The 99956-nt window shown below is 63.7% G+C and carries 98 protein-coding genes, 1 tRNA gene and 1 riboswitch (2 of these 100 only partly in view); of the genes, 53 read left to right on the forward strand and 46 right to left on the reverse strand.

The genetic code is table 11. The features are described 5' to 3' along the window. The 3 genes in view from EOC83_RS19740 to EOC83_RS19750 are tightly spaced (at most 34 nt apart) and all read left to right on the forward strand, a layout consistent with a single transcriptional unit that may run on beyond the window. Nucleotides 1-482 carry the 3' portion of a DUF3108 domain-containing protein gene (locus tag EOC83_RS19740; protein WP_063169105.1) on the forward strand. 307 nt of this gene lie to the left of the window's left edge, so only the last 482 of its 789 coding nucleotides appear in the window; the start codon falls outside the window, past its left edge; it ends in the stop codon at nucleotides 480-482. Between the two features lie 34 nt (nucleotides 483-516). Further along, entirely contained in the window at nucleotides 517-1428 is a 912-nt protein-coding gene (locus tag EOC83_RS19745) for an EamA family transporter (protein ID WP_063169104.1), read from the forward strand. Beyond that, entirely contained in the window at nucleotides 1425-2111 is a 687-nt protein-coding gene (locus EOC83_RS19750; protein ID WP_063169103.1) for a lysoplasmalogenase, read from the forward strand. The genes EOC83_RS19745 and EOC83_RS19750 overlap by 4 nt, the downstream gene beginning before the upstream one ends. Before the next feature lies 1 nt (nucleotide 2112). Here the strand turns inward: EOC83_RS19750 and EOC83_RS19755 are convergent, their stop codons facing one another. Together EOC83_RS19755 and gloB are read right to left on the reverse strand one after the other, a co-directional pair. Beyond that, on the reverse strand, nucleotides 2113-2541 hold the full coding sequence (locus EOC83_RS19755; protein WP_013529377.1) for a cupin domain-containing protein: 429 nt from the start codon (nucleotides 2539-2541) through the stop codon (nucleotides 2113-2115). A 22-nt stretch (nucleotides 2542-2563) separates the two neighbouring features. Further along, complete coding sequence (gene gloB / locus EOC83_RS19760) at nucleotides 2564-3331, reverse strand: hydroxyacylglutathione hydrolase (RefSeq protein WP_013529378.1); 768 nt, start codon at nucleotides 3329-3331, stop codon at nucleotides 2564-2566. Nucleotides 3332-3468: 137 nt separating this feature from the next. On the opposite strand from gloB, the gene EOC83_RS19765 reads away from it, so the two are divergent. The 3 genes from EOC83_RS19765 to EOC83_RS19775 all read left to right on the forward strand — a co-directional run bounded on the left by EOC83_RS19765 (nucleotide 3469) and on the right by EOC83_RS19775 (nucleotide 7097). Beyond that, a complete protein-coding gene (locus EOC83_RS19765; RefSeq protein ID WP_013529379.1) occupies nucleotides 3469-4251 on the forward strand; it encodes a methyltransferase domain-containing protein in 783 nt (260 codons plus the stop codon). Nucleotides 4252-4383: 132 nt separating this feature from the next. Next, nucleotides 4384-6210 carry an ABC transporter ATP-binding protein/permease gene (locus tag EOC83_RS19770; protein ID WP_063169102.1) on the forward strand — a complete coding sequence of 609 codons (1827 nt, stop codon included), beginning with the start codon at nucleotides 4384-4386 and terminating at the stop codon, nucleotides 6208-6210. Nucleotides 6211-6293: 83 nt separating this feature from the next. Continuing rightward, on the forward strand, nucleotides 6294-7097 hold the full coding sequence (locus tag EOC83_RS19775) for a DUF1194 domain-containing protein (protein WP_063169101.1): 804 nt from the start codon (nucleotides 6294-6296) through the stop codon (nucleotides 7095-7097). 71 nt (nucleotides 7098-7168) lie between these two features. Here the strand turns inward: EOC83_RS19775 and EOC83_RS19780 are convergent, their stop codons facing one another. Continuing rightward, the gene (locus EOC83_RS19780) at nucleotides 7169-8101 is read right to left on the reverse strand and encodes a glycosyltransferase family 2 protein (RefSeq protein WP_013529382.1); all 933 of its coding nucleotides are present in this window, start codon (nucleotides 8099-8101) and stop codon (nucleotides 7169-7171) included. Between the two features lie 369 nt (nucleotides 8102-8470). Between EOC83_RS19780 and EOC83_RS19785 the strand changes: the two genes are divergently transcribed. After that, nucleotides 8471-8821: a DUF1330 domain-containing protein gene (locus EOC83_RS19785; protein WP_013529383.1), complete on the forward strand. Its 351-nt coding sequence runs from the start codon at nucleotides 8471-8473 to the stop codon at nucleotides 8819-8821. A 30-nt stretch (nucleotides 8822-8851) separates the two neighbouring features. On the opposite strand, the gene EOC83_RS19790 is transcribed toward EOC83_RS19785, so the two are convergent. The 3 genes from EOC83_RS19790 to EOC83_RS19800 all read right to left on the reverse strand — a co-directional run bounded on the left by EOC83_RS19790 (nucleotide 8852) and on the right by EOC83_RS19800 (nucleotide 11847). Next, nucleotides 8852-9844 (reverse strand): glycosyltransferase, encoded by a 993-nt coding sequence (locus EOC83_RS19790; RefSeq protein WP_063169100.1) that lies wholly within the window; start codon nucleotides 9842-9844, stop codon nucleotides 8852-8854. Nucleotides 9845-10004: 160 nt separating this feature from the next. Next, nucleotides 10005-10619 (reverse strand): methionine biosynthesis protein MetW, encoded by a 615-nt coding sequence (gene metW / locus EOC83_RS19795; protein ID WP_013529385.1) that lies wholly within the window; start codon nucleotides 10617-10619, stop codon nucleotides 10005-10007. A gap of 58 nt (nucleotides 10620-10677) precedes the next feature. Next, entirely contained in the window at nucleotides 10678-11847 is a 1170-nt protein-coding gene (locus EOC83_RS19800; protein ID WP_013529386.1) for a homoserine O-acetyltransferase, read from the reverse strand. Nucleotides 11848-11961: 114 nt separating this feature from the next. Next, nucleotides 11962-12039: riboswitch (SAM riboswitch) on the reverse strand. Between the two features lie 137 nt (nucleotides 12040-12176). On the opposite strand from EOC83_RS19800, the gene hisC reads away from it, so the two are divergent. Continuing rightward, the gene (gene hisC / locus EOC83_RS19805; protein ID WP_063169099.1) at nucleotides 12177-13286 is read left to right on the forward strand and encodes a histidinol-phosphate transaminase; all 1110 of its coding nucleotides are present in this window, start codon (nucleotides 12177-12179) and stop codon (nucleotides 13284-13286) included. 5 nt (nucleotides 13287-13291) lie between these two features. Further along, a complete protein-coding gene (locus EOC83_RS19810) occupies nucleotides 13292-14227 on the forward strand; it encodes a prephenate/arogenate dehydrogenase family protein (protein WP_027162911.1) in 936 nt (311 codons plus the stop codon). A 7-nt stretch (nucleotides 14228-14234) separates the two neighbouring features. On the opposite strand, the gene EOC83_RS19815 is transcribed toward EOC83_RS19810, so the two are convergent. Together EOC83_RS19815 and EOC83_RS19820 are read right to left on the reverse strand one after the other, a co-directional pair. Continuing rightward, nucleotides 14235-15158: a sugar kinase gene (locus tag EOC83_RS19815; RefSeq protein WP_063169098.1), complete on the reverse strand. Its 924-nt coding sequence runs from the start codon at nucleotides 15156-15158 to the stop codon at nucleotides 14235-14237. A gap of 7 nt (nucleotides 15159-15165) precedes the next feature. Beyond that, on the reverse strand, nucleotides 15166-16164 hold the full coding sequence (locus EOC83_RS19820; protein WP_063169097.1) for a DUF2125 domain-containing protein: 999 nt from the start codon (nucleotides 16162-16164) through the stop codon (nucleotides 15166-15168). A gap of 142 nt (nucleotides 16165-16306) precedes the next feature. On the opposite strand from EOC83_RS19820, the gene EOC83_RS19825 reads away from it, so the two are divergent. The 3 genes from EOC83_RS19825 to EOC83_RS19835 all read left to right on the forward strand — a co-directional run bounded on the left by EOC83_RS19825 (nucleotide 16307) and on the right by EOC83_RS19835 (nucleotide 18613). Beyond that, entirely contained in the window at nucleotides 16307-16828 is a 522-nt protein-coding gene (locus EOC83_RS19825; RefSeq protein WP_013529391.1) for a gamma-glutamylcyclotransferase, read from the forward strand. A gap of 120 nt (nucleotides 16829-16948) precedes the next feature. Beyond that, nucleotides 16949-17896 (forward strand): aldo/keto reductase, encoded by a 948-nt coding sequence (locus tag EOC83_RS19830; RefSeq protein WP_063169096.1) that lies wholly within the window; start codon nucleotides 16949-16951, stop codon nucleotides 17894-17896. Nucleotides 17897-17986: 90 nt separating this feature from the next. Beyond that, a complete protein-coding gene (locus EOC83_RS19835; protein ID WP_063169095.1) occupies nucleotides 17987-18613 on the forward strand; it encodes a LysE family translocator in 627 nt (208 codons plus the stop codon). A gap of 25 nt (nucleotides 18614-18638) precedes the next feature. On the opposite strand, the gene EOC83_RS19840 is transcribed toward EOC83_RS19835, so the two are convergent. After that, entirely contained in the window at nucleotides 18639-19439 is an 801-nt protein-coding gene (locus EOC83_RS19840; protein WP_013529394.1) for a 1-acyl-sn-glycerol-3-phosphate acyltransferase, read from the reverse strand. A 119-nt stretch (nucleotides 19440-19558) separates the two neighbouring features. After that, entirely contained in the window at nucleotides 19559-20461 is a 903-nt protein-coding gene (locus EOC83_RS19845; RefSeq protein WP_063169094.1) for a LysR family transcriptional regulator, read from the reverse strand. Nucleotides 20462-20580: 119 nt separating this feature from the next. Between EOC83_RS19845 and EOC83_RS19850 the strand changes: the two genes are divergently transcribed. Continuing rightward, nucleotides 20581-21051: a DUF1348 family protein gene (locus EOC83_RS19850; protein ID WP_063169093.1), complete on the forward strand. Its 471-nt coding sequence runs from the start codon at nucleotides 20581-20583 to the stop codon at nucleotides 21049-21051. Between the two features lie 24 nt (nucleotides 21052-21075). Next, nucleotides 21076-21708 carry a pyridoxamine 5'-phosphate oxidase family protein gene (locus tag EOC83_RS19855; protein WP_063169092.1) on the forward strand — a complete coding sequence of 211 codons (633 nt, stop codon included), beginning with the start codon at nucleotides 21076-21078 and terminating at the stop codon, nucleotides 21706-21708. Here the strand turns inward: EOC83_RS19855 and EOC83_RS19860 are convergent, their stop codons facing one another. The 3 genes from EOC83_RS19860 to ftsE form a co-directional block, all read right to left on the reverse strand. Beyond that, nucleotides 21709-22434, reverse strand: a complete 726-nt coding sequence (locus tag EOC83_RS19860) for a YdcF family protein (RefSeq protein WP_024503762.1) — start codon at nucleotides 22432-22434, stop codon at nucleotides 21709-21711. It lies immediately after the preceding gene. Nucleotides 22435-22567: 133 nt separating this feature from the next. After that, nucleotides 22568-23563 carry an ABC transporter permease gene (locus EOC83_RS19865; protein ID WP_013529399.1) on the reverse strand — a complete coding sequence of 332 codons (996 nt, stop codon included), beginning with the start codon at nucleotides 23561-23563 and terminating at the stop codon, nucleotides 22568-22570. Further along, nucleotides 23556-24215, reverse strand: a complete 660-nt coding sequence (gene ftsE, locus EOC83_RS19870) for a cell division ATP-binding protein FtsE (RefSeq protein ID WP_010911739.1) — start codon at nucleotides 24213-24215, stop codon at nucleotides 23556-23558. Before ftsE ends, EOC83_RS19865 begins: the two co-directional genes overlap by 8 nt. Nucleotides 24216-24407: 192 nt before the next feature. Here ftsE and EOC83_RS19875 point away from each other — a divergent pair, with 192 nt between their 5' ends. The 3 genes from EOC83_RS19875 (at nucleotide 24408) to EOC83_RS19885 (ending at nucleotide 26222) form a co-directional block, all read left to right on the forward strand. Further along, nucleotides 24408-25052 (forward strand): hypothetical protein, encoded by a 645-nt coding sequence (locus tag EOC83_RS19875; RefSeq protein WP_063169091.1) that lies wholly within the window; start codon nucleotides 24408-24410, stop codon nucleotides 25050-25052. A 181-nt stretch (nucleotides 25053-25233) separates the two neighbouring features. Then, nucleotides 25234-25776, forward strand: coding sequence for a hypoxanthine phosphoribosyltransferase (hpt, locus tag EOC83_RS19880; RefSeq protein ID WP_013529401.1), 543 nt, complete (start codon nucleotides 25234-25236; stop codon nucleotides 25774-25776). A 74-nt stretch (nucleotides 25777-25850) separates the two neighbouring features. Beyond that, on the forward strand, nucleotides 25851-26222 hold the full coding sequence (locus EOC83_RS19885) for a response regulator (protein ID WP_063170346.1): 372 nt from the start codon (nucleotides 25851-25853) through the stop codon (nucleotides 26220-26222). On the opposite strand, the gene EOC83_RS19890 is transcribed toward EOC83_RS19885, so the two are convergent. Continuing rightward, the gene (locus EOC83_RS19890) at nucleotides 26223-27170 is read right to left on the reverse strand and encodes a DMT family transporter (RefSeq protein WP_024503766.1); all 948 of its coding nucleotides are present in this window, start codon (nucleotides 27168-27170) and stop codon (nucleotides 26223-26225) included. It abuts the gene before it with no gap. 222 nt (nucleotides 27171-27392) lie between these two features. Between EOC83_RS19890 and EOC83_RS19895 the strand changes: the two genes are divergently transcribed. Beyond that, nucleotides 27393-28274, forward strand: a complete 882-nt coding sequence (locus EOC83_RS19895; protein ID WP_024503767.1) for a LysR family transcriptional regulator — start codon at nucleotides 27393-27395, stop codon at nucleotides 28272-28274. Here EOC83_RS19895 and EOC83_RS19900 read toward each other — a convergent pair. From EOC83_RS19900 to argH, 6 genes are all read right to left on the reverse strand, one after another. Continuing rightward, the gene (locus EOC83_RS19900; protein WP_063169090.1) at nucleotides 28253-28624 is read right to left on the reverse strand and encodes a glyoxalase superfamily protein; all 372 of its coding nucleotides are present in this window, start codon (nucleotides 28622-28624) and stop codon (nucleotides 28253-28255) included. The two genes, EOC83_RS19895 and EOC83_RS19900, sit on opposite strands and share 22 nt — an antisense overlap. 112 nt (nucleotides 28625-28736) lie before the next feature. After that, the gene (locus EOC83_RS19905; protein ID WP_063169089.1) at nucleotides 28737-31325 is read right to left on the reverse strand and encodes a TIGR02302 family protein; all 2589 of its coding nucleotides are present in this window, start codon (nucleotides 31323-31325) and stop codon (nucleotides 28737-28739) included. A 238-nt stretch (nucleotides 31326-31563) separates the two neighbouring features. Beyond that, the gene (locus tag EOC83_RS19910; protein ID WP_063169088.1) at nucleotides 31564-32505 is read right to left on the reverse strand and encodes a threonine/serine dehydratase; all 942 of its coding nucleotides are present in this window, start codon (nucleotides 32503-32505) and stop codon (nucleotides 31564-31566) included. A gap of 39 nt (nucleotides 32506-32544) precedes the next feature. Beyond that, a complete protein-coding gene (lysA, locus tag EOC83_RS19915; RefSeq protein ID WP_063169087.1) occupies nucleotides 32545-33813 on the reverse strand; it encodes a diaminopimelate decarboxylase in 1269 nt (422 codons plus the stop codon). Between the two features lie 62 nt (nucleotides 33814-33875). Further along, nucleotides 33876-34082: a lipoprotein gene (locus EOC83_RS19920; RefSeq protein ID WP_013529409.1), complete on the reverse strand. Its 207-nt coding sequence runs from the start codon at nucleotides 34080-34082 to the stop codon at nucleotides 33876-33878. Between the two features lie 151 nt (nucleotides 34083-34233). Continuing rightward, the gene (argH, locus tag EOC83_RS19925; RefSeq protein WP_063169086.1) at nucleotides 34234-35634 is read right to left on the reverse strand and encodes an argininosuccinate lyase; all 1401 of its coding nucleotides are present in this window, start codon (nucleotides 35632-35634) and stop codon (nucleotides 34234-34236) included. 35 nt (nucleotides 35635-35669) lie between these two features. Between argH and EOC83_RS19930 the strand changes: the two genes are divergently transcribed. Beyond that, nucleotides 35670-36359 carry a TlpA disulfide reductase family protein gene (locus EOC83_RS19930; RefSeq protein WP_063169085.1) on the forward strand — a complete coding sequence of 230 codons (690 nt, stop codon included), beginning with the start codon at nucleotides 35670-35672 and terminating at the stop codon, nucleotides 36357-36359. Nucleotide 36360: 1 nt separating this feature from the next. On the opposite strand, the gene EOC83_RS19935 is transcribed toward EOC83_RS19930, so the two are convergent. Next, entirely contained in the window at nucleotides 36361-38793 is a 2433-nt protein-coding gene (locus EOC83_RS19935) for an EAL domain-containing protein (protein WP_063169084.1), read from the reverse strand. A 361-nt stretch (nucleotides 38794-39154) separates the two neighbouring features. Between EOC83_RS19935 and ugpB the strand changes: the two genes are divergently transcribed. From ugpB to EOC83_RS19955, 4 genes are all read left to right on the forward strand, one after another. Beyond that, complete coding sequence (gene ugpB, locus EOC83_RS19940) at nucleotides 39155-40465, forward strand: sn-glycerol-3-phosphate ABC transporter substrate-binding protein UgpB (protein ID WP_013529413.1); 1311 nt, start codon at nucleotides 39155-39157, stop codon at nucleotides 40463-40465. A 157-nt stretch (nucleotides 40466-40622) separates the two neighbouring features. Then, on the forward strand, nucleotides 40623-41543 hold the full coding sequence (ugpA, locus tag EOC83_RS19945; protein WP_050580468.1) for a sn-glycerol-3-phosphate ABC transporter permease UgpA: 921 nt from the start codon (nucleotides 40623-40625) through the stop codon (nucleotides 41541-41543). A gap of 9 nt (nucleotides 41544-41552) precedes the next feature. Further along, nucleotides 41553-42401 (forward strand): sn-glycerol-3-phosphate ABC transporter permease UgpE, encoded by an 849-nt coding sequence (gene ugpE, locus EOC83_RS19950; RefSeq protein WP_013529415.1) that lies wholly within the window; start codon nucleotides 41553-41555, stop codon nucleotides 42399-42401. Between the two features lie 7 nt (nucleotides 42402-42408). Beyond that, a complete protein-coding gene (locus EOC83_RS19955; protein ID WP_024503776.1) occupies nucleotides 42409-43470 on the forward strand; it encodes a sn-glycerol-3-phosphate import ATP-binding protein UgpC in 1062 nt (353 codons plus the stop codon). A 36-nt stretch (nucleotides 43471-43506) separates the two neighbouring features. Here EOC83_RS19955 and EOC83_RS19960 read toward each other — a convergent pair whose 3' ends face one another. The 3 genes from EOC83_RS19960 to EOC83_RS19970 all read right to left on the reverse strand — a co-directional run bounded on the left by EOC83_RS19960 (nucleotide 43507) and on the right by EOC83_RS19970 (nucleotide 47348). Continuing rightward, the gene (locus tag EOC83_RS19960) at nucleotides 43507-44589 is read right to left on the reverse strand and encodes an ABC transporter ATP-binding protein (RefSeq protein WP_013529417.1); all 1083 of its coding nucleotides are present in this window, start codon (nucleotides 44587-44589) and stop codon (nucleotides 43507-43509) included. Next, nucleotides 44586-46166: an iron ABC transporter permease gene (locus EOC83_RS19965; protein ID WP_063170345.1), complete on the reverse strand. Its 1581-nt coding sequence runs from the start codon at nucleotides 46164-46166 to the stop codon at nucleotides 44586-44588. Before EOC83_RS19965 ends, EOC83_RS19960 begins: the two co-directional genes overlap by 4 nt. Nucleotides 46167-46340: 174 nt before the next feature. Further along, a complete protein-coding gene (locus EOC83_RS19970; protein WP_013529419.1) occupies nucleotides 46341-47348 on the reverse strand; it encodes an iron ABC transporter substrate-binding protein in 1008 nt (335 codons plus the stop codon). Nucleotides 47349-47609: 261 nt separating this feature from the next. Between EOC83_RS19970 and EOC83_RS19975 the strand changes: the two genes are divergently transcribed. The 3 genes from EOC83_RS19975 (at nucleotide 47610) to EOC83_RS19985 (ending at nucleotide 50975) form a co-directional block, all read left to right on the forward strand. Next, complete coding sequence (locus tag EOC83_RS19975; RefSeq protein ID WP_013529420.1) at nucleotides 47610-48161, forward strand: sigma-70 family RNA polymerase sigma factor; 552 nt, start codon at nucleotides 47610-47612, stop codon at nucleotides 48159-48161. A gap of 1 nt (nucleotide 48162) precedes the next feature. After that, nucleotides 48163-48801 (forward strand): NrsF family protein, encoded by a 639-nt coding sequence (locus tag EOC83_RS19980; protein WP_013529421.1) that lies wholly within the window; start codon nucleotides 48163-48165, stop codon nucleotides 48799-48801. A gap of 134 nt (nucleotides 48802-48935) precedes the next feature. Further along, on the forward strand, nucleotides 48936-50975 hold the full coding sequence (locus EOC83_RS19985; protein WP_082826552.1) for a PAS domain S-box protein: 2040 nt from the start codon (nucleotides 48936-48938) through the stop codon (nucleotides 50973-50975). Between the two features lie 56 nt (nucleotides 50976-51031). On the opposite strand, the gene EOC83_RS19990 is transcribed toward EOC83_RS19985, so the two are convergent. The 7 genes from EOC83_RS19990 to EOC83_RS20020 all read right to left on the reverse strand — a co-directional run bounded on the left by EOC83_RS19990 (nucleotide 51032) and on the right by EOC83_RS20020 (nucleotide 56673). After that, entirely contained in the window at nucleotides 51032-51910 is an 879-nt protein-coding gene (locus tag EOC83_RS19990) for a 3-hydroxybutyryl-CoA dehydrogenase (RefSeq protein WP_013529423.1), read from the reverse strand. Nucleotides 51911-52118: 208 nt separating this feature from the next. Beyond that, nucleotides 52119-53048, reverse strand: coding sequence for an electron transfer flavoprotein subunit alpha/FixB family protein (locus tag EOC83_RS19995; RefSeq protein WP_024503779.1), 930 nt, complete (start codon nucleotides 53046-53048; stop codon nucleotides 52119-52121). Between the two features lie 158 nt (nucleotides 53049-53206). Beyond that, nucleotides 53207-53956 carry an electron transfer flavoprotein subunit beta/FixA family protein gene (locus tag EOC83_RS20000; protein ID WP_013529425.1) on the reverse strand — a complete coding sequence of 250 codons (750 nt, stop codon included), beginning with the start codon at nucleotides 53954-53956 and terminating at the stop codon, nucleotides 53207-53209. 198 nt (nucleotides 53957-54154) lie between these two features. Then, on the reverse strand, nucleotides 54155-54955 hold the full coding sequence (locus EOC83_RS20005) for a rhomboid family intramembrane serine protease (protein WP_027163501.1): 801 nt from the start codon (nucleotides 54953-54955) through the stop codon (nucleotides 54155-54157). 28 nt (nucleotides 54956-54983) lie between these two features. Further along, nucleotides 54984-55565 carry a cob(I)yrinic acid a,c-diamide adenosyltransferase gene (locus tag EOC83_RS20010; protein WP_013529427.1) on the reverse strand — a complete coding sequence of 194 codons (582 nt, stop codon included), beginning with the start codon at nucleotides 55563-55565 and terminating at the stop codon, nucleotides 54984-54986. Between the two features lie 25 nt (nucleotides 55566-55590). Continuing rightward, complete coding sequence (locus EOC83_RS20015) at nucleotides 55591-55782, reverse strand: twin transmembrane helix small protein (protein WP_013529428.1); 192 nt, start codon at nucleotides 55780-55782, stop codon at nucleotides 55591-55593. A gap of 24 nt (nucleotides 55783-55806) precedes the next feature. Further along, a complete protein-coding gene (locus tag EOC83_RS20020; protein WP_013529429.1) occupies nucleotides 55807-56673 on the reverse strand; it encodes an SDR family oxidoreductase in 867 nt (288 codons plus the stop codon). A 55-nt stretch (nucleotides 56674-56728) separates the two neighbouring features. On the opposite strand from EOC83_RS20020, the gene EOC83_RS20025 reads away from it, so the two are divergent. Beyond that, nucleotides 56729-57580, forward strand: a complete 852-nt coding sequence (locus EOC83_RS20025; protein WP_013529430.1) for a YihY/virulence factor BrkB family protein — start codon at nucleotides 56729-56731, stop codon at nucleotides 57578-57580. 102 nt (nucleotides 57581-57682) lie between these two features. On the opposite strand, the gene EOC83_RS20030 is transcribed toward EOC83_RS20025, so the two are convergent. Then, nucleotides 57683-58579, reverse strand: a complete 897-nt coding sequence (locus EOC83_RS20030; RefSeq protein WP_063169083.1) for a DMT family transporter — start codon at nucleotides 58577-58579, stop codon at nucleotides 57683-57685. A 145-nt stretch (nucleotides 58580-58724) separates the two neighbouring features. Next, nucleotides 58725-59600, reverse strand: a complete 876-nt coding sequence (gene gluQRS, locus EOC83_RS20035) for a tRNA glutamyl-Q(34) synthetase GluQRS (RefSeq protein WP_063169082.1) — start codon at nucleotides 59598-59600, stop codon at nucleotides 58725-58727. Between the two features lie 74 nt (nucleotides 59601-59674). Here gluQRS and EOC83_RS20040 point away from each other — a divergent pair, with 74 nt between their 5' ends. Both EOC83_RS20040 and EOC83_RS20045 read left to right on the forward strand, forming a co-directional pair. Beyond that, entirely contained in the window at nucleotides 59675-60316 is a 642-nt protein-coding gene (locus EOC83_RS20040; RefSeq protein WP_013529433.1) for a DNA-3-methyladenine glycosylase, read from the forward strand. A 128-nt stretch (nucleotides 60317-60444) separates the two neighbouring features. Continuing rightward, nucleotides 60445-61002 carry an HNH endonuclease gene (locus tag EOC83_RS20045; RefSeq protein ID WP_006328497.1) on the forward strand — a complete coding sequence of 186 codons (558 nt, stop codon included), beginning with the start codon at nucleotides 60445-60447 and terminating at the stop codon, nucleotides 61000-61002. A gap of 165 nt (nucleotides 61003-61167) precedes the next feature. Here EOC83_RS20045 and EOC83_RS20050 read toward each other — a convergent pair whose 3' ends face one another. Both EOC83_RS20050 and EOC83_RS20055 read right to left on the reverse strand, forming a co-directional pair. Continuing rightward, nucleotides 61168-61686, reverse strand: a complete 519-nt coding sequence (locus EOC83_RS20050; protein ID WP_063169081.1) for a disulfide bond formation protein B — start codon at nucleotides 61684-61686, stop codon at nucleotides 61168-61170. Between the two features lie 34 nt (nucleotides 61687-61720). After that, complete coding sequence (locus tag EOC83_RS20055; RefSeq protein ID WP_013529435.1) at nucleotides 61721-62308, reverse strand: YqaA family protein; 588 nt, start codon at nucleotides 62306-62308, stop codon at nucleotides 61721-61723. A gap of 274 nt (nucleotides 62309-62582) precedes the next feature. Between EOC83_RS20055 and EOC83_RS20060 the strand changes: the two genes are divergently transcribed. After that, nucleotides 62583-62667: transfer RNA gene (locus EOC83_RS20060), tRNA-Leu, on the forward strand. A gap of 97 nt (nucleotides 62668-62764) precedes the next feature. On the opposite strand, the gene EOC83_RS20065 is transcribed toward EOC83_RS20060, so the two are convergent. The 4 genes from EOC83_RS20065 to secA all read right to left on the reverse strand — a co-directional run bounded on the left by EOC83_RS20065 (nucleotide 62765) and on the right by secA (nucleotide 70151). Beyond that, entirely contained in the window at nucleotides 62765-64048 is a 1284-nt protein-coding gene (locus tag EOC83_RS20065; protein ID WP_063169080.1) for a hypothetical protein, read from the reverse strand. Nucleotides 64049-64280: 232 nt separating this feature from the next. Further along, nucleotides 64281-65561 (reverse strand): GNAT family N-acetyltransferase, encoded by a 1281-nt coding sequence (locus tag EOC83_RS20070; RefSeq protein ID WP_063169079.1) that lies wholly within the window; start codon nucleotides 65559-65561, stop codon nucleotides 64281-64283. Beyond that, a complete protein-coding gene (locus tag EOC83_RS20075) occupies nucleotides 65561-66961 on the reverse strand; it encodes a lipopolysaccharide biosynthesis protein (protein ID WP_063169078.1) in 1401 nt (466 codons plus the stop codon). Before EOC83_RS20075 ends, EOC83_RS20070 begins: the two co-directional genes overlap by 1 nt. 457 nt (nucleotides 66962-67418) lie before the next feature. Then, nucleotides 67419-70151 (reverse strand): preprotein translocase subunit SecA, encoded by a 2733-nt coding sequence (gene secA / locus EOC83_RS20085; RefSeq protein WP_063169077.1) that lies wholly within the window; start codon nucleotides 70149-70151, stop codon nucleotides 67419-67421. Nucleotides 70152-70397: 246 nt separating this feature from the next. On the opposite strand from secA, the gene EOC83_RS20090 reads away from it, so the two are divergent. Then, entirely contained in the window at nucleotides 70398-71315 is a 918-nt protein-coding gene (locus tag EOC83_RS20090; RefSeq protein WP_024503787.1) for a peptidylprolyl isomerase, read from the forward strand. A 70-nt stretch (nucleotides 71316-71385) separates the two neighbouring features. Here the strand turns inward: EOC83_RS20090 and EOC83_RS20095 are convergent, their stop codons facing one another. Then, nucleotides 71386-71985, reverse strand: a complete 600-nt coding sequence (locus EOC83_RS20095) for a TetR/AcrR family transcriptional regulator (protein ID WP_063169076.1) — start codon at nucleotides 71983-71985, stop codon at nucleotides 71386-71388. Nucleotides 71986-72444: 459 nt separating this feature from the next. On the opposite strand from EOC83_RS20095, the gene argJ reads away from it, so the two are divergent. The 5 genes from argJ (at nucleotide 72445) to EOC83_RS20120 (ending at nucleotide 75622) form a co-directional block, all read left to right on the forward strand. Next, nucleotides 72445-73686 (forward strand): bifunctional glutamate N-acetyltransferase/amino-acid acetyltransferase ArgJ, encoded by a 1242-nt coding sequence (gene argJ, locus EOC83_RS20100; protein WP_063169075.1) that lies wholly within the window; start codon nucleotides 72445-72447, stop codon nucleotides 73684-73686. Nucleotides 73687-73715: 29 nt separating this feature from the next. After that, nucleotides 73716-74468 (forward strand): GNAT family N-acetyltransferase, encoded by a 753-nt coding sequence (locus EOC83_RS20105; protein ID WP_013529443.1) that lies wholly within the window; start codon nucleotides 73716-73718, stop codon nucleotides 74466-74468. Continuing rightward, on the forward strand, nucleotides 74461-74883 hold the full coding sequence (locus EOC83_RS20110; RefSeq protein ID WP_063169074.1) for a (deoxy)nucleoside triphosphate pyrophosphohydrolase: 423 nt from the start codon (nucleotides 74461-74463) through the stop codon (nucleotides 74881-74883). Before EOC83_RS20105 ends, EOC83_RS20110 begins: the two co-directional genes overlap by 8 nt. 129 nt (nucleotides 74884-75012) lie before the next feature. Further along, nucleotides 75013-75327: a hypothetical protein gene (locus EOC83_RS20115; protein ID WP_013529445.1), complete on the forward strand. Its 315-nt coding sequence runs from the start codon at nucleotides 75013-75015 to the stop codon at nucleotides 75325-75327. 109 nt (nucleotides 75328-75436) lie between these two features. After that, nucleotides 75437-75622 (forward strand): Flp family type IVb pilin, encoded by a 186-nt coding sequence (locus EOC83_RS20120; protein WP_013529446.1) that lies wholly within the window; start codon nucleotides 75437-75439, stop codon nucleotides 75620-75622. A gap of 27 nt (nucleotides 75623-75649) precedes the next feature. On the opposite strand, the gene EOC83_RS20125 is transcribed toward EOC83_RS20120, so the two are convergent. After that, nucleotides 75650-76525 (reverse strand): methyltransferase domain-containing protein, encoded by an 876-nt coding sequence (locus EOC83_RS20125; protein ID WP_063169073.1) that lies wholly within the window; start codon nucleotides 76523-76525, stop codon nucleotides 75650-75652. A 65-nt stretch (nucleotides 76526-76590) separates the two neighbouring features. Here EOC83_RS20125 and EOC83_RS20130 point away from each other — a divergent pair, with 65 nt between their 5' ends. The 5 genes from EOC83_RS20130 (at nucleotide 76591) to EOC83_RS20150 (ending at nucleotide 79664) form a co-directional block, all read left to right on the forward strand. Beyond that, complete coding sequence (locus EOC83_RS20130) at nucleotides 76591-77391, forward strand: ComF family protein (protein WP_063169072.1); 801 nt, start codon at nucleotides 76591-76593, stop codon at nucleotides 77389-77391. A gap of 27 nt (nucleotides 77392-77418) precedes the next feature. Continuing rightward, nucleotides 77419-77688 carry a glutaredoxin 3 gene (gene grxC, locus EOC83_RS20135; protein ID WP_024503792.1) on the forward strand — a complete coding sequence of 90 codons (270 nt, stop codon included), beginning with the start codon at nucleotides 77419-77421 and terminating at the stop codon, nucleotides 77686-77688. Between the two features lie 10 nt (nucleotides 77689-77698). Next, on the forward strand, nucleotides 77699-78565 hold the full coding sequence (locus EOC83_RS20140) for a carbon-nitrogen hydrolase family protein (RefSeq protein WP_027163514.1): 867 nt from the start codon (nucleotides 77699-77701) through the stop codon (nucleotides 78563-78565). Next, nucleotides 78562-78987 carry a DUF1178 family protein gene (locus EOC83_RS20145; RefSeq protein WP_013529451.1) on the forward strand — a complete coding sequence of 142 codons (426 nt, stop codon included), beginning with the start codon at nucleotides 78562-78564 and terminating at the stop codon, nucleotides 78985-78987. The genes EOC83_RS20140 and EOC83_RS20145 overlap by 4 nt, the downstream gene beginning before the upstream one ends. Nucleotides 78988-79109: 122 nt before the next feature. Continuing rightward, nucleotides 79110-79664 carry a hypothetical protein gene (locus EOC83_RS20150; RefSeq protein WP_164746265.1) on the forward strand — a complete coding sequence of 185 codons (555 nt, stop codon included), beginning with the start codon at nucleotides 79110-79112 and terminating at the stop codon, nucleotides 79662-79664. A 6-nt stretch (nucleotides 79665-79670) separates the two neighbouring features. Here EOC83_RS20150 and EOC83_RS20155 read toward each other — a convergent pair whose 3' ends face one another. Further along, nucleotides 79671-80156, reverse strand: coding sequence for a MarR family transcriptional regulator (locus tag EOC83_RS20155; protein WP_013529453.1), 486 nt, complete (start codon nucleotides 80154-80156; stop codon nucleotides 79671-79673). A gap of 96 nt (nucleotides 80157-80252) precedes the next feature. Between EOC83_RS20155 and EOC83_RS20160 the strand changes: the two genes are divergently transcribed. Both EOC83_RS20160 and EOC83_RS20165 read left to right on the forward strand, forming a co-directional pair. Next, nucleotides 80253-81143 carry a DMT family transporter gene (locus EOC83_RS20160; RefSeq protein ID WP_013529454.1) on the forward strand — a complete coding sequence of 297 codons (891 nt, stop codon included), beginning with the start codon at nucleotides 80253-80255 and terminating at the stop codon, nucleotides 81141-81143. 142 nt (nucleotides 81144-81285) lie between these two features. After that, nucleotides 81286-81804 carry a flavin reductase family protein gene (locus tag EOC83_RS20165; RefSeq protein WP_013529455.1) on the forward strand — a complete coding sequence of 173 codons (519 nt, stop codon included), beginning with the start codon at nucleotides 81286-81288 and terminating at the stop codon, nucleotides 81802-81804. Between the two features lies 1 nt (nucleotide 81805). Here the strand turns inward: EOC83_RS20165 and ubiG are convergent, their stop codons facing one another. Next, nucleotides 81806-82555 carry a bifunctional 2-polyprenyl-6-hydroxyphenol methylase/3-demethylubiquinol 3-O-methyltransferase UbiG gene (ubiG, locus tag EOC83_RS20170; protein ID WP_023811162.1) on the reverse strand — a complete coding sequence of 250 codons (750 nt, stop codon included), beginning with the start codon at nucleotides 82553-82555 and terminating at the stop codon, nucleotides 81806-81808. Nucleotides 82556-82840: 285 nt separating this feature from the next. Between ubiG and EOC83_RS20175 the strand changes: the two genes are divergently transcribed. Then, entirely contained in the window at nucleotides 82841-83410 is a 570-nt protein-coding gene (locus tag EOC83_RS20175; RefSeq protein WP_063170342.1) for a putative glycolipid-binding domain-containing protein, read from the forward strand. An 11-nt stretch (nucleotides 83411-83421) separates the two neighbouring features. On the opposite strand, the gene EOC83_RS20180 is transcribed toward EOC83_RS20175, so the two are convergent. Further along, nucleotides 83422-85278 carry a CHASE3 domain-containing protein gene (locus tag EOC83_RS20180; protein ID WP_063169070.1) on the reverse strand — a complete coding sequence of 619 codons (1857 nt, stop codon included), beginning with the start codon at nucleotides 85276-85278 and terminating at the stop codon, nucleotides 83422-83424. A gap of 258 nt (nucleotides 85279-85536) precedes the next feature. Here EOC83_RS20180 and EOC83_RS20185 point away from each other — a divergent pair, with 258 nt between their 5' ends. The 8 genes from EOC83_RS20185 to EOC83_RS20220 all read left to right on the forward strand — a co-directional run bounded on the left by EOC83_RS20185 (nucleotide 85537) and on the right by EOC83_RS20220 (nucleotide 97254). Continuing rightward, complete coding sequence (locus EOC83_RS20185) at nucleotides 85537-86790, forward strand: aspartate kinase (RefSeq protein WP_063169069.1); 1254 nt, start codon at nucleotides 85537-85539, stop codon at nucleotides 86788-86790. Nucleotides 86791-86873: 83 nt separating this feature from the next. Continuing rightward, the gene (ptsP, locus tag EOC83_RS20190; protein ID WP_063169068.1) at nucleotides 86874-89144 is read left to right on the forward strand and encodes a phosphoenolpyruvate--protein phosphotransferase; all 2271 of its coding nucleotides are present in this window, start codon (nucleotides 86874-86876) and stop codon (nucleotides 89142-89144) included. Between the two features lie 10 nt (nucleotides 89145-89154). Beyond that, a complete protein-coding gene (gene prfA / locus EOC83_RS20195; protein WP_013529461.1) occupies nucleotides 89155-90234 on the forward strand; it encodes a peptide chain release factor 1 in 1080 nt (359 codons plus the stop codon). Continuing rightward, nucleotides 90227-91099 (forward strand): peptide chain release factor N(5)-glutamine methyltransferase, encoded by an 873-nt coding sequence (gene prmC / locus EOC83_RS20200; RefSeq protein WP_063169067.1) that lies wholly within the window; start codon nucleotides 90227-90229, stop codon nucleotides 91097-91099. Before prfA ends, prmC begins: the two co-directional genes overlap by 8 nt. A gap of 303 nt (nucleotides 91100-91402) precedes the next feature. Then, entirely contained in the window at nucleotides 91403-92347 is a 945-nt protein-coding gene (locus EOC83_RS20205; RefSeq protein WP_024503799.1) for a DUF4167 domain-containing protein, read from the forward strand. 219 nt (nucleotides 92348-92566) lie between these two features. Then, entirely contained in the window at nucleotides 92567-95173 is a 2607-nt protein-coding gene (gene clpB, locus EOC83_RS20210; protein WP_063169066.1) for an ATP-dependent chaperone ClpB, read from the forward strand. A gap of 59 nt (nucleotides 95174-95232) precedes the next feature. Continuing rightward, nucleotides 95233-95598 carry an MmcQ/YjbR family DNA-binding protein gene (locus tag EOC83_RS20215; RefSeq protein ID WP_013529465.1) on the forward strand — a complete coding sequence of 122 codons (366 nt, stop codon included), beginning with the start codon at nucleotides 95233-95235 and terminating at the stop codon, nucleotides 95596-95598. 150 nt (nucleotides 95599-95748) lie between these two features. Further along, complete coding sequence (locus EOC83_RS20220; RefSeq protein ID WP_013529466.1) at nucleotides 95749-97254, forward strand: L,D-transpeptidase family protein; 1506 nt, start codon at nucleotides 95749-95751, stop codon at nucleotides 97252-97254. Here EOC83_RS20220 and EOC83_RS20225 read toward each other — a convergent pair. Beyond that, entirely contained in the window at nucleotides 97228-97860 is a 633-nt protein-coding gene (locus tag EOC83_RS20225) for a TMEM175 family protein (RefSeq protein WP_063169065.1), read from the reverse strand. The genes EOC83_RS20220 and EOC83_RS20225 overlap by 27 nt on opposite strands. A 151-nt stretch (nucleotides 97861-98011) precedes the next feature. Here EOC83_RS20225 and EOC83_RS20230 point away from each other — a divergent pair, with 151 nt between their 5' ends. Further along, nucleotides 98012-99571, forward strand: coding sequence for an MFS transporter (locus tag EOC83_RS20230; protein ID WP_063169064.1), 1560 nt, complete (start codon nucleotides 98012-98014; stop codon nucleotides 99569-99571). Between the two features lie 6 nt (nucleotides 99572-99577). Here the strand turns inward: EOC83_RS20230 and EOC83_RS20235 are convergent, their stop codons facing one another. Then, nucleotides 99578-99956, reverse strand: the end of a protein-coding gene (locus tag EOC83_RS20235) for a M23 family metallopeptidase (RefSeq protein WP_027163525.1). Its footprint extends 1589 nt past the window's final position; 379 of the gene's 1968 nt are visible here — the last part of the coding sequence; its start codon lies beyond the right edge, outside the window; its stop codon occupies nucleotides 99578-99580.

Raw genomic sequence — 99956 nt, forward strand, 5'->3', positions numbered from 1 at the left:
CATCGGTGGTCGACATCCGCTTTGCAAATGGCAGGGTCACCTCGACGCAGGTCGTCCCGGCGCCGGGCAAGCGCGACCCCAAGAGTTGGGTGCCGCTCGGTGCCGGCGACCTGGCATCGGTGCTCGATCCGATGGCTGCCACCGTCATCCATGCCGACAGCCTCGACCAGGTCTGCGGCCGCACGGTAAAGTTCTACGACGGCGAGATGCGCGCCGATCTGACGCTGACTTACGCTTCGAAGGGCACGATCTCGGTGCCGGGCTACAAGGGCGACACGGTTACCTGCCGGATGGGCTTCGAGCCGGTGGCTGGCTATCGCAAGGGCCGCAAGGCGCTCAACTATCTCAAGAGCAAAAGCCGCATGATGGTGACGTTTGCACCGCTCGGCCAAACCGGCGTATATGCGCCGATCCATGCCACGGTGGGCACGCAGATCGGCACCTTGACCATCAGCGCCGGACGTTTCGAAGCGGTACAATAGCCAGGCGCAGAATTGGCGCGCCACTGGAGACAGAATGGGGCGCGCAACACTGATCGGCTTTTCGGCGGTCGCCATGTGGGCGCTGCTCGCACTGCTCACCGATGCGTCGGGCCAGGTGCCGCCGTTCCTCTTGTCGGCGATCACCTTCTCGATCGGCACCGGTGTCGGGCTGGTCGCGCGGCTGTTCATGCCGGCACCCGACAAGAGCCAGAAGATACCGCCGCAGGTGTGGCTGATCGGCATTGCCGGGCTGTTCGGCTACCACTTCTTCTATTTCACAGCGCTGCGCAATGCGCCGGCTGTGGAGGCGAGCCTGATCGCCTATCTATGGCCTTTGCTGATCGTGCTCGGCTCGGCGCTGATGCCGGGCGAAAAACTGGCCTGGAACCATGTCGTCGGCGCGCTGCTCGGCCTTGCCGGCACCGTGCTGATCGTCACCAAGGGCGGGGGCCTCGCCTTCGACGCCCGTTACGCCTTCGGCTATGCGATGGCCGCCGTTTGTGCCGTGCTGTGGTCGTCCTATTCGCTGTTGTCGCGGCGCTTCCCGTCGGTGCCGACCAGCATCGTCACCTGGTTCTGCGCGGCGACCGCGGTGTTGTCGCTCGCCTGCCACCTGGCGCTGGAACAGACGGTTCTGCCTGACGGTGCCGGCCAGTGGCTGGCCGTGCTCGGCCTTGGCCTGATGCCGGTGGGGGCGGCCTTCTATGCCTGGGACATCGGCGTCAAGCGCGGCAACATCCAGGTGCTGGGTGCTGCAAGCTACGCCGCACCGCTGTTGTCGACGCTGGTGCTGATCGCGGCCGGCGTCGCCGAGCCGTCGCTGCGCATCCTCGCCGCCTGCGTGCTCATCACCGGCGGGGCCGCACTTGCAGCGAAGTCGCTGTTCCTGCGCAAACCAGCGGCTGAGAGCGGAGCCAGGGCGTCCCAAAGCAGGGCCGGGGCATGACGATGCCGTTTGCCGGCGGCATCGACGCAAATGCCAATGCGACACTGATCTTTTCGCTGGCGGCGGCGGTGATCTACGCCTTTACGCTTGGCATGCCACCAACGCTCGCCCGCTCGGCGGCAAAGACGCTCGCCGTGGCGATGCTTGCCGTGTTGGCCGGGCTGCAGGGCGGCCCGCTGCTGCTCGCCGCCGCGCTCGCCCTCAGCGCCGTTGGCGACGCATTCCTGTCGCGCGACGGTGAAAAGGCCTTCCTCGGCGGGCTGGCCAGTTTTCTTGTCGCCCACATCGTCTATGTCGCGCTGTTCCTGCGCAGCGGTGGCGGGTTGGGGGTGCTTGGCGCCGAGTCGTGGCGCGGAGCGATCGCGCTCGCTATGGCGGTGTTTGCGGCCGTCATGCTGGCGGCGCTGTGGCGGCGCGTCGGTCCCGGCCTGCGTATGCCGATCGCCGTCTATGTCGCTGCGATCCTGGCAATGGGTATCTCGGCGCTGACCACCAGCAACGTCTCCGTGATCGGCGGCGCGCTGTTGTTCATGGCATCCGACGGGCTGCTCGCCACGGAGAAATTCCTGGTGGCCGCCATCTCGCCGCACCGCGCCTGGATGCGCTTCGCCGTCTGGGCGCTGTACTACGCCGCCCAACTCGCGATCACGCTTGGGTCCCTGCTATATCCGGGCTCTTATTGAGCTACGGTTGTTTCGGCTGCCAGCCGGGTGCTGCCAGTTCGAAGGCGGCAAACTCGAAGCCCGGCGCGACGGTGCAGCCGACCAGCGTCCATTCGCCGAGGCTGCGCGCCGATTGCCACCAGCCCGCCGGCACGACGATCTGCGGCCGCTCACCGGCTGCGAGATCGATTCCAAGCACCTGCTCCACAACGGTGCTGCCTTCTTCCCACATTGCCAGTGCCAGCGGGGCGCCGGCATGGAAATGCCAGACCTCGGCGGCGTCCTTGACCCGGTGCCAGGCCGAAACCTGATGCTCCTCAAGCAGGAAATAAATGGCGGTCGAATGGCCGCGCGCGCCGCCAGTGCCATCGCGAAAGGTCTCGGCATACCAGCCGCCTTCCGGATGCGGCTTCAGCCCGAGCGTCGCGATGATTTCGGCGGAGCTGGTCATGGCGTCGACGATATCACGGGCTCTAGAAGTTGTCCTTGCGCTTGCGGATTTCGGCAAAGACCTCGGCGTCGGAAGCCTTCTCCAGCCCAAGATGCTTGCGGATCGCCGGATCGTGCCAGCGCAGGAAGGGATTGGTCGACAGTTCCTCGCCGATCGTCGTCGGCAGCGTCGGCTTGTTCTCGGCGCGCAGCTTTTCGATCCTGGCGGCGCGTTCCTTCAATGCTGAATTGGACGGGTCGACGGTCAGCGCGAAACGGGCGTTGGAGAGCGTGTATTCGTGGCCGCAATAGATGGCCGTTTCAGCTGGAAGTGCAGCCAGCTTCTTCAGCGAATCATACATTACCGGCGGCTTGCATTCGAACAGCCGCCCACAACCCAGCGCAAACAGCGTGTCGGCGGTGAACGCCACGCTCGAGGCCGGCAAATAATAGGAAACGTGGCCGGCAGTGTGGCCGGGGGTGGCGATGACTTCGATCCTTTCATCGCCAAGATGGAGAACCGAGCCGTCTTCGACGGTCTCGTCGATGCCGGGGATCTTGGCCTTTTCGGCCTCCGGGCCGACGATGCGCAGCTTGAAGCGCTCCTTCAGCGCCAGATTGGCCTCAACGTGATCCATGTGATGATGTGTGGTCAGGATCATCGTCGGCGTCCAGCCGGTGCGCTTTATCGCGGCCAAGATTGGCGCTTCCTCGGGCGCATCGATGATCGCGGTCTGGCCGCTTTTGGGGTCATGCACCAGCACGCCGAAATTGTCGCTGCGGCACATGAACTGTTCGATTTCGACCGGCATCACATCTCTCCGTTATGGCCGCAGACATAGGGCGCTTGCGGGTCGATGTCATCCCGGATGTCGAATGACATTCCCGGAATGTCGGGTCGTCGCGGCCTTTTGTTGAAACCTGGCGACATCACGGCTACATCCCTGCCATGCATTCCGACATCGTCGATCTTCGCTCGTTCTATTCGACAACGCTCGGCCGGTTCGCCGAGCGTTCGATCACCATGGCGTTGTCGTCGATATGGGCGGCCGTTCCCAACGAGCGGCTGGTTGGTCTGGGCTACACCTTGCCGTGGCTGGAGCGGTTCGGCAGCGACGCCGAGCGGGTCTTCGCCTTCATGCCGGCAACGCAAGGCGCGGTGGTGTGGCCGGCGACGGGGCCGACGGCGACGGCACTGGTCTTCGACGAGGAACTGCCGCTGGTCGATTCCTGCATCGACCGCATGCTGCTCGTCCATTCGCTCGAACATGTCGAGAACCCGCGTGAGACGCTGAACGAGATCTGGCGCGTGCTGTCGCCGGCCGGCCGGGTGGTCATCGTCGTGCCCAACCGGCGCGGTGTCTGGGCGCGCTTCGAGCACACCCCATTCGGCAACGGCCGGCCCTTTTCGCGAGGCCAGCTTACGGAACTGCTGCGCGAGGCCAATTTCACGCCCGCCGCCTGGTCCGATGCGCTGTTCTTTCCGCCATCGCGGCGCCGTTTCATGATGCGCTTCCACAATGTACTGGAGCGCGCCGGCCGGCGGCTGTGGCCGATCTTTTCCGGGGTCATCGTGGTCGAGGCGCAGAAGCGGCTCTATCAAGGCGTGCCGGTGGCGCAGCGCGCATCGCGCCGCGTCTTCGTGCCGGTGCTGTCGCCGCATGGCGCCACCCGGCTTGGCCGTCACAAAGCGGATGCCAAGCCCTTGGCTGCGCGGGTGACGGCTTCGTGATCGCGGCAAGCGTGCCTGACGTCGTTTCCCTGCCTATCTGTCGCAAGCAGACCGACAGCCCATCCGGCAGCTCATACGAACGCCTGTCAAGTTTCTCCATCCGGTTGCAGCACTGACGCAAGGACCTCGGCCATGGCTGATCAACCGGACAATGCCGCCGCCGTTCAGCCGGTTGCCGTGGCGGTCGAGGCCAGCAGCCTGCACGATCAGGTGATGACGATCCGGCGGGCGCTTGCGGGATCGCCGGTTCGCAGATGGTTGCTGTGGACATCGGTCGGCATCATGGCCGTGATCATCGCAACGTCGATCGGCCAGGTTCTGCTCAACCGCTGGAACCAGCCTTTCTACGATGCGCTTGCCCGCCGCAACATGGCGGCCTTTTTGCACCAGCTCCTCGTCTTCGCGGCCATAGCCGGGGGACTTCTGGTGCTCAATATCGGCCAGACCTGGCTCAACCAGATGATCAGGCTCAAGCTGCGCGAGGCGCTGACGCTGGATCTGATCGATCAATGGATGCGGCCGGCGCGCGCCTTCCGTCTGGCCAATGCCGGCGCCATCGGCGTCAATCCCGACCAGCGCATGCAGCAGGACGCCGCGCATCTGTCCGATCTGTCAACCGATCTCGGCGTCGGCCTGCTGCAGTCGTGCATCCTGCTCGTGTCCTTCGTCGGCGTGCTGTGGGAGCTGTCCTCGGGCTTCGTGTTCCACATCGGCGGGACCTCGCTGGCCATACCGGGCTACATGGTCTGGGCCGCCATCCTTTACGCCGGCATCGCCTCCTGGCTGAGTTGGCTGGTCGGGCGGCCGCTCATCCGCCTGAACAGCGACCGCTATACACGCGAAGCCGAGCTGCGCTCCTCGATGGTGCGCGTCAACGAGAATGTCGATGCCATCGCGTTGTATCATGGCGAGGCCGACGCCAGGCGGCGGCTCGAACTCGATCTCGGCACGGTGCTGGGCGCCATGCGGCGCATCTACACCGCCCAGATCAACCTGTCCTGGGTGACCGACACCTATGGCTGGATCACCGTCGTGGCGCCCATACTGGTTGCTTCGCCTGTCTATTTCTCAGGTGATATCAGCTTTGGCGGGCTGATGATGGCGGTCGGCGCATTCAACCAGGTCCACTCCTCCTTGCGCTGGTTCATCAACAACATCGGCAGCATTGCCGATTGGCGCGCCACGCTGATGCGCGTGGCCGATTTCCGCATCGCGCTCGATGAAACCGATGCGTTGCACGACACCGAAAAGCGCATCGCCTTCGGCCAAAACGTCAGTGGCAGCCTGACTTTCGAGAAGCTCGAAGTGGCCTCGCCGGAGGGCTGCACCAGGCTCGCCGACCCGCATGTCGAAATCCGCCCCGGCGAGCGCGTCATGATCACCGGCGATCCCGGTGCGGGCAAGACGCTGTTCTTTCGTGCCATTGCCGGCCTGTGGCCATGGGGAAGCGGCCGGATCGGCCTGCCGGCGGGAGAAACCCCCATATTCGTGCCGCGCGTGCCTTATTTTCCGGTCGGCACATTGCGCGAAGTCCTCGATCACCCGAACGGCCCCGCGCCGGCGGACGATGCCGACATTTCGGCGGTGCTGGCCGAGGTCGGTCTGGGACGGCTATCCTCATCGCTCGACCGCGCCGGGCGTTGGGACCATGAGTTGGGCGATGACGAACAGCGCTCGCTGGCCTTCGCCAGGCTCGCGTTGCGGCAGCCGAAATGGGTGATCATCGACGAGGCGCTGGATGCATTCGACGGCCCATCGCTAAGACGCGTGCTGTCGATGCTCGAGAAGCGTTTGCCGGCGACAGCGATCCTCAACATCGGGCGCGGCCAGCACAACGACCACTTCTTCCCGCGCGCGTTGACGATCGTCAAGGATTCCGGTGCGCCAGCGCTGAAGCCCGCCCGCGTCAGAGCCGGCGCGATCGAACCGCCGCCAGTCGCCGCCCGCGGCAAGAAATGACCTGATATCCGGACGGGGAAGCAAAGCTTTATTTTGCCGTGATCGCGAGGGAAGCTCTTCGGGAGAACAACCTGGCGACGGCCATGCTTGATGCTCTGCGCCTGCTTGCCTGTCTTGCCTGCGCCCAGGCTGCCCCCGCCGCCTCGCCGCGGGATGCGCTCGCCGTCGACGTCGAGCTGGTGCTGGCAGTCGACATCTCGCTGTCGATGGACGAGAAGGAGTTCGCGCTGCAGCGCGCCGGTTATGTCGAGGCGCTGCGGCATCCCGACTTCATCAAGGCTGTCCGCGCCGGCGCCACGGGCCGCATAGCGCTGACCTATTTCGAGTGGGCCGGCACGGTGCGCGACGACGCGGTCATCGGCTGGCAGATCATCGATAGTGCCGAGAGCGCCAACAGCTTTGCCGACGAGGTCGCGGCGCGTCCGTTCCGCAGCTTTCGCGGCACTTCGATTTCCGGCGCGCTGGCCTTCGGTGCCGAGCTTTTCGACCGCACGTCTTTCCAGGGCGAACGTAGCGTCATCGACATTTCGGGCGACGGACCGAACAATATCGGACCGCCAGTCACCGCGACGCGTGATGCGGCGACTGCCAAAGGCATCGTCGTCAACGGCCTGCCGATCCTGATCAGCCCGTCGCCCACCTTCAGCCATCTCGACCAGTATTACGCGCAATGCGTGACCGGCGGGCCCGGTTCCTTCGTGCTGCCCATCTATGCCGCCGCGGAGTTTTCGACAGCCATCCGGCGCAAGCTGATCCTCGAAGTGAGCGGCATTCGGGACAAGGCGAGAATCACCCCCGTCGACGCGGCCAAGCCGATAGACTGCCTGCAGGGCGAACGGGACAGGCGGTTTTTATCGGATCCGTATTTTCCCGAACTTGACCGCTGAGCTCTCGATAGTGCGGTTCACGCAATCCGGAGGGAAAACCGTTCCACGATTTTCCTGGAGTTGCTCTGGGTTCAGGCGAGCCGGGCGCCACATTGGTTGCGAAACTCGTTGGAGAGATCGCGGCGCCAGCGTCGGCCATGGACATAGCCTTGCATCAATTCCGGCAGCGAGTAGCCAAGCGCTTTCGACGATCGGTTGGCCATATAGCCCTGGAATGCCTCCGGTATCCTGCCTCGCAGGATATCGGCGATGAGCTGCCGCGAGATCATGTAAGGCGGAATGTGCGGGTAGGCGTGGGCAATATGAGGATGTTTGCCCATCAGGTTCGCATAGGCCTCGACATAGCCGTCACGGCGGCCGGAAATCGAGTTCTCCGAATTGTATTTCGTCCAGTCGAGGTCCTCGGACAGTTGCGCACCGAAGCGCCGGGCAAGGCGCAGCAGCAATTCGCGATCCTGCATGCGGGTGATGTCGCTGTCGTAGCCGCCGATGGCCAGCAAGGCTTCACGGCGAGCAGTGATCGCGGAGCCGGCGATGAAGATGGTCTGCCCAACCAGCGTCCGCTCAAGCATTGCGGGGCTCACGAATGCCTCTGGGTTGGCGCAGTTTGTGATGCGATTGCCCTTCAGGGACACGAACGAACTGATCAGCACTTGCAGTGCAGGATTTTCATCGAACCAGGTCAGGGTTCGTTCAAGCCGGTGCGGCAAGTAGATGTCGTCGGAATCGAGGAACGTCACCAACGGTGCCCGCGCCCGCTCGATGCCGGCATTCCTGGCGGCGTTGGCGCCTCGCCATTTCGCCCCGACATAGATCAGCCGCGGGTCCTGGATGCGGGCCAGCGCCGCTTCGGTCCCATCGGTCGAACCATCGTCGACGACAATGTGCTCAAACCTCGACATGCTCTGGGAGAATACGCTTTCCACGGCGCGCAACACTGTTTCGCGTCGGTTGTGGGTCGGCGTAATGACCGTGATGAGAGGTACTGGATCGATCCCGGCCATGTCTGTCAGCTGTTTCCTGCGCAGGGTTGCGCGTCTGTCCAGGACTTTTCGATTTTCAGAACGGTCGAATGGATTGGACTTCCCTTTCTCTACACCACATCACAGTCGGCGCGACGCTATAAAAAACGACTGCCCCTGTCACCCACCGTGCCGGTACTCAATCCAGGCGAGACAACGAATCCCCGCTCTTAGCGTTCCAATTGCAACAGCACCGCCGCACATAGCATTACGAATCACCGTGGAAGCAACCCATCATGACAGATAGCATACATCCCATTACCTCAGACGTAATCGCTTAGCGCTCGGCCTTTGGTCAGATTGCCCATGCAGAGGCCGGCAACTCGGCTTCGATGACAAGGGAGTTCAGTCATGGCCGCTTACGCCGTCGCCCATATGCGCCAAGCCACAATGGGTCCGCAGATCGTCGAATATCTGCATAGGATAGATGCCACGCTGGAACCTTTCGGCGGCCGTTTTCTGGTCCATGGCGGCGATGTGGAGGTGATCGAGAACGACTGGCCTGGCCATCTGATCATCATAGAATTTCCCGACAGGCAGCATGTGCATGGCTGGTACAATTCGCCGGCCTACCAAGCGATACTGGCGCTGCGCACGGACAATTCGGAGGCCGATGTGGTGTTCGTCGACGGCGTCGAACATCCGCACAAGGCCACGGATGTTCTGGAGCAATCGCCGGATCAAGGATCAATTGGACGCTGAACTGCGGTTCAAGGAATGGCGGTACAGCGTCTAGCTATGCCCAACATAGTCTGGCACCGTTTCGATTTTGTCGCGAACCATGCCAGTTGCGAAACTGAACTGGCCCCAAAACGCCAAACCATAAAATGCCTGACCGACAATCAGAGAAAAGGGAACCTGCCAAAGCGGCATCCCGGTTTCCCGGGCATGGCCTACGATCCGTCGTGTCGTGCGCCATGACATGGTGAGCCACCGGCTGAAGGACTTGACTATCCGTCGCGTGCGGCTCGGCGAATTGAGCGCAACGAACTTCCGGTCGGCGTCGCGACCTGTAACCAGGGCGCGCCAGTAAAAGAACCGCCAGCCCCGCGGCGAATAGTGATAAACGCGTGCGTTGACATTATGAATTTTGTGGCCTTCCCGCAGCAGTTCGCGCATCAGCAAAGTGCAGGAAACCTTGAAGCCGTTATGTTTTGGAAAAGGGTGGCTGAGGATCCACTCGCGTCGAAACGCTACATTGTTGGCGTTGATCGCTCGCTTCGAGGCAAATCGCCCGTCACCACGGGCCATCGGGAAAAACCAGATCAACGCAAAGGTTCTTGAAAAGAAGTCGTCGTATGAAAGGTATGTATATCCGTTTGCGCAGATAACTTCAGAGTTTTCAAAGGGTTCAAGCAGTCCTGATAGCCATCCTGGTTCCGCGACCACGTCGGAATCCAGAAAGATGACGATATCTCCGTCCGATGCCAGCATACCGTTGTTCTTCAGGTCGTAATATCGGCCGCCAGGGAAAGCTGTGAAGACGAGTTCGGCAACCTGACCGAGCTGCGGGGCCTCATTCGAAATCTCACGACGCAACGCCTCTTTGTCCGACTCTGCTCCGCCGTGAGAGATGACGATCCTTGGTCGCGCTGAACCGGTTGCTGAAACCGATGAGATTTCCCGAGCCAAGGCCTTCATCCCAACGCCGATCTCGCCCCAGTCGATCGATTTTGCATTCTCCATTTCGACGACGAGTGAATAAGTTGCGCGTTCTTCGACCATTTTTTGCCCCCCCGAGCCGTCAGTGTGGCTATAGCCGCACTAGCCCGCTGTCAAACAGTCGACGCCATTTACACTGGTTCGCGATCGTCATACAGGGCGACTTTGCTCGGCGCCAAACACACTGTTGCTTGGCGAGTCGGGTCTTTGATCGGTGAGGAAATTACCGTTTCAGCAAGAACACTGCCTGCTGGCCGAAGAAATTCCAGAACCACCACGGCATCGACAAGCCGATCTTCTGGCCGGCGGCGTCGAGGGCGGTTGCCTTCTCGACTGTCGCGCCGAGTTCGTCGCACAGATTGACGAAATCGCGGATGGTGCAGAAGTGGATGTTGGGCGTGTCGTACCAGGAATAGGGCAGGTCCTTGGTCACCGGCATGCGGCCGTTGAGGAACAGCGACAGGCGCACACGCCAATGGCCGAAATTGGGGAAGGAGACGATGGCGCGGTTGCCGATCCTGAGCAGTTCGTCGAGCACCAGCTTCGGGTTGCGGGTGGCCTGCAGCGTCTGCGACAGGACGACGAAGTCAAAGCCCTTGTCGGGATAGAATTCGAGATCCTTGTCAGCGTCGCCCTGGATGACCGAGAGGCCGCGCGCCACACATTCGTTGACGCCGCGCTGCGACAGCTCGAGTCCGCGGCCGTCGACCTGCTTGGTGTCCTGCAGCAGTTCGAGCAGCGAGCCGTCGCCCGAGCCGACATCGAGCACGCGCGACTGTGGCGGGATGAGGTTGGCGACGACTTCGAGGTCGACGCGCTGGTCGCGGTTGACGCTCATGGCTTCGCCTCCCGCCTGGCGCATGATCCCGATCCGAAAAGCCTGCAATTTTTCCGGGTCATGCGCTCAGCCCTCTCGCTCGGGCCGCCGAGCCGATGAAGCCGTTTATCGCGGCAAACAGTTCCGGCTCGTCGAGCAGGAATGCGTCGTGGCCACGGTCGGTCTCGATCTCGACGAAGGATACCGATGCGCCGGCGGCGTTGAGCGCATGCACGATCGAGCGGCTCTCCTCGGTCGGGAACAGCCAATCCGAGGTGAACGACACCAAGCAGAAGCGGGTTTTCGTGCCGGCGAAGGCATCGGCCAACCGGCCGCCATGGTCTGCGGCGAGGTCGAAATAGTCCATCGACCGCGTCATGTAGAGGTAGGAATTGGCGTCGAAGCGATCGACGAAGGTCATGCCCTGGTGCCGAAGATAGCTTTCGATCTGGAAGTCGGCGTCGAAGCCGAAGGTCAGCGCTTCGCGATCCTGCAGATTGCGGCCGAACTTGCGGTGCAGGGCGGCTTCCGACAGGTAAGTGATGTGGGCGGCCATGCGCGCTACCGCCAGGCCCTTTTCCGGGCGTTTGCCGTGCTCGAAATATTTGCCGCCATGCCAGTCCGGATCGGCCATGACAGCCTGCCGGCCAACCTCATGAAAGGCGATGTTCTGCGAGGAATGGCGCGCGCCGGTGGCGATCGGCAGCGCCGAGAAGACGCGCTCCGGATAGCTCGACGCCCATTCCAGCACCTGCATGCCGCCCATCGAGCCGCCGAGCACGCAAAACAGTTTCTCGATGCCGAAATGGTCGATCAGCATTTGCTGCGCCCGCACCATGTCGCGGATGGTGATGATCGGCAGGTCGAGCCCATACGGCTTGCCGGTGGCCGGATTGGTCGAAGCCGGGCCGGTGGAGCCAAGGCAACCGCCGATGACGTTGGAGCAGATGACGAAGAAACGATTGGTGTCGATGATCTTGCCGGGGCCGATCAGCACTTCCCACCAGCCAGGCTTGCCGGTCACCGGATTGGTGCTGGCGACGTGCTGGTCTCCGGTCAGCGCATGGCAGACGAGGATGGCGTTGGAGCGGGCATCGTTCAGCGTGCCATAGGTCTGGTAGGCGATCTGGAACGGTGACAGCAGCGTGCCGGCGTCCAGCTTGAGCGGCTTGTCGGATCCAAAACGCAAAACCGGGCTCGACGGTTGGTCGACCTCGTTGTTGGTTTTGCGGGCACGCAGAACGGCCATGACATCCATCTCACACTTTGAGCCCACGCATCGCACTCGTCGAAAGTCGATGCCGATACGGGTGTCCGGCCGGCGCGGACAACAAAAAACCGGCATTGCGGTCGCAAAGCCGGTTACAGGATGCAAACGGCCCTTTAGCAAGTTGTTTAACGTGGCTGCAAGCCGACCGGCCAAATCACCACGGAAGTTCGCTCCCCTTCTAGGGCTGTGGCGCGCCGGCGTCAACGGCCTGCCTTGGGCGGGAGGCTGTCGCCTCTCGACATTGCAGGCCACGGCTTGTATTTCCGCTGCGGCTTCCCTCAGGAAGCGTTCTCGACGGATTTTGCGACATGAGCCAGACACCGGACCAGGCACGTCCAACCCCGCGCGCGGGCATCATGGACATAGACGCCTATGTGCCGGGCAAGAGCACGGCGCCTGCCGGCGTCGCCAAGGTCCACAAGCTGTCCTCCAACGAGAACCCGCTCGGGCCCTCGCCGAAGGCGATCGAAGCCGCGCGCGAGATTGCCGGCAAGCTCGACATCTATCCCGACGGCACCGCCAGGCGGCTGCGCGAAGCGATCGCCGAGGTGCATGGCCTCAACCCGCAGAACATCATCTGCTCCAACGGCTCCGACGAGATCCTCGGCCTGCTGGCGCAGACCTATCTGGCGCCCGGCGACGAGGCCGTCATCACCGAACACGCCTTCATGGTCTACAAGATCTACATCCAGTCGGCGGGCGCCGTTCCGGTGACGATCAAGGAAACAGACGAGCGCGCCGATATCGACGCCATCCTGGCCGCCGTCACGCGGCGCACCAAGATCGTGTTCCTCGCCAATCCCAACAACCCGACCGGCACTTATGTGCCGTTCCAGGAGGTGCGGCGGCTGCATGCCGGTCTGCCCAGGCACGTGCTTCTGGTGCTCGACGCGGCCTATGCCGAATATGTCCGCCGCAACGACTATGAGGCCGGCATCGAACTGGTCGGCAGCGCAGAGAACGTGGTGATGACCCGGACCTTCTCCAAGATCGGCCTTGGCGGGGCGCGGATCGGCTGGATGTACGGGCCGATGCACATCGTCGACGCCATCAACCGCGTGCGCGGCCCCTTCAACGTCAATGCGACGGCGATCGAGGCCGGCATCGCCGCCATTCGCGATCGCGCCCATGTCGAGCGCAGCGTGGCGCACAACGAGACCTGGCTGGCCTGGCTGAGTGAGGAATTCACAAAGCTTGGATTGCGGGTGACGCCCAGCGTCGGCAATTTCATCCTCATTCATTTTCCAGAGGACCAGAAACATTCGGCAGCGGCGGCGGACGACTATCTGACGGCGCGCGGCTATATATTGCGGCGCGTTTCGGGCTATGGCTTTCCCAACGCGCTGCGCATGACCGTCGGTACCGAACAGGCCAATCGCGGCGTTGTCGCCGCTCTCACGACATTCCTGAAAAGCTAGAAACCATGACATCACCGATGTTTGAAAAGATCGCGCTGGTCGGCATCGGCCTGATCGGCTCGTCGCTGGCCCGCGTCATCCGCCGCGAGGGCCTCGCCCGCCACGTATCCATCTCGACCCGCAGTGCGGCGACGCTGGCACGGGCCGAGGAGCTTGGGCTGGGCGATAGCTATAGCACCGATGCGAGAGAAGCTGTCCGCGATGCCGACCTGGTCATCATTTCGGTGCCGGTCGGCTCGTCCGGCACGGTTGCCGAGGAAATCGCGCCGGCGCTGAAGCCGGGCGCGATCCTCACCGATGTCGGCTCGACCAAGGCGTCTGTCATTGCGCAAATGCAGCCTTATGTGCCTGAAGGTGTCCATTTCATTCCCGGCCACCCGCTGGCGGGCACAGAAAAATCCGGCCCCGACGCCGGTTTCGCCGACCTGTTCGACAATCGCTGGTGCATCTTCACGCCGCTGCCCGACACCGACCCGGACGCGTTGGAGAGGCTGTCGGAGTTCTGGCGGCGCTGCGGCGCCAACATCGACACGATGGATCCCCAGCATCACGATATGACGCTGGCCATCGTCTCGCATCTGCCGCACATCATCGCCTACAACATCGTCGGCACCGCCGATGATCTGCAGTCGGTGACCAAATCCGAAGTGATCAAATATTCGGCTTCCGGCTTCCGCGACTTCACCCGCCTTGCCGCCTCCGATCCGACCATGTGGCGGGATGTCTGTCTGCACAACAAGGACGCCATCCTCGAAATGCTGGCGCGGTTCTCGGAGGATCTGGCGTCGCTGCAGCGCGCAATCCGCTGGGGCGACGGCGAAAAACTCTTCGACCTGTTCACCCGCACCCGCGCCGTGCGCCGCTCGATCATCGAAGCCGGCCAGGACATCGACGTTCCCGATTTCGGCCGTCAGGCGGTCGAGCACCCCGCGAAGGGCTAGGTCTGTCTCAGGCAGGCCAGGTCTGCGCAACCATGGCCAGCGTCTCGGCTCGGTTCGGCGCGCCAAGCCTGCCGCCGAAGCGCAGGCATTTGAGCGCCGCGGCCGCACTGGCAAACCGCAAAGCCTGCTCGACCGGCATGGCTTCCGCCAGCCCGACGGCGAAGGCGCCGTGAAAGACATCGCCGGCGGCGAGCGTGTCGACCGCCTTGATTTTCGGCGCCGCGACATGGCGCACGCAGCCAGCGCGACGGTCGTGCCACCAACTGCCCGCCGCGCCGCCTGTCACTGCGACAAAAGCGTCGCTGCGGCTGGCGAGATCGGCGCAAGCCGTTTTCGGATCGAGCGCCTGGCCGCAGACGATGCGCGCTGCCGGCTCCGAAGCGATGATGTGCGTAGCGAGCGGCAACAACTGCTCAAGGACCTCCAGCGGCGCGGTGTCGGCATCGAGGATCGCCGGACGGCCGATGGCGCGCGCCGCCTTCAGGGCGAGTGCCGCCGCACCCGGCCAGCGGACATCGACCAGAACGGCATCGAATGCCATGAGGTCGGCGACCGGCAGGACGTCGGGATCGGCCTGGGCAAGCCTGTCATAGAACGGCACGATGATGCGCTCGCCATGCGCGTCGACCAGGATGGAGGCCAGCGCCGAGCGGGCACCTCTGACGCGCCGCACGAAGGTGCAATCGACGCCTTCGGCCTCTATGCCGGCGATGAGCTGGTCGGCGACGGCATCGTCGCCGGCACTCGCCCACAGCGATACTTCGGCGCCCAGGCGATGGGCAGCGCAGGCGGCGCTGGTGGCCATGCCCGAGGCGATCTGGACGCCGTCGGAGGCCATGAACTTGCCCTGATGCATGGGCAGCGTCTCGACGTGCAGGATGGTGTCCAGCGTCAAAGCGCCAACGCTCAGCAGCTTCACGGGTTTTGCCATGGCTGAGCTATTCGACCGGCTTGATCTTGCCCAGCGGAATGAAGCCGAGCGAGGCCTTGCCCCTGACCACCTTCAGCGGCATGGACGGTTCGTTGCCGAGCACCGCCAGGGCAGAAAAACCCTGCTCGATCTGGCTTTTCTGCTCGGGTATGGCGGTGCCGAGGATGGCCGCCACCGCCTTCGGGTCCTTCAACCTGATCATCAGGTCGGCGTTGACCAGGCCCTCGGCATCGACCGAGAGCGGTCCCGAAACGGTGATGCGCGCCGTCCCCGACGACAGATCAAGGTTGCGGATTTCGATCGCCTGGCCACGAAGGCTCTTCACCCGCGTGCCGATCAGTGCGACGCCGTTCTTCAATGTCACGTCGCCGCTGGCATCGAGCGCCGGAAGCACGCGCCCGCCAAGTGCGTCGGGGTCGACCTCGAGATCGCCGAAACTGCCGAGATAGTCGATATCCTCGCCGTTGGGCTGCAACTGACCTGATGCCTTGCCGGCACTGAACAGTTGCACCGGATCGGTATCGTCGGCCGGATCGGTCTGGCCGGAAAGGCCCTCTGCCTCCAGCGAAATCCGCCGCGGCAGCGGCCACCACAATTTGAAATTGGCCTGCAGATTGTCCCAGTCGATCCACAGCGGCACCATGTCCGGCACGGAGGTCCTGAGCGGGCCGCGCAGATTGGCAACCGGCGACAGAGGCTGGATGATCTGGGCGGCTGCGTTGAAACTGCCGGCTGAGGCCGCAATGTTCTTGGCATCGTCCTCATAGGCGAGGTTGTCGCAGGAGACGGTAAAGCTCAAGGGATAGCCGCTGACCTGGAGATTGGCGCAGCCGGCCTCGACGCCATTCTTGTTGAGCGTGGCAACCGCCTTGTCGGCCTCGCTCCTGACGCGGTCAGCCAGATAGAACCAGCCGCCGCTGTAGAGGGCGAACAGCACGACGATGAATGCTGCAAGCCAGATCAGGCGGCGACGTTTGTTCGGCTGGCGTTCGTCACTTGACGTCATGCTTTGGCTCTCGTTAACGCATGGGTATTGCGGACGGGTAGTCGATTCCGCCAGGTGGACAGACGAATAGTTAGACGGGACGGGCGGAAAAAACACCGGTCCGGGTGCGGTGTTGGCATCTTTTGCAATCAGGCGCGGCGATATGGGCGATTTTTGGGTGTTTGGCTATGGCTCGCTGATCTGGCGGCCGGGATTCGCGCATGTCGAAACACAGCGTGCCCGCCTGCATGGCTACCGGCGCTCGCTCTGCGTCTATTCCTTCGTGCATCGCGGCACGCGCGAGCGGCCGGGGCTGGTGCTCGGCCTCGATCGTGGCGGGTCCTGCGTCGGCCTCGCATTCCGCGTCCCCGGCGACTTGCGCGACGAGGTTATGGCCTATCTGCGCGAGCGCGAGCTGGTCACCAATGTCTATCTGGAGCGTCTGCTCAAGGTTCGCCTCGACGGCGGCGGTACGGTCGACGCGGTGGTTTACATTGTCGACCGCCAGCACGAGCAATATGCCGGAGCGCTCGACGCTGCAGATGCGGCGGCCGTGGTGCGCGGTGCGGTCGGCCAGTCCGGCAACAACGAGGACTATGTGCTGAGCACGCTGGAGCATCTCGAGGCGCTGGGCATTCGCGATCATTGGCTGGAAGAGGTGGCGCTGCAGGTCGCGCCTTTGTGAAGCTGGCTCTGCGGAAAAAGGCCGTCAGGCCTTTGACCTCGTTCAGGCAAGACCTAGGTTAGGCTCCAACCCTCAGACCGCGGGCGCCATTTGCCCGCCCAATCATCCCGGAGATCCGCCTTGCAGAAACGTCGTCTCGGTCGCACCGACTTGTCCATCGCGCCGCTGGTTCTGGGCGGCAACGTCTTCGGCTGGACTGCCGACGAGAAAACCTCGTTCGACCTGCTCGACCGCTTCGTCGGCGCCGGCCTCAACGCCATCGATACGGCGGACGCCTATTCGCGCTGGGTTCCAGGCCACAAGGGCGGCGAATCGGAAACCATCATCGGTAAATGGATGAAAGACCGTGGCAATCGCGACAAGGTCGTGGTGATCACCAAGGTCGGTTCGGATATGGGACAGGGGCACAAGGACCTGTCCGCCGCCTACATCGAAAAGGCCGTCGACGCATCGTTGAAGCGGCTGCAGACCGAATTCATCGATCTCTATCTGTCGCATTGGCCGGATCCTGCGACGCCCTATGAGGAAACGCTTGGCGCCTACGAGAAGCTGCTCGCCAAGGGCAAGATTCGCTATGCCGGGTGCTCTAACCTCGACGCCGGCCAGTTGCGTGCGGCACTCGATGTGGCGAGCCTGCGCAGTCTGCCGCGCTACGAGGTGCTGCAGCCGGAATACAATCTCTACGATCGCTCATCCTTTGACGGGCCGTTGCGCGATCTGTGCGTGGCCGAGGACATCGGCGTCATCACCTATTTCAGCCTGGCCAAAGGTTTCCTCAGCGGCAAATACCGCAGCGAGGCCGATCTCGGCCAAAGCCCGCGTGGCGGCGGCGTGAAGGACTATCTCAATGGGCGCGGCATGCGCATCCTTGCGGCACTCGACGCGGTGTCATCAAGGCATTCGGCCAAGCAGGCGGAAGTCGCGCTTGCCTGGGTGATCGCTCGGCCGGGCGTCACCGCGCCGATAGCCAGCGCCACCAAGCCCGAGCAGATGGACAGCCTGATCAAGGCGGCGTCGCTGAAGCTGAGCGCCGCCGACATGGCCGAACTCGACAGGGCGAGCGACTGAAGTTTCGGCGGCCGCTCCTCGCACGAACGTCCAAGACGACCCTCTTGTCTTGCCATAGCCTCCTTCGCACGGGGCAAGACAGAGGGTGAGATGACTGAGCCGCTTCTTTTGCAGCCGGATCTTTGGCGCCAGTTGTGCGCGCTCGTGCTTGCCTCCGCCGTCGTCATGGGCAGCCCGGGGCCGGCAACGATAAGCGTCACCGCCGTTGGTGCCGCCTTCGGTTTGCGCCATTCCCTGGGCTATGCCTGGGGAATCATCCTGGGCACGATCGCCGTGCTTTTGGTTGTCGCGACCGGGGTCATGGCAGTGCTCACCTCGATGCCGAAGCTGGCGCCGTTGCTGGCTTTGGCCTCCGCGGCCTACATCCTCTATCTCGCCTTCAAGATCGCTACGGCGCCGCCGCTGGCCGCCCGCGCCGCCGAGACTTCGCGTCCCACATGGCTGGCTGGATTTCTTCTCGCGGTCGCCAATCCAAAGGCCTATGTGGCGATCGCCGCCGTGTTCGCCGGTGCTTCGTCCAAACAGGGCGCCACTGAGCCTGGTCTATGGCTGAAGCTGGCGGTTCTCGCCCTGATGATCGTTGCCATCCACGCTCTGTGGCTTGTCGCGGGGGCTGGGTTCGCGCGCTTCCTGCGCCGGCCGGCGGCCTCGCGGATCATCAATCTGATCTTTGCCGTGACGCTGGTGTTGACCACCGCGCTGGCGGTGTTCGGCTGAGAACTGCCGGCCGGAGACTTCCGGTTCAGACTTTGGTTCTTGCGGCGTTGTCCAGCTCTTGCAGCCTTTTCACCGCTGTCGGCGGCAAGGCAGGCGGGTTCGGGCCGCGCGCCGCATCCATCAGGAACTGGTCGCAGGCAGCTTCGGTCTCGCCGATCAGCCGGGCCATGAATTCGTCCTTGCTCAGTCCCGGTGGAATCGGCGGCAGGAAACGCGCCTTGATGGTGCCGGGATAGCGCAGGAATTTGCGGCGCGGCCAATAGAGGCCGGCGACATGGGCAACCGGCACCACCGGAACACCAAGCTGCGTGTAGATTTCGACGATGCCGTATTTGTAGGCCGGTTCGTCGCCCGGCGCGCGTCTTGTCCCTTCGGGGTAGATGATGAGCTGGCGAGGGTTGCGCGCCATCTCTTCCTTGGTCGCGGCGACCACGGCCTTCAGTGCCTTCGAACGGCTGCCGCGATGAACCGGGATCATGCGCATCTTCATGATGTACCAGCCGAAGAACGGGATCCAGGTCAGCTCGCGCTTGAGGATGTAGAGCGGGTCCTGAAGGAAGGGGAAGAAGGCGATCGCGTCCCAGAACGACTGATGCTTTGGTGCCAGGATGAAGGAGCCTTCGGGCAGGTTTTCCCGGCCGGTGATCTCGTTCTTCGTTCCGGCGATCTTCTCGTAAAGCCACATCGAGGTGCGCGACCAGAATTTCGGCACGAACCAGGCGCGGTGCCGGGGCGACAGGAAATAGTAGGGGGTCCAGAGGATCATCTGGACGATCAGGTTGACGTAGAAGACGAAATTGAACGTCAGCGATCTGATGTAGAGCATTGGGGGAGCCCGGTGAGGAGGTGAGCGTTGGTTACACCAAGCGCGGGAAAAAAGGAAATGGCCGCAGGGCGCTTTGGGTGGCGACGAAGAACGGCCACCGATGGGTTGGCCTGGTTCCGCTACATCAGCCGCGCCAGCCGCGCCTTCAGGCGCGGAGCGGCAAAATCGAGGAAGGCGCGCAGCTTGACCGGCAGCAGGCCGTGGCCCGCATGCACCAGGCTTACCGGCCATGGCGCCGGCTCGAATTCCTGCAGCAGGACGCGCAGCGCGCCGGACCGCAGCGCGGCTTCGATCTGGTAGGAAAGCACACGCGTCAGCCCGACGCCGGCAATCGCGGCATCGATGGCCGCTTCGGCGGTGTTGACCTGAAGCCGCGAGCGGACCCGAACCGGGATTTCGGCCTTGCCCTTGATGAAGCTCCAACTGGCGGCGGAGGCGAGCCCCTCGAAGGTGATGCAATCGTGTGTTTCCAGATCCTCCGGGGTCGTTGGCGTGCCGTGTTCGGCCAGATAGGCCGGGCTGGCGCAGACGACGCGGCGGATCGCGCCGACGCCGATGGCGACCAGGCTCGAATCGGGCAATCGGCCGATGCGGATGGCGAGATCGAAATGGTCCTCGACCAGCTGGGTTATGCGATCGGCCAATGTCAGGCGGATGTCCACGTCGGGATAGGCGGCGAGAAAGCCGGTGACGACCGGCAGCACGTGCAGGCGGCCAAAGACGACCGGCGCGGTGATGGCCAGTTCGCCGGTCGGAACACTGTATTCGCCGGCGGCCGTGCGTTCGGCCTCGCCGACGTCGTCCAGGATGCGGCGGCAGGCGGCAAGATAGGCCTGGCCGGCATCGGTCGGTGTCAGCCGTCGCGTCGAACGATTCAGGAGGCGTGTGTTCAGATGGCGCTCGAGATCGGAAATCTTGCGGCTGACCGTCGCCAGCGGAATGCCGAAACGGCGGCTGGCCGCGGAAAGGCTGCCGGCGTCCACCGCGGCGACAAAGAGCGACATGGCCTCGAGACGATCCATAGCTTCTTCCGAAAAATGGAAGGACAAGTTACGAATATGCCACCTGCCTTTGAATGATGGAAGGCTTATATTCCAGTCTGTCGGCCCTGCCTGCAGCATGGCCTCGCACAGGAGTTGCCATGTCCGAAGCCCGCCCGCCGCTGCCGCCGTTTACCGCCGAGACCGCAGCGCAGAAGGCGCGCATGGCCGAGGATGCCTGGAATTCACGCGATCCAGCGCGGGTCGCGCTCGCCTATACAAAGGACAGCCGCTGGCGCAACCGCGCCGAATTCCTGCAAGGCCGCGACGCCATCCAGGCCTTCCTGACGCGCAAATGGAGCCGCGAGCTCGACTACCGGCTGATCAAGGAGGTCTGGGCCTTCCACGGCAACCGCATCGCCGTGCGTTTCGCCTATGAATGGCACGACGACAGCGGTTCATGGTTCCGCAGCTACGGCAACGAGAACTGGGAATTCGACGAACACGGGCTGATGCGTCTGCGCATCGCCAGCATCAACGACCTGCCGATCAGCGAGGCAGATCGCAAGTATCACTGGCCGCTCGGCCGGCGGCCGGACGACCACCCGACACTGTCGGAGCTCGGACTTTAGCATCTTGCCGCAAGGAAGCTTTCGATGAACGCGCATGCTTTCACCAGCGACGTCGCCTTCACGCCGACCGTCAAGGCGATCCAGGCCCGCAAGGGCTCACGTCAGTCCTACGCCCGCGTCGAGGAGCGTGGCGGCTGGCAGGCCGGCATCACCCCGGACCTTGCCGCCTTCATCGAAATGCAGACCAGCGTCTTCCTGTCGACCGCCAACCGCGAGGGGCAGCCCTATGTCCAGCATCGCGGCGGGCCGGCCGGCTTCGTCAAGGTGCTGGATGAACATACGATCGGCTTCGCGGATTTTTCCGGCAACCGGCAGTTCATCACGCAGGGCAATCTGGCCGACAATCCAAGGGCGTTCCTGTTCCTGATCGACTATATGCACCGCCAGCGCATCAAGCTCTGGGGCACCGCGCGCGTCGTCGAGAACGATGCCGAACTGATGGCGAAGCTGATGCCGCAAGGCTACAGAGCGCGCGCCGAGCAGGTCGTCCTGTTCACGGTCTCGGCCTGGGATGCCAATTGCCCGCAGCATATTCCACAACGGTTCGAGGCAGCCGACGTCGCGGCGGCACTCGGCGAGCGGGACAAGCGTATCGAACGCCTTGAGCAGGAGATCGCACGGCTCAGGGGAAATTCGGGCGCGGCCGCAGGGGAATAATCAGCCGCCGGCCGCGGTTTCGGCCAGCGCGATGCCGTTGGGCGTCGGCTTGACAGGCACGATGCCGCGCGCCAGCGCAAGCAGATATTTGTTGTATTCGGTGAACAGCACGCGCAATGCCCGCGGCTTGGTCAGCCAGCCGCCATTGTCGAGGTTGGAATTGACCACCGGATAGGGCTCGAGCTTGGCGCCATGCAGCAGCCTGCCCATTTCCAGCAGGCTGCGCGGCATATGATAATTGTTGGTGACGAGGATCACCGTGCCATAGGCGTGGCTCTCGACCCATTTGGCGCTTTCCTCGGCATTGCCGATCGTGTCGAGCGCGGCGCGGTCGATGTCGACGCAACAGGAGAACAGATTCTTGTCGCCGCCGGTTGCCGCCTGCAGCTGGCGACGGCTGGCCGAAGGATGCACGCCGCTGATCAGCAGCCGTTCGCCCTTGCCGGACGCCAGCAGATCCATCGCGGCATCGAGGCGGGACTGGCCGCCGGTCAAGACGATGATCGCGTCTGCCCTGGCCGGATTGGCGGGCGTCGTCAGGTGACTGACCTTGTTGGCGAACCAACCGAAACCGCCGGCAAACAAAGTTGCAAGGATGAGGACGGAGAGGGCGGACAGGCGCAGCGTGGCTCTTAGACGGCTCACAGCGCGGCGGTCATGCGAACGTGCAACCACCACTGGCATCTGCCCAGCCGTACCGGTCGAATCCCGCGCGTCCATCGCCATATGGTTAATCCTGAAATGCGGCCTTGGGTAGGTAAAAGACGCACTTTGCGTTACGCGAATTCTCTATTCGTGATCACCCTGTTTTATCCATGTCGTTGTCCCAAAACCGGTTCCCACTTTTGGGCGACATGAATTAGCCTGCATCCGGTTGGCGGACATCGATGTCGCTGAGATAGGCAACGACGGTGGCGTGCGAGGTTGCCGCCGTCAGTCCGCCGATCACCAGCACCATCAAGACGACACCGAGATAGCCTGCCGAACCGATGGCGAAATTGCCGAACAGGGCGGTCGCCTGGTCGGCCTGCGGCGTCGCCATATTGCGCGACGACCACCAGGAAAAGACGATGAACACGAGCACTGCGGCGGCACCGCCGGCCGCCGCTCCCTTCATGCCGGTGACCAGGAAATGCCGGCGGAATTCGCGCGCGATAAAGCGTGCCTCGGCGCCGACGAAATGCAGGACTTCGATGATGTGACCGTTGCCGGCCATGGCGCCGCGCGTCGCGAACACCACCGTCAGCACCGTCGCCGACAGCATCAGCGCCAGCACGGCGATGCCGATGGTCACCGTGGTGCGGGCCATCGCCACCAGCCGGTCGACCCAGGTGCGGTGATCGTCGAGCGATGCGCTCGGCAGTTTCGGGGTGATCGCGGCGCGTATGGCGGCGAAATCGGGCGGGCTGTTCTCGTCGATGGTGACGATGATCAGTCGCGGCACCGGCAATTCGTCGATGTTGAGGCCCGAGCCCAGCCAGGGCTCAAGGAGCCGCGCGGTCGCCTCGCGGTCGATGATCCGGGTCGCCTTGACGCCGGGGAATTCGCCGGCGATCTGCGAGGCCTGGGTAAGGGCTGCTTCCATGTCGAGGCCGTCGACCGGCTTGATCTGGATCGTTGCCTCACGTGAAATCTGGTTCTCCCAGACGGACGCTGTGTCGCGCACCAGCGTCACCGCGCCGAAAGTCAGGCAGGACAGGAAGGTCATGATGGCGATGACCAGCACCAGCGCCCGGCCGGCGATGTTCTGCGCCGGCACGATCGGCGCCATCCTGCGCTGGGCGCGCGGCTTTGCTTCGGTCGCCTCGGCGTCCTGCTCCCTTTCCACAAAATGTTCGGCGGACAGTTCAGTCATAGATGTCCAGCCTTCCCCCGGCCAGGATCATGCGGCGCGCGTCGACCTGCTCCATCAAGCCGAGATCGTGGGTGGCGATCACCACGGCGGTGCCGAGACGGTTGAGTTCGATGAACAGCCGCAGCAGGCGTCGCGCCAGCGGCGGATCGACATTGCCGGTCGGTTCGTCGGCGAGCAGGATTTCCGGCTGCTCGATCAGCGCCCGCGCGATCGCGGCGCGCTGCTTCTCGCCACCGGACAGAACCGGCGGCAGCACATGCATGCGTTCGCCCAGCCCGACCCACTTCAACAGCTCGGTGACATCGGTGCGGTAGCTCGCCTCCTCGCGCCCGCGCACGCGCAGCGGCAGCGCGACGTTCTCATAGGTGGTCATGTGGTCGAGCAGCCGAAAATCCTGGAACACCACGCCGATCCGGCGTCTGAGATGCGGCAGCTCGGTGCGGGAAATGCGGGAGCGATCCTTGCCGAAGATGGTGATCAGCCCGCGCGTCGGCTTCAGCGACATGAACAGCAGGCGCAGCAAGGTCGTCTTGCCGGCGCCCGAAGGCCCGCTGAGGAACTGGAAGGAGCGCTCCGGAATGTGCAGGGAGATGTCGCGGAGGATTTCCGGACCCATGCCATAGCGGAGGCCGACATTTTCGAAGCGAATCAATTTCGACGACCTGAAATTCGGCACGGCAGTGAGCCGGCCTGTTCTGGGTAAAGACCATCGGCCGGCATGGTTAACCGGCGGTTAATTCCTAGGCTCTTTCGACTCGTCACGAGGGCTCCGGTGGGGAAGCGTTAACCATTTGTGTTTACGCAAAAGAAACGAAAAGCGAACACGTGCTGCAATGCTGGGGCCATGATGGCTGACGATCGAACCGCGCGCCCGGTTTCCGGCGAAATCATGACCGATCCGACGGCAATTGCCGCGGCGGACCGGTTCATGCGCGGTTCGGCCGCCGACATCGTCGATGCCGATTACGTGGTGATGCCGCGCCCTGCACCTGCCGTGGAAAGCGTTTCGCCGCTGCCGCGTGCGATCGTGATGCCACCCATCGAGGGCATGGACATGCTGCGCAAGCCCGAAGCCCCGCCGGAGCGGCCGCCAGCCTCGCGCGGCGGGCCGATCTTCTGGATCGCCGGCATCGGCGCTGCCTTGGCCGCCTTCTGGGTTTCCGGCGGGCACGCGCTGGTGCGCCAGGTGCCGTTCCTGTCCAGCGCGCAAGCGTCGGCGCTCAGCATTTCGGGCGTCACGTCACGCGTCGATGCTTCCGGACCGAACCCTGCGCTGTTCGTCGATGGCGAGGCCGCCAATGACGGCGCCAAACCGGCGCAGCTGCCGCCGCTTGAAATCCGGGTGACCGGCAATGACGGGCACATCACCCGCTATACGTTGGGGACATCCGGCCGTTCGCTGGCCTCTGGCGAAAGATTCGGCTTTGCCAGCCGGCTCGACGTGCCTAGAAACGGTGTAAGAACTGTATCGGTCACCTTCGCCGAATAGCGTGTGCTGATATTCAGGTGAGACTGGCCGCAAACGGCGGTTTCCTGCGCTTCCGGTGCTCACGTACTTCAGTACGCTCCGCTCCGGTTCTCGGAAACCACCGTTTTCGACTCAGCCTGACCTGAATCTCAACACGTGCTGGGCGTGAACGCGTTTAGGCAAGAAATCAGCGGGGCGAAAAATGCCAATTGTACGCGGCAAGGACATCGAAGTCCTGTTTTCTGCATCGGCGATCGCGCGGCGCAATCTCGAACTCGCCAAGGAGATTGCCGGACACGACTACCATGACCTCCTGGTGATCTCGGTGCTGAAGGGGTCGTTCATCTTCGCCGCAGATCTCATCCGCGCCATGCACGATGTCGGCCTGTCGCCGGAGGTCGAATTCATCTTCATCTCCAGCTATGGCGCCGGCACCAGCAGCGGCGAGGTGAGGGTGCTGCGCGACATCGACAATGAGGTCGCTGGCCGCGACGTGCTGCTGATCGACGACATTCTCGAATCGGGCAAGACGCTGAGCTTCACCCGCGAGCTGATGCTGTCGCGGGGCGCCAAGAGCTGTTCGATCGCCGTGCTGCTCGACAAGCGCATGCGCCGCCAGACCGAACTCAATGCCGATTATGTCGGCTTCGACTGCCCCGACTATTTCGTCGTCGGCTACGGCATGGATGTAGCCCATGCCTTTCGCGAGTTGCCCTTTGTCGGTGTCGTCAAAGGGGATGCCTGAGCGGCAGCAAAAAGGTTTGCTGATCCTCAGCGCTTTCAGGAAAAGTCAACTTTTGGCGGCCAAATATGCCGGCCATGGCAAAGCTTCTGATCGTCGAGGACGATGAGTCCGTCCGCACCCTGGCCGCCCGCGCGCTTGAACGCGCCGGGCACACAATCGATATCGCGGCGGATGGCGCGCAGGGGCTTGCGCTGATCCAGGCCGCGCGTGGCGGCTATGATCTCGTCGTCTCCGATATCCGCATGCCGGAGATGGACGGCATCGAGATGGCGATAGCGGCGGCGACATTGTTTCCCGCCATCAAGATCGTGCTGATGACCGGCTATGCCGACCAGCGCGAGCGCGCCGAGGAATTGAACGGCATCATCCTCGATGTCGTGCAGAAGCCTTTCACGCTGGCTGAAATCCGCTCGCGCGTCGAACGGGCGCTGATCTGCTTCGCCTGATCAGGCTGGGTCGGCGGCAGCGAGCACAGGTGGAGTACTCTTGCGCCGTTCGGTGCTGAGCGCCAGCAGGCCGGCGCCGATGATCAAGGCGGCACCGATCACGGTCGTCGACCGCGGCACCTCGGCGAAGAACAGGAAACCCCACAGCGGCGACCACAGGATGCCGGTATATTCGAAGGTGGCAACGCGGTTGGCCGGCGCCATCCGGTAAGCCTGCGACAGCAGGATCATGCCGGCGGAGGCGACGAAGCCGCAGGCGGCCATCTTTAGAAAATCCGGCAGCGTCGGCCAAAGCCATGGCCGTACCAGGAATTCCAAGCTGGGGTGGACGGCGTGGGTTATGCCGGCAAGGTGAAACGCGCCGGCAACCACGGCGGCGCCAACCAGATAGGCGCCGTTCTGATAGAAGGCCATCACGGTGGACGATTCGGTGTCGCCGATCTTGCGGGCCATCAGCTGCGAAAAACCATAGAGCGCCGCCGAGCCCAGCGACAGCAGCGCTGCCCAGTCGAACAGCCCTGCGCCGGGGCGCAGCATCACGAGGACGCCGAACAAGCCGATCAGCACGGTTGCCAGTGTCTGCCAGGAGACGCGCTCGCCAAGGTAGGGCCCGGCGAGCACCATGATGAACAGCGGCGCCATGAAATAAAGCGCCACCGCATCGGCAAGCGGCAAGGCGGCGATGGCCAGGTAGTACATCGTATAGGAGGTGAACTGGATGAAGGCGCGCACCGTCAGCATGCCGAATCGCTTCGACAGGATCGCCCGCAAGCCAACATCAGCATGGACCAGAACGATGAGGATCGGCAGAGCGACGATCGAGCGGATCGCCATCACCTCGGTCACTGGATAACCGCTCGACACGGCTTTGACGAGCGGATCCTGCAGCGAAAAGACCAGCACGCCGAGGCACAGGCTCAGGATGCCGCCCACCATCCGATTTTGCATCTGCATCCAGGCTCCTGCGCGTACGATCCGAAGCTGCCGCCTGCGGGGTAAAAAGAACCCGCCACCGTTTCGGGCAGCGGGCACGAGTGAGGACTCTTGATTGGTCCGCGGCTGATTTCGCAGCCGCATATCCAATGGGTGAGGCGACTATCATCCGCCGTTTGACATGTTGCAAACGAATTGGAATGATGCCAGCAATCAAATTCTCTTATGGCGGATTTCATGCGGCCGACCCTCGACAGCGACCTCCTGCGCACCTTCGTGGCGATTGCCGAGACCGGCAATTTCACCAAGGCGGCGGAGCAGGCCGGCCGCACCCAATCCGCGGTGTCGATGCAGATGAAGAAGCTCGAAGATCTGATCGGCGCCAGCCTGTTCGAGCGCGGTTCGCGCGGCGTCGCGTTGACGCGGCGCGGCGGCGAACTCATCGTCAACGCCCGCCGCATCGTCTCGCTGCTCGACGAGACGTCGGCATCGATGGCGGCAGCGCCGCTTGGCGGGCCGGTGCGCATCGGCATTCCGGAGGAATATGGCCACGCCATCCTATCGCGCGCGCTCGGCGCTTTCTCGAAGCGTCATACGCAGGTCGAGGTCACCGTGCGCTATGCCCATTCCGGGGCACAGATGGCGGCGCTCGCTGCCGGCGAGCTCGATCTGTGCGTGGTGTTCGAATGGCAGGATCCCGCCGGCGGCGAAGTGCTGATGCACGACCCGACCGTGTGGGTGACATCGTCCCTGCATCACATGCATGAGGAACAGCCGGTGCCGATCGCGCTCTACAACCGGGCCGGCTGGTGCAAGGACTTCGCCATCAAATCGTTGGAGCAGCGCGATCTTGCCTATCGTGTCGCCTATACCAGCGACACCACCGGCGGCCTCAAGCTCGCCGTCACCTCCGGACTGGCGATCGCGCCGATCTCGCGCAGCAACATTCCGGACGGCTGTCGTGAACTGACCACGGCGGACGGATTCGGCGCCATCGATTCCTCGAACGTGGTGATGCACCGCAACCCGAACGCGTCAGGCGAGGCGATCGACGGCATGCAGGATGCGATCCGCGAAGCCTTCGTCAACAGGCTCAGTCAGCCGGCGGCATCCTCGTAGAAATGCAGCCTGTTGCCGAACGGATCGGCGACCGATACCTCGCGGGTCTTCCAAGGCGTCTCTTCCACGCCTGGCCTGGCGAAGCGGTAGTTTTTGCCGGTCAGCTCGCCATGAAGAGCCGTGATGTCCTCGACCTCGATGCGCAGGGCGATGCCGGGTGCACCGTCGCCATGATGTTCGCTGAGATGCAGGACGCAGCCGTCGCGGCCGATCGCCATGTAGAGCGGCGCGTCGTCGGCGAAGCGATGTTCCCACTGCACCTTGAAGTCGAGGAAGCCGACATAGAATTCACGCGCCTTGGCAATGTCGAAGATGCGCAGGATGGGTGTGACGGCGCCAAGTCTGGGCATGGTGGTGCAACCGTGCGAGAGGGTTTTCAGGTGGGATGGACGGGGGCGGCAATCCCCTTGTTTTTTCGCAATTCCGGACGGAAAACCGCTTCACACATTTCCTGGAATTGCTCTATTTCAGCTCGAGCAGCCGTTCCAGATAGCTGCGTTCGATGTCAGGGCTGAGCGCATTGCCGAGCCGCTTGCGGATCGCTTCCAGAATCTGGCGGGCGCGCTGGACGTCGATCTCGTCGGGCACCTTCACCGAATCGCCGAAATCGGGACCCTGGCTGGCGCGCGGCCGGCCGAGCGGATCGCGATCGGCGTTCTGCTGGCGGCCGCCTTCCTCGCCGCCACCCTGGTCGCCCTGCATGGCCTGCATCTGCTTCATCATGTCCTTGGCGCCCTTGCGCAGCGCTTCCAGCGCCCGGCCCTGATGGCCGACGGCCGCATCGCCTTCGCCCTCGCCGAGTGCCTGTTCGGCATTGCCCATGGACTTGCCGGCCTCGCCAAATCCTTCATTGGGCTCCATACCCATGCCTTCGAGGCCCTTCTTCAGCTGTTCGAGGTCGCTCTGCAACTGGCCCTGGCCCTGCTGCAGCTGTTTCAGCGCATCGGCGAATTCCTGGGGCGTCATCGGCTTTTGCCGGGCGAGCGGATCGCGGTCTTCGCCGACGCCGGGTCTGTCCTCGTCCTGGCCGCCTTCGCCGAGCTGCTCGTCACGGTTCTGCCCGCGCTGGCGCTCGCCGCGCTGCATCTGATCCATGCGGAAGGTGTCGTTCATCATCTCCTGCTGACGGCGCAGGATCTCGCCCAACTTGTCCATCTGCTGGCGCATCTCGCTGTCCTGCTGGCCGCCTTGCTGCTGACGGCCGGCCTGCAGATTGTTCATCATGTCCTGCAGTTGCGACAGCAATTGCTGGGCCTTGTCGCGATCACCGGACTTCGCCAGGTTCTCGATCTGGTCCATCATGCGATCGATGTCGCTCTGGCGCAGTTCCTGGCCATTCTGCTGCATCTGCGGGGCGTTGGGATTTTGCTTGGCGCGCTCCGCGAATTCCTGCAGGAACTGGTTCATCGCCTCGCGCAGTTCCTTCATCGCCTTTTCGATTTCAGCGTCGCTGGCGCCATTCTTGATGGCGTCCTGCAGCGCCTGTTGCGCCTGGCGCAGCCGCTTTTCGGCGGCCGAAAGATTGCCTTCCTCGATGCCGAGCGCGATTTCCCAGAGATAGGAGACCTCGCTGCGCAATTGATCGTCGCTGTCGGCCATCTTCAGCCGGGTGCGGGCGCTCATGATGGCGAGGTAGTGGGACATGTTGTCGAAGGTGTCTTCCGGCCGCAGCGTGATGGCGTCCATCAGGTCGAGCACGCGCGGCTTGGCGTTGGCGTCGAGCGCCAGCAGGCGGCGCTGTTCGATCACGGCGCGTGCCAGCGGATTGGCGAAAGGCCGCTCCGGCATCAGCAGCGTCTTGGTTTCGCTCGATGCGGTGTGCCCGGCATCGTCGGTGGCGACCAGCGTCAGCTTGATGCTGCTGCCGGCCCAGACATGCTCGGTCAGGTCCTTCGAGGTCCTGGCGGCGTTCGACTTGCCGCCGCGGCGCGGCAGCGTCAGCGGCATTTCAGGTGCACCGTACAGTGGACGCGCATTCGGCGCCTGCGGATCGGCAAGCGCGAGCACCGCCTTGGCGGTGGCGGCGCCATAGTCGTCGTCGATCTGGTAGTTGAGCTCGAAGGCGCCGTTGGCGGCGCGCTTGGGCTCGCCGACGAAGCGGATCTGCGGCGGCTTGTCCGGTACGACCGCGAAGGCCCAGCGGCCGAGCTGGTCCTCGCCCGACGTCAGCGTCAGCGTGCCGTCGCCGGTCAGCTTGCTGGTGAACTGGCGCACCTTGGACGGCGTCGCCGGGCTTGCAGCCGGCTTGGCGGCGGCCTGCGGCGCAGCCGGGTCGATGGCGCGGGAATTGCCATTCTTGTCGGCGTAGCCGAGCGTTTCCTCGCCTGAGCCGCCCGTCACGCGCAGCGAAACGTCACTGCCTTCGGGAACCGTAAAGGTCGGGATGGCCTGGTTGGCGTCGGCGGTCAGGAAGATCGGCGGCTTGCCGGTGTAGGACGGCGGCGTCACCCAGGCGTCGATGCGCGGCGGCACGATATCGCGCGCGCCATGGGCATTGAAGCCGTCGCTGATCCTGCCGCCCGTCGGCCCGAAGGAGAAGGCGAAGGCGGTAACGAGCAAAAGTGCCGCCACCGCGCGCAGGGCCCAAGGGTCGCGCTCCGGCACGCGCGTGCGCGGCAGGTCGGCGCCGAGGTTGTCGAGCTTTCCGGCCATGCGCTTCTGGTGTTCGCGCCATAGCGCCTGCGAGAAGCTGCTTTCCCGGCCGCTTGGCCGGTCGGTCTGCACCAGCACCGGGCTGTGCAACAGTTGATTGGCTGCCTCGATGCGGCGGTCGATTTCGCCGGCGCCCGGCAGGCGGAAGAAACGCAGGGGATAAAGCGCGGCCAGTGCTGCTATGGCAAAGGCAGCGACCAGGCCGATGCGCGCCATATCCGGCAGCCGGGAGAATAGCCCGAGCCAGGAGATGCTGAGGAACAGGCTGGCAACGATGACGAGGGGAAGCAGCAACGGCCAGCCGCGCTCGACCACCATCGAGACCCGCGTGGCCAGCCTGCTCAAAGCCAGCCGCCCGGCGAGGCCGCGATCGCTGCTGAAGGTGGGTCGTTGCGTCATCGGCCCTTCCTTGAGCCTATGGCATCCCGAAACCGGGATGCGGCCCTATCCCTTTGAGCATGATCTGTTCCGAAAGGGATTCCATGTTTCGGGATCATGCTGTGGAGCGGGCAGATAGCCCGACGCCTCACGACTCAAAGAATACCAGCAAACACGGCAAAGGCGAGGCGGTTCGAAAAAACGTGAAGTGGACCGTTATAGTTCCATCCTGCATACCCTTTAGAAGGCAGCAGGCCCTTTAGAAGGTAGCGGGGTCCGCATTCGCCCCGCAGACCAGCACGGCGAGCCGTTCGCCCTGCGCCGGCGCATAGCGGCCCGACAGGATTGCGGCAAAGGCGGCCGCACCTCCCGGCTCGGAGATGATGCGGGTTCGGTTCCACAGCGCCTTCTGCGCGGCGACGATGTCGTCGTCGCCGACCAGGATCGAGCGTTCGACATAGGCCTCGGCGATCGGGAACATCATTTCGCCGACGCGCTTTGGCGCCAGCGAATCGGCGGCGATGCCCTCGGCCGGCGCATCGACGGGGTGTCCGGCCTCGAAGGCGCGATGCAGCGTCGGCGCTCCTTCCGGCTCGACGGCGATGATACGGCTGCGGCCGGCGAACCAGGCAGCGATGCCGCCGATCAGACCGCCGCCGCCGACAGCGACCAGCAGCGTGTCGATCCGAGGCAAATCGGCCTCGATTTCGAGCCCAAGCGTGCCCTGGCCGACGAGCGTTTCCTCCTGGTTGAAGGCATGAATCTGCAAAGCGCCGGTCTCCTCGGCGAACCGTTCGCTGGCGGCCAGCGCTTCGGCATAGCGGGCGCCGCCGACGATCAGCTCGGCGCCATAGGAGCGGATCCGTTCCAGCTTGGCCGCCGGGCTCACTTCGGGAACGAAGATGGTCGCCTTGTGGCCAAGCCGCATGGCGGCATAGGCGACGGCCGCGCCATGGTTGCCGCCCGATGCTGCGACGACACCGGCCTTTGGGACCGCACGCTCCAGCAGGTTGGTGAAGGCGCCGCGCGCCTTGAACGAGCCGGAATGCTGCAGGCATTCGAGCTTCAGGTCGACGGCCAACGGCGGCCGATCGAAGTCGGCCATGTCGACGCGCAGCACCGGCGTGTGCCTGATATAGGGGCGGATGCGCGGTTCCATCGCGGCAATGCGCTCGCGTGTGACGGTGATGCCGTTCGTCATGATTGCTCCCTGTGACGGGTCGGTGTGTTTCCGGCGCTTCTATGCAAGCCAGTCGGGCATCGAATCCAGTCCGATCAGGTCGTCATAGGTCAGGCGTGGGCGCACGACGTGGAACCGGTCGCCGTCGACCAGCACCTCCGGAACCAGCAGACGGGTGTTGTAGGTGCCGGCCTGCACCGCGCCATAGGCGCCCGCGGTGGAGACGGCAATCAGGTCGCCGGCCTTCAGCCTGGGCAGATCGCGGTCCAGGCCGATATAATCGCCGGTCTCGCAGACCGGGCCGACGACGTCGACCATCATGCGCGGCGTGTCCGCCGGCGGCTGCACGACCGGACGGATATCGTGGAAGGCATCGTAGAGCGTCGGCCGGATGAGATCGTTCATGGCGGCGTCGACGACGAGGAAGTTCTTGGCGTCGCCTTCTTTTACGAAGATCACTTCCGAGACGAGGATACCGGCATTGCCTACGATCAGCCGGCCCGGCTCGAACATCACCTTCAGCCCGAGCTTGGTGACATGCTTCCTGACGATCTGGGCATAGGCATCGGGCAGCGGCGGCGGGTTGTTGTCGACGCGATAGGGGATGCCGAGGCCGCCGCCGAGGTCGATATGCTCGATGGCATGGCCGTCCGCCCGCAGCGCGCCGACCAGATCGACAAGCAGGGCGAAGGCGTCGTCGAAGGGCTGCAGCTCCGTGATCTGGCTGCCGATATGGGTGTCGATGCCGGTGATCCTGATGCCGGGAAGCGTTGCCGCGCGGGCATAGACCTGCCGCGCCCGCTGCCACGGGATGCCGAATTTGTTCTCGGCCTTGCCGGTGGAGATCTTCTTGTGGGTCCTGGCGTCGACATCGGGATTGATGCGCAGCGAGATCGGCGCCACCTTGCCAAGGGCAACGGCTCGCGCCGACAACAGCTCAAGTTCAGGCTCGGACTCGACGTTGAAGCAGAGAATGCCGGCGGCAAGGGCAAAGTCCATTTCGCGCGCAGTCTTGCCGACGCCCGAAAACAGGATCTTGCCGGCCGGAATGCCGGCGGCCAGCGCCCGGCGCAATTCACCTTCCGAAACCACGTCGGCGCCGGCGCCGAGCTTCGCCAGCGTCCGCAGGACGGCCTGGTTGGAATTGGCCTTCATGGCGTAGCAGACCAGCGTGTCGAGCCCGGCAAAGGACTGGGCAAACACCCGGTAGTGCCTGGTCAGGGTGGCCGTCGAGTAGCAGTAGAATGGCGTGCCGACCTGTGCGGCGATATCTGGTATCGCCACGTCCTCGGCATGGAGCACGCCGTCGCGGTAGTCGAAATGGTTCACGGGAGTGATTCCGGAAGTTGCGGCAAGATGAGATCGGGTTGGAAGGCCCCGCTCTCGTCGGCCTAGATCAGCGGGTCGAGGATGAACTTCTTGTCCTTGACCGGTTTTTCTGGCTCCGGCGGCACGGGCTGATGGGCCTTCGAGGCATCCTTGCGCGCCTGCACGGCCGCCTCATAGGGCGTGTCGAGACCGCCCCTCCTGCCGCAGGCCGAGACGGCCGCGATCGCCACCAGCAGCGTCAGCGTCACCAAAATCCTGCTTCCGGTCATCGATCCATCCGTCCGAAACGTTTGTCAGCCGCCGCTTTTAGCCGAGTTCTCGGCGCATTGCACCCCGAGATATTGCTCGTCGCAATATCTGGCGCAACGTCCGGATATTGCTGGTCGCATGTCCGGGATATTGCTGGCGCAACATCCGGCATTACGCTTTCGCCAGTCGCTTTTTCCAGGCGCGGATCTGCTTCCTCACTTCCGACGGCGCGGTGCCGCCGAAACTGGTGCGGCTCTTGACCGAGTTCTGCACCGCCAGCACTGAGAATATGTCGGCCGTGATGCCGGGATCGATCGACTGCAGATCCTCCAGCGAAAGCTTCTCCAGCCCCACCTTCTTGTCTTCGGCCAGCGCCACCGCCCGGCCGGTGACATGATGCGCCTCTCGGAACGGCAGGCCGAGCGTGCGCACCAGCCAGTCGGCAAGGTCGGTTGCTGTCGCGTGGCCGGAGCCGGCGGCCTTCTTCATCGCGGCTGCGTTGACCGTCATGTCCGAGACCATGCCGGTCATCGCCGCCAGCATCAGGTCGAGCGTCTCGGCGGCGTCGAATACCGATTCCTTATCTTCCTGCATGTCCTTGCCATAGGTCAAAGGCATGCCCTTCATCACCGTCAGCAGGCCGACCAGATGGCCGGTGACGCGGCCGGTCTTGCCGCGCACCAGTTCGGCGGCATCGGGATTCTTCTTCTGCGGCATGATCGACGAGCCGGTGGAAAACGAGTCCGACAGCCTGACGAAGCCGAATTGCGGCGTCGACCAGATGATGATCTCTTCGGCCAGCCGCGACAGATGCGTGGCGCAGATCGCGGCCATGGCAAGGAACTCGAGCGCGAAATCGCGATCCGAGACGCTGTCGAGCGAATTGCGCATCGGCTCGCGGAAGCCGAGCCCCTTGGCGGTCCGGTGGCGGTCGATCGGGAAGCTGGTGCCGGCAAGTGCGGCGGCACCGAGCGGGCTTTCGTCCATGCGTTCGATCGCATCGCGGACACGCGACAGGTCGCGCGAAAACATCTCGACATAGGCCATGCAGTGATGGCCGAAGGTCACCGGCTGGGCCGCCTGCATATGGGTGAAGCCCGGCATCACGGTCGCCGCATGCTCCTCGGCCCGCTCCAGCAGCGCCTCAATCAACCCCTTCAACGCCTCGGCGACGCGAAAGCACTCCTCCTTGACCCAGAGCCGCAAATCGACCGCGACCTGATCGTTGCGCGAGCGGGCGGTGTGCAGGCGGCCGGCCGCCGGGCCGATCAGATCGGCAAGGCGCGCCTCGATGTTCATGTGGATGTCTTCGAGCCGCGTCGAGAACTCGAAGCTGCCGGCCTCGATCTCTCTCAGGATCGTGTTCAGCCCGTCAGCGATTTTTTCTTGATCGGCCGCCGAAATAATGCCCGTTTGCGCCAGCATCTCGCTATGGGCGATCGAGCCTTTGATGTCCTGCGCATAGAGTTTGCGGTCGAAGGAGATAGACGCGTTGATCGCTTCCATGATGGCGGCCGGACCCGAGGCAAAACGTCCGCCCCACATCTGGTTGCTGGTTTTCTTATCGCTCATGGCTATAACCCGTGCTTCGGAGCAGTTTTGAGAAAATGGCAGACGGTAGTAGATTCTTCCCGGCCCCGCGCCTGATCCTCGCCGCCTTGGTGGCGGGCGCGCTGGCGGGCGCGGTCGCGGTATATGTCAGCGAGAGCCGGTCTGGCAACAATGCACCGGCACAAGCTGCCGTGGGTGAGAGCAAGGACGACGTGGCCTGCGCGGCCAAGAGCGACCGCGCCAAGAAGGTCGCGGCTTCGGCCACCGGTGAGGTCGCGGCACTTTTGCCGGCCGATCCGCCACAATCCCTGAAGAGCCTTGCCTTCAACGGTCCGGACGGCAAGCCGATGACGATTGCCGATCATGCCGGCAAGACGGTGCTGCTCAATCTGTGGGCGACATGGTGCGCCCCGTGCCGTGCCGAAATGCCGGCGCTCGATGCGCTGCAGAAGGAAAAGGGCAGCGACGCCTTTCAAGTGATCGCCGTCAATGTCGATGCCGGCGACGATGTGAAGCCGAAGAAGTTCCTCAGCGATACCGGCGTCGCGACGCTTGGCTATTACCGGGATTCGACGATGGCGCTGTTCAACGACCTCAAGAAGCGCGGCCTGGCGCTAGGCCTTCCTGTCACCATGCTGGTCGACGGCGAGGGCTGCCTGATCGCCCATATGAACGGCCCGGCCGAATGGTCGGGGCCGGACGCCAGGCGGCTGGTCGAGACGGCACTCAAGCCCGAGAGCCTCTAGTCTAGCGTGTGGCTAGCGCAGGTGCCGGTGCGAAGGCCAGAACGCTTCTGTCGCGCAAGGTAGCGGGTTTGCTGCCGACAGCGGGTGCGACGACACCGGTCAGCTCGCCGAATTCTTCGATGAGAGCTGGCCTGCCGATATAATAGCCCTGGCCGATCTCGCAGGCTTCGGCGTCCAGGAATTTCAGTTCGCCGAGCGTCTCGACCCCCTCCGCCAGAACCGGCAGGCCGAGACCACGTCCAAGTCCCAGGACGGCGCGCACGATCGCCGCGACCTGGCCGTTCTTGTCGACCGACTTGATGAAGGAGCCATCGATCTTGATCTTGTCGAAGGGGAAGGCGCGGAGGTTGGAGAGCGAGGAATAGCCGGTTCCAAAATCGTCCATGGCCACGCGCACGCCCAGCGCCTTGACCTGCCGCAAGGTGGCCAGCGCCCGCGGCATGTCCTTGACAAGCGCCGTCTCGGTGATCTCAAGCTCGAGCCTGCCGGGCGCCAGGCCGGAATTCAGCAATGTTTCGTGGACCTTGCGGCTGAAATTCGTGTTGTGGAGCTGCACCGCCGAAACGTTGACGGCCACTGTCAGCGGATTTTCCCAGCGGGCGGCTTCCTCGCAGGCAGCCGTCAGCACCCATTCGCCAATCTGGCCAATGGCGCCGCTGTCTTCGGCCACCGGGATGAATATGGCCGGCGACACGTCGCCGCGAGTCGGATGCCGCCAGCGGACCAACGCTTCGAAGCCGACCATCTTTCCGCTGCTGATCTCTTTCTGCGGCTGGTAGACGAGATAGAACTCCTGGCGTGCGACCGCCTGGCGCAGTTCGTGCTCCATGACGCGCTTGTCGCGGGCCTCGGCCCCCATCGATGCTTCGAAATAACGGTAAGTGTCCTTGCCTTCGGTCTTGGCCCGGTAGAGTGCCGTATCGGCGTGGCTTATCAGGCTGGCCTGGTTTTCGGCATCCGACGGATACAGCGCAATGCCGATGCTTGCCGACACAAGGCCGCCGCCGACCGAGAGCCGGTTTTCCTCGCGCATGGCGGTCAGCACCGCGTTGGCGATACGGCCCGCCTCCAACGGGTCGGCCAGGTTCGGCGCGATGATGGCGAACTCATCGCCGCCCAGCCGCGCCACCATCTGCCCTGGACGAAGGATACCGGTCGCGCACTGCGCAACCTTCTGCAGCATGGCGTCGCCTGCGCCGTGCCCATACAGGTCGTTGACCTCCTTGAACCGGTCGAGATCAAGCAGCAGAAGCGCAAGCTGGCCGCCTTTCCTGGTCCGGACCATCGCAGCGATTTCCGTCTCCAGCCGGCCGGAAAAGCTGCGGCGATTGGCCAGTCCGGTCAATGGATCGAAATGGGCAAGCCGCAGGATCTCCTGTTCCGCCTTCTTGCGCTCGCGAATGTCGCGGACCGCGACCACGTTGTGCGGTTTGCCACAGTAGTCGATGCTCCTGGCGATCAGCTCGACAGGAATGCTCGTGCCATCGCGACCGCTCAATTCGGCCTCCTGCGGCTGTTCGCCGAAGCCCGAGATATCGGATCCGAAGAGATCGCCAAGCTGCATTCCGTTCAGGGTCGCTGTTGCTTTGCCCGTCAGTGCCGCAATGCTGTCATTGGCACTGATGATGCGGTTGCCGTCGCAGACGATCAGCCCCTCCACGGCGGCATTGGCCAGGCCGTGCATGCGGTCGACCTCGAGCTTCTGGCGACGGAAGCGCAAATCGATCCACAGCGCCGATGCCGACAGAACCAGGATCACCAGTGTGGCGGCGGCGGCCGCGAAAGCCTGCGAGGTCGGCTCGATCGTGTATTCGGATATGACGATCGAGGGATCGGGGAAGATCGAGACGGCACCCATCCCGATGAAATGCAGGGTGCAGATCGCCAGCGTCAGCAGCACCGCGCCGCCGGATGTCGCCTTCAAGGAGGGGCGGCGCTGCACGACACGCAGCGCCAGCGCCGCGAGCGTTACGCCGGCCAGCAGGGAAACGGCGACAAGCAACAGGTTCCACTCGATACGGCCCTGAACCTCGAACGCCGCCATGCCGATGTAGTGCATGGCTGCGATACCGCCGCCCAGCACGGCGCCGCCGACGAGATGATAGTCGAACTCATCCCGCAAGGTGGCGATCCACATGCCGGCTGCCGTCAAAGTGACCGAAGCAGCGAGCGAAAGCACGGAGAGTGCCGGATCATAGGCACTGGGTATGCCCGGTGTGAATGCGAGCATGGCGATGAAGTGCGTTGCCCAGATGCCAAAGCCGGTCGAAGTGGCCGCGATCATCAGCCAGGCAAGCCGGTTCCGATCTGTGGAACGGCTTATGTGCTGAAGCAGGTTGACAGCAGAGAAGCAGGAAATTCCGCAGATCAACGCGGCGAGTGCGACCAGTCTCAGATCATGTTCGTTGACGATACAATTGTAGACCGTCAGCATTTATTTCACCTGAGCTTTGGAAATAAACAGGGCAGCAGGATTGAGTAGCGCGTTGCCGTTGAGGGATCGATAAAGTCGGCTGCAACCTTGGCGTGTCTCTTCGGGTTGCTGCGGCTGCAATCAGGGCTGACACGCCGAAAGCCAGCTTGACGGTCCCGACGGTGGTTCCTGGCGCGCTTGTCGTCGCGCTAAGCCGGCTAACCGCATCGCTTCCCATGCCTCCAAGCGGAGACGAGCGTTGCGTCAGGTAAAGGGTGAAGTTCGTCGATCTGCAACAAAACCGTTGTCTGATTGTCATGAGCGACACATATTGCCTTCGCGGGAGTGCCCCCTTTCGCCAATGACAAACGGGAGATGAAACATGAAGTCCTTCGGCTTCGCGGCCGGTGTTGCCGCTACCTTTATGACGCTTTCCTCAACCTCCGCTTTTGCCGTCACGCAGATCAGTTGGTGGCACGCCATGACTGGCGCCAATGCCGAAGTCGTCGACAAGATCTCCAAAGATTTCAATGCCAGCCAGAGCGACTATGAGCTCGTTCCGGTGTTCAAAGGCACGTATCCCGAGACGCTGAATGCCGGCATTGCCGCCTACCGCGCGGGCCAGGCGCCAGACATCATCCAGGTGTTCGACGTCGGCACCGGCGTGATGATGGCGGCCGAAGGTGCCATCAAGCCCGCAGCCGATGTGTTGACCAGCGCTGGAATGACCTTCGACAAGAGCCAGTATCTGCCAGGCATAGTCGGCTATTATTCGAAGCCGGACGGCACCATGCTCTCCTTCCCCTACAACTCCTCCTCGCCGATCCTTTATTACAACAAGGATATCTTCAAGAAGGCTGGTCTCGACGTCGATAGCCCACCCAAGACCTGGAATGAAGTGTGGGAAGACGCCAAGAAGATCAAGGCGAGCGGCGCGGCCGCCTGCGGCTACACCTCGACCTGGCTGACCTGGATACATCTGGAGAATTTCGCGGCCTGGAATGACGTGTCATGGGCCACCCAGCAGAACGGTCTGGCCGGCGGCGATGTCGAGCTCAAGATCAACGCGCCGATTTTCGTCAACCATTTCCAGGCGCTGGCGGACCTCGCCAAGGACGGCACCTTCAAATATGGCGGCCGCACCTCCGAAGCCAAGCAGATCTTCCTTGCGGGCGAATGCGGGATCATGACCGAATCGTCCGGCGGACTTGGCGATATCGTCAAGTCCGGCATGAATTACGGCATTGGCCAATTGCCGTATGACAGCGACGCCAAGGGTGCGCCGCAGAACACGACGCCGGGTGGCGCCAGCCTGTGGGTTTTCGCGGACAAATCCGATGAGGAATACAAGGGCGTCGCGGCCTTCTTCGCCTACCTGTCGAAGACCGAGGTGCAAGAATACCTGCACCAGAAGTCGGGTTATCTGCCGGTAACGCTGGCGGCTTATGAAGCGACCAAGAAGTCCGGTTTCTATGACAAGAATGTCGGCCGCGAGACCCCGATCCTGCAGATGACGGGTAAGACGCCGACCGACAATTCCAAGGGCGTACGTCTGCCGAATCTGCCGCAGGTGCGCGATATCCAGAACGAGGAGTTCGAGAAGATGCTCGCCGGCCAGCAGACCGCGCAGCAGGCGCTCGACAATGCGGTTACGCGTGGCAATGCCGCGATCAAGGAAGCGCTGGGGAATTAGAGCGAGCGCAGGTCCTTGCTCTACGGCGCACCCATCTGTCCCGCCGGGCATCTCCCCTCGTGAGGGGAGTTTTGCCGTGCCTTGCGATTTCGCCAATGGTCGATGATGCCCAGTCCGAAACGCTCATCAAAGCCATCTTGGCGGAGAGGGGTGCCGCATGGTGCCCCCCGCCTCATCACCTCGGAGTGGCTCCGTGACCCCTCGCGTCGTGTTCCCCAACAAGGTCCTTCCCTACCTGCTTGTGGCGCCGCAACTGGCCATCACGCTCGTTTTTTTCTACTGGCCGGCCGGTCAGGCGTTCTACCAATCCATGCTCAGGCAGGATCCGTTCGGGCTGAGGACCAAGTTCGTCTGGTTCGCCAATTTCAGGAAAGTGCTTGCCGATCCGGCCTACCTGAACTCGATCAAGGTCACGGTGGTGTTTTCCCTTGCGACCGCTATCGTCGCCATGTGCGTGGCGCTCCTGCTGGCGGTCATGGCAGAGAAGGTGGTGCGCGGCAAAGGTCTCTACCGCACGCTCTTGATCTGGCCCTACGCGGTGGCGCCGGCGATTGCCGGTATGCTGTGGCTATTCCTCTTCAACCCTTCGATCGGGTCGCTGGCCTACATGCTGAGGAGTTTCGGCATCGCCTGGGATCCACTGCTCAATGGCACCCACGCCATGATCCTGCTGGTGTCCGCCGCTGCCTGGAAGCAGATCAGCTACAATTTCCTGTTCTTCGTCGCCGGCCTGCAGGCGGTGCCGAAAGCCTTGATCGAGGCGGCGGCCATGGACGGCGCCGGCGAGACCAAGCGATTCTGGACCATCGTCTTCCCGCTGCTTGCGCCGACGACCTTCTTCCTGCTGGTCGTCAACACCGTCTATGCCCTGTTCGACACGTTCGGCATCGTCCATGCCGTCACCGGGGGCGGTCCGGGCAAGACGACTGAGACGCTGGTCTACAAGGTCTACAATGACGGCTTCGTCAATCTGATCCTCGGTGACTCGGCGGCGCAGTCGGTCATCCTGATGATCATCGTCATCTCGCTCACCGCCATCCAGTTCCGCTATGTGGAACGCAAAGTCCATTACGGCTGAGGGCGAGCGATGATCGGCCAGTCACCGCTCCGCACCGTCATCGCCCACGCCATGCTGATCCTCGGCATATTGATCGTCGCCTTCCCGATCTACTACACGTTCGTTGCCTCGACGCAGACGCTGCAAACGATCCTCAGGCCGCCATTGCCGCTCCTGCCCGGCGATCAGTTCTGGAACAATTACAGCGAGGCATTGTTCGGCGGTGTCGGCCGCATCGGCGGCGTCAGCGTCGGCAGGCTGCTGCTCAACACGACGATCATGGCGCTCGGCATCGCGGTGGGAAAGATATTCATCTCGATCCTGTCTGCCTATGCGATCGTGTTCTTCCGCTTTCCGCTGCGCATGACCTTCTTCTGGCTGATCTTCATCACCCTGATGCTCCCCGTCGAGGTGCGCATCCTGCCAACCTACAAGGTGATGGTCGATCTCGGCATGATCGACACTTATGCGGGCCTGATCATCCCGCTGATCGCCTCGGCCACCGCCACGCTGCTGTTCCGCCAGTTCTTCATGACGATTCCTGGCGAATTGGTTGAGGCGGCGCGGGTCGACGGTGCGGGGCCGTGGCGCTTCTTCTTCGATATCCTGTTGCCGCTGTCGCGGACAAATATCGCGGCGCTGTTCGTCATCCTCTTCATTTATGGCTGGACACAGTATCTGTGGCCGTTGCTCGTCACCAACAGCAGCAACATGAACACGATCGTCATCGCGCTCAGAAAGATGGTCTCCTTCGCCGATGCCGATACGCAATGGCACCTGGTCATGGTTACAGCGATGCTGGCCATCGTGCCGCCGATCCTGGTCGTGGTGCTGATGCAACGCTGGTTCGTTCGCGGCCTGGTCGATTCCGAAAAGTGAGAAGCTGATGGCGACCGTCGATCTGAAGGATGTGAAGAAGGTCTACCCCAGCGGTTTCGAGGCCGTGAAGGGCGTTTCAATCGCGGTTCCCGACAAGGAGCTTTGCGTGCTGGTCGGCCCGTCGGGTTGCGGCAAGTCCACGCTGCTCAGAATGATCGCCGGGCTTGAAACCATCTCCTCGGGAACAGTTGCGATCGACGGCAAGATCGTAAATTCAACCGGTCCGACCGAGCGTGACATCGCCATGGTGTTCCAGAACTACGCGCTCTATCCGCATATGAAAGTCTACGACAACATGGCCTATGGGCTGCGCAACCGCGGCACGCCGAAAGATGAGATCGACAGCCGGGTCCGCGCGACGGCGAAAATACTGGAACTTTCGGCGCTGCTCGACCGCCGCCCGCGCGAGCTTTCCGGCGGCCAGCGCCAGCGTGTCGCCATGGGTCGTGCCATTGTGCGCAATCCGAGGGTTTTCCTTTTCGACGAGCCGCTTTCCAATCTCGATGCCAAATTGCGTGGCCAGATGCGCGTCGAGATAAAGAACCTGCAGCGCTCGCTTGGCGTCACGTCGGTCTATGTCACACATGACCAGCTCGAGGCGATGACGTTGGCCGACATCCTCGTCGTCATGAATGCCGGACTGGTCGAACAAATGGGGGCGCCGCTCGACGTCTACGAAAGGCCGGCCTCGACCTTCGTCGCTTCCTTCATTGGCGCGCCGCCGATGAATCTCCTGCCCCTTTCGCAAGGGCCGGCTGGTCCGGCGCTGGCTGATGGCAAGACGATTGAATTTGCGCCTGCGAACGCCGTCACGCTCGGCTTCCGCCCCGAGGATGCCGACGTCACCTTCGGGTCCGAGGCACCGTCCGGCGCGCTCATCCTGCCGGCGCTGGTCGAGGCAGTCGAACCGGTAGGCGCCGAAAGTTTCCTTCACTGCGCTGCAGGTGGCAGCAGGATCGTCGTGCGGGTCGCGGGTCGCGCCACCGCCACGGTTGGCAACCAATTGCGCGTGGTTGCCAAGGCAGAAAAGCTGCACTGGTTCGATCAGGCCGGAAAGCGCGTCGGCTAATCAGAAAGATATGCCTACGCTCCACCCACGCGGCGTTCAGGCGAAGACATGCGCCTTTCCCGATACAGTCAGCCGGACGATCTCGCCGACCGCCGGCGCGTCCATGCCCGGTTTGCGCAGGACCAGCGGCGTGTTGCCGATCGCTGCCGCATCGGGCGGATCGGCATTGTTCAAGAGCCGCACCGCGACCGTGCACATCGAGCCGGCGAATTCGGATTCCGTCACCTCGCCGAACAGCATGTCCGAGGTGCCGGACATACCCTCGCGCGACGTTCTCTTCAGCGCGATCTGCTCCGGGCGAAGCATGATGCGGGCGATATCGCGGCTGTCATGGGTGTCGACCGCGATGCGGCCGAGCGGCGAGTTGGCGAAGCCATTTGATATCTTGGCCGGCAGGATGATGGCGTCGCCGAGGAATTCGGCGATCATCCTGTCCTTCGGCTTGAGATAGAGCTCGCGCGGCGTGCCGATTTGCGAGAACTTGCCGTCGCGCATCACCGCGACCTGGCTGGCGAAGGACAGCGCTTCGGCCTGGTCGTGCGTCACCAGGATGGTGGTGATGCCGGCGGCCTCCAGAAGTTCGGCCACCGCCTTGCGCATCGAGGCGCGCAGGCCGGTATCGAGCGCCGAGAACGGCTCGTCGAGAAGCATCAGCCTGGGCTTCATCGCCATGGCCCGGGCCAGCGCCACACGCTGCTGCTGGCCGCCGGAAAGCTCGTGCGGGCGGCGTTTGAGGATCGCCTTGTCGAGCCCGACGATATAGGCGAGCTCGACGATGCGCTCAGCGCGCTTGTCCTCGCCGCGGCCCATGCCGAAACCGATATTGTCGCCAATGGTCAGATGCGGAAACAGGGCACCATCCTGCGCCACCACACCGATGCCTCGGCGATATGCCGGCACCGCAGCGCCGCCGTTGGCCAATATGGCACCGTCGAGCGTGATGTGGCCCTGGTCCGGAGCCTCGAAGCCGGCAATCAGCCGCAGCAGGGTCGTCTTGCCGCAACCGGAAGGACCGACGATCGCCGTGCGGCTGCCGCTGGCGACGCTGAGGTCGACGCCGGCAAGGGCCGCCACCGGGCCGTATTGCTTGTGCAGGCCGCTGATTTCGAGAAAGCTCATCGTCCGGCCATCCGTTTCGACTGGACATAGAGCAGCCAGGTCAAGGGCAGCGACATCACCACCATGATGAAGGCGTAGGGTGCCGCCGAGGCATAATCAATCTCGCCACTGTAGGACCAGAAAGCCATCGCCAGCGTGCGGGTGCCGTTCGGTGCCAGCATCTGGGTGGCGGTCAGTTCGTTCATGATGCCGAGCGCCACCAGGGCCATGCCGGCCGCGGCACCCGGCGCCGACAGGCGGATCGTCGTCGACCACAGCGCCTGCAGCGGCGGCCGGCCGAGGCTGGAAGCGGCGCGTTCGAGTTCGACCGGCGCCTGCGCGATCGATGCCCGCAGGCTGACCAGCGCGCGCGGCAGGAACATCAGCGCATAGGCAACCAGGATGGTGAACAAGGTCTGGTAGAGCGGCAGCGCGATGCGTACGGTGATGGTGACCAGCGCCAGTGCGATGACGACCCCGGGCAGCGAGCCGACGATGTAGTTGCAGCCCTCCAGAAGACGCTGCAATGGCCCCGGCGCGCGGATCGAGATCCAGGCCATCGGCATGGCGGCGACGGTGGCGAGCAACGCGCCGGCGAGCGCCAGGAACAGCGTCTGGCCAAGCGCCAGGCCGATCTCGTCCAAGCGCCAGACAGCGGCGCCGCCGGCGGCAAGCCAGCCGCCAATGGTGACGAACGGCACGCCGAGCGCCAAAAGCGTGATGACGACAAGCAAGAGCAGGCTAGGCAGGGTGGCGCGTCCGAGGCTTGTGCGTTGCTGATGGCGCGCCGCGCCGGAGCCGACACGGGCATAGCGCTCCTCGCCGCGCACCAGCACTTCGAGGCCGAGCAGCACGAAGCAGCAGCTGACCAGCACGCCGGCCAGCATGTTGGCGGCCGGTCCATTGAAGGTCGACTGGAACTGGTCGACGATCGCCGTGGTGAAGGTGTCGAAGCGGATGAAGACATAGAGGCCGTACTCGGCCAGCAGATGCAGGCCGACCAGCAGCGAGCCGCCGCAGATGGCGAGCCGCAATTGCGGCAGCACGACCCGCCAGAACACGCGCCGGGGCCCCAGGCCGAGTGCGGCGGCGGCGTCTTCCAGGGCGGGATCGAGACGGCGCAACGCCGCCGACACCGGCAGATACAGGAACGGGAAATAGGCGATCACGGAAACCAGCACGCCGGCCCACAGGCCGTGCAGTCCCGGCACCATGGTGACCCAGGCATAGCTGTGCACAAAAGCCGGGATGGCGAGCGGCGCCACGCACAGCCAGGCCCAGAGCCGGGCGCCCGGCAGGTCGCTGCGCTCGGTCAACCAGGCCAGCGAAACCGACAGCACGATGGTGATCGGCACCGAGAGCGCGACCAGCAGGACAGTGTTGACCAGAAGCTCGCCGACACGCGGCCGGAAGACCAGTGCCGAGACTGTTTCCCAGCCGGTCTGCACCGCGATCCAGATGATGAAGGCAAGCGGCACCAGCGCCAGCAGCGCAACGAAGATGGCGGCGAGGACCAGCCAAAGCGGTGCGCGTCGCCGAGCCCTTCGGCCTGTGCCCGAAGGCAGGCCCGAATGCGCGAGATCGACCGCGGACTGCATCAGGTCAGACGCCGTGCCGTTGCCGTCCAGCGGCAGCAATTGAAAGACCGCGATCGCGGTCGGGAACACAGCGTGTCGTCATCGACGAATGCCATCTCGAAAAACAAAATCACTCCCGCGGAAGGCGAATTCCCGCGGGAGCGTGGTCGGGTGTCCTTTTAGGACGAATGGCAACTAAAGCAAGCCGGCTGCCGTCATCAGATCGGTGACCTTCTTGGAGTTCAGCGTCGTGGCATCGACCTTCGGCGCCTGCAGATCGGCGAGCGGCACCAGCTTCGGGTTGGAGTCCGCACCCTTGCCGACCGCGTACTCGAAGGAATCGCCGGTTTTCAGCACGTCCTGACCGCCTTTGCCTGTCAGCCATTTCAGGAACGCCTGGGCTTCCTTCGGATGCTTGCTCGAAGCCAGCACACCGCCGCCGGAGATCGAGACGAAGGCGCCCGGATCCTGGTTCTTGAAATAGTGCAGCGCGACATTCTTGCTGTTTTCGCCGGTCTTGGCCTGATCGCCGAAATAGTAATAGTGATAGATCACGCCGCCTTCGATCTCGCCGGCATTGACCGCCTTCATCACCGTGCTGTTGCCCTTGTAGGCGGTGAAATTGGTTTTCATCGCCTTCAGCCAGTCGGCGGTAGCGGCTTCACCTTTGAGCTGGAGCAGGGCGCTGACGATGGCCTGGAAATCGGCGCCCGAGGGGGAGGCGGCCCAACGGCCTTTCCAGCTCGGATCGGCGAGGTCCAGCATCGACTTGGGCAACTGGTCGGCAGTCAGCTTGGTCTTGTTATAGGCAAAGACCGTGCTGCGCGCGGCAACGCCGACCCATTTGCCGCTGGCCGGCTGATAGTCCTGGGGAACCTGCGCCAGCGTGTCCGCGTCGACCGGCGCGAACAGGCCGGCGCTTTCGACCAGCGCCATGGCCGGTGAGTTTTCGGTCAGGAAGACGTCTGCGGGCGAAGCAGCGCCCTCGGCGACGATCTGGTTGGAGAAATCGCTGTCGCCGCCATTGCGCACGGTGACCTTGATGCCTGTTTCCTTGGTGAAGCCTTCGGCCCACGCCTTGGTCAGGCTTTCGTGCTGGGCGTTGTAGACAATGATGCCATCCTCTTCCGCCTTTGCCGGACCGGCGATGAGGCTGATTGCCAGCGCGGCGGCGCCGGCGAGGGTGGAAAGAGCGTATTTCATGGCATTGTCCTCGATTTCGGGGGTCCTGGGTCTGTCACGGCTGCACCTATCCATACATGACAGCTATAGTCAACATTGTTGATGTGCTTCAATCGGTCGCTGACGTGCAAAGGTCGGTGCCGAACGGACAATTCCGCGTGATGCTCACGGTTCGGCGGTGCCGCAAACTTTCGTGATTTGCCGACAGTTTGGCTTGGACATTATTTCGCCGGCCACGTAACAAATCAGCGCCGAGACGCGAAAATCGGGGAGTGAACTCTTGTGAGCGGCAAGGACGAGGCCGAACTTTCCCGGCTGATGCGGGCCGCGATCGCGGGAGATGAAAGGGCTTACGCCGACTTTCTGCACCGGATTGCCGCGCTGGTTCGCGGTTTTGCCAGGCGCAAGATCGTGCAGGGCGGGGTCGATCCCGAGGATGTCGTGCAGGAAACCTTGCTGGCCATTCATGTGAAACGGCATACCTGGCGTCAGGATGCGCCGGTGTTGCCGTGGGTCTATGCGATTGCCCGCTTCAAGCTGATCGATGCGTTCAGGCGGCGCGGACGGCGCATCGAGATCGACGTCGACGATATCGCCGAGACGTTCGCCGAGCCGGAAACCGAGACCGTCAGCGAGCGCGACATCAACCGTGCATTGGACGGTCTGTCGCCGGCTCAGCGCTCCGTGGTCTCGGCCGTGTCGGTGGAAGGGCGGTCCATCGGCGAGACGGCGGCAAAGTTCGGCATCAGTGAGACGGCGGTGCGGGTGTCGCTGCATCGCGGACTTGCCGCGATAGCCAAGCGATTCGGGCAGGGGCGGTTCGGGCGGGAATGACATGAGAACGGACGATCTCATCAAGGCGCTGGACGCCGATGCAACCAGCAAGGCGATGCCGCTGCAATCGGCCTGGTGGCTGGCCGCCGGTGCGGCAGCGGTGATCGCGGCCGTCGTTTTCCTGCTGACCATCGGCCCACGCCCGGATTTCATGGCGGCCGCGCACACGATGCGCTTCCTTTCCAAATTCGTTTTCACCATCGTGCTTGCCGTCAGCGCCTTCGCCCTGATCCGCGCCTTGTCGACACCGGGTGCGTCGACGGGCCGGGCGATGGTTGGGATGGCTGCGGCGCCAGTGCTGGTAGCCGTGGCGGTGGTTCTGGAGCTTTTCATGGTGCCGGAGGCGCTGTGGGGAACCAAAATGGTCGGCTCCAACATGATGATCTGCATGGCTTTCATCCCGCTGATCGGCCTCGGTCCGCTTGCCATCTTCCTGTGGATGCTGCGCTACGGGGCGCCGACACGGCCGGTGCTTGCCGGTGCGGTGGCAGGCCTGCTCGCCGGCGGGCTGGCGGCAACCTTCTATGCCGCCCACTGCTTCGACGATTCGCCGCTTTTCGTCGCCACCTGGTACACGATAGCCATTGCAGCGCTCGCATTGCTTGGCGCGCTCGGCGGACGGTTTTTCGTGCGCTGGTAGCGTTGCGCCACGCTCGCCCGCTCGCGCATACCGATCCTTAATCATGCCGGCAATTGTTTGCCGGTTAGCGATGGCACCGGAATGCCTGACGCAACCTTTCCTTAAAATCGATCCGCCAAGGTTGAGGCGAGAACATGCGTTTGCGCACGGGGGTGGCACGTATCGTGATGCGGCGAGGATTGACCAGCCGAGAATCTCTTGGGCGTGCAGGGCTGGCGTTGCTCGTCGCCGGCCTGGGCGTGCTGGCGGCCTCGATCCTGCTGTCGCGCCTGGACCTGGGCACCGAAGCCTTGAAACTCTGCCTGCAGATCGCGATGGCAGTGGCGGCGGGCGCGCTGTTCCTCGCCGCCCTGTCCACCCGCAGGATCAGCATGGATCGCCAACAGATCGCCGAGAGCGAGCTGCGCTTCCGCCGCGCCATGGAGGATTCAGCGATCGGTATCGTCGTTGTCGGTCTCGATGGGCGCATCCGCCAGACCAATCCGGCCTTCGCGGCCATGCTTGGCTACACAAGCGAAGAGATCGAGACGCTGACTTTCTTCCAGATCACGCATCCCGACGACCAGCAGATCGGGCGGGAGACGATGGACGATCTGAAGGCGGGCACGGTCAATTCCTTCCATTTCGAGAAGCGCTATCTCCGCAAGGACGGAACGCCCGTCTGGGCCCATCTTGCCGGTTCGGTCATTCGCGATGAGACCAGCGGCCGCCCGCTCTATCTCGTCTCGCAAATCGAGAACATCGACGCTCGCAAGCAGGCCGAGGCGCGCATTGCCGAAGCGGAAACGCGTTGGAATTTCGCGCTCGCCGGCGCCGGCCAGGGCGTCTGGGACCTCGACATGCGCAAGGGCGGCACGACCTATTCCTCGACCTGGGTCAAGATGCTGGGCTATGCGGATGGCGAGCTCGATGGCGACACCGACCGCTGGCTGACGATGATCCATCCTGATGATCGCGAGACTGTCGCCGAAGCGGATCGCGCTCATCTCGAGGGCAAGACACCGTTCTTTGAGGCCGAGTTCAGGATGCGCCACAAGGATGGCCACTGGGTGTGGATCCTCGACCGCGGCAAGGCCATCGAACGTGATGAGGATGGACGGCTGATCAGGGCCATCGGCAGCTTGACCGACATCACCCGCCGCAAGGAGGCCGAAGAGCGCCTCACCGTGTCGGCGGCAATGCTTGCCGATGAAAAGGAGCGGCTGAGGGTGACGCTGCAATCGATCGGCGATGCCGTCATCTGCACCGATGCCGCAAACCGGATCACCTTCATGAACCCGGTCGCCGAAAAGCTGACCGGGATTGCCGGCGGCGAGGCTCTCGGCAAGATGCTTGGCCATGTCTACTGGGCGGTCGACGAGGAGACGGGGCACAGGATCGGCGTGACCCGGCCCGCGGTTGGCGTTCATGCGCCCGCCGACCAGAACAGCCGCGCCGTCCTCATCCGGCGCGACGACACGCGCTGCAGCATCCGCCAGGTGGTGTCGCCGATCGTCAACGACCGCAACGAATTCTGCGGGCTGGTCATCGTCTTCCAGGACTTTACCGATGCGCGCGCGCTGCAGCGCCAGCTCGCCCACGCCGCGGCACACGATGCGCTGACCGGCCTTGCCAACCGCTCCAGCTTCATCCGCGCCATGGAGGACCTCGTCGACCAGGCGCGCAAGGACGGCACCGCCGACACGACAAGGTTGGTCGGCGACACGACAAGGTCGGTCGGAGGCGCCGGACATCAGTTCATGTTCATCGACCTCGACCACTTCAAACTGGTCAACGACACGGGTGGCCACGCGGCGGGAGACGCGCTGCTGAAGCGGGTTGCCGTGGCTATTCGCGGCGTGCTTGGTCCAGACGACATCGTCGCTCGCCTCGGCGGCGACGAATTCGCGGTCGTTTTGAAATCGGGTTCGGCAGCCGGCGCCAAGATCGCGGCGCGCTCCATCATCGATGCGATCGGCGGGCTAGACTTCACCTGGGACGGCCGTCCTCACGTGATCGGCGCCAGCATCGGGTTGGCTGCGATCAATGCCAATTGTGGCGAGGTCGACGAGATCATCGCCAGGGCCGATGCGGCTTGCTATGCCGCCAAGGCGGCGGGCCGTGGCTGTGTCTCCGTGGCGCCCGACGCACAGATCGTGGATGGCCGGACAGAGCCACTGGCGGTGGCCTCCTGATAGACCCGTCGCCGCTGAACCGAAAGGCTTGTCCCTGATTTGCGCCGACGATCCGCTCAGCGCGTCGGGACGGGATGCTCGCCGCGATAGTCGTAGAAGCCGCGCCCGGTCTTGCGGCCGAGCCAGCCGGCCTCGACATATTTCACCAGGAGCGGGCAAGGGCGGTACTTGGAGTCCGACAGGCCGTCATGCAGCACCTGCATGATCGACAGGCAGGTATCGAGCCCGATGAAGTCAGCCAGCTGCAGCGGCCCCATCGGATGGTTGGCGCCGAGCCGCATCGCGGTGTCGATGGCGTCGACCGAGCCGACACCCTCATAGAGCGTGTAGATCGCCTCGTTGATCATCGGCAGCAGGATGCGGTTGACGATGAAAGCAGGAAAATCCTCCGAGACCGTGATCGTCTTGTCGAGCTGCTTCACATAGGTCTTGGCTGCCTCGAAGGTCTGGTCCTCGGTGGCGATGCCGCGCACCAGTTCGACCAGCTTCATCAGCGGCACCGGGTTCATGAAATGTATGCCGATGAACCGCTCGGGCCGGTCGGTCTGCGCGGCAAGCCGCGTGATCGAGATCGACGAGGTGTTGGTCGCCAGGATGGCTTCGGGATTGAGCTGCGGACAAAGCTGGGCGTAGATCTTGCGCTTGACCGTCTCGTCCTCGGTCGCCGCCTCGATCACCAGGTCAGCACCCGCAAGATCGGCCATCGCGGGCGCGGCCGAAATGCGGCCCATCGCATCGTTGCGCACCTTCTCGTCGAGCTTGCCGGACCCCACCTGGCGGGCCATGTTGCCGCTGATCGTGGCGATGCCCTTCTCGATGCGGTCGGGCGAGATATCGTAGATCAATACCTTGTAGCCTGAAAGCGCGGAGACATGGGCGATGCCGCCACCCATCTGGCCCGCGCCGATGATGCCGATCGTCTCGATCTTGCTCATTACACCGATCCCGTCCTGAACCCTTCCGCTTGAACTGCGAAAGCGCTCCACCTTTTATTTTACCGCAATCCCGGACGCAAAACCGCTGCGCACTTTTGCTGGATTGCTTTCAGCCTTTGCGGCCTGCTTTTTGTGCGGTGCAAACTAAAAGGGCGGGGCGACTTCGTCTACCCCACCCTCACCATTTAATACGCTTTGGCAGAAAGCGTCAAAGCGCCTTTTGCAGTTCCGGCAGGATGACGAACAGGTCGCCGACGAGGCCGTAGTCGGCAACCTGGAAAATCGGCGCCTCCTCGTCCTTGTTGATGGCGACGATGACCTTGGAATCCTTCATGCCGGCAAGGTGCTGGATGGCGCCGGAGATGCCGACCGCGATGTAGAGATCGGGGGCAACCACCTTGCCGGTCTGGCCGACCTGCCAATCGTTCGGCGCATAGCCGGCATCGACGGCGGCGCGGGAAGCGCCGACCGCGGCGCCGAGCTTGTCGGCAACCGGCAGGATGACCTCCTGGAATTTCTCCGAGGAGCCCAGCGCGCGGCCGCCCGAGATGATGATCTTGGCCGAGGTCAGCTCCGGACGGTCGGTCTCGGAAAGCTTGTTCTCGATGAAGGTGGAGAGGCCCGGATTCGCCGCGGCCTTAACGGTCTCGACGGCTGCCGAGCCGCCCTCGGGGGCTGCCTGGAAGGAGGCGGTGCGCACGGTGATCACCTTCTTGGCGTCGCTCGACTGCACCGTCTGGATGGCGTTGCCGGCATAGATCGGCCGCTTGAAGGTGTCGGGCGATACGACTTCGATGATCTCGGACACCTGCGCGACATCGAGGAGCGCAGCCACGCGCGGCGCGACATTCTTGCCCGACGAGGTCGCCGGCGCGATGATGGTGTCGTAGGCGCCCGCCAGCGACACAATGAGCGCTGCCGTCGGTTCGGCCAGGCGCTCGGCAAGCTCGTCGGCCTCGGCCAACAGCACCTTGCTCACGCCCTTCAGCTTGGCGGCAGCGTCGGCTGCCGGCTTGGCGCCCTTGCCGGCAACCAGCACATGCACGTCCGAGCCGATCTGCAGCGCGGCCGACAGCGCCTTGGCGGTCTGGTCGGAAAGGGTTGCGTTGTCGTGTTCTGCAATCAGAAGAATAGCCATTGATGATATTCCTGACTTTCGTCTTCGCGGCTCCCTGAAATCCGGTCAGGCCGAGTCGAAAACGGTTGGTTTCGAGAACCGGAGCGGAGCGTACTTCTGTACGTGAGCACCGGAAGCGGAGAAGCCAGCCGTTTGCAGGCCGGCCTCATCGGATTTCCTTACAGCACGCCGGCTTCGTTCTTCAGCTTGTCGACCAGCTCAGCGACGCTCTTGACCTTGACGCCTGCCTTGCGGCCGCTCGGCTCTTCGGTCTTGATGACCTTCAGCCGCGGCTTGACGTCGGCGCCGTAGTCGGCCGGGCTCTTCTCGTCGAGCTGTTTCTTCTTGGCCTTCATGATGTTGGGCAGCGAGGCATAGCGCGGCTGGTTGAGGCGAAGGTCGGCGGTGACGATCACCGGCATCTTCAGTTCCACCGTCTGCAGGCCGCCATCGACTTCCCGCGTCACCTTGGCCTTGTCGCCGTCGAGCACGATCTTGGAGGCGAAGGTGCCCTGCGCCCAGCCCAACAGTGCCGCCAGCATCTGGCCGGTCTGGTTGGAATCGTCGTCGATCGCCTGCTTGCCGAGGATGACGAGGCCGGGCTGCTCGGCGTCGACGACGCCCTTCAGCACCTTGGCGACGCCGAGCGGCTCGGTCTGTTCGTCGGTCTTGACCAGGATGGCGCGGTCGGCGCCCATGGCGAGCGCCGTGCGCAGGGTTTCCTGCGCCTGCTGCGGGCCGATCGAGACGACGATGATTTCTTCCGCCTTGCCAGCTTCCTTCAGCCGGATCGCTTCTTCAACCGCGATCTCGTCGAACGGGTTCATCGCCATCTTGACGTTGGCGAGCTCCACCGCCGAACCATCAGCCTTCACGCGAACCTTGACGTTCGCATCCACAACCCGCTTCACGGGCACAAGGATCTTCATTTGCCTGTCACCTCTTCACGCTAATTGGGCGCGCTATAACAGCCTGCACCCGTTCTGAGTTGTCGAAAGCCGACATTCCAGGTGGAAATTCTGGCCGGATGGAAATTCTGGTCTTTGCCCGCCTTAGGTTGCGGCGGAGACGTTTCCGTAGTTGCGGCAACCCTGCACGTCAATACGCTGCAAGTGGCTCAAATCGGTTCAGTCCGAACTGGAAGCGTTTCCGCGTCCCCAGCGCGGTGTCGCGGCGGGTTGATCGGGGATCAGCGGTTCCGTGGCAACCGGCGGCTGGTCGGGCGCGGCGGGCGCGACGTCTTCGTCGGCGCCGGCAAACAGCGGCACGCCGCGGCTACGCAAGACAAGCACCAGAACGGCGCCGGCGATGATGCCGCCGATATGGCAGGCCCAGGAGATCTGATCCTCGCCGCCGGCGGCAAACATCACCACCTGGAAGAGGACCCACAGGATGAGCGGGATGAAGGCCGGAATGCGCAGCGGGATGCGGGCGAAGGCCAACACCCAGACCTTCACCCTGGGATAAAGGATCAGATAGGCGACGACCACGCCGGCGATGGCGCCCGAGGCACCGATCAGCGGCACCTGCGAGTCCCAGGCGACGAGGCCCTGGAAGGCGGCGCCGGCGATCGCGCACAACAGGTAGAAGATGAGGTAGCGGATGTGACCGAGCGCGTCCTCGACATTGTCGCCGAACACCCACAGGAACAGCATGTTGCCGCCGAGGTGGAAGATGTCGGCATGCAGGAAGGAATAGGTGAGGTAGCTCAGGCTTTCGGGGATGACGATAAAACGGGGATCGAGCTCGGCGGTGTCATGGACGACCGACGGGATGAAGCCGAGACCAAGCACGGCGGCATTGGAGAAACTCTCGCCGCCGAGCGCGGTGGCGAGGTAGACCAGGGCGTTGGCCACGATCAGCCCGATGGTCACATATTGCAGGCGGATGTGGCGCAGCCTGTTGGTGTCGTAAAGCGGGATGAACATGCCCCAGGCCCTCTTCCGCTTTCGACAATCAGCGGTTCTTGCCGGGAACCCATAGCACGTCGGCGTTTCCGTTGTCATTGACCGCCCGGGCGGCGACAAACAGGAAATCCGAGACGCGGTTGATGTATTTCAGACCGTCGCGGTTGACGTGCTCGTTCGGGTCCTGGGCCAGTGCGACCATCAGCCTTTCGGCTCGCCTTGCCACGGTGCGGGCAAGGTGAAGTGCCGCCGCCGCCGCTGTGCCGCCATTGAGCACGAAGGATTTGAGCGGCTGAAGCTCCTTGTTGAGAAGGTCGATGTCCTTTTCGACCCGGTCGGTCTGCACGGCGACGATGCGAAGCGGCTCATAGCCGAGCGGCTTGCCGTCGTCGGGTACGGCGAGATCGGCGCCGAGATCGAACAGATCGTTCTGGATGCGGGAAAGCATGGCGTCGATCGCGGGATGGGCCGCGGCCGTGTGGACCCTGGCGATGCCGATGCAGGCATTGGCCTCGTCGACCGTGCCGTAGGCCTCTACCCGCAGATCGGATTTCAGCCGCCTCTCGCCGGTGCCGAGACCCGTGGTGCCATCATCGCCGGTGCGGGTGTAGATCTTGTTGAGCTTGACCATTTCGCCTCCCCGGCCGCCGGCATCCTCACTTGCGGGTGAAATACACCGCCAGCAGGATCAGCACCAGCGCCACGGCCTGCAGCATGACTCGCGCCTGCATCAGCTTGTTCGAGGTGACGCCGGAGCCGCCGCGCATCATGTTGATGAGGCCGCGAACAAGCACGACCGCAACGGCGACCATGACCAGAATGGCGAGAATGTTGAAGACGGTTGCCATTGCTTCGTTCCAGTTGGTTGGCGTTCAGGCGCGTTTGGCCATCAGGCGGTAAAGCATCGATGCCGGCAGGATGCGTCTGAGCACCGCGCCGATCCTGGCGGGCACTGTTACCACATAGTGCGGGCGTGGGCGCCGCGACAGAAGTGCATGGCGCAGCGCCGCATGAACCACTTCCGGCCCTGGCTTCAAGGCCGATTGGCTGCCGCCGGCCCGCAGTCGCTCGAGTTGCGCCGCATAGTCCACGCGGTGCACGGAATTCTCGTGGTCGATGTTGCTGAGAAACCAAATGAGGCCATTGCTGGCGATCTTCGACTTCACCGGCCCCGGCTCGATCAGCGAAACGTGGACGCCGCTGCCGGCCAGTTCCTGGCGCTGGCAGAGCATCAAGGCCTCCAGTGCGTGCTTCGACGCCGAATAGGCGCCGCGAAAGCGCACCGGCACGAGGCCAAGGATCGACGAGCAGTGGACGATGCGGCCCTGACCCTGGCGGCGCATCACCGGCACCAGCCGGCGGGTCAAATCATGCCAGCCGAAGAAATTCGCCTCGAACTGCTGCTTGAGCGCGGCAACGGGCAGATCCTCGACGGCGCCCGGCTGCGCATAGGCGCCGTTGTTGAACAGGGCGTCGAGCCGGCCGCCGGTGCGGTCGAGCACCGCCGTCACCAGCGCGGCGATGGAGTCCGGCTCGCAATAATCGAGATAGAAGGCCTCGATGCCGTCGGCCTCGAGCGCGGCGATGTCCTGCGGCTTGCGCGCCGTTGCGAACACCCGCCAGCCCTCCGCCTTCAACGCGCGGGCGCAGTACGCGCCTATTCCCGAAGACGCACCGGTGATGATAATCGAGCGCAACTTCTGCGCCGGACTGTTCGTGGTTTCGCCAAGGGTTGCCATTTGCCGCAATCCCTTCCCATATTCCCGGCGTGGAGACAATTGGAGGGCGCGGTTCTTGTTGCGGAAGATCGTAGCCCTCAAGCGGGTCCTCTACGACGCACTTGGCCATTTCAACACCGATGACGGCTGGGCGATGGCCAGCCATCTGGCGATCACCTCGCTGATGGCGCTGTTCCCGTTCCTGATCTTCGCGACGACGCTGGCGAGCTTCCTCGGCGCGCAGGCGTTCTCCGACACGGCCGTGCATCTGGTCTTCGACACCTGGCCCGAACAGATCGCCAAGCCGATCGCGCGCGAAGTGCTCAATGTGCTGACCGTCAGGCGCACCGACCTTTTGACCTATGGTGTGGTGCTTGCGGCCTATTTTGCCTCGAACGGCATCGAGGCGCTGCGCACGTCGCTCAACCGCGCCTACCGCGTCTCGGAAACGCGCGGCATCATCTACCGCCGGGTGCAGAGCATCATCTTCGTGCTCATCGCCACGGCCGGTTTCCTGGCGATCAGCGTGCTCCTGGTGTTCGCGCCGCTGCTGGCGCGGCTCGCCGAAGCCCATATCGACTGGATCAAGCCCTATATGGGCACCATTACGCTATGGCGTTACGTCATCGCTTCGGCGGTCATTGTCGGCGGATTGTTTGCCGTCCATTTCTGGCTGCCGGCGGGCAAGCGCCGCTTCGTGTCGCTGGTGCCGGGCATCGTCTTCACGCTGGCGGCATGGCTTATCGGTTCGACCATCTTCGCCACCTATCTCGACCACTTCTCGTCCTATGTGACGACCTATGCCGGCCTGGCCTCGATCATGATCGCCGTGGTCTTCCTCTACATGGTGTCGGCGATCTTCATCCTCGGCGGCGAGCTCAATGCCGCGATCAGCCGCTATCTGGAGGCGCGTGCGCGGGTGGGATGACAGGGCGAATTGAGGAATTGAAGAACTGAAGAATTGGAGAAAAAGCGGGCCATATCCGGCGCTGTCTGTGCTTCTTCCTCAATTCCTCAATTCCTCAATTCCTCAATTCCTCAATTCCACAGTTCTTCCCTTGGCCTGCCGCGCCGTTGCCAGGCCGACGCCGAATGTCGTGATCGCCATGCCGGCAATCTGAAGTGCGTTGAGCTGCTCGTCGAACAGGGCCCAGGCGATGATCGCCGTCACCGCCGGCACCAGGTAGAACAGCGAGGCGACCTTCGACATCTCGCCGTCGCGGATCATCACCATCAGCAGGAAGATGGCGCCGAGCGACAGCACCAGCACCAGCCAGGCCATGGCGAAGATGAGTTCGCCATTGATGACGACCGTGTGGGTTTCGAAGGCGAGGGAGGCGACGAGCATCAGCGAGCCACCGCCGACATATTGCCACATGGTCGCCGCGACGAGGTCGCCGCCGGAGGCAAAGCGCTTCTGCCAGATGGTGCCGGCGCTCATGCCGAGCACCGAAACCAGCGAGGCTGTCAATGTCGCCGCGGTCACGCCGCCGCCGAGCGCGCCGAGCTTCGGCCACAGCACGATGACGATACCGATGAGGCCGATGCCAAGGCCAAGCCAGTGACGCGGCAGGATCGCCTCGCCGAGGAATTTGCCGGCCAGCACCGCCGTGATCAGCGGCTGCAGGCCGACGATGAGGGCCGAAAAGCCGGCCGGCATGCCCCTGTGGATGGCCCAGAACACAGCGCCGAGATAGACGCCATGCATCAGGATGCCCGCGCCGGTGGCATGCAGCGCCTCCTCGCGGGTGGCTTTTTTCGAACCCAATACAAGCATCAGGACGGCCAGCAGGATGGCGGCGATGACGAACCGCGCGGCGAGGAAGGTGAACGGCTCCGCCCATGGCATGGCGTAGCGCGCGCCAATGAAGCCGGTCGCCCACAGAACGACGAAGGTGGCGGGAATGAACCGCTTGATGCTGTGCATGTTCCGGAGTCCGCCGCACTGGAGAGAATTGCCGTGGCGATGCTCTAATCCCGTTCACCCCGGCGCGCAAAGCGAAACGGTTGATCCATAGATCACCGGAATTCAACGCCGGCCCATCTGGGGTGGCTTCTTGGTCTCACCGGGCTCAAAGCCCGACCATTCGCCTGATGTCGTCAGGCGATGCGCCGGCATGGCGCAAGGCGGCAAGGCCGGTATCGCCCAGGCTCTTCGACAGTTTTCGCCCGTCGGGCCCGAGGATGAGGCGATGATGGAAATAGGCGGGTTGCGGCAGTCCCAGGAGTTGCTGCAGCAGGCGCTGCACGCCGGTGGCGGAAAACAGATCTTGTCCGCGCACGACGTGGCTGACACCTTGCAGGGCATCGTCCATGACGACGGCGAGGTGGTAGCTGGTCGGGATATCGCGGCGCGCCACGATCACGTCGCCCCAGTCCTGCGGACGGGCTTCGATCGAGCGTGTCGCGGAAAGCGTCTCGTCGGCGAATTCGGTCCAAGACAGGTCCTTGCCGACACGCGCCAAGGCGGCATCGACATCCAGCCGCCAGGCGAAGGGCGCATTCCCGGCGATCCGCCGCTGGCGTTCCTTGACTGGCAGCGCCTTGTCAGCGGCGGGGTAGAGCGGCACGCCATCGGGATCGCGCGGCCAGTCGCGCCCACGCTTTTCACTGTCGGTGATGAAGGCGCGGATCTCGCCACGGCTCATGAAGGCGGGATAGACGAGTTCCTCCCGGACCAGCCGCTCGAGCACCGCCTGGTATTCGGCGAAATGCTCGGATTGGCGGCGCACCGGCTCTTCCCAGCCAAGCCCCAGCCATTTCAGGTCGGCAAGCACGCCGGCCTCGAATTGCGGCGTGCAGCGCGTCGTGTCGATATCCTCGATGCGCAGCAGCAGGCGGCCGTCCGCCCGTGCCGCCAGCTTCTGGTTGAGCAGCGCCGAATAGGCGTGGCCGAGATGCAGGTCGCCATTGGGGCTGGGCGCGAAGCGGAATGTCAGGAGTGTCATCTCTGCGGCGGCAATCGGGTTGTGCGGCGGTTTTGCCAATTGCTACCGTGCTGCCGGTTCAGGAACAAGAAAGCATGCAGCGTATCGCGACATCAGACGACATTGCCCGGGGGCTCGATGCGCTTTGCGTGATCGACCCGCGCCTGGAAAAGGTGCGCGGCATGGCCGGCGAAGTGCCGCTGCGGCTGTCCGAACCGGGGTTTCGAAGCCTGGCGTCGATCGTCGTCTCGCAGCAAGTGTCCCGCGCCAGCGCCGATGCGATCTTCGGCCGGCTGACCAAGCTCGTCGATCCGCTGACGCCGCAGGCGATCCTGGCCGCCGGCGAGGACATGTTTCGCGAGGCCGGCCTGTCGCGGCCGAAGCAGCGCGGCCTGATCGCAATTGCCCAGGCCGTGGTCGACGGCCTCGACCTGCATCACCTCTGTTCGCTCGATGCCGAGGAGGCGATCACGACGATGACGGCGGTGTCCGGCATCGGCCCGTGGACGGCGGAAGTGTACCTCTTATTCGCCGCCGGGCACCCCGACATTTTCCCCGCGCGTGATGTCGCGCTGCAGAGCGCGGTCGGCCACGCGCTCGGCATCGAGCCGCGTCCGCCGGAGAAAACGCTGATCGCATTGGCCGAATCATGGAGCCCGTGGCGAGGTGTCGCATCGCGGCTTTTCTGGTCCTATTATCGTGAAACCAGAGGGCGGGACGCCGCGCCGCCGGCCTGAATCCGCGAAAAATCATAAAAATCATGCATTTTTGGCGCTTCAGCGACGCGACAATCCGCTTCACATCCCTGTCATGTCGGGCTTACAGTATCCGTGCCGTTCGGGTCTAGAACCAAGGAGGTGAACACGTGACGGTTGCCGTATCTCCGGATGGGCTTCCAGCACTGGTGCTGAATGCGGATTACCGTCCGCTCAGCTATTACCCCTTGTCGCTCTGGTCGTGGCAGGACGCTATCAAGGCGGTGTTCCTCGACCGGGTGAACATCGTCGCCGAATACGAGCACGCCGTCTCCTCGCCGACCTTCTCGATGAAGCTGCCGAGCGTTGTCAGTCTTAAGGCCTATGTGAAGCCCTCCAGGCACCCGGCCTTCACCCGCTTCAACGTCTTCCTGCGCGATCGCTTCCAGTGCCAGTATTGCGGCACGCCGGAGGACCTGACCTTCGATCACGTCATCCCCCGCCATCGCGGCGGCGCGACGACGTGGGAGAATGTCGTTGCCGCCTGTTCGCCGTGCAATTTGAGGAAGGGCGGCATGATGCCGGCGCATGCCAAGATGTGGCCGTTGCAGAAGCCTTTCCAGCCGACGGTGCACGATCTGCACAACAATGGCCGCCTGTTCCCGCCCAACCATCTGCATGAGAGCTGGATGGATTATCTCTACTGGGATGTCGAACTCGAACCATAGAGTTCGGCACAAATCCGCCATGCTGGCCGCCTGACGCAGCTTTCTGCGCTTCCGGTGCTCACGTACTTCAGTACGCTCCGCTCCGGTTCTCGAAAGCCGCGCCATCCGACTCAGCCTGGCGAATTTTTGCTCGAACTCTGCGTCGCGCCGTTCAATCGAATTGGTTTAGTCGCGGGCGAAAGCGGCTCGGAAGGCGACGGCGGCGAGGATCAGGCTGGCGATGGCGTTCCAGCCGGCCAGCGACAGGCCGAGGATGCGCAAAGCGGCCTTGTCGCAGGACGGCGGCACGAATTTGTCGAGCGCGTCGAGCACGCCCTTGCCGCCGGTGTCGACCGGTCCGGCGCCTGCGGTACAATCGGTCGGGCCGGCCCACCACTGCCATTCGACGCCGGAGTGGTAGACGCCGAGATAGAGGCCGTAGAGCATCAGGATGCCGCCGACGGCCAGCAGGCCGCGCGTCAGCCAGCTGGGTGCGTGCAGCATCGACGCAATCACCGCCAGCACCATCAGCGGGACGCCGATATAGTAGGGCGTGCGCTGTTCGAGGCAGAGGTGGCAGGGGATATAGCCGCCGAGATACTGGAAGCCGAGCGCCGAGCCAACGGTGGCGGCCATGGCGACGGCGAGGAACAAGGCGGTCAGCGTGCGCTGGCGTCCGGTGTCGGCATTCATGGTCGCTGTCATTTCAATCGGTCCGTCCGGCTTGCAATGGTTCTGTTCAGAACGCGTATTTGACCAGGATATAGAGCAAAATCAGGGCAACCGCGCCGGCGCCGGCGATCAGGCCGAGGCGCTTTTCGATGAATTCGCGGATCGGTTCGCCATAGCGGCGCAGCAGCCAGGCGAGCAGCAGGAAGCGGGCGCCGCGGGCCACGATCGCCAGCACGATGAACAGCAGCAAATTGACGCCGATGACACCGGACAGGATCGTCACCACCTTGATCGGCGGCAGGTGGGCGGCACCCGACGTGATCAGCATCAGGACGATGAAGCCGACGCCGGCGCCCGCGCGCAGTTGCTCGAACTCGTCGTACTTGCCGTAGAATTCGAGGATCGGCCTGGCGACCGCGTCATAGGCATAGTGGCCGATGAACCAGCCGGCGATGCCGCCCAGCACCGAGGCGACGGTGGCGATCAGCGCATAGCGGTAGGCGCGATCCGGCCGCGACAGCGCCATCGGCAGATAGAGCACGTCGGCCGGCACCAGGAACACCGAGCTTTCGACGAAGGCGATGAAGGCCAGCCACCATTCGGCGGATTTGCGGGCCGCCAGCGACAGGGTCCAGTCGTAAAGTCCGCGAAGCATCGGCACTCCTAATGCGTGTCGTTCAATTGCGCAGGCAGGTTGGGGTGTAACGGCATGCACAGAACAAAGACCCAGCGCACGCCATCCGTCCCCGCAGACGTGCCGCGCTTTGATGCGCCGCCTGTCTAGAAAGATTTTCCGCGCTGCACAATGGCAGCCCCGTCACGAAATCGAAAGGCGCAGTTTGGTCGCATCCGGGGCGACGAGGAATTGGCCAGTTGACGAACAGGCCTCCAACCGTATAGTCCCGCGCCATCCAGGCCGCCCGGCCTGAGCCCCTATGGCGGAATTGGTAGACGCGCTCGACTCAAAATCGAGTTCCGCAAGGAGTGCTGGTTCGATCCCGGCTAGGGGCACCACCCTTCGCTCTCCGAGCTTCGGGTGGCAGGCCACTCGAAGTTCAATAGACGAAGGGCGTCACGGTCGCTTTGGCTCCCGATACGTCTCAGCAGGCGATCAACACGCTTTGCGCGCCACGCTGGGGTCGCCGTCATTGGCCGGGCCGATCTCGCCAGCTGCCAGCAATTCGTCGAATGTCCGTTCTAGGTCGGCGCTGTCATCGGCTGCCGGTCCGCTGGGCGGATCCTGGCGTGTCAGCGTTTCCAGCCTTTGGTGAAGCTGGCGGTTCTCGTTGCGGCAACGGGCATGCGCGAGTTCGTCGGTCATGCCGCGCAAGCGGAGATCGGCGAGTTGAACCTTCACCGCGCCACAGTCTCGGCGCGCCGCGTCGCGCTCCTGGCGTAAATTCGCAATCTCGGTTTCCGAGGTTTGGCGCCGATGCTCGGCCACGTCCTCGGCGCGCTGCCCGGCGCTCGGCGTTGCGCGGACCACGCTTTGATCGGGGGTGCTGCGCTGGAGCAAGCGCAACCTCTTTTCAAGTTCGACGGCCCGTTCCTGCGCGGCGGCGGCGCAATCGCCGAGAACGCCGCGCTGATGCTCGACCGTGGACAGCCGCGCTTGCAGGTCCTGCTGTACAAGCATCTGCGCAGATAGTTTGCCGGTCAGTCGTTCGTTGTGGACTTGGTAGTCCGCGACCTTGGAACGAAGCAGCATGGCGGCCTGTTGCAAGCTGGCGAGCCGCAATGCAACGTCCTCACGCGCCTGCTCGGCGGCTTGCCTGGCCATGGTCTCGTCGCGGAGTTGCCCCGACACGCGCGCCAGGTTCCGTCCCAGGCGCTCGACCTCGACATTCGCTTCGAGGAACCGTGTTGCGCGCTGGCCGGCATGCCTATCCGCCTGCGCAATGGTCTGCCGTGCCCTGTTGAGTTGGACCTCCAGGTCGGCGATGGTCTTGCTTGCGATCGATAGCTCGCGCGATTTTCGCCCAAGCTCTTTCGAGGTGCGATCCTGCAAACGTTGCAGCTTCGCCACCTCTTCCTGCAAGTCCCATTTGTCCGTATCGGGAGCGTCGGCATCGTGCGTTTGCGCATCGAGCCTGGCCACATAGTCCTCAACCAGCGACCACGCCAAGTCGTCATCGTTGGACAAGAGCGAGGAGCCGCGCATGGCGTGGGCCTGACTCGAGCCCGTCCGGGCCGAAGTCGAGCCGAGGGAGGCGGCCAGCGTGTCTGACTGGGCCAATCCGGTCACGGGCTCCTCTTCGAAGAGAGGCAAAGCTTGATGCGTGGCGGCTCGGATGCTTCGAATCAGTTCTTCGAAGTCTTCGTCGGCCCTTCGGACAACGGCGCTGTCGTTCGCACTGATGTGCCGGGCGCCGTTGGCCTCATGATTCAGCGACATTTTTCTCTCATCGCGGACCGAATCACTAGACTATCGTGCATCAAGGACAAGAATGCGAGTAGATCTTGCCGGGTTTCACCGGAAAATTGCTGCAAGAAATCTCGTTTTTTTGAAGCGGAAGTCGATCTTAGCGCTTGCCTCTTGGGCAATCGAAGTAAAGTCCCGGCCACCTCTGTGTCAAATATTGCAGCGAAAATGTGCCATCCTTCCAGAACCGCACCCTTGCCTTTTCTCAGCGCCGCCCCAACAAGCTCTTCATGCGGTTGCGCAGCAGGCGGGCCATGTTGCGGGTTTCGCGGTAGAGGTGCAGTTGCGAGGCGGCCTGGCGGGTGAGGCGGTCGGCGTCCGGCGTCAGGCCGATCACCAGCGTGCCCATCGGCTTGCGCTCGGCCCATAGCCGGCTCATCACCGGATGGTCGGGCACGGCGCAGGAATCGGTCATCATGATGTTGGGATCGTCGAGATGCTGCCCGGTCACCTCGATCATCAGCAAGGTGCCCGGCGAATAGCTGGCCAGCGTCTCGTCATAGGCGGTCTTCCAGGTGTAGGCGATGCCGGCTTCGACGAAGACGATCAGGCAGGCAATGGTGCGGCCGTCGAGCGTCAGCGAATGGATGCGGCACATGTCCTGCTCGGCCAGCCGGTGCACGGCTTCGCGGGCGAAGGCGGCGCGGAAACGGTCGATCGCCATGGCGGTGCGTTCGCGGCCCTTCCAGCCGGCCGCCTCCAGCGTCAGGAAGTTCTCGATGGCGTGGCGGATGTCTTCGGGGCCGCGCGCCACGACATGCTCCAGCCTGCCGAGGTCGCCGAGGCGCCGCTTCAGCCGCCGGAATTCGCGATAATGGTGCGAACGCAGCGAGGCCTTCAGATAATCATCGCCGTCGCGCTCGCTCTCCAGCGCCGGGCGCAGGGTCTGGCCGGTGGTGACCAGCATCAGGCCGCGCGTCTCGGCCACGGTGGCAAACAGGCTCGCCACCGGGCCATCGAGCCGGACATCGGGCAGGACGAACACTTTCGGCAGCTTGAGATGCGGGCGCGACAGCATCGAGAAGAAATCCTCGACGACGCCCACCGGGTCGTCGCGGTCGACCAGCGGCGTGCCGAGCGGACCGAACGGGCTCGACCATGTGCGCATCACCGGCACGCCGAGCGGCACCACCGGCCGTTCCACTGAGAACGGCACCAGAAGGCGCAGCCGGTTGCGGTATTCGTCGCCGTCGCGGATGACCGCCAGCCGCACCTCGCGATCTTCCAGCCGCGGCATGGCGGGCGCAAGGAAACGCGGGTTGAAGAACACGTTGGGCTCGACCGTGCGGGCGCAGAGATAATCCAGCTCCTCGACCAGGTCGAAACCGGCGGATGCCGGGTAGATGGCGAGCTTGCGCTCGGGCCGGTTGTTGGCGAGAATCTCGATATGGGCGGGGTCGGCGTCACGGGTCAGCCCGGCAAGGCCCGACACCATGGCGCCGGCGGTGCCGCCGCTGGTTTCCTCAAGCAACGGGATGGCAGCCATCACGCGGCTCCTTTCGCAGGCACGAAGATAAGCATGACGATGCCGAGCTTGCGCCACACCGTGAAGGACAGCGCGCCGGCTTCGAAGATCATGGCAAAGGCGGTGGCCATGGCCGCGCCCCACAGGCCGAACATCGGGATCAGCATCACGTTGAGGGCGATGTTGAAGGCCAGCGTCATGGCATAGACGGCGGCGCAGATGTTCTGGTTGCCGCTCATCGTCAGCAGGCTTTCGCAGGGGCCGACGGCGGCGCGCGCCGCGACGCCGAAGACGAGCAGGAACAGCAAGGGATAGCCGCTGCTGAATTCCGGGCCGAACAGCACCAGCATCGGCTCGCCGAGCGCCAGCACCAGCAGCGCCATCAACAGCGAAGGCCAGAACGTCCACGACACCGTCTCGCGGGCAAAGGCGGCGAGCCTTTGCGGGTCGCCATGGGTGAACTGGGCGTAGCGCTGGGCAACGCCGGCCTTGACGGCGAAGTAGACGAAATGCACCAGCGCCAGGGTCTTCACCGTGGCGAAATAGACGGCGACGTCATTGGGGTCCATATAGGCGCCGACCATCAGCACGTCGGCATTGGTCAGCAGGAAGAAGAAGCTCTCGACCAGGAAGATCGGCAGCGAGACGACGAACCATTGCGCGAAATGGACCTTCATCGGCCCGGCCGGAATCTGCCGTTCCATGCGCTGGGTGACACCGATAAGCTGGCCGAGCGTTGTGGCGTAGGTGGCGGCGATCGAGGCGAAGATCGCGGTCTTTGCGTCAGGAGCATAGCCCGCCAGCAGCATCAGCGCCATGAACAGCAGGATCAGCACCGGCCGCACCAGATAGGTCGGCGACAGGGCAAACAGCGCCCAGCTGTTGGCGCGTGCCAGGCCCGACAGAAGGTCGGACATGGCGATCATCGGCAGGCAGATGACGCCGAGGATGAACGGGATCACATAGTAGCTCTCGATCCAGGGTGCCGCCAGCCAGACGCCGAGCGCGCCGAGCCCGGCAATCAGCGTCGAGGCGATCAGCACGAACAGACGGCTGGCCAGCACGATGCCGCGCAACTCGTCCATCAAGCCGCGCTCGCGGTATTCGGGAATGTAGCGGATGACGGAGGTGTGGAAGCCCAGGCAGGCGAGATTGCCGACGATGACCATCGTCACCCAGACGAGGACGAAGATGCCGTACTCGAACGAGCCCATCCAGCGTGCCATCAGCACCTGGCTGACGAAGGCAATGACGGCGCTGACGATGCGGACCGAGAAGGCGATAACCGACATGCGGCTGGCCTCGCCGCGCTCGTCGGCGGTGAACAGCACAGCATCGATGCGGCCAAGCAACGGCCCCATGCGCAGCGCCCAACGCTGCGGCAAGAACCGCCCGGCAGTCGTGGCCGCGGAAAAGCGCACCCCGATTTCTCTCCGTTTTCCGCTTCTTTTTCAGGCGTTGGTGTAGCGGAGACACATTAAGAAACGGTTGGGTGAGGAATTTCCTTCGCCCCGTCCCTATACGGGGAGAACGTGCCGGCAGGCGGATGAGGGGCGGCACAGGCGTTTGAGGTTTGCGCCGCTGTTTCATCATCGCCGAGGCGCGCAGCACGGAGACGTTGCCGATCAGGATAGCACCCGGCTTTATCGCAAGATCGTGCCTCAGATGGTGCCTTGGCTGCCAGAGGATGAGGCCGCGCAGCTGAAGTTCGAGTTCGAGGCGGCTTAGTCGGCGGGACATCGCCCCCCTCTGGCCTGCCGGCCATCTCCCCCTCAGGTGGGGAGATTGGCTAATCGCGAACGCAGGCGCCGCCCCTCATCCGGCCCTGCGGGCCACCTTCTCCCCGTATAGTGACGGGAGAAGGAAAGCGCCGCGCCTTTACGCAAACGCCCCATGGCAGTGCTTGTACTTCTTCCCCGAACCGCAGGGGCAGGCTTCGTTGCGGCCTACCTTGCCCCAGGTGGCCTGGTTGTTGGGGTCGCGGTCTTCGGGGGCGACGATTGCGGTTGTCTCCGGGCGGACCAGGAGGGCGGTTTCGCCGCCTTCGAAGTCGTTTTCGCCGGTGCTGCCGTCGATATGGGTGCCGAACATGTCGGGGGCTTCCGGAGGTGGCGCTTCGGCGGCCTGACGGACCAGTTCGACGCGCATCAGCTGCGCGGTGACGGCCTGGCGCAGATTGCCAAGCATGGCCTGGAAGAGTTCGAACGCCTCGCCCTTGTACTCCTGCAGCGGATCGCGCTGGGCGTAGCCGCGGAAGCCGACGACCGAGCGCAGATGGTCGAGATTGACGATGTGCTCGCGCCACAGATGGTCGAGCGTCTGCAGCACCACCGAGCGCTCGACATAGTTCATCACCTCGGGGCCAAAACGCTCGGCGCGCTCCTTGGCGGCGGCTTCGGCGGCCTGCGCGATGCGCTCGCGGATGTCGTCCTCGGCGATGCCCTCTTCCTTGGCCCAGTCCTCGACCGGCAGGTCGAGGTTCAGGAACTCGGCGATCTCGGCCTTCAGCCCGGCAACGTTCCACTGCTCGGCATAGGCGTTTTCGGGAATGGCCTTGGCGACGATCTCGTCGATGACGCCTTCGCGCATCTCGGCGATCGTTTCGGAGAGGCCTTCGCCGTCCATCAGTTCGATGCGCTGCTCGAACACCACCTTGCGCTGGTCGTTGGAGACGTCGTCATATTTCAACAGGTTCTTGCGGATGTCGAAGTTGCGCGCCTCGACCTTCTTCTGCGCCTTTTCCAGCGCCTTGTTGATCCACGGATGGATGATCGCCTCGTCTTCCTTGAGGCCGAGCTTCTGCAGCATGCCGTCCATGCGCTCGGAGCCGAAGATGCGCATCAGATCGTCCTGCAGGGACAGGAAGAATTTCGAGCGGCCGGGGTCGCCTTGTCTTCCTGAACGACCTCTAAGCTGGTTGTCGATGCGGCGCGATTCGTGGCGTTCGGTGGCCAGCACATAGAGGCCGCCGGCGGCCAATGCCTTTTCCTTCAGCCGCTCAATGTCGGCAATGATTTCCTTTTCCCGCGCCTCGCGTTCGGGGCCGGCCGGCATGTCGCCCAGCTCTTCCTCGATCCGCATCTCGGCATTGCCGCCGAGCTTGATGTCGGTGCCGCGGCCGGCCATGTTGGTGGCGATGGTGATGGCGCCGGGCTTGCCGGCCTGGGCGACGATCGCCGCCTCGCGCTCGTGATGGCGAGCGTTCAGCACTTCGAAATCGGTAAAACCTTCCTTGCGCAGGCGCTCGGCCAGCTGCTCGGACTTTTCGATGGAGGTGGTGCCGACCAGCGTCGGCTGGCCCTTGGCGCTGGCTTCGCGGATCTCCCTGACGATCGCCTTGTATTTCTCCTCGACCGTCCGGTAGACCTCGTCGTCCTCGTCGATGCGGATCACCGGCAGATTGGTCGGGATCTCGGTGACTTCGAGGCCGTAGATGTTGCCGAATTCCTCTGCCTCGGTCAGCGCCGTGCCGGTCATGCCGGACAGCTTCTTGTAGAGGCGGAAATAGTTCTGGAAGGTGACGGAGGCGAGCGTCTGGTTCTCCGGCTGGATCGCCACATGCTCCTTGGCTTCGAGCGCCTGGTGCAGGCCTTCCGAATAGCGGCGGCCCGGCATCATGCGGCCGGTGAACTCGTCGATGATGACGATCTCGCCGTTGCGGACGATATAGTCCTTGTCCTTCTGGAACAGCCGGTGCGCCTTCAGCGCGTTATTGACGTGGTGGACGATGGCGACGTTCTCGACGTCGTAGAGCGACTCGCCCTTGAGCAGGCCGGCGTCGCGCAAAAGGTTCTCGAGCTTCTCGGTGCCTTCCTCGGTGAAGATCGAGGTCTTCTGCTTCTCGTCGATCTCATAATCCTGCGGCTGCAGCTGGATGATGAAGGTGTCGATGGTGTTGTACATTTCCGAACGGTCCTCGAGCGGACCGGAAATGATCAACGGCGTGCGTGCCTCGTCGACCAGGATGGAATCGACTTCGTCGACGATCGCGTAATTGTGACCGCGCTGCACCATCTGGGCGCGCTCGTATTTCATGTTGTCGCGCAGATAGTCGAAGCCGAGCTCGTTGTTGGTGGCGTAGGTGACATCGGCGGCGTAGGCGGCGCTGCGCTCCTCGTCGGACAGGCCGTGGACGATGACGCCGACCGAGAGGCCGAGGAATTTGTAGACGCGGCCCATCCATTCGGAGTCGCGGGTGGCCAGATAGTCGTTGACGGTGACGACGTGGACGCCCTTGCCGGCAAGCGCGTTGAGGTAGACCGGCAGCGTCGCGACCAGGGTCTTGCCCTCGCCAGTGCGCATCTCGGCAATGCCGCCATTGTGCAGCACCATGCCGCCGATCAGCTGGACATCGAAGGGGCGCATGCCGAGCACGCGGCGCGCGGCCTCGCGGGCGGTGGCGAAGGCCGGCACCAACAGATCGTCGAGCGTGGCGCCGTTGGCGATGTCCTGGCGGAATTTCGCGGTGCGGCCGACCAATTCCTCATCGGAAAGCGCCCGCATCTCGTTTTCCATGGCGTTGATCGCCTCGACACGGGGCCGGGTCGATTTGACCCGACGGTCGTTGGAGGAACCGAAAACCTTACGGGCGAGACCGCCGAGACTGACCATCCAATGGTCCTTTCGATAGAATTCTCAATCTTGAGATGAGCGCCGGGCGGCCCCATCAATTCCACGTGAACGTGGACAAACACAAAAAGCGCCCGGAAAACGGTTCTGGACGCAAAGTCGTTGGACAGATAAGAGGGGGCTCAACTGATGTCAACGCCGCGCTGGCCCTGCTGGCTGCGCCAAATTCCGCCACAATCTGGCCGATCTGGAAGCACCCCTCTTAACAATCCCCACCGGAGTCCCCCTATGTCCCTGTTGTTTCGCCGCGCGTCGCTCGCCAGCCTTGGCTTGGCCGTCGGCCTGTCGGCCCTTTCGCTCTCGCCTGTGATGGCGCAGCAAACCGCTCCCGCTCCAGCGGATGCAGCAGCGCCAGCCGCGGCACCGGTCGATCCCAATAAGGTTATCGCCACGGTCAACGGTCAGCCCCTGACCGAAGCAGATCTGGTGCTTGCCGAAGGGGAATTGTCGCAGCAGTTCGCACAATTGCCGCCCGAGCAGCGCCGTGCCGCCGCCCTTTCGGCTGCCATCGAGATCCGCGTCATGGCCGCCCAGGCGGTCACCACAGGGCTCGACAAGGATCCCGACTTCCAGCGCCGCATGGCCTTCCTGCAGCAGCGCGCGCTGCATGGCGAGATGGTCGAGAAGGGTGTCGTCGACAAGGTCACCGACGCCGAGGTCCGCGCCCGTTACGACCAGGAAATCGCCAACACGCCGCCCACCAACGAGCTGCATGCCCGTCACATCCTCGTGAAGACGAAGGAAGAGGCCGAGGCGATCATCAAGCAGCTCGACGGCGGCGCCGACTTCCAGAAGCTCGCCAACGAGCACACCAGCGATCCGTCAGGCAAGACCAGCGGCGGCGACCTCGGCTGGTTCGGACCTGGCCAGATGGTGCCGGAGTTCGACAAGGCGGCCTCCGCGCTCGAGGTCGGCAAATACACCGAGCAGCCGGTGCAAACGCAGTTCGGCTGGCATGTCATCAAGCTCGAGGACAAGCGCACCAAGCAGCCGCCGGCCTTCGACGACGTCAAGGACCAGGCCAAGCAGGCGGTCATCCGCGACAAGTATTTCGCGCTGGTCAAGTCGCTGCGCGCCGGCGCCAAGGTCGAGATCCCCGACGCCAACCTGAAGAAGGCGGTCGATACGCTGGAAAGCGCCAAGTAAGACTGGCAGCTTTTTGAAAAAGGGGCGCGGCAGCCAGGGGTTGCCGCGCCCTTTTCATTCATTGCCGTCTTTACGAGGCAGGCGCCGCTATGCCTCGCATCACGTAGTTGACGGCCTTGCCGATGGTCGCTTCGTCCTCGTCGAGCCGGTTGGTCAGCAGATGTCTCCAGGCGAAGGAGGCGATCAGGTCGGCGACGACAGCTGAATCGATTTCGGCCGGGATTTCGCCCCTTGCCTTGGCGCGTTCGATGATCTGGGCGGTATGGGACCGTCGGCCCAGTGAGTAGTCGGCAAGGGCCGCGGCCGCGGTCGCGTCCGACTGTGCCTCGGCGATCAGCGACCGGAACACGCTTCCCGACGATGTCTCGCGCCAGTGGGCGAACAGGTTTTTCAGGAAGCCGACGAGATCCTCCTCCAGCCGCCCGGTATCGGGAACATCGACGCGCTTCTGGCGCTGGTAGACCTCAAGCAGCAACGCCGCCTTGCTCGGCCACCAGCGATAGATGGTGGGTTTGCCGGCGCGGGCCCGCCGCGCCACCGCCTCGATCGAGAAACCGGCATAACCGGCTTCGACCAGTACGGTCTCGGCGGCTTGGAGAATGGCCTCGGCGCTGTCGGGATTGCGCCGCGCACCGATCGATCTGCGCGCCGGATCGGCGTCCTCGGCCATCTCTGTCGTCCTCGCCAAACACTTCGCCGGCAATATAGGTGACCCGACGCTCAAACGAAACGGCGCGTTTTCAAGCTTCTGGAGACTGGCTAGTCGGGGCAGGGGTTGGTCGTTTTCTGGGAACCTTACCGGCGTGTTGGTTGGCGAGGTCCCAAAAGCAAAACCCGCCGGGACGGCGGGTCACTGGTGCAAATCAGCACCATGGACGAAAATGTAGCATAGCTGCTCTCACCCTGTCAAGAATAAATTCCTATTGAGATGAACGCGGCCGGCGCAAACTGGCTGACACCGCCGGACCGGCCGTCGGACGATGTCTACTGCATGGCTTGCGACGTCTCGGAGCCCTGCTCCCAGGGGCGAGTTCGAGCTCCCGGACAAGAGCGACGAAAACGCCCTTGCGCCGGCGCGGTCTATCGGGCAAACCGGCCTTCCCTTGCGATTTTCCCGCCCGAGGCCTCCATGTCCACGACGATTTCGCCGCTTGCGCCGAAGAAATACCCGAAAATGCCAGAAATCGAGGGGGTGCGCATCGCCACCGCCGAGGCAGGGATAAAGTACAAGGGCCGCACCGATCTTTTGACCATGGTCTTCGATGAAGGCACTGCGGTCGCCGGCGTGTTCACGAAATCGAAATGCCCCTCGGCGCCGGTCGATTTCTGCCGGCAGAATCTCGGCGCGGGCAAGGCGCGGGTGCTGGTCGTCAATTCCGGCAACGCCAATGCCTTCACCGGCAAGAAGGGCCGCGAGTCGACCGCACTGACCGGCGAGGCGGCGGCGAAGGCGGCCGGCTGCACGGCAGCGGAGGTTTTCATGGCCTCGACCGGCGTCATCGGCGAGCCGCTCGACACCAGCAAATTCAGCCATCTGCTCGCGGGGCTGGTCAGCAAGGGCAAGCCCGAGCTGTGGACCGAAGCGGCAAAGGCGATCATGACCACGGATACCTATCCGAAAGTGGCGACCGCGACCGTCAAGCTCGGCGACACCGATGTCACCATCAACGGCATTTCCAAGGGCGCCGGCATGATCGCGCCCGACATGGCGACGATGCTCTCCTTCATCGCCACCGACGCGCCGATCGCCGCACCTGTCCTGCAGGATCTGTTGTCGCGCGGCACGGCCAAGACTTTCAACGCGGTCACCGTCGACAGCGACACCTCGACCAGCGACACGCTGCTGATCTTCGCCACCGGCAAGGCCGCCAGGCGCGGCGCGCCGGAGATAACCGATCCCAAGGATGCCCGTCTCGGCACGTTCCGCCGGGCGCTCGGCAAGGTGCTGAAATCGCTGGCGCTGCAGGTGGTGCGCGACGGCGAAGGCGCCCGCAAGCAGGTCGAAGTCACCGTCACCGGCGCCAAATCGGCGCGCTCGGCCAAGCGCATCGCGCTGTCGATCGCCAATTCGCCGCTGGTCAAGACGGCAGTCGCCGGCGAGGACGCCAATTGGGGCCGCGTCGTCATGGCCGTCGGCAAGGCCGGCGAACCCGCCGATCGCGACCGGCTGTCGATCTGGTTCGGCGACAACAGGCTGGCGCATGAAGGCGAGCGCGACCCCGGCTATTCCGAGGCGGCGACGTCGGCCTACATGAAGCGCGACGATATCCGCATCCGCGCCGATATCGGCATTGGCCGCGGCAAGGCGACGGTGTGGACCTGCGACCTCACCAAGGAATATGTCGCCATCAATGGCGATTACCGGAGCTGACGGTTTTGAGCTCCAGGCATCCGGCAAGCATGCTCGCGATCGTGCGCCGTTACGAGGCGGCCGGCTTTCGCGCCTGGCCGGCGGCCGCCGTCCACTATGACGGCACCTGGGTGGTGCGGCTGACCGCCGGCCATCCGGCCAAGCGGCTGAACTCGGTCAATCCGCTCGATCCCGGCGACATCCAGCACATTGCCGACCGTATCGGCCGGGCCAGCCGCCGTTTCGATGCCTATGGCAGGCCGCTGACATTCCGCATGTCGCCGTTGTCGGGTCCCGATCTTGCCAGTCATCTCGACCGTGAGGGATGGAGCCGGTTCGACGAGTCGCTGGTCATGCGGCTGCCGCTGGCCGATGCGCAACTCGACGCTGCCATGGACCAGATCCCGCTGAAAGACATCAGCCGCTTCATCGGCGCGTCGCTCAAGGTCAGCGGTTCGGATGTTTCGCTGCGCCCCGGCCTGTCGGAGATCATCGGCGCCATCCAGCCCGAAGCCGGGCTGTTCGCGCTCGAAGATGGATCAGAAGCGCTGGCGACGCTGATCTGCGTGCATGACGGCGATCTCGCCGGCCTGTTCGAGGTCGCCACCGACAAGTCGGCACGCAACAGGGGCCACGGCCGCAACCTGATCCTGTCGGCACTGAAATGGGCACGGCTGCGGGGCGCACGGGAAGCCTGGCTGCAGGTCGAGGCCAACAATGTGCCGGCACTGGCGCTCTACCATTCGCTCGGCTTCGAGGAAGTCTATCGCTACCACTACCGGCGGCCGCCGGGTCATGAATGATGTCGTGACCGCCGGCAAGCGCCTGCTGCTGGTCGCCGCCTGCGCGCTGGTCGATGCCGACGGCCGGGTGCTTCTGGCGCAGCGGCCTCAGGGCAAGCAACTTGCCGGGCTGTGGGAGTTTCCCGGCGGCAAGGTCGAGCCGGGCGAGACGCCCGAACAATGCATCATTCGCGAACTGCATGAGGAAATCGGCATCGAAACCGACATCCCGTGCCTGGCGCCGCTCACTTTCGCCAGCCATTCCTACGACGATTTCCACCTGCTGATGCCGCTGTTCATCTGCCGCCGCTTTCGCGGTATCGCGCAGCCCAGGGAAGGGCAGGCGCTGAAATGGGTAAGGCCGAAGCAGATGCGCGATTATCCGATGCCGCCGGCCGATGAGCCGCTGATCCCGTTCCTCATCGATCTTCTCTGAGGCTCCCGTCCGGCCGGTTCCTGGCCGAGGCGTTGTATCAGCCAGCATTAATGGAAGATTTATCTCGTCGTGAAAAGTTGAAGCATGGCCGTTCGCGGCCGAGCGGTCGATTTGCCGGGGAGCGATAGCATGAGCCTAGACAGGGATTGGGACTCGATCCGGCCCGAGCGGGGGTTTCGCGCCGCCGATGCGGGCATGGGCATATTGCGCATAACGCTTCTGTTCGGTTCGGCCGCGGTGGCGCTGGCGCTGATCGCAACCCCTTTCCTCGACAGCCAGACACGCTCGCTGTCGGCCCGTGACGGTTTCGGCGGGCTCGACATGGCGGCCACAGGCTCGATCGGCCATCGCGAAACCTACACGCTGCGCCGCAGCGTGCTGCAGCCGCAGCCGAGCTCGGTCTGCATCATCAGGTCCAATGGCCGGAGCAGCGGCGACTGCTGACATGGTTAAGAGATTTCGCAAAGGCGGCGGTTTCACCGCCTGTTAAGCCTTTGCCGTTAACCTTTCTTAACAGGTCGGCTGTAAGGTCCCGGACAGAGGGGTTGAGGCCATGAAAGCAGTGCTGCTGGGTTTTCTGAACGACGAGACCGGCGCCACGGCCGTCGAATATGGCGTGATCATCGCCGTGCTGTCGCTGGCCATCGTCGGCGGTATCGGTGAGGTCCGCGACGGGATCATCTGGCTGTTCAGCGACAACAACAGCAAGCTTGCGAACGCTTTCGCACCCACTCCCTGATCCGGCTTTCCCGCGCCTGGGGCAGGATCATTGCCCGTCGGGCGCCTCCAGGATTGTTTTCAGCGAGACCTTGGCCGACCCTGGCTTCAGCGGTTTTTGCTGCGAAGCGTCGGGCGCCCAGCCGGACATCCAGACAATCGAGAAACTTGCCCTGACGCGGCCGTCGGGGTCGGAAAACCGCTCGGCGTAGATTTCCGCCGCGCGGGCAAACAGCTTGCGCGAGCCCGGGCGCCGGCTGCGATCGGTGAGTGCATTGGTCTCGCCCATGGCCCGCAGATCCGCGATCAGGTTGAACAGGCTGGCATAGCGCACCGTCACCGTCTCGACGTCGGCGACCGGCAGAGCGAGACCGGCGCGCTGCAGCAGCGCACCGGCATCGCGCACGTCGGTGAACGGCGCGACACGCGGGCTGGCGCCGCCGTAAAGCTCGGTCTCGGCCGCAAGCAGGCTTTCGCGCAACTCGAAAAGCGTACCGGCGCCGGCAAAGGCGCCGAGGAAAAGCCCATCCGGCCGCAACGCACGGCGGATCTGGATCAGCATGCCTGGGATGTCGTTCATGGCCTGCAGCGACAAGAGCGACACCGCCAGATCGAGGCTTTCCGACTCGAACGGCACGGTTTCGAGCGGTGCGATCAGGCCGGCATCGCCACCGCTCAGGAAAGCCGTATCCGTCTCGACGCGGACAATGTCGGCGACCTTGCCGCTTTCGGCGAGCGTTTCGGCCGCCGCCGGCGTCTGGCAAAACAGCACGGCCGCCTTGCCGAACCGGCGCTCGACGGCGCCCAGCCGTTCGGCAAGGTCCTCGGCCGTGCGGCGCATGAGGAAGTCCGCGCCGTCGACCGGACGGGCAAGCGCGCGCCGCTTGTGCGTCAGCCACAGAGAGGTATCCATTATTGGCTGCAACGGGCAGATCCTTTGTTTGTCCACGCTCCGAGATCGTTGATATAGTGGCGCGCAGGAGCAACCACGTGGCCGATCCGATGCCCAAGATCAAGTCTATCGGGATCACGAACCTGGCCCGGTCGGTTGTCGGCTGGCCGGCGCGGATGCTGTTTCCGCCGGTCTGCGCCGGTTGCCGCCGGCATGTCTCGCAACCGGGCGTGCTGTGCGGCGCCTGCTGGCCGAAGCTCAGGCTGCTGGAGCGGCCATGGTGCCCTGTCATGGGTACGCCGTTCACCCACCATATGGGCGAAGGCTTTCTGTCGGCCGAGGCGATTGCCGATCCGCCGCCTTTCGAGCGGGCGCGGGCGGCGGTCGCCTATTCCGGCGTTGCGCGCCAGATGGTGCAAGGGTTGAAATACCAGGATCGCACGGATCTGGCACCTTGGATGGCGCGCTGGATGATGCGTGCGGGTGCCGATCTCATCGCCGAGGCGGATGTGGTGGTGCCGGTGCCGCTGCACTGGCGGCGGTTTTTCAGGCGGCGCTTCAACCAGTCGGCGGAACTGGCAAGGGCGGTCTCGGCACTTAGCGGATTGCCCTTCGCCCCGTCGGCGGTGCGGCGCGTGAAACTCACCCGCCAGCAGGTCGGGCTGGAGCGCGGCGAACGCGAGGAGAATGTGCGGGCCGCGTTCCGGGTGCCTGCCGAGGCGGAAATCGAGATCGCCGGCCGCAGGGTGCTTTTGATCGACGATGTCTACACCACCGGCGCCACGGTGCGTTCCGACACCAAGGCGCTGAAAAGGGGAGGTGCGGCCGCCGTCGACGTGCTGACCTTTGCGCGTGTGTTGCCGGGGGACTTTCGGGCGGACGAGTCCGCGACTATATAAGTCGGCAACGAACAGCGGAAATTCGTCATGACCGATGTCACGATCTACACCCGCATGATGTGCGGCTATTGCACGGCAGCCAAGCGGCTGCTCGAGCGCAAGGGCGTCGCCTTTACCGAGCACGATGCCTCCTTCTCGCCGGAATTGCGCCAGGAGATGATCTCCCGGGCGCATGGCCGCACGACCTTTCCGCAGATTTTCATCGGCGATACGCATGTCGGCGGCTGTGACGACCTCCACGAGCTGGAGGCCGAAGGCCGGCTGGACAAATTGCTCGCCAACGGCGCGACGAATTGAGGGAATGACGATGGGTGTTTTCAAGGCCGCTGCGATCCAGATGCGTTCGGGCGAGAGCCCCGAGCGCAACGCCGTCGATCTCGAACGGCTGGTGCGTGAAGCAGCCAGCCTAGGTGCCACCTACATCCAGACGCCGGAAATGACCGGGGCGCTGATCCGCGACAAGGAAGCTCGCGCCGCATCGTTCACGTCGGAGGACAAGGACATCGTCGTCGCGACCGCGCGCAGGCTGGCCAAGGAGCTCGGCATCTTCCTGCATATCGGCTCGACCGCCATTCTGCGCGCCGACGGCAAGCTCGCCAACCGGGCGCTGCTGTTCGGGCCGGATGGTGCTGCGCTCGCCGCCTACGACAAGATCCACATGTTCGACGTCGATCTCGACAATGGCGAGAGCTGGCGTGAGTCCGCCGCCTATGAACCGGGAACCGAGGCCGTCGTCACCGACATCGAGGGTGCAAAGCTCGGCTTCGCCGTTTGCTACGATCTGCGCTTTCCGCAACTCTTCCGCGCCGAGGCGTTGGCCGGCGCAGACCTGCTTTCCGTACCGGCTGCCTTCACCCGCCAGACCGGCGAGGCGCACTGGCACGTGCTGCTCAGGGCCCGCGCCATCGAGAACGGCGCCTATGTCGTCGCCGCCGCGCAAGGCGGCTTGCATGAAGACGGCCGCGAGACTTACGGCCATTCGCTGATCGTCGATCCGTGGGGCCGGATCATTGCGGAAGCCGCGCATGACGAACCGGCGGTGATCGTCGCCGAGATCGACCCGGCGCAGTCGCTTGCCGCGCGCAAGAAGATCCCCAATCTCAGGAATGCGCGGGATTTCGCCGTCAATGCCGGCTCGGGCGAGGCGCCGCGGCTCAGGGGTGCAGCCTCTTGATCCGTTTTGCCCTGATCTGCGAGCACGAGCACGAATTCGAAGGCTGGTTCCGCAGCAACGACGATTTCGACACCCAGAAGAAGCGCGGCTTCGTCGATTGCCCGAGCTGCGGTTCGCACAAGGTGCAGAAAGCACTGATGGCGCCGGCCGTCTCCACGGCGCGCAAGCAGGAAACCATAGCGCTGGCCATGGGCGAGGCGCAGAAGCAGGCTTTGGCGCAGCTCAAGGCGATGGCCGAGAAGGTGCGCGAGAATGCCGATTATGTCGGCGACAAGTTCGCCGAGGAAGCGCGAAAGATCCATTTCGGCGAGAGCGACCCGCGTGGCATCTATGGCGAGGCGACGCTGGACGAAGCCAAGAGCCTGGTCGAGGACGGCGTCGAGTTCATGCCGATCCCGGTGTTTCCGGACGACCGCAACTGAGTTCCGAGGGAGCTTTGCGCGACCCAGAAGCGATTGAGCCGCGACGCAGCATAAGAGCCGTCGTTGGCCGATTGGCCCGCTGGGGCGCCGTCAAGCTTAGCGGTACCCGAACGATCGACGGGTTGCTCATCATCAGCGACAAGGGCACCGACAAGATCGTCGAGGCGCTTCAGCTTATTCGTGATTTTGATCCAGTGCGCTACAGACGGCTGCTTGGTGACGTAAGACAGGTATTTGTCACAACCCTTCCTGCTTCCGTCGCGCAATGGGCAAACTCTTCCAAGGCATGCGAATTGGACGAGCGCCATATCATCAGCGAAAGGACGACGCCGGAATTGGTCGCTTCGATTATCGTCCATGAAGCCACCCACGCGCGGCTTATGCGATGTGGTATCGGCTACGAAGAGGCGCTGCGGGATCGCGTGGAGCAGGTCTGTCTGCGTCGAGAAATAGCCTTTGCGGCCAGATTGCCGACCGGAAAGGGCCGGAGCCAGCAAGCCGAAGCGACACTCGAGGCCATGCCGGACTTTTCCGACAAGGCGATGAGTGAGCGCTATCTCAGCGGTTTGCGGGATGCTCTGCTCTACCTCAACATGCCGACCCGGCTTGTCGACCTCACCGTATCATACCGCCGCTGGAAACACCGGCGCCGGTTCTCGCCGCAGCCTACGAACTGACCCGGCTTAGCTCACGCTCCCGATCAATTTCTCAAGCAGCCGAGAGAGCGTCTCCCGTTCGGCCGGTGTCAGGCCGGAAAGAATCTCATGCTCGTTGGCAACATGGGCGGCAATAGCCTCATCGATCAACGCGAGACCCTTTTCGGTCAGCCGCACGACAATGCCGCGCCGATCGTTGGGGTGCGGCCCGCGCAGGATCAATCCGGACGTTTCGAGCCGGTCGAGCCGGTTGGTCATGGCGCCTGACGTCACCATCGTCGCTTCATAGAGGGCGGTCGGCGTCAGGGCGTAGGGTGATCCAGAGCGGCGCAGCGTTGCCAGCACGTCGAATTCCCCGGACTGCAATCCATAACGGGCAAACAACGGCGCCAGGCGCTCGCGGGCGATCAGCGAGGCGGCCTCGTTCAGCCGCCCGAGCACACCCATCGGCGAGACGTCCAGATCGGGTCGTTCCCGCTTCCATTGCTCGATCGCCCGTGCTGCCCTGTCCAACTGTCTCACCATCATTTATCTTGACGTTAAGAATCTTTCCGTTATCTTACTGCAAGATGCAATGCCGGCCAAGAGCCGCGCTACAGGATTCGGTCAATGAAGCTTCTCTGGGATTCGGCGCTCGGCCTGCTGGTCGTCACCGGCGGCCTGCTCGGCCTGACGCTGCCGTTCGGCAAGCTCGCCACGGCTGCCGGCGTGCCGGCCATGGTCTGGGCCTTCGTCATCTCGCTCGGCGCCGGCGGGGTCTTGCTGTGCATGCTCTTGGCTCGCGGCAAGCGGGTCCGGCTCACCGCGCACAAATTGCGCTATTTCTTCGTCACCGCCGCGGTGTCCTATGCTGTCCCCAATCTCCTGATGTTCTCGGCCATCCCGCATCTGGGCGCCGGCTACACCGGCATCATGTTCACGCTGTCGCCGGTCATCACGCTGGTGTTCTCGATCCTGCTGCGTGTCCGGCGCCCCAACATGCTGGGCATTGCCGGCATCGCCGTCGGCTTCGTCGGCGCCGTCATGGTCGCGGTGACGCGCGGCGAGGCCGGCCAGCCGGCCGATTTGTTCTGGGTGGCGATGGGGTTGCTCATCCCGGTCAGCCTTGCCGCCGGCAACATCTATCGCACGGTCGACTGGCCGGACGGTACCGGCCCGATCGAGCTTGCCGTCGGCAGCCATCTGGCGTCGGCGGCGATGCTGCTTGCCGGCATTCTCCTCCTGTTCGGCGGCGAAGCTTTCGTCCCACTCGGCGGCGTGCCGCTGGTCGTCGTCGCGCAGGTTGCGTCGGCATCGGCGATGTTCGCGTTCTTCTTCCGGCTGCAGGCGGTCGGCGGTCCGGTCTATCTCAGCCAGATCGGTTATGTGGCGGCGGCCGTCGGCCTGTTTGCCGGAACCCTCTTCCTCGGCGAGCACTATCAACTGCTGACCTGGGCAGGCGCGCTCATCATCACTGCCGGCGTGTTCATCACCACCAGGGCACAAAGCCAGAAGGCGTGAGCGGTCGCAGGGGATCCGAACTGCCTTCGCGCCTGGAGCCGATCTCACCTGAATTTGTATCCAGATCTGCTTTATCTTCTTGTTTGAGCGTGGTCTTTTCCGAGGACCTTTCCCTTTTTGGAATCGTGCTCTGGAGCAAGCCATGACCGAACCGAAGACATCCGAGGGGACTGCCGTCGATGTAGCTGATTTTCGCGCCGCGATGCGGCTGATCGTCGGCAATGTCAGCGTCATCACCGCCGGCACCGGCGAGGATCGCTCCGGTCTGGTGGTCATTTCGGTCGTCTCGCTGTCGGCCGAGCCGCCCAAGGTGATCGCCTGTGTCAACCGGTCATCGTCGACCTGGCCGGTGATCGAACGCTACCGGCATTTCGGCGTCAACTCGCTTGGCCCCCAGCATCAGCGCGTGGCCGAGCGGTTCTCCGGCTTCGGCGGCATCAAGGGCAAGGACCGCTATGAGGGCGCCGAATGGGTGACGCTCAAGACCGGAGCTTTGCTGCTTTCGGATGCGGTGGCCGCATTCGACTGCAGCCTCGATGAAATGATCGATCGCGGCACGCATTCCATCGTCATCGGTTCGGTCGAGGCCGTGCGCACGTCCGATGCCGGCCAGGCGCTGATCTACTGGCGCGGCGGCTACAGGCCGCTGAATTCTGAATAGATCAGACCGAGCCTTTTTCCGCCAGGACCATGTAGTTGACGTCCATGTCCTTCGACCGCGCCCAGCGGTCGGCCAGCGGATTGTAGGTGACGCCGGTGCGGTCGATGATGGTCAGGCCGGCGCCGCCAAGCGCCTTTTCGAGCTCTTCCGGGCGCACCAGCTTGCCGAACTGGTGGGTGCCGCGCGGCAGCCAGCGCAGCACATATTCGGCGCCGATGATGGCTAAGCCCAGCGCCTTCAGCGTGCGGTTGATGGTGGCCACGAACATGATGCCGCCGGGCCGCACCATCTCGCCGCATTTGGCGACGAACAGGTCGATGTCGGCGACATGCTCGACCACTTCCATGTTGAGGATGACGTCGAATTTCTCGCCGGCGTCGGCAAGGTCCTCGGCCGTCGTGGCGCGATAGTCGACGCTGACATTGCCTTCGGCGGCGTGCAGCTTGGCCACTTCGATGTTGGTTTCGGAGGCATCCGCGCCCACAACCTCGGCGCCAAGCCGCGCCATCGGCTCGCACAAAAGTCCGCCGCCGCAACCGATGTCGAGGATGCGCAGTCCCTCGAAAGGCCTTGCAGCGCGTGGGTCACGGCCGAAGCGCGTCGCTATCTGGTCGCGGATATAGGCCAGCCGGACCGGATTGAATTTGTGCAGGGGACGGAACTTGCCGTTCGGGTTCCACCATTCGGCGGCAAGGGCGGAAAAGCGTTCCACTTCTCCGGCATCGATCGTCGATCGTCGGGGCTCTGGCATAGTTGGTCTCCTCGACACTACAGCGCCGCGCGTCCTCTTGGACGCGCAAAGGACGCTGTAGCACTTTAGATTCTGCGCATGATCCTTTCCGAAATCGACTTCGATTTCGGGGTCATGCGCTAGGAAGTCGGGCGTGAAGCCGCGAATGTCAAGGCAACAATTTTCCTCTGCCGGCAGGGAGCCGGATTCTGTCAGGGCATGTCAGCTGGAGTGCGCTGCGGTGAAACACAATTGGCCTGGCGGGCGAAGGAACACATCATCGTTTTGAACTCGAAGGAGGTGACGATGACAGCAATGACGGCTTCGATCCTCTGGCATCGGCTGGACGTGGAGGGGCATGATGCCTGTCTGCTTGCGCAGACCGATGGCGGGCACAGCCTCAAGGGACAAGCCATCTTCATCCAGGACGGCAAGCCGTGCTGCCTCGCCTACGGGGTGAATTGCGATGCCGGCTGGCACACGCGGGCGGCGCTTGTCGAAGGCTTTCTCGGCACGCGCCAGCTGCACTATGCGATCGAACGCGATTTCAACGGCCAGTGGACGCTGAACGGCGAAGTCCAGCAGGGTGTCGACGGTCTTGTCGACGTCGATCTTGGCTTCACACCGGCATCGAACCTGCTGGCGATCCGCCGGTATGGCCTCGGGATCGGCGAAGCGTCGCCTGCCCCGGCCGCCTACCTGACTTTCCCTGAACTGAGCCTGGTGCGCCTCGATCAGACCTATCGGCGTCTCGACACGGTTCGCTATGCCTATGCCGCGCCGGTGTTCGGCTATGACGAGACCCTCAACGTCTCGCCGCACGGCTTCGTTGTCGACTATCCCGGCCTTTGGAGACGCGCGGCTGCGTCAGGCTGAAGCGATTGTGATCAGTCCGCTGCGACCTGCGTCGTGCCAAGCACGTCACGCAGTTTCGCTGCCAGTTGCTCGATGGTGAAGGGCTTGGCGAGGAAATGCACGTCGTGGTCGAGCACGCCGTTGTGGACCACGGCGTTCCTGGTGAAGCCGGTGGTGAAGATCACCTTCAGCAGCGGCATGCGGGCAACGGCCTCTTCCGCCAGCTTGCGGCCGTTCATGACGGGCATGACGATGTCGGTGAACAGCAGGGCGACCTTCGGGTTTTCCGCCAGTTTCTGCAACGCTTCCTCGCCACTCGCGGCATCAATGACGGTGTATCCGAGTTCGCGTATGGCCTCGGTGGTGGAGACCCGCACGCGGGCATCATCCTCGACGACAAGGATCGTTTCGGCGACCGGTGCGGCGGAGTTGTCGCCGCGCCCGGTGGGCACGGCCGGCTCTTCGGCGCCGAAATACCGCGGCAAGTAGATCTTGATTGTCGTGCCTTCGCCGGGCTCGGAATAGATGTTGACGTGGCCGCCCGACTGTTTGACGAAGCCGAACACCTGGCTCAATCCAAGGCCGGTGCCCTTGTTGACCGGCTTGGTGGTGAAGAAGGGTTCGAAGGCCTTGGCCATGACATCGGGGGTCATGCCCGAACCGGTATCGCTGACGGCGATCATCACATACTGGCCGGCCGCGACTTCTGCATGGGCGGCGGCGTAGCTGTCGTCGAGATGGCTGTTGGCGGTCTCGATGGTCAGCTTGCCGTCATCGCCCATGGCGTCGCGGGCGTTGACGGCCAGGTTGAGAACGGCGTTCTCGATCTGGCTCGGGTCGGCATGGGTTTTCCACAAGCCTCCCGCCAGCACCGTTTCGATGCGGATGGTTTCGCCGAGTGCCCTACGGATCAGGTCGGACATCCCGGTCAGCAGGCGGTTGGCGTCGACGATCTGCGGCGCCAGCGGCTGCTGACGCGAGAAGGCGAGCAGCCGGGCCGTCAGATTGGCGGCACGGGTCGCGGCATCGATCGCCGCGTCGATGAATTGTGCGATGTCGTGCTCGCCGCGCGCCAGCTTGCGCTGGGCGAGGTTCATGGCGCTGATGATCACCGCCAGCATGTTGTTGAAGTCGTGGGCGATGCCGCCTGTAAGCTGGCCGACCGCCTCCATCTTGTGCATCTGGCGGATCTGGGATTCTGCCTTTTCACGTGTCTCGATCTCTCTGCCGAGCGCGACGTTCTTGCGCACCAACTCCTCCTGGGCGACCGCCACCTCAAGGAAGCGGCGGCGCGATTCCCTGATCGCGTAGCCGGCAAGCAGGAAGATCGCCAGCAGTGCCGCCACCGAACCGATGCGTAGCCAGGTCTCGACCTGGTCGGTATGCGCGTCGCGCGCGGCGACGGCTGCGGCGCTGATGCGTCGGACCGTATCCATGCTGGTTCGGATTTCGTCCATGACTGCCTTGCCCTGGCCGCTGCGAATCAGATCCAGCGCTTTCGTCGCATTGCCCTGGTCGTACAGGGCAATCGTCTCGGCCAGTTCAGCCTGCTTTTGCGAAAGCGCGTCCTTGATGTGGTTGATCGGCTGGACGAACTGGTCGTCGGGGGCGGTCAAGCTGTCGATACGGGCAAGTTGCCCCGGAATGGCGCCGACAGCGCTCCGATAGGGTTCGAGATAGGATTTCTCGCCGGTCAGCAGGTAGCCACGCTGGCCGTTCTCGGCTTCCTGTGCCAGAGAAAGCAGACCCGAAAGCAATTGCTGATATTCGATTGCCTCGCGCGCGGCGGCGCGGTTGGCCCGCTGTTCCTCGACCAGCATGGCACGGCTGCCGACAATAAGCGCCAGCACCGCAAAGCCTGCGACAAGCGGGAGCGATTGCCATCGCATGGCACGTCGAAACCGAGCAATCATCATCTGCTATGCCGAACCAAAAGAATTCCCCGCAGGCAGCATTTCGTAGGCGGCGCCGGGGCGGAAGGCAATATGCCGGCTTCTGGAGCCGGCAATTGGCCGCCAGCCTTGCGAAACCTTCGTCATTTGGCTAAGGAGGCCGCGCATTCAGCGGCCGGCGTCAGCCGGCCTTCCGCTTTTCGGGATTCCGGCTTTTGGCTGGGATCCGGCTTCAGGCAAAGGCATTTCGCTCCCATGGCGCGCATCGTGATGAAATTCGGCGGAACCTCCGTCGCCGACATCGCCCGCATCCGCAACGTGGCGCGTCACGTCAAACGCGAGGTCGACGCCGGCCATGAGGTGGCGGTGGTCGTTTCGGCGATGGCCGGGAAGACCAACGAACTGGTCGGCTGGACGCGTGAGGCCTCGCCGATGCATGACGCACGCGAATATGATGCGGTCGTCGCTTCCGGCGAGCAGGTCACGGCCGGCCTGCTGGCCATCACTTTGCAGAACATGGGCGTGCACGCCCGCTCCTGGCAGGGCTGGCAGATCCCGATCAAGACCGATAATGCGCATGGGGCGGCGCGCATCCTCGACATTGACGGTGCGTTCCTGATCAAGCGCTTCGGCGAGGGCCAGGTGGCGGTGATTGCCGGGTTCCAGGGCATCGGCCCGGACAATCGTATTGCCACGCTCGGCCGCGGCGGCTCCGACACCAGTGCTGTCGCCATCGCCGCGGCGGTCAAAGCCGATCGCTGTGACATCTACACCGATGTCGACGGGGTCTACACCACCGATCCACGCATCGAGCCCAAGGCGCGGCGGCTGGCCAAGATCTCGTTCGAGGAAATGCTTGAAATGGCCTCGCTCGGCGCCAAGGTTCTGCAGGTGCGTTCGGTCGAGCTTGCCATGGTGCACAGGGTGCGTACCTTCGTGCGGTCGTCCTTCGACGATCCCGATGCGCCCGGAATGGGGGATTTGCTCAATCCGCCCGGAACGCTCATTTGCGACGAGGAAGAGATCGTGGAACAGCAGGTCGTCACCGGAATTGCCTACGCCAAGGACGAAGCGCAGATTTCACTGCGCCGGGTCGGCGACCGGCCGGGCGTTGCCGCCGGCATCTTCGGGCCGCTGGCCGCGGCCAACATCAATGTCGACATGATCGTCCAGAACATTTCCGAGGACGGCAAGTTCACCGACATGACCTTTACCGTGCCGTCGGGCGATGTCGACAAGGCGCTGGCCGTGCTTGAACGCCTCAAGGCCTCGATCGGCTACGATGTCGTGCAGTCGGAAGCCGGCATGTCGAAGGTTTCGGTCATCGGCATCGGCATGAGGAGCCATGCCGGCGTCGCCGCCACCGCTTTCAAGGCGCTGGCCGACAAATCGATCAACATCCGCGCCATCACGACCTCGGAGATCAAGATTTCGATCCTGATCGACGGCCCGTATACGGAACTTGCGGTTCGTACTTTGCATTCCGTCTACGGTCTGGATAAGCAGTAGCGAGAACGATTTGAGTTGTTGCGTGTGCGCCGGTCGCGGTGGAAACTGCGGCGGGCAGAATGCCCATTGGAGAACAAGCCGCGATGCGTGATCAGGCCAGTGGCCCGCGCGTTTTGCTCAAACGGCTCCGCGAGCTCATGCAGGAGCCGCTGGAGCCGCAGGAGCGGCTTGACCGGATTGTGCGCGACATCGCCTCCAACATGGTCGCGGAAGTCTGCTCGCTCTATGTGCTGCGTGCCGATTCGGTGCTCGAACTCTACGCCACCGAAGGCCTGAACCCGAACGCCGTCCATTTGGCGCAGTTGCGGCTGGGCCAAGGCCTGGTCGGCACCATCGCCGCCAGCGCGCGGCCGCTCAACCTGTCCAATGCGCAGGAACACCCTGCCTTCGCCTACCTGCCGGAGACCGGGGAAGAGATCTACAACTCGTTCCTGGGCGTGCCGGTGCTGCGGGCAGGGCGCACGCTGGGCGTGCTGGTGGTGCAGAACAAGACCATGCGCCACTACCGCGACGACGAGGTCGAGGCGCTGGAAACCACGGCGATGGTGATCGCCGAGATGATCGCCACCGGCGATCTGGCGCGGCTGACCCGGCCCGGCCTCGAACTCGATCTGCGCCGTCCTGTCAGCTTCACCGGCCTGTCCTTCAATGAAGGCGTCGGGCTTGGCCATGTCGTGCTGCACGAGCCGCGCATCGTCGTCACCAATCTGTTCAACGAGGACAGCGAGGAAGAGGTTCGCCGGTTGGAGACCTCACTCAGCTCGCTCAGGCTGTCCATCGACGACATGCTGGAACGCCGCGACGTCGCCTTCGAGGGCGAGCATCGCCAGGTGCTGGAAGCCTATCGCATGTTCGCCAACGATCGCGGCTGGGTGCGACGGCTGGAAGAGGCGATCCGCAACGGCCTGACGGCCGAAGCGGCGGTGGAAAAGGTGCAGAGCGACATGCGCGCCCGCATGCTGCACATGACCGATCCCTATCTGCGCGAGCGGATGAGCGATTTCGACGACCTCGCCAACCGCCTGCTGCGCCAGCTGATGGGGCGCGGGCCGGAAGATGTCGCGGCATCGCTGCCTAAGGACGCCATCATCGTCGCCCGTTCGATGGGGGCTGCCGAACTGCTCGATTATCCCCGCGACAAGATGCGCGGGCTGGTGCTCGAGGACGGTGCAGCGACCAGCCACGTCGTCATCGTCGCGCGTGCCATGGGCATCCCCGTCGCCGGCCAGATGAAGGGCGCTGTTTCCATGGCGGAAAACGGCGATGCCATCATCGTCGACGGCGAGGAGGGCGTGATCCATTTACGGCCGCAGCCCGATCTCGAGGCCGCTTATGCCGAAAAAGTGCGTTTCAGGGCGCGCCGGCAAGAGGTCTACCGCGAACTGCGCAAGAAGCCGTCGACGACCAGGGATGGTGTCCAGGTCGATTTGCTGATGAATGCCGGTCTCGCCGTCGACCTGCCGCAGCTTGCCGAAGCGGGTGCGGCCGGCATCGGTCTGTTCCGCACCGAATTGCAATTCATGGTCGCTTCCACCTTTCCCCGGGCCGAGGCCCAGGAAAAGCTCTACCGCGACGTGCTCGAAGCGGCGCGCGGCAAGCCCGTCACCTTCCGCACCATCGACATTGGCGGCGACAAGGTGCTGCCCTATTTCAAGGGCGCGATCCAGGAAGAGAACCCGGCGCTTGGCTGGCGGGCGATCCGCCTGACGCTCGACCGGCCGGGCCTGCTGCGCACCCAGATACGCGCTTTGCTCAAGGCCAGCGGCGGGCGTGAGCTGAAGCTGATGCTGCCGATGGTGACCGAACTCGGCGAGATCACCCAGGCACGCGAGATCATCGACCGCGAGGTGCGGCATTTGTCGCGCTTTGCCCATCATTTGCCGACCAGCCTGAAGCTGGGGGCGATGCTTGAAGTGCCGTCGCTGCTGTTCCAGCTCGATGAATTGATGAAAGCGGTCGATTTCGTCTCGGTCGGTTCGAACGATTTGTTCCAGTTCGTCATGGCCGTCGACCGCGGCAACACGCAACTGGCCAACCGCTTCGACACGCTGTCGGCACCCTTCTTGCGCGTCCTCAAGCAGATCGCCGATGCCGGCGTCCGCAATCACACGCCGGTGACGCTATGCGGCGAACTCGCCGGCAAGCCGATCTCGGCGATGGCGTTGATCGGACTCGGTTTCCGCTCGATCTCGATGTCGCCGGCCTCGATCGGGCCGGTCAAGGCGATGCTGACGGAACTGCCGCTGGACGAATTGAAGGCGTTTTTCGACGACAATCTGATGGCTCCGGCACAGGGCCTGCCGATGCGGGCGCTGCTGCAGGCCTTTGCCGACGACCGTTCGATCCCGTTATAGCAGCCTCATCATGGTCAATTTGCCCCGCGATCGTATGGATCAAGTCGTCAAGCGTTTCGAGATGCTCGAAGCGCAGATGTCGGCCGGCCCGGCGCCGGACGCCTATGTGCGCATGGCGTCCGAATATGCCGAAATCCAGGACATGGTGGCCAAGGTCAGGGCGCTGCGCGCGGCCGAGCATGAACAGGCCGACCTCGAAGCCATGCTTGCCGACAGGGGCACCGACGCCGAGATGCGGGCGCTGGCCGAGGCCGAGCTGCCAGGGGTCGAGGACCGCATCGAGGCGCTGCAGAAGGACATTCAGATCCTGCTGTTGCCCAGGGATGCCGCCGACGACAAGAACGCCATTCTCGAAATCCGCGCCGGCACCGGCGGCGATGAGGCCGCGCTTTTCGCCGGCGACCTGTTTCGCATGTACGAACGCTACGCCGCCGAACGCGGCTGGCGTTTCGAGACCGCCTCGGCCAGCGATGGCGATGCCGGCGGCTACAAGGAAATCATCGCCACGGTGTCGGGCAAGGGCGTCTTTGCGCATCTGAAATTCGAATCCGGCGTGCATCGCGTGCAGCGCGTGCCGGCGACCGAGGCCAGCGGGCGCATCCACACGTCGGCGGCAACCGTCGCGGTGCTGCCCGAGGCCGAAGAGGTCGACATCGACATCAGGGCCGAAGACATCCGCATCGACACGATGCGCGCCTCGGGTTCGGGCGGCCAGCACGTCAACACCACCGATTCGGCCGTCCGCATCACCCATCTGCCGACCGGCATCATGGTCGTGCAGGCTGAGAAATCGCAGCACCAGAACCGCGCCAAGGCGATGCAGATCCTGCGCGCCCGCCTCTATGATCTCGAACGCGGCAAGGCTGACGAGGAGCGCTCCGAATCGCGCAAGTCACAGGTCGGCTCCGGTGACCGCTCGGAACGCATCCGCACCTATAATTTCCCGCAAGGGCGCGTCACCGACCATCGCATCAATTTGACGCTCTACAAGCTCGACCGGGTGATGATGGGCGAACTCGACGAGATCATCAACGCGCTGATCGCCGATCATCAGTCCAAGCTGCTCGCCGACATCGGCATCGATGACTGACCTGCCCAACGCGCTCGGGCCGCTGCTGCGGGAAGCGCGGGCTCGGCTCGGCAGCACCGTCGACGACCCGGCGCTCGATGCGAGGCTGATCGTCGAGCATTTTTCGGGCACGACGCGCACGCAAGCCATTGCGGACCCCGAACGCAGGGTCGGCGCCGGCGCTGTTGCCGAAATCGATGCCGCGTTGAGACGCCGCGCCGGCGGCGAACCTGTGCATCGCATCCTCGGCTATCGTGAATTCTACGGTTTGCGCCTGGCGCTGTCGCCGGAAACGCTGGAACCGCGGCCGGATACCGAAACGCTGGTCGAGGCGATATTGCCCTTCGTCAAGGCGGTTGCGACGCAGGAAGGCGAGTGTCGCATCCTCGATCTTGGCACCGGCACCGGCGCCATTGCGCTGGCGCTGCTCAGCGTCGTGCCGACGGCTAATGCCACCGGCGTCGATCTGTCCGCGGGTGCGCTGGCGACGGCGGCCCGCAATGCCGGGCAACTTGGTCTTGCGGGCCGGTTCACGGCGCTGCAGTCGGACTGGTTCGAAAAAGTTTCCGGCCGGTACCATGTAATTGTCGCAAACCCTCCCTATATATCTTCCGAAGACATTGGAAATCTGCAGGACGAAGTCCGCAATTTCGACCCGCGCCTAGCCCTGGATGGCGGCGCGGACGGTCTGAACCCCTACAGAACCATCGCTGCGGAAGCGGCAAGGTTTTTGGAAATTGAAGGCAGAATTGCGGTCGAGATCGGCCATACGCAACGCAACGAGGTCTGCGAGATATTCACTGCAGCCGGCTACGTGCCGGGCAGTGTTTTCCGTGACCTCGGTGGAAACGACAGGGTTATTGTCTTTGAAAGGATAAAGCCTTGACGCAGTGCAAAAAAGCGCTTGGCAATGCCGGGGAATGCGGCTAGGGTCGCCTTAACCGGATGAGACGAAGCAGGCAGTGCTCTTAGCGATTCGGTTTTCCTTGGAAATAGCTGCCTTCTTGCGCAAACGATGCCCAAGCTTCGTGCGGGAATCGTCCGGCAAGTGATGTAACCGGAACAGGATGACACGTGGCGCCAACGCAATCGATGCGGGCGAACGCCGGTGAAGAGACGAAACGGCTGGCTGCATGAGCGCCTCCGTTCGTGAAGAGTTTTTCGAAAATTTCAAAATGAAGAGAGTTTGATGAGGCCACAACAGCAGAACAGGCGCATGCGCGGTCGCAACAACAATGGCGGCGGCGGTGGTAACAATAACAACAATAACAACAACAACCGCAAGGGGCCTAATCCCCTGACGCGCAACTACGAGAGCAATGGCCCGGACGTGAAGATCCGCGGTTCGGCTCAGCAGATCGCCGAAAAATACGCCACCCTTGCCCGTGATTCACACAGCTCCGGCGACCGGGTCATGGCGGAGAACTATCTCCAGCACGCCGAGCATTACAATCGCATCATCGCGGCCGCACAGGCGCAGATGCCGATCCAGAACACGCAGCAGAATCGCGATGATTTCGACGATGATGGCGATGAGGACCGCGACGATTTCGACAATAGCGGCAACAACAGCAACGCTGCTTCCGACGTCCAGATCCCGGTGGTCAACCATGGCGCCGGCCCGCAGCCGGTTATCGAAGGTACGCCGGCCGAGGTCGCGCTGAACCGGGAAGGTGGCCGCGAGGCCCGCGATAACAATGGCGGGCGCAACAATGGCGGCCGCGACAACAATGGCGGGCGCCATCGTGATCGCCGCCCCAATGGCGGCTATGGCCAGAACGGCCAGCGCGACTTTTCATCGTCCGCCGAGCAAGGTGGTCAGCCCCAGGGCAACGAGATCCCGGTCCAGGGCGAAGCCGTTTCGCCGACCGAATCTGTGGCGCCGGCCGAACCGGCTCCGTCGTTCGAGAACCTTTCCCCGGCAGGTCTTGCCGCCCAGGCCGAACTCAACGAGGCGGCCGCCGAAAGCGGTGCTGCCCGTCGTCCGCGTCGTCCGCGCCGCCCGCGCGTCAACGCCGATCAGGTTGATGGCGGTAGTGACAATGCCAGTTCCGGGACCGACGCCGGCGAGGTGGCTGCGGCCCCGGCCGACAGCGGCAACGCCCAACCGGTCAATGTCGATATCGATAACTGACCCAACGGCATTTCAAGGCATTGAGCGGCGGAGAGAAATCTCCGCCGTTTTCGTTTGGGCGGCCGTGCAATATTATGTGGTTGCCGATATCGGGACGTCTTGAGGGTTCAGCGCCTGTGCACCATATCAGCCTCAACTGGACCCGGCTCGAATGAGCGGGTCCGTCACCGCAATCGGATCCGGTGCCGCAAAGCGGGCCGGTGATGGAAGGAGACAGATATGAACCTTGAGAAATACTCAGAGCGCGTGCGCGGCTTTATCCAGTCCGCGCAGACCATGGCGCTTTCCCGCAACCACCAGCAATTCACCCCTGAACATATCCTGAAAGTGCTCGTCGACGACGACGAGGGCTTGGCCGCGTCGCTGATCGAACGCGCCGGCGGCAACATCCGCGACGTCAAGCTTGGCGTCGAGACGGCGCTCGAAGCGATGCCCAAGGTCGAGGGCGGCAATGGCCAGCTCTATCTGGCCCAGCCGCTGGCGAAAGTGTTTTCGACCGCCGAGGAACTGGCCAAGAAAGCCGGCGACAGTTTTGTCACGGTCGAGCGGCTCTTGCAGGCGCTCGCCATGGAAAAGTCGGCCAAGACCGCCGACATATTGGCCAAGGCCGGCGTCACCGCGCAGGCGCTCAACCAGGTCATCAACGATGTCCGCAAGGGCCGCACCGCCGATTCGGCGAGTGCCGAACAGGGCTACGACGCGCTGAAGAAATACGCGCGCGACCTGACTGCGGATGCCCGTGCCGGCAAGCTGGACCCCGTGATCGGCCGTGACGACGAGATCCGCCGCACCATCCAGGTGCTGTCGCGCCGCACCAAGAACAATCCGGTGCTGATCGGCGAACCCGGCGTCGGCAAGACGGCGATCGCCGAAGGCCTGGCACTGCGCATCGTCAATGGCGACGTACCGGAATCGCTGAAGGACAAGCAGCTGATGGCGCTCGACATGGGCGCGCTGATTGCCGGCGCCAAATATCGCGGCGAGTTCGAGGAGCGGCTGAAGGCCGTGCTCTCCGAAGTCACCTCGGCCAGCGGCAACATCATCCTGTTCATCGACGAGATGCACACGCTGGTCGGCGCCGGCAAGGCGGATGGCGCCATGGATGCGTCCAACCTGTTGAAGCCGGCGCTGGCGCGCGGCGAGCTGCACTGCGTCGGCGCCACCACGCTCGACGAGTATCGCAAGCATGTCGAGAAGGATGCAGCCCTTGCCCGGCGCTTCCAGCCGGTTTTCGTCGACGAGCCGACGGTGGAAGACACCGTTTCGATCCTGCGCGGCCTGAAGGAGAAATACGAGCAGCACCACAAGGTGCGCATTTCGGATTCAGCGCTGGTGGCGGCGGCGACGCTGTCCAACCGCTACATCGCCGATCGCTTCCTGCCGGACAAGGCGATCGACCTGGTCGACGAAGCCGCATCGCGGCTGCGCATGCAGGTCGATTCCAAGCCCGAGGCGCTGGACGAGATCGATCGCCGCATCATGCAGCTCAAGATCGAGCGCGAGGCGCTGAAGGTCGAGACGGACGATGCTTCGAAGGACCGGCTCGCCCGCCTGGAAAAGGAACTCGTCGGCCTTGAGGAGGAATCGACCGAGATCACCGCCAAGTGGCAGGCCGAGAAGCAGAAGCTCGGGCTCGCCGCCGACCTGAAGAAGCAGCTCGACGAGGCGCGCAACGACCTTGCCATTGCTCAGCGCAAGGGTGAATTCCAGCGCGCCGGCGAGCTTGCCTATGGCAAGATTCCGGAATTGGAAAAGAAGCTGAAGGAGGCCGAGGCCCAGGACGGCAAAGCCGGCATGGTCGAAGAGGTGGTTACCCCCGACCACGTCGCCCATATCGTCTCGCGCTGGACCGGCATTCCGGTCGACAAGATGCTGCAGGGCGAGCGCGACAAGCTGCTGCGCATGGAAGACGAGATCGGCAAGCGCGTCGTTGGCCAGGGCGAGGCGGTGCAAGCTGTGTCGAAAGCGGTGCGGCGCGCCCGCGCGGGCCTGCAGGATCCGAACCGGCCGATCGGCTCGTTCATGTTCCTCGGACCGACGGGTGTCGGCAAGACCGAGCTGACCAAGGCGCTGGCGAGCTTTCTGTTCGACGACGAGAGCGCCATGGTGCGCATCGATATGTCGGAGTTCATGGAAAAGCACTCGGTCGCCCGGCTGATCGGCGCGCCTCCCGGCTATGTCGGCTATGAGGAAGGCGGCGCGCTGACCGAAGCGGTGCGGCGCCGGCCCTATCAGGTCGTGCTGTTCGACGAGATCGAGAAGGCGCATCCGGATGTGTTCAACGTGCTTTTGCAGGTGCTCGACGACGGCCGCCTGACCGACGGCCAGGGCCGCACGGTCGACTTCCGCAACACGCTGATCATCATGACGTCGAACCTCGGCGCCGAATATCTCGTCAACCTCACCGAGGACCAGGATGTCGATCTGGTGCGCGACGAGGTGATGAACGTCGTCAGGGCATCGTTCCGGCCGGAGTTCCTCAACCGCGTCGACGAGGTGATCCTGTTCCACCGGCTGCGCCGGCAGGATATGGGCCGCATCGTCGAGATCCAGCTCAAGCGGCTCGAGAGCCTGCTTGTCGACCGCAAGATCACGCTATCGCTGGACCAGGAGGCGGTGGATTGGCTGGCGGCCAAGGGCTACGACCCGGCCTATGGCGCGCGGCCGCTGAAGCGGGTGATGCAGAAGGAATTGCAGGACCCACTGGCGGAGAAGATCCTGCTCGGCGACATCCTCGACGGCTCGACCGTCAAGGTGACAGCCGGTTCCGACCGGCTGAATTTCCGCTCCAAACCGACGATCGTCGCGGCGGAAGCGGCAGCCTGATCCTGCGCCGCGCGTCCTTCCTGGACGCGCGGCGTTTTCATATAAAACGTGGGGTGGGGATGACACTGGACGACTACAACAGCTTCTGCGACTCGCTGCCTTCGACGACCCATGTCGTCCAGTGGGGTGGCGCCCATGTTTGGAAGGTGGGGGCCAAGGTCTTCGCGATCGGCGGCTGGGACGATGGCCAGCAGCTCTTCGTCACCTTCAAATGTTCCGATATCGCCTATGATGTGCTCAAGGAACAGCCGGGGCTACGGCCCGCACCCTATCTTGCCTCGCGCGGCATGACATGGATCCAGCGTCGGACAAGCCAGAGCATGGATGATGCCGCGCTGAAGGACTATCTGCGCGAGAGCCATCGCCTTGTCGCCCTGAAGCTTACCAGGCAGGCGCGCAAGGAATTGGGACTTGCCGAAAGCTAGCCTATATTCCTTGAGGCGCCGGAAAACCGCCATCTTCATGCCCGGTTCATGTTGGAACCATAGGATGGTGTAACTGGTTTGCTGGCGAAGGGGTTCGCCAGAAGACAATGCCGGCGGCGGCAAATTTACGGACCGGAGAATTTGGCCACCATGTTCCGCACGATCTTTGCCCTCTCGGCGCTAGCCGCCGGGCTTGTGTCTTCCGGGGCGTTCGCCGCGCCGACGACGGACAATGCGCCAAGGGTTGTCCGCGCTGCCGATACCGGGGGCATCCTTGTCGCCCAGGACGGTAATCTCGACATCTACTACGACGCCAGGGGCAACCGCGTGATCGTCGATGCCGATACCGGCAAGGTCATCGCCATCCAGCCGCCGCAGACCCGGCTCGACCGCCGCGCCTTGCGCCGCGAGACACGACTGCGCGAACTGGGCCGCGCCCCCGAAGGCGACGACCGCTACTATCTCGACGATCCGGAAGACATGGCGCGGTTCCGGCGCAAGCAGTTGGAAGAGGAAGGCCGCGTTATCCCGCCGCCGGCAGATGAGTACGATCCCTATGGGGACAATTCCGCCGAAGCCTACCCGCCGGCGCCGCAGGACGATGGCAATTACGACGACAATTATCCCGACGCGCCGCAGCCGGCTAAGCCGGGTACAATCAAGCGCCAGCCGCTGAACGAGGCCGCGATAGACCCTGCCCAGCCGACGACACCCGCCGATCAGGCGGCTCTGCCGCCAAAGGCCGGCGACAAGACCACCGTTGCCCCGGCACTTTCGCTGGGAGCGCGCCAGGATGTCGCCGCCCTTCAGGTGCTGCTCGACCGGGGTGGCGCTTCGCCTGGCGTCATCGACGGGCGTTTCGGTTCGAATGTCGACAAGGCGCTCGCCGCCTACAACCAGATCACCGGCGCCAATCTGCGATCGACCGACGCGGTCGCCATCCAGGCGGCACTTGCGCAATCCGGCGGCGATGCCTTCGCCAATTACACGATCACAGCGGAGGACGCGGCCGGTCCTTATGTCGCGTCGATCCCGGAAGACTACAGCCAGAAGGCGCAACTCGACCGCATGGGTTATACGTCGGTGACCGAGGCGCTCGCGGAGCGCTTTCACATGGACGAGAATTATCTCAAGGCGCTCAACCCGGAGGTCGATTTCAATCGTCCCGGCACGATCATCAAGGTCGCCAATTTCGGCAGGCTGGTTTCGACGCCGGTGGCGCGTATCGTCGCCGACAAGGACAAGAAAGAGGTTTTCGCCTATGACGCCGGCGGCAAACTGGTCGCGGCCTATCCCGCAACCATCGGCTCGTCGGATACGCCGTCACCGTCCGGCATACACACGGTGTCGCGCGTGGCGCTCGATCCGAACTACACCTACAATCCCAGCATCAATTTCAAGCAGGGTCAAAACGACAAGGTCCTGACCATTCCGCCGGGCCCGAACGGTCCCGTCGGTTCGGTCTGGATCGCCCTGGATAAGCCGACCTACGGCATCCACGGCACGCCCGATCCGTCGAAGATCGGCAAGACCGAGAGCCATGGCTGCGTACGCCTGACCAACTGGGATGCGCGGGAGCTGGCCAAATTGGTTTCGCCGGGCGTGACGGTGGAGTTTGTCGGCGGGCCCTCAGCCGATAACCTTGCGCAGCAGTGAACCGCGAAGCGCGGCGGCATAGACCAACTGCACGACCAGGATGAAGCCGACGCCGAGCAAGGGACTGACAAGCGAGAGTGCGGCGCCGACCGCCCACAGGATCTGTGCCTTGATGATGCGCAGATAGACCGTGCGTTTGGTTTCCGCATCGACATCCTCTGCTACGAAGCCGCTTTTCTCCGCATAACGCCAGCTCGCGAACAGCGTGACGCCGAGCGCCAGCAGATTGAGCCAGTAGACCAGCACCGCGGTTCTGAACTCGAGGAAGTCGGCCAGAAGATCGGTCGAGAAGGGCAGCAAGGCGATGAAGGCGAGAAAGCAAAGGTTCAGCGTGGCAAGCCGTCGATCGGATTTGGCGATCAGACCATGCTGCGCCTGCTGGCCAAACCAGAAGATGGTCAGCGTCAGGAAGCTCAAGGCGTAGGTCAGGAAACGCGGCGCCAGGGCGGCGATCGCGGCGAGCAGCTCGCGTTCGGAATGGATCGCCTCGTGCGCCGGCACCCTGATTTCGAGAACGATCAGGGTGAGCGCGATGGCGAATACGCCATCGGTGATCCCGACGATACGGCCGCGTCCCTCAGCCGATGCTTCAAGTGGCCGCTTCATCGATGTTTCCCCATCGGCACCTTCCGGAAACCTAGCATGGTTGCCGCCATTTGCATCTGACAGGGTGCGACCCTGGCCAAACGGCTGGTTTCAGCGACAGCAAGCCACTGGCTGGTTGTTGCCGGTGCGCCAGGGGTTTAAGCAAGGTTTCATGCATTCACCAAGTGAAGCCGCCGCCGTCCCGCTGACCAATCCGGTCACGAATGGAACGTTTTGTCCGCAGTCGCGGCGACGATTTGTGCTGATCGCGGCAATTCTGGCCTCGGCGCTTGGCTTCATAGACGGCTCCATCCTGGCCATCGCTACACCAGCGATCCGCGTCAATCTCGGCGCAAGCCTTGCCGAGGCGCAGTGGATTTCCAATGCCTATGCGTTGACGCTCTCGGCGCTGATCCTGGCCGGGGGCGCTGCCGGTGACCGATTCGGTCTGCGCCGCGCCTTCGTGGCCGGCATCGCGCTGTTCATCCTCGCTTCGCTTGCCTGTGCGCTGGCGCCGAATGCAATTGTGCTGATCGCATTTCGCGCGTTGCAGGGCATCGGTGCGGCAATCATGGTGCCTGGCAGCCTCGCCATCATCGCCAAGGCCTACCCGAAGAAAGAACGCGGCCGTGCTATCGGCATCTGGGCGGCGGCTTCGGCGCTGACCACGGCACTTGGCCCGGTGTTCGGCGGCTTCGTGCTGTCGGCCTTCGGTGACGGCATCTGGCGGGCGATCTTCGCCATCAACCTGCCGCTGGGCTTGATTTCGATCTGGCTTCTGCTGGCCAAGGTTCCGGCCGATGTGCCGACGGAGAAACGCAGCCTGGATCTCGGCGGTGCAGCGCTCGCGACATTGGCTTTCGGTGCGCTTGCCTATGGGCTGACCTCGATGAGCGCCAGCGGCGAGGGCCTCATGGCAGGGCCGAGCATTGCCGCCGGCGTCGTATTGCTGGCTGTCTTCATCGTCTTCGAGCTTCGGCAGCGCGAGCCGATGATCGACCTCAGCCTGTTTCGCGTCGGTGCTTTCGCCGGCGCCAATGTGGCGACGTTCTTCCTCTATTTTGCGCTGTCGGCCAACCTTTTCTATCTGCCAATGCTGCTGATCGCCGGCTGGGGCCTGAGCACGGCCGAGGTCGGCTTCATCTTCCTGCCCTTGTCGGCATCGATCGCGCTTTTGTCGGGACCTGTCGGCAAGCTGTCGGACCGGATCGGACCGCGTTTTCCGATCGCCTGCGGCAGCCTGGTCGTGGCTTTTGCGTTTGCCGGGCTGGCCTTGCTCACCTACGCCGGCATCCACAATTTCTGGACCGGAACATTCCCGCTGATGGGGCTGATGGGGCTCGGCATGGCTCTGGTCGTGTCGCCCTTGTCGACCGCGATCATGACGGCGGTGGAGGACAAGGACACGGGGGCGGCCTCCGGCATCAACAATGCCGTCTCACGCATCGGCGGTCTGATCGCGGTGGCGGCGATGGGCTCGCTTGCCGCGTGGGTCTACGCGAATGCACTGGACGCGAGCGCAACGTCCGGCATCCCGGGATTTGGTGAACCGGCGCCAGCCGGGCTTGCCCCGGCCATCGATGCGACAAGGCTCGCCGCCAGCGACGCCGCGTTTGCCGCGGTTTCTTCGGTGACCGCGCTGCTTTGCCTGCTTGCGGCTGTTATCGCCTGGACGACCATTCCCGGTGATCGATTGCCATGGCCGCGAAAGGCCGAAGATACGCCAGGCTGAAGCCGATCAACCGTCGATCTTGGCGCTCGCAACCTTCAGCGAATCGCTGTCTTCCTGCTTCAACAGTTCGTCGATGCGTTCGCGTTCGCGCTTGAAGGCGACGAGGTCATCGCCCTTCAGCACCTTGCCGACCGGCAGGCGGACACGCATCGGATCGACCTTGGTGCCGTTGACGATCAGCTCGTAGTGAAGATGCGGGCCGGTGGCGAGGCCGGTTTGGCCGAGGAAGCCGATGGTCTGGCCCTGGCGGACGTGCACGCCCGGTTCGATGCCTTTGGCAAAGGCGCTCTGGTGATTGTATGAGGTTTCGTAGCCATTGGCGTGGCGGATGATGATCTGCTTGCCGTAACCGCCGGCCCAGCCGACCTTCTCGACCGTGCCGTTG

Origin of the sequence: Mesorhizobium sp. Primo-A (assembly GCF_003997175.1) — a bacterium.
Classification (GTDB): Bacteria; Pseudomonadota; Alphaproteobacteria; order Rhizobiales; family Rhizobiaceae; genus Mesorhizobium; species Mesorhizobium ciceri.

Bases quoted from the DNA above. Each gene is read 5' to 3' on its own strand.
- EOC83_RS19815 (WP_063169098.1), bottom strand. From the start codon at position 15,158: ATGGCAAAACCCGTGAAGCTGCTGAGCGTTGGCGCTTTGACGCTGGAC.
- EOC83_RS19820 (WP_063169097.1), bottom strand. From the start codon at position 16,164: ATGACGTCAAGTGACGAACGCCAGCCGAACAAACGTCGCCGCCTGATC.
- EOC83_RS20055 (WP_013529435.1), bottom strand. From the start codon at position 62,308: ATGCTTCGCGGACTTTACGACTGGACCCTGTCGCTGGCGGCCCGCAAA.
- EOC83_RS19910 (WP_063169088.1), bottom strand. From the start codon at position 32,505: ATGACGAACGGCATCACCGTCACACGCGAGCGCATTGCCGCGATGGAA.
- EOC83_RS19745 (WP_063169104.1), top strand. From the start codon at position 517: ATGGGGCGCGCAACACTGATCGGCTTTTCGGCGGTCGCCATGTGGGCG.
- EOC83_RS20105 (WP_013529443.1), top strand. From the start codon at position 73,716: ATGCTCGCGATCGTGCGCCGTTACGAGGCGGCCGGCTTTCGCGCCTGG.
- EOC83_RS19770 (WP_063169102.1), top strand. From the start codon at position 4,384: ATGGCTGATCAACCGGACAATGCCGCCGCCGTTCAGCCGGTTGCCGTG.
- EOC83_RS20015 (WP_013529428.1), bottom strand. From the start codon at position 55,782: ATGGCAACCGTCTTCAACATTCTCGCCATTCTGGTCATGGTCGCCGTT.
- EOC83_RS20095 (WP_063169076.1), bottom strand. From the start codon at position 71,985: ATGGCCGAGGACGCCGATCCGGCGCGCAGATCGATCGGTGCGCGGCGC.
- ubiG (WP_023811162.1), bottom strand. From the start codon at position 82,555: ATGCCAGAGCCCCGACGATCGACGATCGATGCCGGAGAAGTGGAACGC.
- ugpB (WP_013529413.1), top strand. From the start codon at position 39,155: ATGAAGTCCTTCGGCTTCGCGGCCGGTGTTGCCGCTACCTTTATGACG.
- EOC83_RS20160 (WP_013529454.1), top strand. From the start codon at position 80,253: ATGAAGCTTCTCTGGGATTCGGCGCTCGGCCTGCTGGTCGTCACCGGC.
- ugpE (WP_013529415.1), top strand. From the start codon at position 41,553: ATGATCGGCCAGTCACCGCTCCGCACCGTCATCGCCCACGCCATGCTG.
- EOC83_RS20020 (WP_013529429.1), bottom strand. From the start codon at position 56,673: ATGGCAACCCTTGGCGAAACCACGAACAGTCCGGCGCAGAAGTTGCGC.
- argH (WP_063169086.1), bottom strand. From the start codon at position 35,634: ATGAGCGATAAGAAAACCAGCAACCAGATGTGGGGCGGACGTTTTGCC.
- EOC83_RS20050 (WP_063169081.1), bottom strand. From the start codon at position 61,686: ATGACAGCGACCATGAATGCCGACACCGGACGCCAGCGCACGCTGACC.
- ugpA (WP_050580468.1), top strand. From the start codon at position 40,623: ATGGTGCCCCCCGCCTCATCACCTCGGAGTGGCTCCGTGACCCCTCGC.
- EOC83_RS19930 (WP_063169085.1), top strand. From the start codon at position 35,670: ATGGCAGACGGTAGTAGATTCTTCCCGGCCCCGCGCCTGATCCTCGCC.
- prfA (WP_013529461.1), top strand. From the start codon at position 89,155: ATGGTCAATTTGCCCCGCGATCGTATGGATCAAGTCGTCAAGCGTTTC.
- grxC (WP_024503792.1), top strand. From the start codon at position 77,419: ATGACCGATGTCACGATCTACACCCGCATGATGTGCGGCTATTGCACG.
- EOC83_RS20180 (WP_063169070.1), bottom strand. From the start codon at position 85,278: ATGCGATGGCAATCGCTCCCGCTTGTCGCAGGCTTTGCGGTGCTGGCG.
- EOC83_RS19835 (WP_063169095.1), top strand. From the start codon at position 17,987: ATGACTGAGCCGCTTCTTTTGCAGCCGGATCTTTGGCGCCAGTTGTGC.
- EOC83_RS19920 (WP_013529409.1), bottom strand. From the start codon at position 34,082: ATGACCGGAAGCAGGATTTTGGTGACGCTGACGCTGCTGGTGGCGATC.
- EOC83_RS20115 (WP_013529445.1), top strand. From the start codon at position 75,013: ATGAGCCTAGACAGGGATTGGGACTCGATCCGGCCCGAGCGGGGGTTT.
- EOC83_RS19980 (WP_013529421.1), top strand. From the start codon at position 48,163: ATGAGAACGGACGATCTCATCAAGGCGCTGGACGCCGATGCAACCAGC.
- EOC83_RS20230 (WP_063169064.1), top strand. From the start codon at position 98,012: ATGCATTCACCAAGTGAAGCCGCCGCCGTCCCGCTGACCAATCCGGTC.
- EOC83_RS19845 (WP_063169094.1), bottom strand. From the start codon at position 20,461: ATGGATCGTCTCGAGGCCATGTCGCTCTTTGTCGCCGCGGTGGACGCC.
- EOC83_RS19935 (WP_063169084.1), bottom strand. From the start codon at position 38,793: ATGCTGACGGTCTACAATTGTATCGTCAACGAACATGATCTGAGACTG.
- EOC83_RS19985 (WP_082826552.1), top strand. From the start codon at position 48,936: ATGCGTTTGCGCACGGGGGTGGCACGTATCGTGATGCGGCGAGGATTG.
- EOC83_RS20225 (WP_063169065.1), bottom strand. From the start codon at position 97,860: ATGAAGCGGCCACTTGAAGCATCGGCTGAGGGACGCGGCCGTATCGTC.
- EOC83_RS19905 (WP_063169089.1), bottom strand. From the start codon at position 31,325: ATGACGCAACGACCCACCTTCAGCAGCGATCGCGGCCTCGCCGGGCGG.
- EOC83_RS19965 (WP_063170345.1), bottom strand. From the start codon at position 46,166: ATGCAGTCCGCGGTCGATCTCGCGCATTCGGGCCTGCCTTCGGGCACA.
- EOC83_RS20010 (WP_013529427.1), bottom strand. From the start codon at position 55,565: ATGGTCAAGCTCAACAAGATCTACACCCGCACCGGCGATGATGGCACC.
- EOC83_RS20185 (WP_063169069.1), top strand. From the start codon at position 85,537: ATGGCGCGCATCGTGATGAAATTCGGCGGAACCTCCGTCGCCGACATC.
- EOC83_RS20175 (WP_063170342.1), top strand. From the start codon at position 82,841: ATGACAGCAATGACGGCTTCGATCCTCTGGCATCGGCTGGACGTGGAG.
- EOC83_RS20040 (WP_013529433.1), top strand. From the start codon at position 59,675: ATGCAGCGTATCGCGACATCAGACGACATTGCCCGGGGGCTCGATGCG.
- EOC83_RS20165 (WP_013529455.1), top strand. From the start codon at position 81,286: ATGACCGAACCGAAGACATCCGAGGGGACTGCCGTCGATGTAGCTGAT.
- hpt (WP_013529401.1), top strand. From the start codon at position 25,234: ATGCCAATTGTACGCGGCAAGGACATCGAAGTCCTGTTTTCTGCATCG.
- EOC83_RS20070 (WP_063169079.1), bottom strand. From the start codon at position 65,561: ATGGCTGCCATCCCGTTGCTTGAGGAAACCAGCGGCGGCACCGCCGGC.
- EOC83_RS20220 (WP_013529466.1), top strand. From the start codon at position 95,749: ATGTTCCGCACGATCTTTGCCCTCTCGGCGCTAGCCGCCGGGCTTGTG.
- ptsP (WP_063169068.1), top strand. From the start codon at position 86,874: ATGCGTGATCAGGCCAGTGGCCCGCGCGTTTTGCTCAAACGGCTCCGC.
- EOC83_RS20205 (WP_024503799.1), top strand. From the start codon at position 91,403: ATGAGGCCACAACAGCAGAACAGGCGCATGCGCGGTCGCAACAACAAT.
- prmC (WP_063169067.1), top strand. From the start codon at position 90,227: ATGACTGACCTGCCCAACGCGCTCGGGCCGCTGCTGCGGGAAGCGCGG.
- argJ (WP_063169075.1), top strand. From the start codon at position 72,445: ATGTCCACGACGATTTCGCCGCTTGCGCCGAAGAAATACCCGAAAATG.
- EOC83_RS19765 (WP_013529379.1), top strand. From the start codon at position 3,469: ATGCATTCCGACATCGTCGATCTTCGCTCGTTCTATTCGACAACGCTC.
- EOC83_RS19875 (WP_063169091.1), top strand. From the start codon at position 24,408: ATGATGGCTGACGATCGAACCGCGCGCCCGGTTTCCGGCGAAATCATG.
- EOC83_RS19995 (WP_024503779.1), bottom strand. From the start codon at position 53,048: ATGGCTATTCTTCTGATTGCAGAACACGACAACGCAACCCTTTCCGAC.
- EOC83_RS19955 (WP_024503776.1), top strand. From the start codon at position 42,409: ATGGCGACCGTCGATCTGAAGGATGTGAAGAAGGTCTACCCCAGCGGT.
- EOC83_RS20030 (WP_063169083.1), bottom strand. From the start codon at position 58,579: ATGCACAGCATCAAGCGGTTCATTCCCGCCACCTTCGTCGTTCTGTGG.
- metW (WP_013529385.1), bottom strand. From the start codon at position 10,619: ATGAGCGTCAACCGCGACCAGCGCGTCGACCTCGAAGTCGTCGCCAAC.
- EOC83_RS19990 (WP_013529423.1), bottom strand. From the start codon at position 51,910: ATGAGCAAGATCGAGACGATCGGCATCATCGGCGCGGGCCAGATGGGT.
- EOC83_RS19810 (WP_027162911.1), top strand. From the start codon at position 13,292: ATGACATCACCGATGTTTGAAAAGATCGCGCTGGTCGGCATCGGCCTG.
- EOC83_RS19900 (WP_063169090.1), bottom strand. From the start codon at position 28,624: ATGCCCAGACTTGGCGCCGTCACACCCATCCTGCGCATCTTCGACATT.
- EOC83_RS19750 (WP_063169103.1), top strand. From the start codon at position 1,425: ATGACGATGCCGTTTGCCGGCGGCATCGACGCAAATGCCAATGCGACA.
- EOC83_RS19970 (WP_013529419.1), bottom strand. From the start codon at position 47,348: ATGAAATACGCTCTTTCCACCCTCGCCGGCGCCGCCGCGCTGGCAATC.
- hisC (WP_063169099.1), top strand. From the start codon at position 12,177: ATGAGCCAGACACCGGACCAGGCACGTCCAACCCCGCGCGCGGGCATC.
- EOC83_RS19825 (WP_013529391.1), top strand. From the start codon at position 16,307: ATGGGCGATTTTTGGGTGTTTGGCTATGGCTCGCTGATCTGGCGGCCG.
- clpB (WP_063169066.1), top strand. From the start codon at position 92,567: ATGAACCTTGAGAAATACTCAGAGCGCGTGCGCGGCTTTATCCAGTCC.
- EOC83_RS19865 (WP_013529399.1), bottom strand. From the start codon at position 23,563: ATGACTGAACTGTCCGCCGAACATTTTGTGGAAAGGGAGCAGGACGCC.
- EOC83_RS19890 (WP_024503766.1), bottom strand. From the start codon at position 27,170: ATGCAAAATCGGATGGTGGGCGGCATCCTGAGCCTGTGCCTCGGCGTG.
- EOC83_RS19840 (WP_013529394.1), bottom strand. From the start codon at position 19,439: ATGCTCTACATCAGATCGCTGACGTTCAATTTCGTCTTCTACGTCAAC.
- EOC83_RS20005 (WP_027163501.1), bottom strand. From the start codon at position 54,955: ATGTTCATCCCGCTTTACGACACCAACAGGCTGCGCCACATCCGCCTG.
- EOC83_RS19850 (WP_063169093.1), top strand. From the start codon at position 20,581: ATGTCCGAAGCCCGCCCGCCGCTGCCGCCGTTTACCGCCGAGACCGCA.
- EOC83_RS19855 (WP_063169092.1), top strand. From the start codon at position 21,076: ATGAACGCGCATGCTTTCACCAGCGACGTCGCCTTCACGCCGACCGTC.
- EOC83_RS20000 (WP_013529425.1), bottom strand. From the start codon at position 53,956: ATGAAGATCCTTGTGCCCGTGAAGCGGGTTGTGGATGCGAACGTCAAG.
- EOC83_RS20140 (WP_027163514.1), top strand. From the start codon at position 77,699: ATGGGTGTTTTCAAGGCCGCTGCGATCCAGATGCGTTCGGGCGAGAGC.
- EOC83_RS19790 (WP_063169100.1), bottom strand. From the start codon at position 9,844: ATGGTCGAAGAACGCGCAACTTATTCACTCGTCGTCGAAATGGAGAAT.
- EOC83_RS19785 (WP_013529383.1), top strand. From the start codon at position 8,471: ATGGCCGCTTACGCCGTCGCCCATATGCGCCAAGCCACAATGGGTCCG.
- EOC83_RS19775 (WP_063169101.1), top strand. From the start codon at position 6,294: ATGCTTGATGCTCTGCGCCTGCTTGCCTGTCTTGCCTGCGCCCAGGCT.
- gluQRS (WP_063169082.1), bottom strand. From the start codon at position 59,600: ATGACACTCCTGACATTCCGCTTCGCGCCCAGCCCCAATGGCGACCTG.
- EOC83_RS19755 (WP_013529377.1), bottom strand. From the start codon at position 2,541: ATGACCAGCTCCGCCGAAATCATCGCGACGCTCGGGCTGAAGCCGCAT.
- EOC83_RS20215 (WP_013529465.1), top strand. From the start codon at position 95,233: ATGACACTGGACGACTACAACAGCTTCTGCGACTCGCTGCCTTCGACG.
- EOC83_RS19885 (WP_063170346.1), top strand. From the start codon at position 25,851: ATGGCAAAGCTTCTGATCGTCGAGGACGATGAGTCCGTCCGCACCCTG.
- EOC83_RS19895 (WP_024503767.1), top strand. From the start codon at position 27,393: ATGCGGCCGACCCTCGACAGCGACCTCCTGCGCACCTTCGTGGCGATT.
- gloB (WP_013529378.1), bottom strand. From the start codon at position 3,331: ATGCCGGTCGAAATCGAACAGTTCATGTGCCGCAGCGACAATTTCGGC.
- secA (WP_063169077.1), bottom strand. From the start codon at position 70,151: ATGGTCAGTCTCGGCGGTCTCGCCCGTAAGGTTTTCGGTTCCTCCAAC.
- EOC83_RS19860 (WP_024503762.1), bottom strand. From the start codon at position 22,434: ATGGCGATGGACGCGCGGGATTCGACCGGTACGGCTGGGCAGATGCCA.
- EOC83_RS19780 (WP_013529382.1), bottom strand. From the start codon at position 8,101: ATGGCCGGGATCGATCCAGTACCTCTCATCACGGTCATTACGCCGACC.
- EOC83_RS20120 (WP_013529446.1), top strand. From the start codon at position 75,437: ATGAAAGCAGTGCTGCTGGGTTTTCTGAACGACGAGACCGGCGCCACG.
- EOC83_RS20110 (WP_063169074.1), top strand. From the start codon at position 74,461: ATGAATGATGTCGTGACCGCCGGCAAGCGCCTGCTGCTGGTCGCCGCC.
- EOC83_RS19960 (WP_013529417.1), bottom strand. From the start codon at position 44,589: ATGAGCTTTCTCGAAATCAGCGGCCTGCACAAGCAATACGGCCCGGTG.
- EOC83_RS19800 (WP_013529386.1), bottom strand. From the start codon at position 11,847: ATGGCCGTTCTGCGTGCCCGCAAAACCAACAACGAGGTCGACCAACCG.
- EOC83_RS20065 (WP_063169080.1), bottom strand. From the start codon at position 64,048: ATGTCGCTGAATCATGAGGCCAACGGCGCCCGGCACATCAGTGCGAAC.
- EOC83_RS20090 (WP_024503787.1), top strand. From the start codon at position 70,398: ATGTCCCTGTTGTTTCGCCGCGCGTCGCTCGCCAGCCTTGGCTTGGCC.